Genomic DNA, 115,343 nt, shown 5'->3' with positions numbered 1-115,343 from the left:
GCCAGTCGTTTTCACGCGCGGCGTCGCGGATGTCGGCACGCCAGGTTTTGGCCCGCTGCCGGAAACCTTCCCGAAGGTCTTCAAACCGTTCGCTGCGGTAAATCATCTGATCGTCGGTATCCACGAAATTGACCCGGCCGGTAAAGGGGGGCTCGATTTCAGCGGGATCAAGAACATGCACCAGCGCACCGTCATTCTGATACTGGCCAAGGGTCTTGATCGCGCGGACCGGCGACTGCTTGCTATCGACGAATTCCAGAAAATCACCCAGCACCAGAACGGAATGTTTGCGACCGGCATGCATCGAACCGGCATGGTCGGTGATGTTGCCCGGGCTTGCCAGCATGGCGTGGGCCAGTTTTTCAAGATGTTCGGCAGATGTGATGCGGGTCCGTTCGGCATCGAATGTTCCGACCGTTTCCCCGTTGCGCAGCAGCAGATCGGCAAGTGCGATGGAAATGACAAGGGTGCGTTCGGCCTTGAAAGGGATGTCTCGTGCCGATGACCAATACATGGATGGCGATAGAACCGGCCAGATCCAGTAATTGTGGCTGGCCTGCCATTCGGTCTGACGGATAAAGGTATGATCGCTACGCGCGGAACGACGCCAGTCGATCTGGTTGGTCGGGTCGCCAGTGATGTAGGGGCGGAACTGCCAGAAATCGCTGCCAGGGCCGACTTTGCGGTTGCCGTGAAGGCCGCTTCGCAAGCTGATCGCCATGCGTCGGCTTTCATCGATCAGTTGCGGCAATCGGGCCGCCAGTGCACGTGCGGCTGCAACATGATCGTGGACCGCGGCCAATGCCAATTCTTATTTCTCCTGCAGATATTCCAACGCGTTGGTGATCAGGCCTCTGGCGGTGAAACCCTCGGCACGTGCCCCATAGGTCAAGCCGAAACGATGGCGAAGCACCGGAACGGCAAGGGCTTCGATATCTTCGATCGAGGGGGCGAAGCGGCCAAACAGCATGGCACGGGCACGACAGGCAAGCGACAGGGCCTGTGCCGCACGCGTGCCGGGGCCCCAGGCAACATTATCGCGGATATCGGCCATATGCGTGCTTTCCGGTCGGCATTCGCGGCAAAGTGCAATGATGGTATCCAGCACCCGGTCGGGCATCGGCAGACGCCGGACGAAATCCTGTGCTTCGGCCAGATCGTCGGCCTGAAGCACCTGCCGTGGGCGCACAGGATAGCGGCCAGTGGTTTCGGTTACGATGCGTCGTTCTTCATCTTGATCGGGATAGCCCAGCCGGACTTCCAGAAGGAAACGATCAAGCTGTGCCTCGGGCAGGGGATAGGTGCCTTCCTGTTCCAGCGGGTTCTGGGTTGCCAGAACGTGGAACGGTTCCGGAAGCTTGTGGCTGTAACCGGCGACGGATACTTCGCGTTCCTGCATGGCTTGCAACAGGGCGGACTGGGTGCGCGGGCTGGCGCGGTTGATTTCATCGGCCAGAAGCAACTGGCAGAAAACCGGGCCTTTGATGAAACGAAATGCACGTTTGCCGTCCGCGCCTTCTTCCAGAACTTCGGAGCCAAGGATATCTGCTGGCATCAGGTCGGGTGTGAACTGGATACGCTTATCAAGCAGGCCAAGGACTTTTCCCAATGTATGGGCCAGTAATGACTTGCCAAGTCCGGGCGCACCGACCATCAGGACATGTCCGCCGGATAAAATGCCGATAAGTGTTTGCTCTATGGCTTCATTCTGCCCAAATATAACAGATGAAACCATCTTGCGGGCTTCGTCCAACCGGCCAACACAGGCGTCAAGCCGCCCTGCGTCGCGTTCAAGGCTGCTGTCTTGTGAAAGACCCATTTCTTCGGGAAAACGTGGCGCGTTTGTCATGACAGGAAACTTTGCTTCCTCTGTTGTGCCGGTAATCGAAGCCGGTTACCCAATAAGGATGGTATCAGCGTTATAAAAGCGCGCAATCTTTTGGTTTCGGACCTAAGTGTATAGCATGAGCAGTAACGAAAAAACCGTCGATCTTGCCGAAAAGCTCTGGACCCGCCTTCGCGCCGGAAAACCGGCAGGCGGACGCCATCCACAGATCTGTGGCGACATTCCCATGTCTATAGGTCGTGATGGAACCTGGTTCTATCAAGGTGGGCCGATTGGCCGTATCGAACTTGTCAAACTTTTCGCATCTGTCCTGCAACGCGACGAGGAAGGGGGGCACTGGCTGGTGACCCCGGCCGAGATGGCGCGGATTGAGGTCGAAGATGTTGCTTTCATTGCGGTCGAACTGGAAAAAACCGGCGAGGGCGCGGCATCGGTCATCCGTTTTCGCACCAATATTGATCAGTGGGTCGAGCTTGATGAAAATCATGGTTTAAGGGTTGAACACGATCCCGAAACTGGTGAACCGTCGCCATATGTGAAGCTTGATCGCGGTCTTGAGGCCCGACTGAACCGGGCTGTATTTTATCAGCTGGTCGATATGGCTGACGAGCTTAAAGAACCGGAGACCGGCAAAATGCGTATTGGTGTTTACAGTCACAATCAGTTCTTCGAGATCGGAACGCTGGAGGCTGGCGAATGACACCGGCCCAGATCATTGCCGCATTGAATGCGCCGCGTGATGATATTCTGCAGCGGCGTGGGGACCATGCGGTTGACTATCCGGGATCGAAATCACGCGCGCGCGAATTTGCCGAGGGGGAATTGATTGCGCGTCCGGCAGCGGTTCTTGTGCCGCTTGTACGTCGCGACGAAGGCCTGCATGTGATTTTGACGCGCCGCACCGATCATCTTAGCGATCATGCCGGTCAGATCAGTTTTCCCGGCGGTCGTCAGGAAGACCATGACAATACGCTTGAGGAAACCGCCCTGCGAGAAACCGAGGAAGAAATTGGGCTGTCGCGCGCGCATATCGAACTGGTTGGTCGTCTGGACGATTATTACACTGTAACCGGATATCGGGTGACGCCGGTTGTTGGGCTGATCACACCGCCTTTCGACCTTGCACCCGATGCACATGAAGTGGCAGAAGTATTTGAAGTACCGTTGGAATTCATTGTTGAACCGCAGAACCAGAAACTTCAGACCGTGACCTTCGAAGGGGCAAAGCGCCGCTATTTTGCCATCCCGTATCAGGAATATTACATCTGGGGGGCAACGGCTGGAATGCTGGTGAATTTCAGCGAGGTTCTTAAGGCGAGTACTGAACGGTAATGATTGGAGACTATCGGTAATGCTGCGACAGATTATTCAGATTGCCATTCCCGTAATCCTGCCGTTTCTTGTTTACGGTCTTTGGCTTAAATGGGCGCGTGCAAAGGCGATTCGAGAAGGGCATGATGTTATTCCGCCCTGGGACAAAGGGCCGTGGCTTTTGCTGCTTGGTATTGGTGTGGCGCTGGCGGCGGCAATCCTGATTGTAACGGCACTCGGGACTGGTGCATCACCTGATTCCATTTATCATCCGCCGGTATTAAAGGATGGTGTCGTTCAGCCAGGATTTTTCGAACCCAAGGAATAATCCGGAACAAGACATCCGCCTGCAAGGTTTCAGGCCAGCAAAGATTTACCGATGACCGAACTGACAGCAACCGGGCATCTGCAGCCCTACGGGGTGATGACGCATCCCGACACAGCACGTGTATTTGATGCGATTGCAGCACATGGTGGCACGGCCCGCTTTGTTGGCGGGATCGTACGCGATGCGCTTTTGAAACGTGATCTGATCGATGTGGATATCGCGTGCGACCTGAAGCCGGAAGAAACCGTTATTGCCCTTGAAAAGGCGGGGCTCAAAGTTATCCCTACCGGGCTTAAGCACGGCACGGTGACGGCGATAACTGATGCATCGGCCTATGAAATCACGACGCTGCGCATTGATGTCACGACCGATGGCCGTCATGCAGAAGTCGCCTTTACTGATAGCTGGCTTGGCGATGCCAGACGTCGTGATTTTACATTCAATGCGCTTTATTGCGATCTGGACGGGACGATCTATGATCCGTTTGACGGTGAAACGGATTTGCGCGAAGGCCGGGTACGGTTCATCGGTATTGCCGAAGACCGGATTGAAGAAGACTACCTTCGTATTCTGCGATTTTTCAGGTTTCAGGCATGGTTTGGTCGACCACCACTTGACCCGATTGGTGCGGAAGCATGCCGCAAGGGGGCGCAAGGGCTTCGGGATATTTCACCCGAGCGTATTCGCGATGAGATGTTTAAATTGCTGCGTTCACGCAGCCCGGCAGCCACGATTAAGGAAATGATCGGCTTTAATGTGTTGCCGGTTATCTTGCCGGATTTGGCAGATACACCGCGACTTCGCATGATGGAATGGCTTGATAGCACGGCTCTTGCCGATTCTGCAATCAAGCCCGATCCGTTGCGCCGTCTGGCGGCCTTGTACCGTGCGCCGGAAAATGCTGATGACGATTTGCAGGCGGCAACCGAATTTGGCAGGGCATTGAGATTGTCCAACGACGAAGCTGACCGTTTCGCGGCAATGATTTCCAATGCCAATCTTATCAGTGCCGATTTGTCCGAGGATACGATCCGGCGTGATCTTTATCGCATCGGGCCGGATGCCTTTCGCGATGCGGTTTTGATTGCCTGGGCGGCGCGTGCGGCGATCCCGCCACGGGCCAGCAGTGCCGAAAACCGCGATTGGCAAGCTTTGTTGCAGGCGGCAACAGACTGGGTCGATGTTAAAATGCCAATTCAGGGGCGGGATCTTCTCGCAGCGGGTCTTGTGACCGCCGGGCCGACAATGGGCTGGTTATTGAAGATGGCGGAAGAATACTGGATTGCAAATGCCTTTGCGCCCGGTCGCGAGGAACTGATGAATTATTTGGCGGCGCAGAATGCCGCAAAGTTGCAGGAGTAATCATGACCGAAGGTGTTACAGGTCATCGCATTTGCTGTTTTGGGGACAGTCTGGTCAATGGCGTGCGCGACGGGGATAAAGGCGGTTGGCCAATACGGCTAGGCCGCCGGTTGCTGGACGAGGCCAAGCGCGAAACGACGATCTATAATCTGGGCATTCGTGCCGAAACCAGCGAGGGTTTGAAAGCCCGTTGGAAGTTTGAGGCCGAACTTCGCATGGTGCCGGAATTCCCGACGGTTTTAATGTTTAGTTTTGGTGTGAATGACGCCAACCATGCCGAAGACCGTGGCGAGGAAACCACCATGCGGGTTTCCCCCGCCAAATCGGCGGCAAATGCAGCAGAGATCATAGGCGAAGCATCCAAATTGGCACCGACCTTATGGATCGGACCGCAGGCAGTTATTGACGGCGGCAAGTCTAGTAAGGAAATCAACGAACGCCTTGAAGGGCTAAACCAGATATATGCCGAAACGGCGCGGGGGTTTGACGTGCCTTATCTTGATCTTCATGCAACGACGCTTGCCGATCAGGATTGGCAGCGCGCGCTTCGTCGTGGGGATGGCTATCACCCGGACCGGGCCGGTTATGACCGGATTGCCGAACTGATCTGGAACTGGGATGGGTGGAAACGTACCCTTGGGCTTTAAGGCCGGGTTATCGTTGCTGTCAGTTTAGACGTAGAAATCAACAAGGCTGCCACGGTTGTTGGCACCGCTAGCGAAGGTGTGACTGGACTTCCCGTTGGCTCCGTAGCTGTTGGCGGCATCATCGGCCTGATTATTTTCAAGTGTCAGGGCAGTCTGGCCATCCTGAAACCGGCGTTCATTGCGGGCTGTTTCCGCGGCACGCTGAACGCGTTCGATTTCTTCGTCAGAAAGCTGGATCGAGTTTGCGACCTGCTCGACGGATTGCTTCTGTTCCTGCTGCGTCTGGGATGCACGTGGCGACACCGGACTTGCCGGGCGGACCGGAATCGGCGGCAGAATTTCAGAAGTGCTGGTAACGCTGACCATGATGGCAGGACGGCTCGCTACATTTGTTATGACGGGCGGCAAAACAGGTGTGCTGCATTTTCCGGATTTTAGCGTCAGTGATTTTAAAGAAAAGCGTTATTTGCAACGATAACGCGTATCGCCTGTTATCCGGGTTCCTGTATCATCGGCGCGATATTGTCCGGAGCGTCATAATGGCCTGCGGCAAAGCGGGTCACGCTATTTTTGGCAATCGTTTTGAGTTTCGCGGCCTCGATCGAGATATGGTCAAGCGTAATGTCTGTGCGTTCCGGCGGGATACGTACCAATGCCGCACTAACCGTCATCAAAGGAAATTCGCTGCTTTCACCGTTGCGCCCCTTGCCAATCAGGTAACCCTGATCGCGGGTTTGGGCGTCATAGAAGCTTTTGATCTGTTCATCGAACATGGATTGGGCACGTTGAACCGCACTTACGGCATCCTCGAAGTCAATTGACTGGACATAGGCAAAGAAATCATCGCCGCCTATGTGACCAACAAACCAGTCATTCTGGCTTAGCGCTTTGCCCAATATATCCTTGAAAAGCAGTATGGCGCGATCACCTTGCCGGAAACCGTAAAGGTCGTTGAAGGGTTTGAAATTGTCGAAATCAAAGTAAACGGCAAAGCGACGGCGGCGCGGTTTGGCAAGTGCGTTGGCCGCATAGCGATAAATCGCACTGTTTCCCGGAAGACGGGTCAGCGGATTTTCATCGCGTGCATTTAGCGTATTGCGTTCATTAACCGCGCGCAGCAGGGCACTTTGATCAAGCACGCCAAGGTAAACCCCCTTTTCAGTCAGGATCACACCATCAAGCGAGTTTGCCGCGACAAAGGTTTCAAGCAGTTCTGACAGACTGGTATTGATATCGGCAATCGGGCAGCGGCGTAAAAACCGGCTGATATTGGTTCGGTTCGCCGGATTTTGCAAAAGCTCGCGTCCGAACGGGGTATAGATGAATGCCTTGAAATCAGAGTCCCGGATAACGCCAAGCGGTTCGCCTTGCCGGTTGATGACCGGAGCGATGGCAATGTCGGTATTTTTCTGGAAATAGGATAGAATCTCGACCGGGTTGATATTGTTTTCGATTGGTGGTGTTTCAAGAAGATATGACCGCAGCACATCACCATCACGTTCAACACCGCGCCGGTTTTCCAGTGAAACACCGGAAATGGCAGGCACAATGTCGGTACGTTCTGGTAAATCGACAGATGGCCGCGCGATGAAAAAACCCTGAACCAGATCGCACCCGATCCGGCGACAGCACAGAAATTCCTCTCGGGTTTCAACGCCTTCGGCGACAACCTGTGCGGCAATCATGTGCGCGAAAGCGGTGATCTGCGATACAAACAGTTCCTTGCGCCGGTCGCGATCAATGCCGTCGATGAAAAACCTGTCAATCTTGATAATGTCGGGTTCGCATTCATACAGGGCGCGCAACTGGGCAAAGCCACTGCCGTAATCATCAATTGCTACCTTGAAACCCTGACTGCGATATCGCAGCAGGATATCCTGAAGGTACTGAGCGTTGCTGATGTCGTGCCGTTCGGAAATTTCAAGAAAGATGGTGTCGCGTTCAAGTCCGGCATTGCGCAAGAGTTCCGCGGTGCGACCGGGCTGATAATCCCGGGTGCGGACAACGCGACTGTCAAAATTATAGAAAAGCTTTAAACGGCGGGCTTCGGGCAGACGCGCGAATTTTGCAATCGCCTTCTCGCGCAGCATCATATCCACACCGTGCAGGTTTCCGGTTTCCCAGGCGGTATCGAAAAGGGACTGGATCGACTCAAAGCCGCTGTCTTCCCAGCGACGCAAAAGCGCTTCGTAGCCAAATATGTGGCCGGTATGCGGGTTGACGATCGGTTGAAAGGCAAAGTCGACTTTTTCGACGATCTGCTTCCAGTTCCGAAGGCGGAGTGCCGAGCCGGCAGCTCTGTCCGCGGTCAGTTCATCCTCCGCATCAAATGCCAAGGCTATTCCCCGATCTTGAAAAATTTACTGAATCCTCTGAACGGCAGGAGCATCACGGTACATGCAAAGCTCCTAACGCAGGATCGGCAACAACCTGATGACAGTACAGTTACGAATATATGACATCCGCAGAAAACCGACACTTTTCACAGCATTTGGTCGAGGTTTCTTATACAGAGAGCTAGACAAATTTTGTGATTCCGGCGGGCGAAGTCAGCTACGTTGCAGTTGAGCAAGTGGATGGTGTTCCTGCACAAGGCCGCGTAAACGCGATTCGAGGACGTGGGTATAGATTTGTGTCGTTGAAATATCCGAATGGCCCAGCATCTGTTGCAGGCTGCGCAAATCGGCCCCGTTTGCCAGAAGGTGGCTGGCAAAGGAATGACGCAAGACGTGCGGGGAAACCCGTGACGGGGCAATTCCGGCCTCGGCGGCAAGGTCCTTGACCATATTGAGGAACATCTGGCGCGTCAGATGACCCGATTTGCCGCGCGACGGAAACAGATAGGGTGATTGGCCGGGCTGGTTTGCCTTGGTGACCGGAATAAACAATGCCCGGACTTCAAGATAATCCCTTAAGGCATCACGGGCAGGATCGGACAGCGGGACGAGCCGCTCCTTGTTTCCCTTGCCCCGAACGATCAGCATTTGCGGGTCACGCGCTGCAGCGGCAAAAGGCAGTTCAACCAGTTCGGAGACGCGCATGCCAGTGGCATACATCAGTTCTACCATCGCCAGAAGGCGTTTGCCCTTGATGCCGTCATGATTGGTGGCGGTGACAATCAGTCGATCAATTTCATCAATGGTCAGGAATTTTGGCAATGTATTGCCCTGCCTGGGGCTGTCGATATGGGCAGATGGATCGTCATTGCGATATCCATCGGCATAAAGGAATTTGTGGAACTGCCGGACGGCGGACAGTCGACGGGCCTGGGTTCGCGGCGCCAAACCTGCATCGCCAAGCGATGCCATATATTTCCGGACATGGATGTCCTGCGCACCGATCAGGTCCGATTTTTGCGTTTTCAGACTTGCAACATAATCTTCCAGATCACGGCGATACGCGTCGAGCGTATGAATGCTTGCTCCACGTTCTGCTGCCATCATTTCCAGAAAGGCCGCGACAAGATTGCTATTAAGCGGTTGTGCCACGATATCTGTCCGTTATTGGCTTCGAGCCATCAGGATTTCGACGGCAAGACGGCGCGCCTCGCGGTTAAGCCCGATATGGTTGAGTGCGGCAACCGCGTCCGAAAGATCCTTCGGATCACCGTTGGGAACCCCTGCAACCTGCTGCGCATGAATGGCAAGGGCGACGGTTTTGCCGCGCTGCATATTCATTGCTGCGGATTCCAGATGATGGTTGACTGCCGTGCTTCCGGTTTGGCGTTCATCAAGATAGGGCGCAGTCAAAAGCGCATCCCAAAGTGCAATCGGGACTTCAATGCCAAAGCCGTCAAACAGGCTAAAGATCAGTTCTGAATCACGTTTTGCCTGAATCTGATCGCCGCGGGCGGCGTCCATTTCCTGCCATTCGGTCATACGGGCGCGGTGTTTGGCCTGTGCGTCGTTCATCGGTGCAGAAGTTTTGGCTGGTGGCGTAAGAGTTACAGCACCGCCCAGTCCATAACGGACAGGCGTTGTTGCCTCATCGTCGGGCAGATTAACCGTGACACTGCCATTCGACCCGTCGGCCATTTCGGTGGCGGTTTGTGTTCCGGTATCTTCAAGTCCGGCAAGTGCCAGAACCGGATAAAGAAGGATCAGACGGGATTCGATATCGTTGCCCGGATTGGAACTGTTTTTGGCGGTTTGCAGCCAACCGGACGCACGTTCCATATTGTTTGCCGCAATCGAGGATTTTAGCGCATCAATCGCAAACCACGAAAAATCACTATTCACCGGGATATCGGTCAGCAGATCGGACGTCAGGCGTGATACCTGAACGAAATCACCATTGATGATTGCAGATTCATAAAGGGCAGCAAGGATTTCCGCACGGACTGCTGCAACGTCACTTTTGGCGGCCGCCTGATACAGTTTGGCATATTGGCGGGCCTGCACCCCTTCGGGGGCATCGTCAAGCGCATTGGTTATCGCATCTGCGTCAAAAGAGACGTCGCTATAAATCTTGCACAACTGCGCGGCTTCGATCAGGCCAAGTTTTTCAGCTTTGCGGGCGGCTTCAAGGCGCACATCGGTCGACGTTGCACGCGCATTGATCATGCCCAGAATGGCGGCGGCATTACCGGTTTCAAGCTGATTGGTCGGAATGCTTTGCTTGGCGATTTCAAGAAGCGCAATATCGATCGGGCGCAACGTGTTCAGCGAGTTCAGAATGTCTTGCGACGGGGCCGATCCATTCCGGATGGCTGATACCAGACCAAAGAAGGTTTTGTCGGTTTCGCCTTCCATTTCGCGGACCAGATCTGTCGAAAACGATGCCGATGTCCGGTCATTGGCATGAAGCGCGCACATGACAGCGGCTTTGAGCCAGAAAATATCGTCGAAGTTGTTGCTGTAACCATCGATTGCCGCACAGGCATCATCAAGTTTTCCGGCAATCATCAAAGCATTGACTTCTGCCTGTGCCAGCAGCGAGCCCCGTGCCCCTTGTGGTGTGGCGCGGACCAGATCAATCGCACCGTCCAGTTCACCCATATTGATCAGCTTGGCAGCACGCGTTTCAAGCATGCTGATTTCCTTGTGATCATCGGGAACGGCCGCGATGCTTAACAACAGGCGACGTGCAAGGTCGCGGCCCGTATGCGTTGCGGGCATTGCCGGAATATCTGTCAGAAGACGTGCCGCCGTTTCCCGGCTTGTGCCGTTCCACATATCGGCACCAAATCCTCCACGTTCACGTCCCAGTGTGCCAACGGCCTCAGCATCAACAGCTTGCAACGTAACCGTCTGGACCGCGTCGGGGGCGCTTGGGAATGTATCTGGTAGTGTGCCGGTACCCTGACCAAAATTGCTGTTTTGGCCCGAATTGCCGCCTGTTGCAGGGGCGGTCGCATCCGGTTGCGAATTTGCGTTCTGTTCTGCTTCCTGTTTCAAAAACAGCGGCACCGGTGCCTGCGCGTTGGCAAAAGCCATGGGCAAGGTGATTCCTGTCCCTGCCATCATTGTGACGAAACAGGATTGCATCAGCAGGCGAGAACGCAAGCGCATGTCAGTTGAACCTCGAATTCGGGATGGTTTCTTCCATCTGGGTCGTTGGCGATGGAATATCCCAAGTGACCAAAAATGTTGCGCCACCAGCGATGACAGCAATGATCAGCAATAAAATGAGACGCGAAATTATCTTCATGGTTATCCAGACTTCGGTGCGTTGGTTCTATATGCGCAAAGATCAGTATGCGGGGCCCGGTAAAAGATGCAAGACAGAGCCGAACCGCTTTGGCCCAAAGCCATGAATTCAGCCTGTGATTTCTCCAACCCCGTTCCCCGAACCTTTTCCCTGACATTCCAATTCGGCGATATAAAGGCAGTTTAGGGTCCGGGTCCTCACAGAGGGTTAACGCGATGGCCAAAAGTTTTCAGCGGGTGCGCAAATCTCGCTGCGTATCGGAATTGCTCAGATCCCTTGTGTAACGAAGGAATTTGTCGGTGAACAGCGCGGTTTGCTTGCGTTCAGGCCGCAGCTGGCCTAAAGAAATGGGTAAATTGTGTGATAACCGGATTAAAGACAGGACTGCAAACCGATCATGGAGAGCAATATTGCCGAGTCGGGTTTGCGCGATGACGTGATTGCAAATATCCGGACAGGGCTGAAAGGCCGACCGCTGGTGTTTATCGGTCTGATGGGGGCCGGGAAAAGCTGCATCGGACGTATGGTCGCCAAGGGACTTGATCTGGATTTTGTTGATGCTGATCGTGAAATCGAGGAAGCCGCAGGCTGTTCGATTGCCGACATCTTCAAGCTATACGGCGAAGAAGCATTTCGCGAAGGTGAAGAACGCGTAATCGCGCGTCTGCTGGATGGCGAGCCGCTTGTGCTTGCGACCGGTGGTGGTGCGTTTATTCGCGAAAAAACCCGGGAACTTATTCTGGAAAAATCGGTCTCGGTCTGGTTGCGTGCCGACCTTGATCTGTTGCTGCAACGTACCAGCGGGCGAACGCATCGTCCGCTGCTCAATAATGGCGATCCGCGTCAGATTCTTGGCGATCTGATCGAGGCGCGCTATCCGGTTTATGCCGGAGCAGACATCATTTTTGACTGTGACGAATCCTCCAAGGAAGAAACGCGCGACGGGGTTATTGCCCTGCTTGGCCGTTCATTTGATAAAGACGGGAATATAATCCGGTGAGCAATCAGACGTCTCCTCTTGCGGCAAATCATGACGTTTTGCGCGTCGAACTTGGTGCGCGCAGCTATGATATTCTGGTCGGAAGCAATCTTTTGGCAGATACCGCAAGCCATATCGCGCCGTTCGTCAGAAAGGCCGGTGTCGTCGTTATCAGTGACGCGACGGTGGCGGAACGCCATCTTCCGGTGGTTCTGGCATCGTTTGACGGGGCGGGTATCGCGCATCGCGAAGTGATCGTTCCTGCCGGTGAAAAATCCAAAAGCTTTGCCGTATTTGAAGATGTTATCGAACAGATTCTGGCGATGGGGATCGAACGTTCGACCCTGATCATGGCACTTGGTGGTGGGGTGGTTGGCGATCTTGCGGGTTATGTTGCAGCGTCGCTTTTGCGTGGTCTTGATTTCGTTCAAATTCCGACAACCCTGCTTTCACAGGTCGACAGTTCGGTTGGTGGCAAAACAGGCATCAATTCGAAATCGGGCAAAAACCTTGTCGGTGCATTCCATCAGCCGCGCCTTGTTTTGGCAGATACGGCGGTCCTTGATACATTGCCGCGCCGTGAAATGCTTGCCGGCTACGCCGAGGTTGTTAAATACGGCCTGATTGATGATCCGGAATTCTTTGACTGGCTTGAACAGAACGCCGAAGCCGTTTTGAGCAACGATGGTGCGGAGCGCCGCGAAGCCGTGATGCGCAGTTGTGCAGCCAAGGCGCGGATCGTGTCTCAGGATGAACGCGAGTCCGGGAAACGTGCCCTATTGAATTTGGGCCACACATTTGGGCATGCGCTGGAAGCGGAAACCGGATACGGCGCAAAGCTTCTGCATGGCGAAGCCGTCGCGATGGGGATGGTCATCGCCCATGACGTTTGTGCGGCAATGGGCATGGCCCCGGCTGGCGAAAAAGAACGGATTGCAAGTCATCTGAAATCGGTTGGTTTGCCGGTATGTGCGTCCGAAGTTCCAGGCATGCATTGGGATATTGATCGTTTGATCGGCCATATGTCGCGCGATAAAAAAGTTCGTGACGGTGAAATCACGTTTGTCATGACGCGTGGTATCGGCAAGGCTTTTACATCCAAGGCGATGGACATTCAGAAAATGCGTGCTGCCATTACCCGTTCCTGCCACGGCTAAGGCAGAAGTTCGGGGCAATAGCGACTGTGAACTTGATGACTTGCCCGATCAGAGATTGACCTGATACGCCGCAACAGCACAAAGTAAATATCTGTTGCGTACACCCATTGGAGACGAACCTGAATGACAATCACGATTGTCGTGATTTTTATCCTGCTGATGCTTTCGGCTTTCTTTTCTGGCTCGGAGACTGCGCTGACAGCAGCATCAAAGCCAGTCATGCATCACAAGGAACAGGATGGAGATCAGCGGGCAGGGATCGTCAACCGGTTGCGCCAGTATCAGGAGCGGCTGATCGGTGCCATTCTGCTGGGTAACAACCTTGTCAACATTCTGGCATCTGCCTTGGCAACGTCTGTCATGATCGAGCTTTTTGGCGAACGCGGTGTCGTTTACGCGACCGCGGCCATGACGGCACTTGTGCTTATATTTTCTGAAATTCTGCCAAAGACCTATGCGCTTCAGCATGCAGACAGCATGGCGCTGCGCGTTGCCCGGCCGATGAGTATTCTGGTTGTTGTTTTTGCGCCGGTTACCCAGACCATTCAGGTGCTGGTACGTGCCACCCTGCATCTTTTTGGCAGCGGCGACGGCCCGGGAACCGACCGAGAGCGTGAATTGCGCGGTGCCATTGAATTGCATGCGGATGACGTCGTTGTTGGTGATCATCATGCCGAACGCACGATGTTGCATGGGGTTCTTGACCTTGAGGATGTCGGGGTCTGGGAAATCATGGTGCATCGTCGCAAGGTGCAGATGATTGATATCACGCGCCCGATGGAAGAAATCCTTGATACGGTACTGGCAAGCCCGCATACGCGTATTCCGATCTATGACAAGGATCCGGATAACATCGTTGGCGTTTTGCATGCGCGTGAGGCGCTGAAAGCGATCGTCCGCGGGGCAAAGCCTGAAACGGCAGAAGATGTTCGCATGCTGAGTTCCGAACCCTGGTTCATCCCCGATAGCACTACGCTTGCCGATCAGCTTAAGGCGTTCAAGGAACGTCACGAGCATTTCGCGATTGTCGTCGATGAATATGGGGCGTTCGAAGGCGTCGTGTCGCTTGAAGATATCCTTGAAGAAATTGTTGGCGATATCGCCGATGAAACCGACGTCGAGGTTGTTGGTGTTCAGCCGCAAACCGATGGATCGGTCATTGTGCGCGGTGATGTGACCATTCGTGACCTTAATCGTCGTTTTGGCTGGCGTTTGCCCGACGAAGAGGCCGCAACCGTTGCCGGGTTGTTGCTTTATGAAACCCGTCGGATTCCCGATGTCGGACAGCAGTTCCGATTCCATGGACTTGAATTCGAAGTTCTGCGTCGCATTCGAAATCAGATAACCCGCATCAAATTACGTGAAGTGCGCGAAGTCGCAACCGACGATACGAACTAGCAATGATTGCATCAAAACAAACGGGCTGCACGGGAGACCGGGCGGCCCGTTTTGTTTGCTGGGTGTAAATATGTTCTTTTAAATCTACTTATCGGTTAAAATGATCGGCAAAGGTCTTGATCGATGTGATTGCAGGGCCACTTGCAAATAAGGGCCCCGGACGCATTTGATGCGTTGTTTTCAGCAATCTGATCGGGGCAGGGCACGTGGCAACAGCAACCCGCAGAGGGAAAAACATGGATACGAAAATCGTACCTGGTGTGGTCAAAGAGCAGTCGATTGCAACCTTGAACCCAGCAGACTCGGTCATGGACGCCGTTAATATGATGACTGAACGCAAGATCGGTGCTGTGATCATTGTCGATAACAATGCCAGGCTTGCCGGCATCTTTACAGAGCGTGACCTTGTAAACCGGGTTGTCGCAAAGGGTCTTGATGCGGTATCTACCCCCCTTAAACAGGTTATGACGGCCAATCCCGATACACTTGCACCCGGCGATACGGCGATGAATGCCCTTGAATTGATGAGTGCGCGCCGCTACCGACATCTTCCGGTGCTTGATGGGGAAAATGTCGTCGGCATGGTTTCGATCCGCGATCTGTTCAATGTCGTAAAGGCACAGCTTGAAGAAGATTTGCGCGAACGCGAAAAGTTTATTTTCGGGTCCGATTACGGCGTCGCGTAAATCAGGTTTAGTCCATGAAATATGCTTTGGGCGGCTGATGCGGAGGTTCCGCATCAGCCGTTCTGCGTTTTTGAAGGTTGACAACGTGCCAGTTACTGTCTTTACGTTTACGTAAAGGAGATATATGCCATGCCCTTATCCAGCCCTGCGGAACGTGACCATATCCATACCCGCAACGTTACCTGCACCGGATATCGTCGCAAGGACGGTCTTTGGGATATCGAAGGCCATATCACCGATACCAAGACATACGGGTTTGAAAATAACGACCGCGGCGAAATTCCCGCCGGTGTACCGATCCATGAAATGTGGCTGCGCATTACTGTCGGGGATGACATGGTGATAAGTGCGGTTGAAGCCGTCACTGATCATGCCCCGTTCAATGCCTGTGATGAAATTGCCCCGAACTACGCCGCACTGGTCGGACTTCGGATCGGGCCGGGGTTGAAACAGCAGATTCGCGAACGGGTTGGTGGCATTCACGGATGCACGCATCTGACCGAACTGATGGGACCGGTGGCAACGACTGCGTTTCAGACAATCTTTCCGATCCGCGCCCGCGAGGCCGAAGAGCGCCGAAAGCAGGCGGAAAAGGATGGCACGGTGCCAAACCCGCCGAAAAAGCGCCGATCCCCATTGGTGAATAGCTGCCACGGGTGGCGAAGTGACGGTGCGGCGGTCAAACGCATTGCGCCCGATATGTATACCGGTGACTAAGCGGTCAGTCTTGTAACGCTGTTATTACACCCAATATCACCGGTGACGGGGTTTGGTGAATGTCAGGTGTTGCATGAGACGCCATACACAGCCATCAGGACAAAATCTTTCGGGGCGATTTGCGTCGGCCTATAGCTGTATTTTGCTGCTTGGCCTGATGGCATGCGTGTTTGTGATTACGCTGAAAGGCCTTCCCGCACAGGGGCAGGAACAAGCACAGGATTCTACCGGCTCATCCGACGAGAACTCATTCCTCATTCTTCAAACCAATCTTCAGCCTCCCTATCAGCAATTGCAGAACGGCATTTTGCGAGGCTATTCCATCGCAGTATTGAATTGCGCGTTTGACCGGATCGGGGTTGGGTACGGGATCGCGATTGCACCCCGCCAGCGCAATCGGGAAATGGTGCGAAACGGGCAGGCGGACGGGTTCTTTCTGGCGCGGATCAGCTCCTTCATGGACGAATACGCCGAGCCGACCTTGCCGTTAGCACTTGAAAAATGGGTCTGGATTTCAGCTGCCGGACAACAGGGCAGTTTCGCGTCAAGCCCGACACCCGACAGTCTGCTTTCTGTTGGTGCCATCCTTGGCTCCAACGAAGCAGAATGGCTGGCAGAGCAAGGGTATCAGGAAATTGCCAAGGCACCGTCCATCAACTCCCTGATTTCGCAGGTCCTGGCCGGGCGCGTTGAATACGCCTTGGTCGACAAACAGACATTCGAGGCCGCGCGCGACAGCATGGGCAACCATGAAGATCAGTTCAACGTCCAGTTCGAACGATATGCCCCGCTTGTTGTTTATATTGGGCGGGAATATACCCGCCTTAATCCCGGGCTGATTGCGTCACTGAATACGGCGCTGGGTGCATGCGAAACCTTACCCATGCAGCTTGAGGATTGGGAACGTGATCTGATTACTCGTCAGCAGTTACCGGCGATCCGCGCCATGGCGGCGAATGCGGAACTTGTTGGGGCGGTACGGTCCGCAATGGGTGGAGCACAAATTCAGCCTGATGCGATTGTCGAAATCGATCGCGAATGGCGTCAGGGCAGCGAAGGCGGGATTGCCAGCCCGAAGGCAACCGAAATCCTTGAAAATCCGCTTTCCGATATCTTGCGGGCCTTTCAGGAAAGCGACGCCGACAATATTGCCGAAATAATCGTATTCGATACCAACGGTGCGGTTATCGGCATGAACCGGTTGACGACCGATTTCGATCAATCAGATGAGCAGAAATTCGAGGTCGCCATTAGCCATGACCCGGATATAAGTCAGATCGCCGACATCTATTTTGATGGATCAACCCGCGCCTTTCTGTCGCAGGTTACGGTTCCGATCATCAATCCGGAAACCGGAGATGTTATCGCGGCAATGACGGTTGGCCTTGATGTTTCAGGGGCACTGCGACCCGACAGCTGATTTTGGTTTCAGTTCGGTTTGGTCGGATCGGTGATGTTGATCGTAATCGCACTGTACCAGTCTGCTGCGGTCTGCATTCCTTTATCGTCAAGCTCGGTTGCAATTGGCGACATGATGTCATGACTACGCTTGCCGTTTCGGAACGCTTTTAACTGTGTTTCGAGATAGATATTGGTTTCACCGGCAAGGTTGGGAACGTCCGGCATTTCCGAAATCCCGTTTGAACCATGGCAGGTGCTGCACAGTTCCGGGGCATCATGAGGGTTTTTCCCGGCTGGCAGTGTGGCAGTCACATCAAAATGGTTATACCAGGCCGCGGCGTCGGCGATCTGCTGGTCGGTTAAACTGCTGGCAACCACGGTCATCATTTCATGTTCCCTGCTGCCATCGCGAAACGCGCGCAATTGGGTTTCGATATATGCCGCGGGTTCGCCGCCGATATGCGGTGCAATCGGTATGCGGGCAAATCCGTCCAGACCGTGACAGGTTCGGCATATGCCCGCAACTTTCCGACCGGCATCAATGTCCTGTGCCAAGGAAGCCCCGGCGGGCAAAAGCCCGCCGAGAATCACGATAAGCAATATCCGCATTATTTCCCCTCGTACCAGATGCGGTACAGGGCACCGGCAAGGTCGTCCGATACAATCAGGGAACCGTCGCGCAGCTGGGCGACATCAACCGGGCGGCCAAGATATTCCCCGTTTTCATCGATCCAGCCTTCGGCAAAGGGCTCTATGCGGGCCGCGCCGTCACTGTCGATAAAGGTTACCATCACGCGCGCGCCGACCGGCGTGGTGCGGTTCCACGATCCGTGCTGGGCCGAGAAAATCGCATTCTTGTATTTGGCCGGGAACATCTTGCCCGTGTAGAAGGACATGCCAAGGTCGGCAGCATGTGCAATGGTTTCGACCGCGGGCATCACGACATCATAGGGTACTTCTTCACCGGCATATTCATTTGTGCGAACGTTGCCGCCGCCATACCAGGGATGGCCGAAATGCTGACCGGCTGCTGTCTGGTGATTGATTTCGCCGGGCGGAATGTCATCGCCCATGCCGTCAACCTGATTGTCCGTCCACCATAGTTCGCCGGTTTCTGGATGGAAGTCATGACCGACGGAGTTCCGGACCCCGTATGTGTATACTTCACGGCCGGTTCCATCGATGTTGATGCGTATAATACCGCCGATCCCGTGTTGGCGATAAAGATCAAGCTTGTCCTTGGGGGAAACGTTAAAGGGTTGTCCAAGCGAGATATAAAGTTTGCCATCCGGGCCGATTTTGCAAACACGTGCGGTGTGATTGTAGCTTTCTTCGGACGGTGGAATCAGCTCACCCTGTTTAACGACATTGAATGCCGCGACATCGGGGCTTTCATAGAAAAATTCGGCGGCGGGGAAGGTCAGAACCCTGTTTTGCTCTGCTATATAGAGCATGCCATCGGGAGAGAAGCACGGACCGTTGGGAATGGAGAACCGCAAGGACGGGGCGAAGTCCTTGACCTCGTCGGCAACACGGTCCTTGTTGCGGTCGGTTACCGACCAGACCTTGTCCTTGCGCGTGCCGACAAATGTCACAACCCCTTGCGGACCAACGGCGATATGGCGGGCATCGGGCACAACGGCATAAAGGGCAATCTTGAAACCGTCCGGCAGAGTAATGCGTTCAAGCGTTTTCTTGATGCCGTCAGCATAGTCACCGGTTTGCTCGATTCTTGTGAACTCGCTGGTGCCTGTAGACTGGAAATTGGAGAGTTTTTCTAGATTGTCCGGAGCGGGGGCCTGTGCGTAGGCCGTTCCAGACATAAACAGGGCGACGCTTGCCCCGATAAGGCGCGTTCTCATAACCTAGTCCTCCCGTTTGTATCGGGCGCAGATTTGACCGGCGCCCGTGCCCCATATGCAGGAGACTGCGCATCGGGCTTCTGGGCTATTATTGCGCCGAAAAACAAAGGTCGTCTAAGTTGATTTCACGATGCGGAATAAACGCTTTGGTTATTTTTGGGTCGCAGCCGCTGCATATTCGGAAGGTGTCATGGTTTTCAAAGCCAGCGCGTGAACGCGATCTTTCAGAAGCTGATCAAGGGCTGCGTAAACCAGCCGCTGGCGATTGACGCGGTTCTCGCCATCAAATTTTTGGGAAACGACCAGTACGGAAAAATGCGACTCTCCGCGTGGGTCGGCGCCTGAATGACCGGCATGCTTTGACGAATCATCGATGATTTCGAGTTTCTCGGGGGCGAATTCCGCGGTCAGGATATCGCTAATCTGTTGGGCTACCTGCATGACAATGGCCTCATGTTTCGGTGTGTTTCGCATGAATTAATGCGAAAATCTGACTGTTGGCACCGTTGTGGCACGCGATGGCAGTTTTTCAAGCCTTTTATCGCATTAAAACGGCTCGTATGATATTGCGAAGCTTGATGATCAGAACATATAAACGCAGATGAACCGCGGCCAACGCAACAAACGCAAAACCCTTTACCATGAAGAACCAGACCTGCCCGTATGTGAATGGCCGGGATGTGAAGGTCATGGGGAATTTCGTGCGCCCAAGGACCGCAAGCTTCGCGAGTACTATAAGTTCTGTCTCGACCATGTCCGGGAATACAACAAGTCCTGGAACTATTACGAGGGCATGAAAGCCGAAGACATCGAAAACGATGTCCGGCGTGATACCCATTGGCAACGCCCGACATGGCGGTTCGGGCATATTCGCGGTGCCAAGAAACCGTTCAACTTCAAATTCAGCGACGGTTTCGGCTTCTTTAATGAAGATGGTGATCCGACCCATCATGGCCCAGGGGGTGACCCCGCGGGGGATCGCCGACGCAAAAGCGAAGATGCCCAGCGTCGCGCGGGGGCTATGGGCATGCCATCCGAACAGCAACAGGCCATGGCAACGCTTGATCTTCCTTGGCCGTTTTCCAAGGACGAGCTGAAGTCAAAATACAAGGCGCTTTCGAAAAAATATCATCCCGACGCCAATGGCGGCGACAAGGTTGCGGAAGAACGCTTTAAGAAAATCAGTGCAGCCTATTCGTCGCTGATGAGATACATCCGTGATCTGGAAGCACGTGTTTCCACGTAATCAGAGACTGGTATCGGGCGAAATTTGATAAAATCTGCCTTGCAATTCGTGCCGCGGACCTTTTCATTGTTCGATCCATTGGCGGCGATAGATTTTTTTTGCGCATCTTCCCTTTGTCACGCGCATCTTAGCCGCTATTAATGAGCTAGTTTCAAACGAGACCGCGTCACCGGTCCGACAAATGCGCGAGTACTTATGAGCCAAGGTTACGAAGCGACAGGTGCAGCCGCCGAACATCCGCTGGATGCACCAGACATCAAAATCTCCGTTCGTGAAGCGTTCGGGATTGATTCCGACATGAAGGTTCCGGCATTCAGCCAGGGCAGCGAACATGTTCCCATGATTGATCCGACCTATCGGTTTGATCGCGATACCACGTTGGCCATTCTGGCGGGCTTCGCCCATAACCGCCGCGTGATGATCCAAGGGTATCACGGTACGGGTAAGTCGACCCATATCGAACAGGTTGCTGCACGTCTGAACTGGCCTTGTGTTCGTGTAAACCTTGATAGCCACATTTCGCGTATCGACCTGATCGGCAAAGATGCCATCGTGTTGCGCGATGGCAAACAGATCACGGAATTCCGCGAAGGCATTTTGCCCTGGGCGCTTAAACGTCCGGTCGCGATGGTCTTTGATGAATATGATGCCGGTCGTCCCGATGTGATGTTCGTTATCCAGCGTGTTCTGGAAGTCGATGGCAAGCTGACCCTGCTTGATCAGAACAAGGTCATCCATCCGCATCCGAATTTCCGCCTGTTTGCGACGTCAAACACGGTCGGCCTTGGCGATACCACGGGCCTATATCACGGAACCCAGCAGATCAACCAGGCCCAGATGGACCGTTGGTCGATTGTTGCGACCCTTAACTATCTGTCGGTTGCCGATGAAACCAACATTGTGACCGCCAAGGTGCCGTCGTTCGGCAATGCCGAAGGCCGCAAGAAGATCGAGGCCATGGTTGCCCTTGCCAACCTGACCCGCCAGGGATTTGTCGCAGGCGATATTTCGACTGTCATGAGCCCGCGTACCGTTATTACGCTTGCTGAAAACGCCGAGATTTTCGGGGAAATTTCCTATGCGTTTCGCGTGACGTTCCTGAACCGTTGCGACGAGGTCGAACGCCCGATCCTTGCTGAATATTATCAGCGGTGCTTTGGCGAGGAACTTCCCGAAGAAGCCATCAATGTGATGGTCCGTTAGGATCATCCATTGTTAAAGCAAATCGGCGACCTGATTCCAGAAGCGAGTAGAGCAATGAAGAATGATGAAGCGCTTTCCGGATTTTTGCGCGGCACAGCGGCGACATTTCGCGCGCTTGCCGGACGCAATGATCTTGAAGTCGGCTTTGTCAAAGGCGGTCGGGCAGGTGGCTATGGCGAACATGTGCGCCTGCCGATGCCCAAACAGGCGCTGCCGAAGGACGAGGTTGCCGACCTGCGCGGGGTTGCCGATGGCTGGGCGTTGAAACTGCGTCACCATGATGTGGCCCTTCATGCCCGCCGTATGCCCGAAACCGCCGAGGCACAGGCCGTTTACGACGCGCTGGAAACGGCCCGTTGCGAGGCAGTTGGTTCGCGTTATTTCCCGGGGGTCCGCAAGAACCTGCGTGAACATGCCGAACAGGATTGCCGTGCCAAAAACTTCCATCGGTTGACGGCGCGCGAAGATGCCCCGTTTGCTGATGCAATCGGGATGCTGGCGCGCGAGATTTTTACTGGTGAACCCGCCCCGTCATCGGCCCGCCCGCTGATCGATCTGTGGCGTGCCCATATCGAAGAAAATGCCGGTACAGACCTGAACGATCTGCGCGATCTGATTGACGATCAGGATGCGTTTGCGCGGGGATTGCGCCGCCTGCTTGATCATTTGTCTCTTGAAGATGATATCGACGAAGCCCCGCCTGAAAATGACGGCGAGGATGAGGACGAAAAAGAAGGCGAAACCGACCCGGACGAGGAACTTGACAGTCAGGGTGGCCAGCAGGGGCAGGCTGACGAGTCCGAACCTGATGGTGATGATCAGCAGCAGGATGCCGGTACCGAAGAAGCCGAAGCCGGTGAAGGCGATATCGATGACCAGCAGCTTGAAGCCATGTCACAGGAAGAACAGCCTGCCGGACCCGGTGAACAGCCTGAATTTGACGGTCGGAACGAACCGATTGAACGCGGCTATGAACCCTTTACGCGTGAATTTGATGAAATCGTAACTGCCGACGAGCTTTGCGAAGGCCTGGAGCTTTCGCGTCTGCGCGCCATGCTCGATAAGCAGCTTGCGAATTTGCAGAATGTCGTTTCGCGCCTTGCCAACCGGTTGCAGCGCCGCCTGATGGCGCAGCAAAATCGTGGCTGGGACTTTGACCTTGAAGAAGGCATCCTTGATGCGGCGAAGCTGGCGCGTATTGTTTCAACACCTTCGACCTCGCTGTCCTTCAAACAGGAACAGGATACAGATTTCCGCGATACGGTCGTGACGCTGCTGATCGATAATTCCGGTTCCATGCGCGGGCGACCGATCACGATTGCCGCTCTATCGGCCGACATTCTGGCACGTACCCTTGAACGGTGCGGGGTGAAGGTCGAAATCCTTGGTTTCACTACCCGTCAGTGGAAAGGCGGGCAATCGCGCGAAAAATGGGTTGAAAGTGGCAAGCCGCCAAAACCGGGCCGTCTCAACGACCTGCGACACATCATCTATAAAGCGGCCGATACCCCGTGGCGGCGCGCGCGCAAGAATCTTGGCCTGATGCTGCGCGAAGGATTGCTTAAGGAAAATATCGACGGCGAAGCCCTGCTTTGGGCGCACGAACGCCTTCTGGGCCGTTCGGAACAACGCCGGATTTTGATGGTGATTTCCGACGGGGCACCGGTCGATGATTCGACCCTGTCGGTGAATTCCGGAAATTACCTTGAACGGCACCTGCGCGAGGTCATCGACTGGATTCAGACCCGTTCGCCAGTTGAACTGCTTGCGATCGGGATCGGACATGATGTGACCCGCTATTACCAGCGTGCGGTAACGATCAACGACCCCGAAGAACTTGGCGGGACGATGTTGCGTGAATTGTCCGATCTGTTCGATGAACAGGGGGGGCGTCAACCCAAACGTCCGATGCGTCATGTGCCTGCGGATACCGCCAAGGACAAGGCGACGGGTGATCGTGACCGCTGGTAGGTCATGGGGATAGGGCCGTTATGACAGCCATTACCCGCTTTGCCCCCAGTCCGACCGGGTTTCTGCATCTTGGCCATGCGGCCTCGGCCCTGTTTTCCGCAAAACAGGCCGGGCCGGATGGCCGTTTCCTTTTGCGGATCGAAGATATAGATCAAACCCGCTGTCGCGCGGAATATGTTGATGCGATCTTTGAGGACCTTGCTTGGCTGGGGCTTCAATGGGAAGAACCTGTTCGCATTCAGTCACAGCATTTCCGTGATTATGAGAAGGTGCTGGATCGTTTGACCGATGCCGGGCTGCTTTATCCGTGCTTTTGCACGCGAAAAGACATTCAGGAAGAAATCGCGCGGATTGGAAATGCGCCGCATGGGCCGGATGGTGCGCTTTACCCGGGGACCTGTCGTAATCGGAGTGCTTCCGAGCGCGCAGATCGTGTTGCGACGGGGGAAAGCTATGCGCTGCGTCTGGATATGGTGCGTGCCCTTAGACAGGTCGCCAGCCCGTTATCGTGGTATGACCGCAAGGTTGGCAAACAGGATGCAACGCCAGAAATATTTGGCGATGTTGTTCTGGCGCGCAAGGATACGCCGACAAGCTACCATCTATCGGTAATCCATGATGATCATTTGCAGGGTATCAACCTTGTCACCCGCGGCGAAGACCTGTTTTTTGCAAGCCACCTGCATCGCCTGTTACAGGAATTGCTGGGGTATGATGTTCCTGAATATCATCATCATGGCCTGCTTACGGGCCCGGATGGCAAACGGTTTGCCAAGCGCGACAAATCAAAAACACTGCGATCCATGCGTGACGAGGGCATGACCGCCCAAGAGGTCATTGCGCTAAGCGGATATGTCTAGGCGACGTCGTTCTGGTTTCCAGAAGGTCAGGACGTTCGACGAACCAGCTGCGAATAAAATCAATCATCAACCGGTTTTTGACCGGCAGGTTTTCCTGATAGGGGTAAACCAGATAGATCGGTCGTAACGGCGATGAATAGCCATCCAGTGCCGTTTCAAGCAATCCGTCGAAGATTGCCGGAAGGGCAACATACCGGGGCAGCCGGGCAACGCCCAATCCGCGGATCGCGGCATTGCGCAACAGCGGATAATGATTAAGGCGCAGATTGCCCTGTGCCGGAACTGATTGTGCGCCATCATCGGAAAAGAAAACCCAGTTGCCGTCCTTGTAGTACTGAAAATTCAGCAGGCAATTGTGATTTCCCAGATCGGCGGGTGTGTCGGGCTTTGTGTGCTTTGCCCAGTAGGTAGGGCTTGCGCAGATCAGTTCGGACAATTGACCCAGCGGAATGGCAACCTGTTCTGGGTCGTCGGTTAATCCGACGCGAATGGCGATATCGATATGGGCAGATTGCAGCGCGCGGAAGGTGTTTTCCAGTTCCATTTCGATCTGTATGCGCGGATGTGCTTTTTGAAATGCGACGATGATGTCATCAAGAAACATCTCGCCGAAGGAAACGGGAACCGTAATGCGAACGGTGCCGACCGGTTCGCCTCGCAGAGCCTCGACGGCTTCGAATGCGGCGGTGGCACTTTGGGTGATATTCTGACAGTAACCCAGAAATGTAATCCCGATTTCGGTTGGTTCTACCTTGCGGGTTGACCGGAACAGCAATTGTGCCCCCAGCTCTGATTCCAGTCTTTTGACATGCTGACTGATCAGGCCCTTGGACACGCCAAGTGCCTTGGCGGCGTGGGTAAAGCCACCGTTTTCCATGACGGCCGCAAAGCTGCGCATTTCATTCAGATAATCTTTCATTGTTTAGAATATTAAACAAAATGTTTGGAAATAACCAGATTATCCTTGCAATTGTCTCATGAGACAATCCTTCCATCGAAGCACTTCCAAGGATGGAGGATCAGATGAAAGTTCTTTTGGTAGGCGCATCGGGGATTGTCGGGCGCGGGATTGATTCCGAGTTGTCCCAACGCCACGACATTATCCGTGCGTCCCGCGCAAGTGGAGACGTTAATGTTGACCTGACGGATATCGCATCAATCCGTGCGATGTTTGAAAAGGTTGGCAAAGTCGATGCGGTTGTTTCTGCGACCGGAAAGGTTCATTTCGGTGATTTCGCCGAAATGGACGATGACAAATACCGCATCGGGATCAATGACAAACTGATGGGGCAGGTCAATCTGGTGCTGGTTGGGCGTGATCACGTGGCAGACAATGCATCATTCACGCTGACCACTGGTATCCTGTCCAAAGATCCGATCCGTTACGGTAGCTCGGCCTCGATGGTGAATGGCGCAATCGAGTCTTTTGTGCGGGCTGCTGCAATCGAAATGAAACCGGGGCTTCGCATCAACGCGGTCAGCCCCGGTGTGATCCTTGAGGCCATGGAAGGCTACGCACCGTATTTCCGCGGGCATGATCCCGTTCCGGCGGCACGTGCGGCCCTTGGCTATGCCAAATCGGTCGAGGGTCTTCAGACCGGGCAAGTCTTCGAGATATTCTGAGGGTATATTCTGACGATCTGGCATCGAAAGCCGACCGGGGCAAAACCGGGTCCCGGTCGGCTTTGGGGCTTACAAGGGGTATTGTTTCAAAAAACCGCACTTTCTATCTGGAATTATTTAGGGTGACTGCTTACCATCCAAATAGCTAATGTTGCGCATCCGATTGTTAAGCGTGTAAACGGCTATAACGGAATTTCCGGATGGGGCAGTTCACAGCCAGGATGGCTGACACCTTGAAACGGCTGCTTTGGGAACCCGGACACGGGACCGAAGCAGGGCCGAAATTGCAAAAGAAGGTTCGCGCGGACCTTCTTGATCTTGCCTATCGCAACAACTGGGCGAACGTCCTTGTCAATCTGTCGGCCGGAAGTGGTCTTGTCGGGACGCTTTGGTTTCAATCCGAACTATCATTTGGCATGACCGTCTGGATTTGCGTGATTTTTGCAACGACGGTGATCCGGCTTTTTATCGGGTATCGCTATCATGTCGAACGACGGCTGGTTTCGGCATTTGATGATGCGGAATTCCATAGATGGTTTATGCGATATGCCTGTGGTGTTTGTTCCGGCGCTATCCTTTGGGCGTTGGCGTCAATCTTTGACTTGCCAACGCAAAGTAATGAAAGCCGTTTCGTAACCCTGATCATATTGGCGGGGCTTGCCGGTGGCGCGACAGGAATTCTTGCACCTGTTTTCAGGGTCGGCCGGTTCTATCTTCTGATGTTGCTACTGCCTGCCTGTATTGTTCTGATTGTCATGCCGGAGCCGAATTACGTTCTGTCGGGGCTTGGCTTCATCTTTGTAACCGTCATGATGATCACCCATCGCAATAATCACGGTATTCTGTATCGGTCGCTTGTGCTGAAGCACGAAAATGACTCTCTGGTTGACGACCTGCGCGAGAAAAACCGGATAACCGAGAACTGGAATGCGACACTTGAAGCTCGGGTGGCGAAACGAACCCGTGAACTTCGCAATCTTCTGGTGCGCGACACCCTGACAGGATTGCTGAACCGTGATGGCATCGTTTCCTGGTTTGAAGAAGCGCGCGCAAGCTGGGGCAATCGTGCCTATGCCGTTCTGTTCATTGATCTTGATCATTTCAAACAGATCAATGACGGGCTCAGTCATGCGATCGGTGATATGGTGCTTAAGGAAGTTTCGCACCGTTTACGGGAATATGTCGATGATCGTCATGCTGTCGGGCGGTGGGGTGGTGATGAATTCATCATGATTCTGACTGATCAGCCGGAAAATCTGCATCAGCTGGTGGACCAAACCATCGCCGAGGTCCGGGCGGCGGTTAACCGGCCAATCCATATCGCACGGCAGACATTGCATGTCGGTTTCAGCACTGGTGTGGCATTTGGCATGGAGGAGAACCCGCAGATTGCGGAATTGATCCATTGGGCCGATCTGGCCGCAGCCGAGGTTAAGCGGTCCGGGCGTGGCAGCGTGCAAAGTTATGACAGCAAGTTGCTTGTTGAGCAGGAACGTCGGTTGGCGATCAATCAGGCCCTGCGTCAGGCTTTGTCCGCCAATGAGCTTTTTCTTGAATATCAGCCGGTCGTCAGTGCGAAGACGGGCGACATTACCGCCTATGAGGTGTTGTTGCGCTGGGAAAGTGCAGAGCTAGGCCGTGTAGCACCAGACGAGTTTATTCCGATTGCTGAGGAATCGGCGCTGATTGTCGATATCGGCGAATGGGTGATGCGCGAAGCCTGCAAAACCATTCTGGACTGGTCCGGCTTTGCCGGTGGGCCCAAGATTGCGGTTAACGTATCGGTGCGTCAGATTGTTGTGCCGCGTTTTGCCCGTATGGTGGAAAATCTGCTGCTTGAAACGGGTCTGCCGGCCAACCGTCTGACTATTGAAGTGACAGAATCGATCTTTGATATCCGGCGCACACAACTGATTTCAGAAGTCCTGTCTGATCTGCATGATCAGGGAGTGGAAGTTCATATTGATGATTTCGGTACGGGCTATTCATCGCTTTCCCGCCTGCATCAGATCCGCGTCGATGCGGTCAAAATCGATAAATCTTTCATCCTGAAAATGGATGTCAATTCACGTGCGGTGATCGAAGGCGCCATTCTGATTGCGCATCGGTTCGGTCTTGATGTGATTGCCGAGGGTATTGAGACCGAGCAGCAACGCAGCGAACTTGCGGCGATGGGGGTTGATGCCTATCAGGGATATTTCTTTGCCCGCCCGTCGGCGGGGCCTTGTGAAAATCCCCATTGGCAACAAAGAGGTTCAGCCGTCTGATCGTGATTTTTCAGGCGAAAGCCCTCCAAACAATAAAACGGCCCGCCGAAACTGGCAGGCCGTTTTATTGTTTGCAGACAGCGCGCAGGATCAGCGACTGAAATCCAGAAGCACGAGGAAGACGACCGGGACCAGTGCGAGTGCGACGTAAATCCAGACCGATGCAATCGGCACACCGAAATGCGCAAGCACATAACCGGCCAGATACAAAACAAGGCCGATCACAGCGACCAGCAGAATGCCCAAAAGGGGCAAGGATACCTTGGAATCGGTTTTCATCATGCGCAGTGCTCCCCAAGCGTGTGCGGAATAACTATGACGGCACGCTAACACCGAATGCGCGATGATGTTTTGACAAGGATCAATCTGGGTGACCTTGGGTGTTCTGGCCTCTATCTTCTGAATCCTTATAAAGAACGTAACGTCAAAGAGCCAATATGGGCAGCGAGAAGGCCTGAACCCGACTTTATATATGTTTGTCTTTGCCGGATGCCGTCCAGAATCGGGTCGCATCATCGTGATGTAATTGCCAAACCGAACCGGGGGTATGGCTGTGTGCCCGGGAAAATCGCTTGATTCCGTGTGGTTGAGATGGGAAAAGCCGTCCTTGCGTGATGCAATATGAACGGATTGCGCAAAACAGGTGTTTTTGTCGCGTAAAAGCGTGGATGAAGGCTTGACGGCATCTGTCAGAGACGGTAATAACCCGGCTCCAAGCGCGGGCCTGCCTGTCAGGCCAAGCGTCCTTTTGCGAATTATAGACCAGGAGATCAGGTCATGGCACGTCGCTGCCCGGTATCCGGCAAAGGCGTTTTGGTCGGCATGAATGTGAGCCACGCCCACAACCGCACCAAACGTCGTTTCCTTCCGAACCTTCAGCCGGCTTCGCTGCTGAGCGAAGCGCTGGGTCGTTCGGTGCGTCTGCGTCTGACCACCAATGCGATCCGCACCATTGAAAAACGTGGTGGTCTGGATGCATATGTGCTCGGCACAGCAGCTTCCAAGCTGTCGGCAGAGTTGGTGAAAGTCAAACGCCAGATCGCCAAAGCTGTTGAAGCGAAAGCTGCCTAAGGCAGACTTTTGCTTTAAGAATTACGAAGGCTCGCGATTGCGGGCCTTTCGTTTTTCAAAGATTTCAGATCGCCCTGTTCCGGGGCCATAAAAGGGTCGTGCATCATCGATGCGCGGCCTTTTTGTTTGTCCGGGTGTTGATGTGCCTGATTGCGAGTCGTACCTGGTGCCGCCGGTTTTGCGTAAATGTTTGCGACTCGGCCTCAAGCGGGATTTGCGCTTTGCGAAAATTGGTCTATACTTTTCTCTATCAGTGATTTACGTGACCGCGTCGCATGGATTGATGAAACGTCATGATATGTTCATCACCCGCGATTCGCGAACCTGCTAAATAGTGGGTGCGACTCGGTAAACACGGTGGAGCGGATGATATGCATTTATCGCCCAATGCGTGTCCGGCACTTGTCCTTAACGCCGATTTCCGGCCGTTAAGCTATTTCCCGCTGTCCTTGTGGTCCTGGCAGGATACGCTTAAGGCAGTGTTTCTGGAACGCGTTGATGTTCTCTCGGAATATGATCGCGAAGTCCATTCCCCGTCTTTCAAAATGAAACTGCCGAGTGTCATATCGCTCAAGGAATATGTATCGCTCAAAAGCAGCCCGGCCTTTACCCGGTTCAACGTTTTCCTGCGCGACCAGTTTTCCTGCCAGTATTGCGGGGATCGTCTGCCGACCAGTGACCTGACATTCGATCACGTCATTCCGAGGTCGCGGGGCGGGCGAACGAACTGGTCCAATATTGTGACTGCCTGTTCGGACTGTAACCTTTTCAAGGGTAGCCGATCGATCAGGGAAGCCGGACTCCGGCTGCGCAGGACCCCCGAACAGCCGAGCATGCACGAACTCCAGACCATCGGACGCCGCTTCCCGCCAAACTATCTTCACGAAAGTTGGCGGGATTTTTTGTATTGGGATACCGAACTGGAATACGACTTCTGATCCGGGTCCGGTATATGTGGACAAAGTAAAAGCACCGTCGTTTCCGGCGGTGCTTTTTATGTTTTACGAAGTCTTTCGCAATCTGACTACCAGCGATATTTGACCGTGGCGAGAATCGTGCGTCCCTGACCGTAGTAGCAGGCATTTGTTCCCGAGCAACTTGCGACCCAACGTTCATCCGTCAGGTTGGTCGCATTCAATGCCAGAAGGTAGCCTTCAATCTCATAGTGGATGCCGGCATCGAACAGAGTGGTTGACGGGACTTCAACGGTGTTTGACTGATCAGCGTACTGTTTACCGAGATAGCGAACGCCACCATTGAACCCAAAGCCACTCATTGTGCCGGACTGTAACGTATAATCAGCCCAAAGAGATGCTGTATGTTCCGGAACGCCGACCGGGGCTTTGCCCTGATAGCCATCGTTGTCTTTGGTGACTTCGGCATCGTTGAAACTGTATGCAGCTTTGCCAACCAACCCTTCAAAAGGCTCAATGGTTGCTTCCAGTTCGATACCGCGCGAGCGGACCTCGCCTGACTGGATTTTACGTGCTGTATCGTCAGGGTCGGTTGTCGTGACATTTTGACGGCGCAGATCATATAAGGCAGCGGTTAACAGGCCATCGAAGCTTTCAGGTTCGTATTTGGCACCAATTTCGTATTGCTGACCTGTTTCAGGATCGAAGTTTTGTGTTCCCTGACTGGCGACGGGGGTAAAGGATTCCGAGTAGCTGATATATGGCGTAAGGCCGAGTTCGGTTTTGTAAACGAGCCCGGCCTGACCGGAAAAGGCATGATCGTTTTTGCTGCTCTCTGCGCCGTTATTGGCGTTGTCGTATTTTTTCTCGTCTGACCAGTCCTGGCGACCGCCAAGGGTCAATACCCAATGTTCATCAAACTCGATCTGATCTTGTGCATAAACACCAAGCTGGCGAAGCGTTACATCGTCATCGTACCAAGTCGTCAGGGCAGACAGAGTTCCGCCGTAGGACGGGTTATAGACGTTTAGCGCTGACGCACTGCCGAACGCGGCATAACGATCATAGATGTAATGCTGATAATCCAGTCCGGTCAGAAGGGTGTGATTGACAGTTCCGGTTTCAAACCGGGTTTCCAGCTGGTTATCAATTGTAATGGCATGTGCATTCTGGTCGGTGCGCAGGAGACTGCGATTTAGCGTGCCAGCATTTACATCTGCCCAGCCGTTTCCGTAGATTGTTTTGTAATCGACATCAACAAAGGCATATCGCGCGTTCTGGCGGAATGTAAGATCATTCGTGAAGTCATGGCTGAGCTCGTAACCGAGTGAATACTGAATGCGCTTGTAGCCCTCAAACGCCGGTTCCCCGGTAAAGACATCAACTGGAATTGCACCATTGGGGGCGCCAAAGATTGTTCCGACGGCGGGCAGCCAGTTGTTTGCCGAGCCGGTATCGTCTTCCTGATAATGGGTGAGAAGGGTCAAGGAAGTGTCGTCATTTTCCCATTTCAGCGATGGCGCAAGATAAATCCTTTTGTCATCGACCATATCGGTCTGGGTGCCGGAATCTTTGACGAGGCCTGTAACGCGGTAAAGAACGCTTCCGTCTTCAACCAGCTTGTCGCCGATGTCAAAGGCCCCTTGTTTGTGATCGAAGCTGCCGGTTTGCAGTTCTACTTCGTTCAGCATGTCTGCATGAGGGCGCTTGGAAACGACGTTGACGATACCGCCCGGCGCATTCTGACCATAAAGAACCGATGTCGGGCCACGCAGGAGTTCAATCCGTTCTGCCCCATATGCCTCTTGCTTGAATGACGCATAACCCGATGAGCGAAGCTGCATACCATCGCGGTAAAGGCCTATGTCCTGTTGGGCGAAGCCCCGGACCTTGAACCAGTCATAGCGGGTGTCGTAACCATACAAATCCGGTTGAATGCCCGGCGAATATTTAAGGGCATCCATAACGGTCTGGGCTTGGCGTGTTTCGATCTCTTTTTTTGAGATGACCGATATGGCGCGGGGCGTTTCCGAGATCGCGGTACCGGTTTTGGTTGCTGTTGCACTTTGCTTTGCAACATATCCCTTAACAGGTGACGTTGCTGTTTCACTTTGTTGGTCGGCTTCGATCACGATGGGATCAACAAGGATTTCGTCTTTGGCCTGTTGTGCGAAAGCCTGCATTGGTGATGTTGCGAAAATCATTGCAACACTGCCAAGAAGGGCGGTTCTTAAGTTCTTGTCTCTGAAGGACTTCATTGGGTCTGTTCCCTGCGTCAGTTGTCACGTGTGACGTCCCGATAGCACGCAGCGAAAGGGGAAATATTGAACCCTATTTGGCTATATTGAACGGTTTTTGGTTTAATTTACGATAGCCTGTTCGCGGCGCCATGCGCCGGGTGTGGTGCCTGTGATGCGGCGGAATACCCGTGTGAGATGGGCCTGATCTGCAAAGCCGATTTGGGTTGCGATGGATGCCAAAGGAGTATCGCATTTACGCAGCATGGTTTTGGCGCGTTCTATTCTGGCTTTCATCTGCCACTGGTGGGGCGGCATGCCTGTGCTCTCGCGAAAAGCCGAGCAGAAATAAGATTGAGACAGTCCTGCAAGTTCGGCTAATTCATCCAGCCGAATGACGCGACCGCAATTTTGTTCAATATAATCGACAGTCCTGCGTAGCTGGAACGGGGCGAGCCTGCCGCGTTTGCGTGTCGTATCGGTTTCTGGCATCGGTGCCAGAAGGGCGCTGGTCAGTGCGGTTAAAAGTCCTTCACCATAGAGCGCCGGTGATGGGCTATCGGTTGCGATGTCGTCGGCAATCATGCGCACAAGCGCATTGATGCGCTGATCATAAAAGCCGATCCGCGGCATTTCGAGGACGCTGGGATCTGCCTTGTAGCCAAGACATTGTTCAAGCCGTTGTGTATCAAGATGGATGTCAAGATGGCGCAGGCGGCATGAGCCCTGTACCTCAGAGGTGACATGCATGCCGGCCGGAATATAGAACAGGCACCCCTGATCACCGCGGCCTTCACCAGTATGGTTTTTGTTTGCGCGAATGCAAAATTGCGCATCCCCGGCGCATTCCAGAATGGCAACCAGTCGCGGCGCTTCCGAGACATAACTGCCACCCGAGGTTTCTGCACATTGCACATGCCATAGATCGGTAATCCCTGTGTTCCAGCGTCTGAAACGAAGTTCTTCCAGGAATGTGATTCCTTCGATCTTGGTTGTCATATGGGGATGGAATGTCTGGTCTGGCATTCCTGCCTATATCCTCGCTGGGTATATTTGCTCTTCGGTCGTGCTCGATCAGCGCAGACCTATCTGGTTCGGTATTCCTTAAGGCTGCGGATATTATAAGAAGAATTTTATGCAAACAAGAATAATTCGCATTATTATTTAACGGAGGGAAAAAGAATATCTCGTGTCCGCAATCTGGTGTGTTTTTCGCAAAAAAAAGCCTGCCAGCAAAGCGTCTGGCAGGCCGGATTTCGGGTTCGACTTTGATCGTTCTAGCGTTTCATCCACCGTGATGGGGCGATCAGGCAAAGGATCGTCAGCGCGGCCGAGAAGAAGACATTGACCGTTGGCATAGTGATGCCAAACAGGGACCAGTCGATCTTGTCACAGCGGACAATCGGCTGGGCCATCAGTTGCGCTTTCAGGTCGGCGACCGATGCCGCACCGCTGGTAAGGCCGCCACACATGGCCGGACCTTCCCACCAGAGTTCCTGAACGCCGACATGATAGATCGCAATCCCGGTACCAATGGCAAAGGCAACACCGCATAGATAAACAAGAACCCGCGAAGCACCCGGTATGCGCAGCAGCAAAAGGGCAAGAATGGCAAGGCCACCGGCAACATAAAACGGCACGCGTTGATAAAGGCATAACACACAGGGCAAAAGCTTCTGCACATACTGCGCATAGAAGGCAAAGCCGAGGCTTCCGGCAGAAATCAGGAAAATGGCAACAGGTGGCAGGGCTGGGGCATAATGTGCGCGGAGCAATTTGATCATCGGGTTGTTCCGTTATCGTTTTTCGGTGTTAACCGTGCGGGATCAGTTTGATGGCGGCAAATCCACCGACAAGAACCACGACAAATATGGTAAAAACGAGGCCAAGCCGCCTTTCGATAAAGTCGCGAATGACCGGGCCAAACTTCCAGATCAGGGCTGCAATAATGAAGAAGCGCAAACCACGCGCCAGAACCGATGCGACCATGAATATTGCCGGATCAAGTGCTGTCACACCCGACAGGATGGTAATGACCTTGTAGGGGAACGGGCTTATCCCGGCGATGAACACAGCCCAGGCACCCCATTCGTTATAATAATCGCGGAATACATCGAACTTGGCGCTATAGCCATAAAGCTGCAATACCGGTTGGCCGATGCTTTCAAAAAGGAAGTAGCCGATGCAATAACCGGCAATGCCGCCAAGAACAGACCCGACAAGGCAGATTAACGCATAGCGCCATGCGCGTGTTGGCGCGGCAATGATCATCGGGATCAGAAGAACGTCCGGCGGGATTGGAAAAACCGAACTTTCCACAAAGGCGATAATGAAAAGTGCAATGGCAGCGTGGCGATGGGCGGCCAGGCCAAGGGTCCAGTCATAAAGGCTGCGCAGCACGGAAACGCCCTTTGCATTTAAGACGATAAAAACAATACGGCACTATGGCTCAGGAACGGCTGATGTAACCGCATTTGGGGCCGTCTCGCAATGCCGTTTTCCTGAAAAAGTCCGCTGTGGCCAAAGATGTAATTTTTGCGCAAAGCCCCATTGACCGGACGAAAATTACAGCTATTATCCGCCCCCACGATGGCGGGTGCGCAATGCACCCATATGTGCCTGCCCCTGTGGCGGAATTGGTAGACGCGGCAGACTCAAAATCTGTTTCTCTTTGAGAGTGGGAGTTCGATTCTCCCCGGGGGCACCATCGCTTTTTCAAAATCAATCTCCAAGAAATGCTCGTGGTATCCCGTGTCGTGTTTGCGGGCTGTTGCGCGCTAACCGATCATTCTAAGTCTTGAGTTGATCGATATCCGCTCCCTTTTTCGGTGGAAATGCTGATTTGCGTCACCTTTTTGTTGGCACGACAATTGCCACTCTCTAAGTGCTTATCAACTTAGGGAGGAATAAATGCAAAAAGCAAAAATCCTGATTTCTGCATCAATAATATTGGGTTTCATCGGAGCTGCCGACAGTGCATCGGCAGATGACAGGTTCATCTCGCGGTTTGGTCCGGATGATCAGATCGGAGCCGCAAACTATCTTTCATCAGATGTAACCCTTGCGGCAAGCAAGCTGATTTCCGAGGGAAAAGTCTACTCATTGGGTATGGAAATTTCGCGCGATACGCCTGCATTCGCACCGCGTGGTGTGGCTGTAACGGTTTTCTCGCCCGGGCAAAGTGGGAACAAGACCATCGGCAGTAATGCCGGAACGTATAATGACGACATGTTTACCGGCTGGCTCGGCGTGGGAACCCAGATTGATGGCCTTGGTCATCTTGGCGATCACCACACTTACTATAACAATAATCACGCCGAAGACATGGTCGCTGCCACCGGATTGACCAAGCTGGGTATTGAAAATGTTCCGCCAATGGCAACCCGTGGTGTGCTGCTGAACGTTGCCGCGATAAAGGGAGCTGCCCGGTTGGAAGGTGGATATGTCATTACCCTGGATGATATCATGGCCGCCCAAAAGGCGGCTGGGACTGAAATCCGCAAGGGTGACGTTGTTCTGATCCATACCGGCTGGCTTGATCTGGTGGGTAAGGATAATGCGCTTTATGGCAAGACCGAACCCGGTATCGGGCTGGAAGCAGCGGAATGGCTGGCTGGGCGGGGTGTGGTCGCGGTTGGCGGAGATACATGGGGCCTCGAAGCGGTTCCTCACGAGGACCCGAATGCCTTCTTCCCGGTTCATGTTAAGCTTCTGGCAGAAAACGGCGTTTATATCCTTGAAAACATCGTCACCAAGGATCTGGCAGCAGACCGCGCCCACGAGTTTCTTTTTGTTCTGGGGCAGGCAAAGTTAAAAGGCGCAGTCCAGATGATCATCAACCCGGTTGCCATTCGGTAATCCGGGATCGCCTCAATTGATTTTAAGAACCGGCGGCCAAGCGACCAAACAGGCCGCCGGTTCTTTGCCACTGTATAAATCGGAGTTCACAAGCGGCTAAATCAGAAAACGCTGCGGTAAATGGCTTCAATATCGTTTGTCGTCATATCGCGCGGATTGCTCTCGATCAGGCGATGGATTTTGGTAAAGACCTCCTCGGCCATTTCAGGCAGAGAGTCTTCGGTGATCCCCAGTTCATGCAATCGTGTTTCAAGGCCGCTGGCAAGGACCATTGCCTCAATCCGGCGAACAAAGGCCTCTGCGGCATCTTCATCGGATGAGAAATCGGCATCTTCGATCAGACAGGGCGCAAGTTCGGCATAGAGTTTACTTGCGGCGGGCAGGTTGAAGCGCAAAACTTGCGCCATTACCAGTGCATTGGCGTGTCCGTGCGGAATATGGAACCGTGCGCCCAACGGATAAGCCAGCCCATGGACGGCTGCGACTGACGCATTGGCAAAGGCCATCCCGGCAATCAGTGAGCCCTGAAGCATTGCAGATCGGGCTTCCTTGTCGCCGGGGTTCTCGATCACCTTCATCAGGTTCTTGCCGAGCAGAGAAAGCGCGGTGATTGCCATGCCATCAGCAATCGGGTTTTTGCGTGTGCGGCTGGTGTATCCTTCGATGGCATGAACCATGGCATCAAGACCGGTTGCCGCGGTGACTTTCTGTGGCAACCCATAGGTCAGTTCAGCATCCAGAAGCGCGATATCGGGCATCAGTTGCGGGGTATAAACAACCTGTTTCAGATTATTGTTATCGGTGATGACCGACACCCAGGTGACTTCCGATCCGGTGCCAGCGGTTGTCGGGATCTGGATCAGGGGCAAACGGTCGCCGGTTGCCTTGTCGATCCCGTAAATGCCTTCGATTGTCTGATCGCTATTGGCAAGCAGCGCGACAAGTTTGGCACTATCAAGCGAACTGCCACCCCCAAGACCAACCACACCATCAGCCTGCCACTCCTTGGCACCATCAATGGCCTGCTGAACGATATTCTGGGGGGGATCAGCTTTAACATCGGAGAATATCTGAACGGCAATACCAGCCGCTTCCAACGATTTTTGCACCTGATCGGCAAAGCCAAGTGTGACAATGCCCGGATCGCAAACAACAGTGACGCGGGTTGCGCCAAGTTCTTTCATCAGGGTGCCGGTTCTGGCAATGCCGCCCGCCTCGCATACGATGCGCGGGACACTACGAAACATGAAACTCATGGTGGGGCTCCTTGTTGCCGGTCAGTTGGCTTTCCCGGCAAGACCGCCGAGACACATATATTTGATTTCGACAAAATCATCGATGCCGTATTTCGATCCTTCGCGGCCGATACCGGATTCTTTCACACCGCCAAACGGGGCTGATTCTGTGGAAATGATCCCTTCATTGATGCCGACAATGCCGTATTCCAGTGCTTCGCCAACCCGCCAGATACGACCGATATCACGGGCATAGAAATAGGCCGCCAGTCCAAAGGGCGTATCATTGGCCATACGAATGGCGTCTGCCTCGTCGCGGAACCTGAACAGGGGGGCAACCGGGCCAAAAATTTCCTCGGAGAAAATCCGCATGTCGGCGGTAACACCGGTCAGGATGGTCGGGCTGAAGAAATTGCTACCCGGTTTGGCGCGTGCGCCACCCAATACTGCTTTTGCGCCACAACTGATCGCGTCATTGACAAGGGTTTCGACCTTCTCAATGGCCTTGGTATTGATCAGCGGCCCCTGGGTTACACCCTCCTCGGTGCCGGGACCGACACGCAGGCTGGCAACGGCGGCGGCAAGTTTTTCGGCGAAGGCGTCATAGACACCTTCCTGCACCAGAATGCGGTTGGCACAAACGCAAGTCTGTCCGGCATTGCGGTATTTCGATGCGATGGCACCGGCAACGGCCTCGTCAAGATCGGCATCATCAAAGACAATAAATGGCGCATTCCCACCAAGTTCCAGACTGACCTTTTTGACGGTGTCGGCGCATTGCCGCATCAAAAGTTTGCCGACCTGGGTTGAACCGGTAAAGGACAGTTTGCGCACAATCGGGTTTCCGGTCAGTTCATTGCCGATATCCGCCCCATGCGATGCGGTCACCACATTGATCACGCCATCGGGGAAACCCGCACGCTTGGCCAGTTCGGCAAGGGCAAGGGCGGTCAAAGGCGTATCTTCGGCAGGTTTGATGACAACCGTACAGCCCGCGGCAAGTGCCGGGGCACATTTGCGGGTGATCATGGCCATCGGGAAATTCCAGGGCGTGATCGCAGCAACAACGCCAATCGGTTGTTTGACCGTGATGATGCGTTTATCCGCACCGTGCGAGGGAATGACATCGCCATAAATGCGTTTACCTTCTTCGGCAAACCATTCAAGGAATGACGCGCCATAGGCCACTTCGCCACGGGCCTCGGCAAGGGGTTTTCCCTGTTCGCGAGTCATTAGCAAGGCAAGGTCTTCCTGTGCGGCCATGCACATGTCAAACCATTTGCGAAGGATGTTTGCCCGTTCCTTGGCAGTCTTTGTCCGCCATGCCGGAAGGGCGGCATTGGCGGCATCAATCGCCAGCCGGGTTTCGGATGCCCCCATATCGGGAACATCGGCAAGATGTGCGCCGGTTGCAGGATCTGTCACTGAAAAGGTTATACCATTTTCAGCCGACACCCATTTGCCATTGATATGACCAAGGGTTTGCCAAAGACCGGTATCATTGAGTTCAATCGTCATGGGGCTATCCTGCGGTTACAGCACGGTGGCATAAATGTCGCGGGCGGCTTCAAAGGTCATCTCGCGCGGATTATTGATCAAAAGACGTTCGACCTTCATCGCATCCGTCGCCAACATGTCGAGATCGGACTCGGTCACGCCGACATCGCGCAGCTGTCGGGTAAACGGCATGCGTTCGACCATGTCGGTCATGTAGCTGATAAAGCGATCACAGGCGGCATTATCATCGGCAAACCGTTCACCCGGCAGAACAGCACGGGCCAGTTCCGCATATTGCGCGTGGGCGGCATCGCGGTTGAATTTAAGAACCTCGATCAGGACAAGCGCATTACTGTGACCATGCGGCACATGAAAATGCCCACCCAGCGGATAGGCCAGCGCATGAACTGCGGCGACCGGGGCATTGGCGAATGCCATGCCGGCCATCATTGATCCTTGCAACATGGCTTCGCGGGCTTCGCGTGATGGTGTTGCCGATACCGCATCATCAATATGGGCGGTCATCAGCTGCATCGCGCGAATGGCCAAACCATCAGACAGCGCGTTTTTCTTGTGCTTGGTTGTATAGGCCTCTATTGCATGAACCATCGCATCAATACCGGTCATTGCCGTAATCGATGCAGGAAGACCCATCGTCAGTTTGGCATCAAGCAATGCGACATCCGGATAAAGAAGCGGCGATACAACGCCCTTTTTCTCCTGGGTCGGAGTGGTAACGATGGAAATGGGTGTGACTTCAGAACCGGTGCCTGCGGTGGTTGGAACCTGAATAAGCGGTAGTCTCGGTCCTTTTGCCAGACCGATCCCATAGATCGCGTCAAGTTGCTGCGGGTTGCCACACAGCAAGGCCACCAGCTTGGCGGTATCCATCGATGATCCACCACCCAGGCCGATAATGATATCGGCCGCGAAATCCATCGCGCCCTTTACGGCATCAAGGATGGTGCTTTCAGGCGGGTCGGCTTCAACACGTGTCCACAGAAGAGTATCGATCCCGTCATCAATAAGGGCCTGATAGGGGGCATCAATCAATCCGGCTTTCTGCAGGCCCGGATCGGTGATGAGGATGGCGCGTTTTGCGCCGAACTCGTTACACAGGCTGCCCAACTGAAGTGCGCCATCAAACTCGCAGATGACGCGGGGCGTGGTTTCAAATGTAAAATCTGACATGGGGGTCCTCGCGTTGGCCGGTTCAGGCGAACTGGGTTGCTGATGGGGAAACTGTGCCGCGTTCGATGCGGTAGCTCCCTGTCACCAGATCGGCGGAATGGGTGTCATCTGACTCGGAAATCAGGACGCACAAACCGCTGCTGCCAAGGTTGGAAATGACTTCGGACAGGCGGCGTGACAGAACCGGGGCAACACCTTCGAACGGTTCATCAAGCAGCAACAACTTCCGGCCCGGCATAAGGGCGCGGCCAAGTGCGACCAGCTTTTGCTGTCCCCCCGAAAGCTGTAAGGCGCGGCGCGCCCGGAACTGCGCAATTTCCGGAAGCAGGTCATAAACCCATTCCAGACGTTCCCTGGCATCGGCAATGCCGTTGGCCCATGCAGGCAGAAGAATATTTTCCTCAACCGTAAGTGACGGGATCAGGCGGCGGTCTTCGGGCATGTAACTGATACCGCCTTTTGCCCGACCAAAATCAGCCGTTTTGCGCAGATCCTTGCCATCAAAGGTAATGGAACCATCGTCGGCCTCAAGCAATCCCATGATGGCACGCATCAATGTGGTTTTGCCTGCACCATTATGACCGATCAGACCAAACATCTGCCCGGACGGAACGGTCAGCGAAACATCACGCAGGATCGGAATGTTGCCGATTGAAACATTCAGGTTCTTGATTTCAAGCGTCATGATGCGCCATTCCCCTTTTTGTGAGTGGGACGATGGCCGGTCACGAGATCACGCACGCGTTCTTCGGCAAGAACCGCCGACGGGTTGCCGTCGGCGATGATTTCACCGCTATAGAAGGCCAGAACACGCGAAACGTAACGTTCGACCACATCCATGTCATGTTCAACAAACAGCACTGTCACACCATGCTGGCGGACGGCATTCATCACGGTGTCCATCAGGGCGGTTTTCTCGTCCATGCTGACGCCACTGGTCGGTTCATCCAGCAAAAGCATCTGCGGATTGCCAATCAGGGCCATGGCGATATCCACCAGTTTGCGTGCACCTTGCGGAACTGCCGTCACCAATGAATCACGATAATTTTCGACACCGAATTCACGCAGGATGTCTTCGGCCCGTGCGATGCGTTTGTCGCTGCGAAGCGGGCTCAGGAAGCTTGGGCGTGGACTTTCGGCAGCGGCAAGGGCAACGATCAGATTGTCGATTACCGTCATTTCAGGAAATAGTTGTGCAACCTGAAATGAACGTGCCATGCCAGCACGGGTGATGGCACGTGGCGAACGGCCAAGAATAGACTTGCCGTTAAACTGTATTTCACCACGGGTCGGCTTAAGATAACCGGTCACCATATTGATGAAGGTTGTTTTGCCCGCGCCGTTGGACCCGATGACGCCAACGATTTCACCTTTGGAAATCCGGACATCAAGATCCTTTGCGGCGATGACCGCCCCAAATTCCTTGTTTAGCGATCTGGTTTCAAGAATGACAGTCATGCACGTTCTCCTGACTTTTTCCGTGATACCAGGCTCCAGAGCCCTTTAGGCAGGAAGACGATGACACCCAAAAGGGTAAATCCGAGGATCATCTGCCAGGTATGGGGAACCAGTTCGATTGCATAGGTCCGCACGACCGAGAAAACCACGGCGGCAATGAACGGAGCGGCGACATGACCCAACCCGCCGAGAAGAGCGATAAAGATGAATTCGCCCGATGTGGTCCAATAGGCCATTTCAGGGTCGACATGCCCGGTGGCCAGGGCAGTCAATCCACCGCCAAGTGCGGAAACTGCTGCGGCACAGACATAGTTGCCGTACAGTAGCCAGCGCGGCGAGAGACCAAGATATTCTACGCGGACTTCGTTTTCGCGAACGGCTTCGCAGATCACGCCGATCCCGGCCTTGGTGTAACGGTGGATCAGAACGGCAATGACCAGACCTGCCAGAACGGTCAGGGTGAAGACAGTAAGCTGACTGCCTTCGCCGCCTTCTGGCGCCCAGCCAAAGACGGTCCAGTTATGCACGTTAAATCCGTCCGTACTGCCCAGTTCAGGGCTTTTGACAAGGATGCCGAACAGGATCATCGAAAAGGCCAGCGACAGCATCGCAAAGAAGATGTCCCGATATCGGGTCAGCAACAGCCCCAGCAACATGGCAACCGCAATTGCCACCAGCATGCCAAGGGCCAGGGCAGCAATTGCATCATGGATGCCAAAGAACTGGCCACCCATGCCGACGGTATATCCACCAATGCAGTAAAATAGGCCCTGGCCAAACGATACCAGGCCGGAGCGCATCTGCATGACAACGCCTTGCACAACGAGGGCTTTGGCAAAGGCGATGGTCAAAAGGAAGATCAGCCAGCCGGGCGATACAAACCCGAACAGCACGCAGGCAATCGCAATTGCAGCAAGCGAGATTTCAGTTTTATCGAAGCGCATGTCAGATTTTCCTCGCCAAAGTACGGCCAAACAGGCCTTCGGGGCGGAACGCCAGAACCAGCGACATCACGCCGTAAATGACGAAAAGTTCGAATTCAGGGGCATAATGAACGGCAGCGGCGCGGCTCAATCCAACCAGAAGGGCGCCAACCGCGGCACCGCCGATGCTGCCAAGTCCACCAATCACGACCACGGCAAAGGCCAGAACGATGACTTCAATCCCGATACCCGGCACAACCGAGATGGCAGGTGCGGTCAGCGCACCGGCAAGTGCACCAAGGATGGTACCGATGACAAAGGTGATGGTGAACATGAGGCGGACATTAACGCCCATCGCCACCGCGATCTCGCGGTCATGGATCACCGCGCGCAATACCTTGCCGGTATTGGTGCGTTCGAGCAGCCCCCACAAAACAAGGCCAATGACGGCCGAAACCCCGACCAGTGACAGGTCGTAATTCGAAACCTTAAGCAGTCCAAAAGACGTTCGGCCGAGTTCGGAATAGGGCTGATAGGCGAAATACGGATTGACCCCCCAGACGATTTTCATCGTGTCTTCAAGGATAAGCAAAAGCGCATAGGTAATGATCACCATCAGGATTTCGTCGCGGCCGTACATCAGGCGCAGCAATCCGCGTTCAATGATCACGCCGACAATCAGTCCGGCAACCAGTGCCGCACCAACCAGCAAAAGATAACTGATCCAGGCCGGGCCGATACCGTTGTTGAAATACCAGCCAACAAGGGATGCTGCCGAATAGGCGCCAATGGCATAGAAGCTGCCGTGCGCCATGTTCAGGATGCGCATCACCCCGTAAATCACGGTCAGGCCAGCGGCCACGAGAAACAGCCACGATGCATAGATCGAGCCATCAATCAGGACGGCAAGAAGACTTGTCATCACAAATATCCAGTGTGCAGGGAAAAGGGCGGGCATCCCGCAAAAGAGATGCCCGCATCGCAGGAAGATTGCGTTTAGTTACACTGAGCGCCCGGGAAGCCCTGGGCAATCCAGTCTGCGGCAGAAACACCTTCTGGCGGAGTTACGCATTCGCCAGAGAATGAAACGGTATTGACGATGGACGCCTTGCCGTCTTCATAGTGGTATTCGCCATAGGTGATGCCCTGCATCGCCTGATGACCATTGCCGCGCGCCATTTCGACAGTACCCGAAACGGATTCAAAGGTTGCCCCCTTGAGGCCCGTCGCAAGCTGATCTGCGGTCGGGATTTCCTTGTCGGCAAGGCCTGCATTTTCAGCGGCAAATTTCAGGCCGAGGATCGCTTGTGCCATCTTGGTTGCCGGGTAAACCGGATCAAGATCATAGGCGGCGTTATAAGCACCCTTGAACCAGGTGTTCAGGGCGTTGTCCGGCGCAAATGCACCGAACGGACCGCGCGCACCAATGATCATGCCATTTGGTGCCTGATCTTTATAGGTGGCAAGGCTCGCTTCACCGCAGGTTAGCAAACCGGTGGCGTCTTCAAGAAGGCCACGGGCATTTGCCTGAAGAACCAGGGCTTCCATGTCGCCACCCCAGAAGGAGCTGTGGACGATTTCCGGACGTTTGACCGACAGGGCAGAGATTTCTGCGCCATACTGGCCCTGATAGATTTTTGGGAACTGTTCTTCGACGATTTCTGATTCCGGCAGCAGTTTTGCCGCTGCAGCGGTAAAGTCAGCCCAGCTGTCCTGACCCCAGGAATAGTTCTGCTGAATACCTGACAGACGGGTTACGTCCGGACGGGTTGCTTTGAGATAGCGAACGGCACCGATATTGTCGACCGATGCATCAAGGCCGGTACGGAACATATATTGTGCATCGGGGTTATCCGCAAACAGGCGGGGAGTGCCGCAATCATACGCAATAGTGAAGGTTTTCAGTTCTTCTGCTACAGGAGCAACTGCGAGGCAATCACCCGAAGACACATAGCCGATCACGGCATCAACTTTCTGGCGCTGGACAAGGTTGCGGTATTCTTCAACCTGCTTGGTTGCACCACCAGCCTCATCAATAATAACTGCTTCGATTTCCGCCCCATTGATGCCAAGCTTGTTATAAGGTGCCGGTACTTCTCCCTTGTTAAGCGCTTCGACAAGAATTTTGGCGGCATTCGCAGAAGGAACGCCAAACGGACCAGCAGCCGGGCCAGACAGGAAGGTGACGATGCCGACGCGGAATTTGCCGTTTTCGGCAGCCGATGCAGCTGATGCAAGGCCGGCCGTCAAGGCAAGGGCAGCGACGCCCGAAACCAGATAATTACTGAAAGTTGTTTTATTATTCTTCACTTTTTTCCTCCCTTGGGAAAGGTCTATGGAGATGGCGGTGGAACAGCCTCAGACCCACCGGCCACGGCATCGCGGCGGCGTTTGACCATCTCTTTTGACGGTTTGAGGTCTTCGGCGTCATAGATCGCCCAATTCCCCACCATCAGTTTCGATGGCGGAAAATCTTCGTTATGGACGACCGTGCCCACGGCTTGCGCCTGGACAATCTGGTGGGTGTCGGGATCGATATAGGATGCAAAGCCCGGCGGGTCTTCGGGCAGGGCCAGTTGCAACCCTTCGAGTGCGGTGATCAGAGCCCTGTCATCGTCTGAGCCGCCCGCCTTTTCGATGGCACGCGCAATTGCAATAATGCCGGTATAGGCACCCTCGGCGGCATAAGTCGGATAACGACCGGTCAGGTCATGGAATTGCGCGACAAATCGTTTGTTACGTCCGGTTTCTGGCCAATTATTGTGATGACGAGCCGAAAGGATCAGGCCGGGATAGGGCTGATTACCCAGCGCCATCATCACATCGTAATTGGCACCGGTATCAAAATTGGCCAGACGGGTGGTTTCAAAGAAACGGGTCGTTGATGCCTGTTTGATGAAGGCAATGAAATCTCCACCCCAAAGTGCGGTGACAACGACGTCCGGCTTCGCCGATTGCAGGGCATTGATATAGATCGAATAGTCCGGCTCATAGAGCTTGGGCCATAATGCGCTGACGGTTTCATATTGAACGCCAAGGCCATCGAGTGCCAGTTGCAAGTCCGTCCAGGAAACATGCCCATAATCATAGTCGGGCCCCACAAAGGCCAGCCGTTTCCAGCCAGTTTCCTTTTGAATGTCGCGCAGATAGCGCGCCCCTGCGGCCATGCTGGTCCAGCTGTCATTTGTGACCCGGAAATAATAATCATGACCGGCTTCGATGCTGAGCCGAGAAGAAGCATGATCGGTTCCGATCATGATGACTTTTTCCTGACTGGCAAGGTCGCTTACTGCGTGGGCAACGCCTGATGATACGATCCCGCAGAAAAACCGGGCTTTATCCTTGGCGATGAAGTCCTGTGCCAAACGCACGGCATAAGAAGCCTTTGATCGCGGATCATCGGCAATGATGCGAAGTTTTGGTGGGGTTAGTCCTGCCTTGGTTTCAGCGGCAAGGTCATCAAGTGCGATTTGAATGCCGACGATGCTGTCTCGACCATAGGTCGCTGATCGACCGGTCATGGGGTACAAACAGCCGATCACCGCATCCGCTTCTTTGGCTGATGCGCCCAGCTCAAAACGTTCGGCTTGTGCGCTATTGGCGACAAGCATTGTGAACGCGGCAATAATTATGGTGATGCACCCGGAAACCGGGCGTTTGAGCATCTCCATGATGTATCCTCCCTACGAATGGTTGTTCCATTCGTGTTTGTACCTTTGTCCCACTGATTGGCAAAGGCTGTGCCAACTGATCACTAAAAGGAAAAAGGCAGGGAGATTGCGGTTTTGTGCGATGGATGTGCGGGCGCTCACAAACAATGCGCGCGGGTATGAGCGGTTGGCGCTCCGAACGGAAAAAGCCATTGAGCGGTTTTCGCTCAATGGCTTTTGATTTCGTGAATGGCCGGAACCGCCCTTTTTGTTATTGCAGTCCCAGTCTTTGCAACCTTCGCTTTAAGGCGTGTCGTGAAATGCCAAGGATTTCTGCCGCCCGGCCCTTGTGCCCGTTTGCCTGATCAAGCGCGTCCCGCACCAGAGTGCGTTCCGTGGTATCAAGGCGATCCTGCAATTGCGGCGCGTTAGAGCTTGCGGGCTGATGGGGTTCCCGTTCGCCATGCAACTCGTCTTCATGAAATTCGGCAGGCAGGAGTTCCGGGTAAATCATCTTTGCCGGATACAAAATGGTCAGCCGTTCGATCAGGTTTTTGAGTTCGCGTACATTCCCGCGCCAACGATGTGCAAGCAAAATATCAACCGTTTCCAGTGCAAACTTGATCGGTTGGCATCCCTCGGCCTTTGCCTGTTTATCGGCAAAATGTTCGACCAGTTTGATGATGTCGTCCCCCCGTTCCCGAAGGGCCGGGATATCAATGGTAATGACATTCAACCGATAGAACAGGTCTTCGCGGAAATTGCCTAGACGGACTTCTTCGGCAAGGTCGCGGTTGGTTGCCGCAATCACACGTACATCGGCCGATGCCGAATGCTCGCTGCCAACCGGGCGATAAGCACCATTTTCCAGGAAGTGCAGGAATTTGGCCTGCAGAGCCAGCGGAAGTTCGCCGATCTCGTCGAGAAACAGGCTGCCACCATCTGCGAGCTTTACCAGACCGGTACGTTTCTGATGGGCACCTGTATAGGAGCCTTTTTCCGCGCCAAAGAGTTCGGACTCAATCAGTTGCTCGGGCAATGCTGCGCAGTTCACCTCGATGAAGGCGCGCGATGATCGTGGGCTTTCGCCATGGATTGCCCGTGCGACCAATGCCTTGCCAGTGCCGGACTCTCCCAGCAAAAGAATACGGCTGGCACTACTTTTGGCGACGCGTTCAATAGTGGTGCGCAGGTTGTTCATGACTGTGCAATCGCCGATCAGGCCGTTGGCCGGAACATCGCGTTTACGATGATATTCCAGTTCCAGTGCCGTCTGATTTTGATCCAGAACGGTATTGATCGTGTGGATCAGCTCATCAAGTTCGAACGGCTTGCTAAGATAGTCTGCGGCCCCAAGTTTGACGGCCTTGACTGCCGCACGGGTATCGCCATGCGCCGAGATCATGATCGCAGGTATATCAATGTCAAGATTACGGATACTGTTCAGGACCTCCATGCCATCGGCGCCGGGCAGGCGCAGATCAAGCAGGATAATGTCGAACTGGTTCTTCCGAACTTCGAGAAAGGCATCTTCGCCGGAATGAACGCCCGTGACGTCCATACCTTCTGTTCTTAGTGCAAAACTCAAAGAACGAACGAACGATTCCTCATCGTCGACGATCAGTATTCTGATCTTCTGTGACATTTTCGGGATATTCCTCCTCGGAAGTTCCTGCTTTTGCGGCGAGGAACTTCAATGTAATTGTCGTGCCCTCTTGCGGGGCGCTTTCAATATGAATGGTACCTTGATTGGCCTCGACGAGCTGCTGGCTGATCGTCAGGCCAAGACCGGTCCCTTTGCTTTTCATGGTAAAAAATGGTTGTACCACGTCAAGCAAATGCTGTTTGGGGATGCCCGCGCCATCGTCTGTGACGCGGATTTCTACCCATTCTTCGTTCTGTTCTGCCCGCAAACCGACGGTGCCGCCGACCTTGCAGGCCTGAATGGCATTGATGCCAAGATTAAGCAGAACCTGCAAAACCTGATCCGGGTCGATATGAAGCTTCAGCCTGGAATCGCCGCTGGTGTAAAACCGGACATTCGCTTCTTTGGCAATCGGTTCAAGAACTCGGGAAGACTGACGAAACAGCTCGCGAACTTCGGCATTTTGCAGATTGGCCTCTCCCGGGCGTCCATAAGCCAGAAGATCGTTCACCACGCGTGAAAGGCGATCAATCTGATGGCCCATGTCGTCAAGCAAGACCTTGCGTTCACCATCCTGTTCCTTGCGGGTGAGGGCCTGAACGGTGGTTTTCATCGTGGCCAACGGATTGCGAACTTCGTGGGCAACGCCCGTTGCAAACTGTCCAAGTACTGCAAGTTTTTCGGCGCGAACGGTTCGGTCAATCAGGTCTTTAAGCTGCCATGCCATGGTGTTGAATGCTTTGGCAACCGTGCTGATTTCATCACGGCGGCGGCCTTCGGGCAGACGGTAATATAGATCGCCTGATGCAATGCTGTGCGCGCCCTGAACCAGTGTATCAACCCTTCGCCGCAGGCTGCGCGACAGGGCAAAAAAGATTGCCAGAATGACCAGGATTATAAGGGTCGCTGTGACATAAAGCCAAAACCGGGTCTGATCAATCGGTTGCAAAATGGTGCCTGGATGAACACTCATGACGATATTCCAGCCCGGAAGAATGCTGGGGCCTTCAATCAGTTCACCGGTGACTTCGGCCGGACGGCCCGTTGGGTCCAGAACAACACCACCTGGCGTTCGCAAAAGCGGTTCAATCACCCCGGCAACACCAGCACTGACAAGGAGTTCGGTCAGGGATGCAAGACGCATATGAAGCGCAACAGACGTATTCTGGCCAAGCCCGTTATCGCGAATATGCTGACGCATCAAAATCCAGCCGGAATTCCCATTTTCGGGCAGTTGCGGCCCGATGAATTCGATACCTTCATGTTCGACGCGGGGAAGACCCCGGATATCCCAACCGGTTTTGGACCAATATGGCGGGCCGGACGCGGCTTGCCCGGCAACCAGTCTGTCCAGATTATCATTCCAGTCAAAAAACAGCACGCCATACAAATCAGGTGAATCCGCCTCGACCCGCAGCAATGCAAACGCCTCTTCTGCCTGCGGTGAATTTGGCGCATCAATGAAGGCCGGTAAGGCCGGGTGGTTTGACAGGGTCACCAATTGATAAATGCGGGCGTCCAGAAATGCGGAAAGTTTGTTTGATGTTGCTGCAACCTGCGCGCTCAGGCGCTCACCCGTCAGGCGGTCAATCAGTTCATTGGAAAAACGCTGATAAAAGAAGCTCAGTGCGACAAGCGCACATATTACAACGCCGACCGATAAAAGCGTGTATCGGCCAACCAAACTCATACGCTGATTGCGCGACCAATGGAAACCGGACACTTAGCGCCTCCCATGCGCTGGTTTTACCAACGCGCATTGTTCATTTGCTTAGTTCTGTCGGAATTGTCTTCATCCGGCAAGTCAAACGTCTCTTTTGCCCAAGGACGACAATTTAACAAGTCGTCCCGGAATGTGAGGCACATCAATCTTCAGCCGCGTGCCGGGGGTTTGGCAAGATGGTAAACCTGCCAGACGTTTCATCGGGCCTAACTAGGGGGCCTCATGAAGAAGGCTGTGACATGAATAATGCCACAGCCTTCTTGGTATTCGGATAAACAGGAAGCAAGTTCAATTGGCGAAAGACAATTGAACTTTAACCGATTTGCTTCGATCTCGTGCGACTTCAAACGCTTCTTGTGCGGTTTCAAGCGGATAGGTTTGGGTGATGATTGGGGTGACATTTATGTCACCGCGGTCAATCAGGCGCACAGCATCGGCAAATTCCGCGTGGAATCTGAAGGTTCCGGTGATCGTGATTTCCTTGGCGACCAGCGGGTTGAAGGGGACAGGGATTTCACCTGCAACCCCGACCTGAACCAGAATACCCTGCGGCCGCAAAACACTGATTGCAGACCGCAATGCTGCCGGGGCTGCCGAACATTCCAGACAAACGTCAAACTGACCTTTGTCCTGTTCATAGGCTTTCAGGTCGTCCGCGGCATTGGCGATATTGATGGTGCGGGTTGCACCCATTTGCTGCGCAACATTCAGCGCGAAATCCTGCAAATCGGTAACAACGATTTCACTGGCCCCGGCACGTTTGGCCGCGGCGGCACAAAGGCTTCCAATCGGGCCAGCCCCGGTAATCAGAACCTTTTTCCCCGAAAGGTCACCAGCACGCGCCACGGCATGCAGACAGACTGCCAGTGGTTCTGCACAGGCGGCATGGCCGATATCTGTTTGATTGCTGATCGCAAAGCACTGGCCTTGCCGGACATTGACCAGATCACGGAATGCTCCCTGAATATGGGGCATTGGCATTGCAGAGCCGAAGAACTTCATGTTCAGGCAATGCTGCTGCAGGTTTTTCTTGCAATAGCTGCAAGTGCCGCATGGGTGACTTGGATTGATCGCGACCTTTTGTCCGATGACAAGCCCGGTAACATCGGGGCCAAGTGCAACAATCGCCCCGGCGGCTTCATGGCCCAGAATGATCGGTTCGCGCACGCGGATCTGGCCGATGCCGCCTTCGAAATAATAATGCATATCCGAACCACACACACCGCCGGCCCCGACGCGGATAAGAACTTCGTCATGGGCGGGAGCAGGGGCGTTTTCTGTTTCGATCCGCAGATCGTCTTGGCCATACAGACGGCAAACACGTGTTTGCATAGATTACTCCATCAGGGACGGCAGCCAGGTTGACAGCGCCGGGATATAGGAAACAAGAAACAGGATCATGATGTTCGTCAGAAGGAACGGCATCAGGGCCCGGATCACCGTGGTGACCGGTGCCTTGGCAATGTTTGCACAGATAAACATGCAAATCCCAACCGGCGGAGTTGTCAGACCGATCATCAGGTTGAGAACGGCAAAAACCGCAAAATGGATCGGATCAACTCCGACATTGGTCGCCAGTGTCAGAAGCGGCACAAACAGGATGATCAGGGCTGCGATGGTTTCCATGAACATGCCGACAACAAGCAGCACCAAATTGATCAGTAGAATGACGACATATTTATTGTCGGTCACGGACAAGACCGCATTCGAGATCATCTGGGGAATGCGTTCAGAAACCAAAATCCAGCCAAACACGTTGGCCAAACCTACAAGGGCCAGAATGGCCGCCGCAGTGACGGCGCTATCGACAATGATTTTTGGAACCTTGCGCAGTGGCAGTTCACGATAAATGAAGCAGCCCACAATCAGGGCATAGAGGCTTGCGATGACGGCGGTTTCTGTAGGCGTGACTATGCCGCTTAGCAGACCGCCAACGATTAGTGCGGTCATGGCAAGAGCCCAGAAGGCCCCCATGAAGGAGCGAAGCAGTTCGCCAAAGCCCTGCCATGGCTGGTGGGGGAATTTGCGACGAACAGCGATGATGTAGCAGGTAATCATCATGGCAATGCCCATCAGGATGCCCGGGATGGCTCCGGCGATGAACATTTTGCCAACAGAGATACCCGAAAGTGCGCCGACGATGATCATTGGCATGCTTGGCGGGATGATCGGGCCAACCGTAGATGAGGCCGCGGTCACCGCAGCAGAAAAGGCAGGGGTATAACCGGCGCGGACCATGCCGGGAATCATCATGCCACCGATGGAAGCAGCATCGGCAACCGCAGTACCAGAAATGCCACCAAACAGCATGGAGCCGGTAACGTTGGTAAGGCCCAGCCCACCGCGCATCCAGCCCACCATTGCATTGGCGAACCGGACGATGCGCGGCGTGATGCCACCCCCATTCATCAGGTTCCCGGCAAGGATGAAGCCAGGGATGCAAAGCAGAACAAAGACGTCCATTCCCGCGAACATTTTTTGCGGGATGACGACGAGCGGAATGCCTTCAATGAGCAGATAACAAAGCGAAGACAGGCCCAAAGTAACGGCAACGGGAAGCCCGATAACAAGGCCAAGGGCGAAAACGCCAAGTAAGATTGCAAGGCTCATGGAAAGTCCTTTGTCGTGTCTTCGGGTTTTCCGTCAGATACACCGGCGATAACACGGATCATACGCAAGGTTGCGAAAAGGCTAAGCAGCACGAGAAGGATGAATACCGTCGCGTGGATAAAGTCCATTCGGACCCCGAGTGCAGGCGAGGTTTGCATGACACCGATGGAAACGAACCTCCATGCGGGGGATACCAGAATCAGGCAGAAGCCAGTGGTTAGTGCGGCTGAAACGAACATGAGCGCTCGCTGTATGCGCAGGGGTAGCATTTCGCATACGATATCAACATTGACCAATTCACCATTGCGGAACGAGAGACCAACGCCGAAAGCGGCGAGAAATAGCAGGGCATAGCGCGTTAGTTCTTCTGTCCAGACCGGAGAGCTGGGCATGAAGGTGCGCGAAAAGACCTGTATCAGAACCGTGCACATCAGGATGCTGAAGGCAGCCCCCGTTGCGATGCGACACAGTGCGATAATGAACGCGTATAATCTGGCAAAAAGCACGTTGCTTCCCCGTCGGAAAGAGATCGGTCACGCGAAGTGACCGATCCCGCACATTTTATTTTGTGAAGAGTTCTTCGACGAACGGACGAATTTCGTCGGAAACATTGGCGAGAACTGCATCTTTAGCTTTTGCAGCAAAGGCCTTTTTGTCGACTTCAACAAAGGTCATGCCTTTTTCCTGAAGTTCTTTGGTCAGGCGTTCTTCGTCCGCGGCGAACAGGTCGCGTTCGTAAGCTTGTGCGCGTTTTGCGGCCTCGGTCACTGCAGCCTTGTCTTCGTCAGACAGGTTGTTCCAGGTGATTTCCGAAATGGTCAGGTAGATCCATGAACGAACATGCTCGGTTTTGTTCACGAATTTCTGAACTTCATTGAAGCTGGCGGAATCGATGAGAGCAAGCGGGTTTTCCTGCGCGTCAATCGTGCCAGCCTGAAGCGAGGTAAAGACTTCGGAAAACGCCATCGGTGTCGGCTGTGCGCCAAGCGCCTTCCAGACATCGAGGAACAGCGGCACGTTCGGAACGCGCATTTTCAGACCATTGAGATCATCCGGGCTTTTGATTTCACGGTTCGAGGTCAGGTTACGCGGACCACGTGCAAAATAGGCGATCGGACGAATCTGTGCCTTTTCGACGATCTGATCTTCGATTTTTGAACCGATTTCGCCGCTGGCAACCGCATCCATGTCTTCTAGAGTGGGATAGGCGTAAGGCACAGCCAGAAGGGCCGCCATCGGAGCCCAGTTCTGAAGGCTTTCACCGGTAATAGTCATATCGACCGAACCAAGCTGCATGCCGTTGATCAGGTCGATTTCCTTGCCGAGCGTTTCGTTCGGGAAGACCTGAACATCAATGCGGCCGTCGGTAAGGCTTGAGAGTTCTTCGCCGAATTTGACCGCAGCCTTGTGCCAGGAATTCTGTTCATTGGCGAGATGGCCAAGTTTGAGGGTCATTTCAGCCGCAATCGCGGAACTGCTCATCATCATGGCTGCGACACCAGCGATCATAAGTTTTTTGGTCGTTTTTTTTAGCATATTTTCCTCCCAGTTCGGTTGACGTCTCAGGATGACAACGCAGAATTGGCGTCATCAAAAAGCTCCGTTTTGGAGCGGGCAATATCAGGCAGCGTATGCAGGATTTCACGGAGGTGTTCACGCATGGCTGCGCTGGCTGTTTCGGGATCACGGGCTGTGATCGCCGCAACAATTCGGACATGCTGTTCGATGATTTCATCCATCGGAAACTGGAAGTAGCTGAGATACCGGACCCGGTCGAGCTGGGCGCGGACGTCTTCGACTACTTTCCATGCATAGGTTTTCCCCGCGGCTTCGGCGAGGCAGCGATGGAAGTCATGATCCAATTTCAGAAACGACCGCGCATCGCCTTTCATTGCTTTGCGCTGATCGGAAATCAGTTGTTCGAGACGGGCAAGAAACGCATCGTCAGGTTCTTTTGCAACAAAGCGTGCAATGTCGGCTTCAATGGCTTCGCGGACAAATCGTGCGTCAAGAACAGCGGCAACAGAAATTTTCCGCACATAGGTTCCGCGCTGCGGACGAACTTCCAAAAGACCCTCGTCGGCAAGCTTGATGAAAGCTTCGCGGACAGGTTGGCGGCTGACATTAAAATGTTTTGCAAGTTCTGCTTCGGACAGGCGCACACCGGGAAGCAGGTCCGTACACACGATCCGTTCGCGTATGATGCGATGGATCTGTGGGCCGACAGCCTGATCGTGCGTGATTTCCCAGTCGTTTTGTTCGGGATCGCCCATCAATCTCTCCTTGCTTTTCTGATTCATGATGCATACTACCATACTAGTCAACAAAATTATGTCGTGATACTGTTCACAACCGTTATAGTCGGTGTTGAAGACACCACGCCAATACAGAGAGAAACACATGAAACAAACCTGGAGATGGTTCGGCCCGAGTGACCTGGTCAGCATTGACGATATTTGTCAGGCCGGTGCACATGGTGTGGTTTCCGCCCTTCATCATGTGCCGAGTGGCGCTGTCTGGACTTCCGATGAAATTGCCAGGCGTCATGCCGAAATCGCGACCATGAAAGATGGTGCGCCGTCGGGGCTGACCTGGGATGTTGTTGAAAGTCTCCCGGTTTCCGAATCGATCAAACGTCAGGTTGGTCCGTGGCGTAATCACATCGAAGCTTACAAGCAAAGCCTTCGCAACCTTGCCGATTCCGGCATCCGTATTGTCTGTTACAACTTCATGCCGGTTCTTGACTGGACACGCACGCATCTGAATTGGCGACTAGCCAACGGTGCGACCTGCATGCGTTTTGACCTGACCGATTTCGTCGCGTTTGACCTGTTCATCCTGAACCGTGCCGGTGCGGAAAATGACTATCCCGCCGGAATCGTTGCCGAAGCCAAAAACCGTTTTGCCGAAATGACGGACAAACGCCGTGCCGAGCTGGAACGAACGGTTGCCTTTGGTTTGCCGGGGTCGGTTGAAAACCTCTCTCTGGATGATCTGCGTGCCCTGCTTGAAACCTACGCCGCGATCGACGCCGATACGCTGCGGGCCAATCTGGTCGCGTTTCTCGAAGAAGTTGTTCCGGTCGCGCGCGAGGTTGGTATTCGTATGTGTTGCCATCCCGATGATCCCCCCTTCGCGCTTCTGGGGTTGCCGCGGATCATGTCGACCGAAGACGATTACGCCTTTATCATGCGTGCTATCGATATCGCGGAGAACGGTATTACGTTATGTTCCGGCTCGCTTGGTGTCCGTCCTGAAAATGACCTGCCGGGGATGATGAGGCGCTGGGGGGATCGCGTGCATTTCATCCATTTGCGCAATACCAAACGCGAAAGCGAAGGCTTGCCGTGCAGTTTCCACGAGGCAGAGCACTTGGACGGTGACACCAACATGGTCGATCTGATCGAGGAAATCCTGCGAGAGGAAGCACGCCGGAAGGCTGCGGGACGTGCGGACTGGAACATCCCCATGCGTCCGGATCACGGGCAGGATATTCTTGATGACCTGAACCGGAAGGGACAGCCGGGTTATCCGGCGATCGGGCGTCTCAAGGGCCTTGCCGAGTTGCGGGGGGTAATGACGGCACTTTCTGCAAGGTTTGATTTGCTTGGGGCCCAAAAATGACACCTTCTGATAATTCCGCTGCTGCCCCCCATGCAGATATGGCAACGGCCGGTATCGTGCATATCGGCATTGGTGCTTTTCACCGTGCCCATCAGGCGGTTTATACCGACGTGGCGATGCAGGCCAAAGGCGGGAACTGGCGCATCCTCGGTGTCAGTTTGCGCAGCACTGATATTGTCGATGCCCTGAATGCCCAGGACAGCGCCTTTACGGTGATTGAACGTCATCCGGATGGCCCCAAGGCCCGCAGGATCACCAGCCTGTCAAAGGCAATAGCGGCTTCGCGCGATGTTGCACAGGTTTTGGATGCGCTTGCCGATCCGGAAATCCGGATTGTTACCATCACGGTCACCGAAAAGGCATATGGCATTGATCGGGTGTCGGGGACGGTTCAGGCGGAACATCCGGCTGTAAAACATGATCTGGCATATCCCGCCACGCCAACCGGGCTTCTCGGGATATTGGTTGCCGGGCTGAAGCGCCGCAAACAGGCCGGTATTCGTCCATTTACAATCGTTTCTTGTGACAACCTGCCATCGAACGGGGTGTTGTTGCGCAACGGTGTGATTGACTTTGCCAAGCGGAGCGACCCGGACCTTGCAGGCTGGATCAAGGATAATGTGTCGTTCCCTTCGACGATGGTTGACCGGATTACCCCGGCTGCAACCGCGACAACGCTTTCGGATGCCAAGCGTTTAACCGGGATCGACGACCCGGCGGCAATTGAAACCGAACCCTTTTCACAGTGGGTTATCGAGGATGATTTCCCCGATGGCAGGCCCGCCTGGGAAGAAGCCGGTGCAATTCTGGTTCACGATGTAGAGCCATACGAGCTTATGAAGCTTCGTATGCTTAACGGCAGCCATTCCCTGATCGCCTATTTGGGGCAAGTCGGTGATTACCGCTATGTCCGCGACGCCATGGCGAACGAGGCTTTCTCGCAACTTGTTGCGCAGCATATGGAAAATGCTGCTGCAACGATGGCACCGCTTGCCGGGATTGATTTTTCGGATTACGGGGCCGAACTGGTCGCGCGTTTCCGCAACCCGGAAATCGCACATGAAACTCGCCAGATCGCCATGGATGGCACAGAAAAACTCCCGCAGCGGATTTTTGCCCCGGCCTGCGACCTGCCACAGGAAAGCAAGAAGATCGGTACATTTGCCCTTTGTTTTGCTGCCTGGATGGCTGTGATGCGCCAGCGTGTCAACACTGCGCCAGACGCAGCTGCCGAACTTCTAAATGACCCGCGTGCGGACGAAATAATAGAAGCATTGGCCGGTCATCAGGATGCAGCAGATATATATGAAAATCTTGCGAAGCTTCCCGGCTGGATGCCCAGACAGTTGCAGGACAGTCCGTTCTGGCGTGAAGCCGTAATTGAACGTTTGGCCATGTTATTGTCGGACGGCGCCGATGCTGCCATTACCCACGAGATCAATGCGTGGCTTTGCCCTTGTTAATCGTGGTCGGTGAATGGGCGATCGAAAGGGCATCTGATCAGCTAAGGCATCGCCACTTATCGATGCTTCGCATGTTTTGATTGGTGTGGTTACAAAAAGCATCAACAATATTGAAAATGATTATCATTACTGATACTTTCCGCTCGTCACCGTTGTGGGGGCTGTCTGTCCGGGCGCGCGAAACGGGCCATAGGGCGGAGTTTCATAGGTAATGATAGAACATACGCATGAGTTTCTGGCGGAACACACTTGCAAAGCTGTTCGAAGACCATCGGCGTCAGCTTGTCGCGATGGTTGTTCGGCGGATACGTGATCGTGAAGTTGCGGCCGAACTTGTGCAGGATGTCTATGCGCGTCTGATGCAGTCCGGTGATTGCGGCGAGCCGGAAGCCAATACCAAGATGCTTTATGCGTCAGTACGCAATGCCGTCATTGATCATCACCGCAGCACCTTTGGCCGCGCGAAGGCCATGAACGGGGTCCTTCCGGATCAGATATGGCAGTGTGAAACGACGTCTCCTTACGATCATACCGAAGCCCGTCAGGCGCTTTCCGCGCTTGACCGTGCCTTGCTGGAACTTTCGCCAAAGGCGCGCGAGATGTTCATCCTTCATCGTGTCGATGGCATATCCAACGCAAAATTGGCGAAAAAGTATGGCATTTCCGTCAGTGCGGTGGAAAAACAACTGGCCCGGACCATGCGCCATTGCCAGGAACGGCTGGCAGCCTATCGCGACGACGTCTGATAAATCCCATACGTGCTATGAGGATATTTTATCGTCATCCGTTATTGTTTATAGAAAGGGAATTTGGCGGATCACATCATTTACTGATATGAACGCCAGATCATGACGGGCGAAACGGGAACCTATGCAAGGCGCTTTTGAACCGACTGAACAGCAAAAGGACGAAGCTGCACTCTGGCACGCAAGACGGGCAGGTGGTTCGCTGTCGGCTGAGCAGGAATACGAGTTCGAACAATGGCTGAATGCAGACCGCAATAACCGGCTGGCCTTCGATCAGATGCGCGTGCTTTGGGCCCGGATCGAGGAGCCGGCAAGACGTCTTTCTGAAACCCGAAGGAAGCCAGCACTTTCCGGTTTCCTCTCATGGTTCCGCCCGCGGCGCTCTTTTGCCGTCCTTGCGGGAATGGCATTTGTCGCGGGAGCGGTCTTTTTCCTTCATCCCGATTTCATCGATAACATCCAGGCCGATATCGTTACCGGTCAGTCAAATGTCACGGCGGTTGAATTGCCCGATGGTTCGGTTGTGCGGCTTGCGGCCAACAGTGCGTTATCGACCGACTTCAATGAAGGCCACCGGGAAATACAATTATTGCGGGGACAGGCATTTTTTGAAGTTGTCCACCGTAATGGCGATCCGTTCCGGGTGCGGACCGGCGATGCCACGGTACAGGTCGTTGGCACCCGATTCAATGTGGATCGCCTTTCACAACAGACTGTTGTGGTTGTCGAGGATGGGGCTGTTCGCGTATCAAGCGGGCTGAATGAAAACGGTGTTCTGCTGGGACCGGGGCAGCGGGTTATTGTCAATAACGGAACACTTTCGCCATCCGAAATCGGCGATGTCGGACTCGCACTATCCTGGATGAAGGGGCGGCTTAGTGTGCACAACATGTCCGTTTCAGAGCTGACCGCCCGGTTGGAAAACTTTGATGAAGGCCGCATCGTTGTGATTGGCGATGTAGGAACACGCAGCATTTCCGGTAGTTTCCCGACGACCGATATTCCCGGATCGCTTGAAACTGTTGCCGATGCGATTGGCGCAAAGGTCGTCAGAACCTCGCCCTGGTTGACTGTTGTTTACTGAGATTGCGAGAAATTCGCAAAAAATCATTCTCCGATGTGAGGACTCTTATTTCCCGTTCGTTTGTCCTTTTAGATGCAGGGGGGACCTGCCTGAAAGAAAAGACGTTTATGGAGCGGGAAGTTGGAATTCAAACAAGCAAGAACAAGAACATACTCTCTGATTTCGGCATTGCTGGTTTCAACGGCAATGGTCGTTCCAGCGACATCGGGGGCGCTGGCGGCAAATGTGCAGACCGAAATTGCACAGGCGACCTATTCATTTGATATTTCGGTTTCCTCCCTTGCCGAAGGGATTGCTGAAATCGGAGCCGCTTCGGGATGGCGGATTGCCTATACGATTGATCTGCCGTCTATCGATGGTGCGCGCGCAATCCGCGGCGATATGACGGTTCCCGCCGCGATAGATACATTGCTGCGCGGTACCGGGCTTTCCTATCGTGAAACCGGGGAAAATTCCCTGATCCTGATCGACCCTGCGGCGGAAGCCGGGCAAAGCGGTGCGGCGGTTGTTGATCCGATCCGCGTTGAAGCCAACAGCACGCAATCCGATCTGCCACCTGCCTATGCCGGTGGCCAGGTTGCGACCGGTGGCCGTCTTGGTATGCTGGGCAACACGGACATCATGGACGCGCCGGTCAGCATCACCAGTTACACCAGCGAAAAGATTGCCGATCAGCAGGCCCAGACGATTGCCGATGTCTTAAAGCATGATCCATCCGTTCGGTCACCAAACAGTAGTGGCGGGATGCTTGATACCTATCAAATCCGTGGTTTCAACATGAATACCGGCAACTCTGGCGAAGTTTCCTTCAATGGGGTTTACGGTGTTGCACCAACATATCGTGCGCAGACTGGTTATGCCGAGCGTATCGAAGTTCTCAAAGGCCCCGCTGCGCTTCTGGGGGGAATGGCACCTAATAGTGGTGTTGGTGGTACGATCAACATCGTTCCCAAACGTGCGGGAGACGAAGACCTGAACCGGGTCAGTACTGATTATGGATTTGGCGAGCAGGCAGGGGGTAACGTTGATTTCGGTCGTCGCTTTGGCAACGAGAATCAGGTGGGCGTCCGCTTCAATGGTGGCTACCACAATGGCGATACGTACCTTGATCATCAGGAACGGGAAGCGTCGTTAGGGGCGCTTGCCCTTGATTATCGTGGTGATGATTTCAGAGCAACACTTGACCTGATTGATCAACGTGAAAACCTGAATGCGCCATTCCGGGAATTTCTGGTGGATGGAGCTGTTACCTCAATGCCACATGCGCCAGATGGGAATAGAAACGTTGCTAATGAGTGGGAATGGTCCGAGGTAGCCGATCAGTCAGCTCTTCTTGGGGCCGAATATGACCTTACCGAAAAAATGACTTTGTTCGGTAGTTTCGGTGCCGGGAAAACCCAGGTCGAGCGTCTGTTCGGTTATCCTGAAATCCAGAACTCTGCCGGGGATACAACCGATACCGTTTCGTATGCCAAATTTCAAACCAAACGCTGGACCGCGGATGCGGGGGTTCGTGGGGAGTTTGAAACAGGTTTTGTCGGGCATCAGGCAACTTTGCAAGTCAGCCGTTATTCCGATGAATTTAGCCGGGGATTGCGGAACGGCGATGATACTCTGAATTCCAACATATATTCACCTGTTGCCAATCCGATGGATGCTGTCGTGGTTCCGGCGGGCCGCCCAAAACTCTCAGAAACCAATCTGAGCGGGATTGCCATCGCAGATACCCTGTCGATGTGGGATGATTTCCTGCAAGTGACAGTGGGCGCTCGTCATCAGCGTATTGATACGGACAACTTCAATGCCACGACCGGGGCGATAACTTCAAGTTATGACGATAGCGTCGTGACCCCGATGGTTGGTGTTGTCGTGAAACCAAACAATTCGCTGTCGGTCTATGCCAACTATCTTGAAGGGCTCAGCCGCGGCAGCATTGCACCAAATACAGCGACCAATGCCGGCGAAGCAATGGCACCATACGTTGCCAAGCAGATCGAGACAGGTGTGAAGCTTGATTACGGTAACTTCGGTGCTACGGCGGCGATATTCCAGATCACGAAACCATCGGGACAGTTGGTAAATAACGTTTACAATTCCGATGCAGAGCAGCGAAATCGTGGCATCGAGCTTGGTGTTTTCGGTGAAGTTATGCCCAATGTGCGGTTGCTTGGCGGCGTCATGTTCCTGGATGCGGAACTGACAAAAACCAATAGTGCGACAACAAAGGGAAATCAGGCTGTTGGTGCACCGGAAATGTCAATCAACCTGACGGCCGAGTGGGATACACCATTTGCGCAGGGGCTGACGCTAAGTGGCACGGTCAACCACGTTTCCGAGCAATATGTCAACACAACGAATACGTTGGATATCCCGGATTCTACGACGCTGGACTTGGGCCTCCGTTACAAAACAATCTTCGCAGAAACACCAGTTACCTTCCGGGCGACGATCCAGAATGTAACGGACGAGGACTATTGGGCGGGTGTCAACGAATTCAGCATGGTCTCTGTCGGAGCACCTCGTACGGCTCTGCTGTCTGTAACGGCTGATTTCTAGTCGGATGTCCGTTCGCTGGCAGATACATCTTCTGTTTATCATTCAGCTGGTTTCGATGGGCGCAATGGAGATGAGCGGGCCGTTCTGGCCCGTTCATTTGCATTCATTAAGCCATTCGGACGACCTGTTCACATTTGCCAGTATTGCGGTCTATGTCGGGCCGATGCTGGGCATCATGCTGACCAGCACGTTCTGGGGGCGGCTTGGGGATCGGTTCGGTCATAAGGCCATGATGATGCGAGCCCTTTTCGGGCTTGCGATTACCCAGCTTGCGCTCGCCTATGCCAATGACGTTTGGCTGATCCTGATGTTGCGGTTTTTGCAAGGGGCTTGTGCTGGGTATATTGCACCGGCACAGGCTTACGGTGTCAGTATCGAAAGTCCAGCAAGACGGGCAAAGCTGTTTGCCTATCTTCAGGTCTCAACCAATGTCGGCTCGCTTGGCGGTGCGTTGATTGGCGGTGTGATCCTTGATCATGCGGCTTTCTTCTGGATCAACTTTTCCGCGGCCATTCTTTGCACGATCTGTTTGATCTCGGTTTGGGTATTGCTGCCGGTTGTAAAGCCAAAAGGTACAAACCGTGATGCTGCCCCGGATGCAACGCCCGTCGCAAAGATCAGTATTTTGCGATCACCACAGATCATCTCCATTCTGACCATTCTCGGCATTTTGCTACTCGGCAGAATGGTAACCCAATCACCGTTTTCGATTTATGTGCTGAACATCTTTGATGTCGGGAACTGGGTCGTCGGTTTTTGCTATGGCCTGCTGGCACTTGGTTTTGTTGTTTCGGCATCCCTTTGGGCGCGCTATTTCGAAGGGCGTGCTGCGCGCGATATTCTGGGCGGCATGTGTCTGGTGATTGCCGGATGCGTGGTGGTGACGGGGCTTGCCGGTGCCACCCGGTCGATCTTTGTTTTTACCGCGATGTATTTTATCTGGGGTGTGTTGCTTGGTGCGACGACGCCGGTACTGACCGCCCTTGTGTCGCGGGCGGCGGGCGACCACCGCCAGGGTCACGTCCTTGGTCTTGCGCAAAGTACGGCGCAATTTGCCTCGATCGCGGGTATCGCTCTTGGTGGCTTGTTCAGTCAGGCCGCCGGACTTTCAAATATCTATTTCCTTGTCGGATTTGTTTACGCCATCGGGTTTGTCCTGACCGTTTTTGCGCGCGCGCGTGCAGACACGATTGCCCGACCATCAGAAATTCCCGGAGAATAATAATGATCGTAAAAACGATATCACGCCTGATCACAGCCGCCGCTTTAAGCCTGCTTTTTATTCAGACGGCCTTGGCCGAAATGATCACCGTCACCGACATTGCCGGACGCAAGGTCGAGGTCAATGCGCCGATCCAAAGGGCAGTCTTGGGTGAAGGGCGGCAGATTTATATCATCGCTGCTCTGGATCGTGAAAATCCGGCAAAACGGATTGTTGGCTGGCGCAAGGATCTGATCGAGGCCGACCCGGCTACTTATCAGGCCTATCTGGCGAAGTTCCCGGCATTTGGCGATATTCCGGCTTTTGCCGGGCTGGAACAAAGCCTGATTGATATCGAAACCACGATTGCGCAAAAGCCTGATGTCGTGTTCCTGAACCTTGAAACACAACAGGCCGTTGAAGAGGCGAACTATGTTGAGAAGCTTGGTGCGCTTGGCATTCCGGTGATCTATGTCGATTTCCGGCATGATCCGGAACACAATACCGAGCCATCAATCAGGCTGTTTGGCAAACTGTTCGATCAGGAAGCCCGCGCAGAAGAGTTCATCACATTCCGCGCCGCCGAAATTGCCCGCGTGACCGATAAACTGGCGGAAACCAATCCGGCGCGCCCCAAGGTCTTCATCGACCGGGCTGCCGGTTTTTACGAGGATTGCTGCCATTCGTTTGGCGACGGCAATTTCGGTGCGATGGTCGAAATGGCGGGGGGCGACAATATCGCGAAGGACCTGATCCCGGGAACATTCGGGCAAATCAATGCCGAACAGGTTCTGGTTTCAAGTCCCGATCATGTGATTGTCACCAGTGCCGAGTGGGATGCCTATGTCCCGGGCGGGAAATGGGTGCCGGTCGGGCCGGGGGCGGATGCGCAACTGGTTGAGAAGAAGCTGGAATATTATCCGGCACGTTCGGCCTATCTTGGAATTGCGGCGCAAAAAACGCATGCATTCCATGCTGTCTGGCACCAATTTTATAATAGCCCCTATCAGTTCGTCGCGATCCAGCAGATGGCAAAATGGTTCCATCCGGATCTGTTTGCCGATCTTGATCCCGATGAAACGTTCCGCCAACTGCATGACCGCTTCCTGCCAATCGATTATCAGCCGGGTTATTTTGCGTCACTGGACGCGGCGAAGTAATAGGCGATTCCCCGCGATAACATGATGGATATCGCGGGGTATTTGGCGATCTATAAGCCTTCGAGAACCGGCGTGGTCAGAAGTTGACCGGTGGTAACATCGCCGATCCCGCGGTCGGTTTGGTGCGGGCCGGGATTGCAGGCCAACGTTGCGCCGAACAGGGCCTTGAAAACCAGATAGGGCGGTTGCCAGTCGACAATCGCATCCGTGGCGGTTCGGATATCGGCAAATTGCTGCGCAACATGATCCATCGGTGCGTCCGAAACCAGCCCGCAAAGCGGCAGGGGAAGAAGCGCATCAAGCTTACCGTTTGATGCCACGGCCATACCGCCACCGGCACGGATGACGGCATTGGCCGCCACCATCATGTCGCGCGGGTTGCCACCAAACACCGTAACGTTGTGGCTGTCATGCGAGACGGTGGTGCAAACAGCACCTTTCCAGTCACCCCATCCGGTCAGGAAGCCGACGCGTGGTTTGCTGTCCGCCTTTCCGTGGCGATGGGCAACCGCGATCATGGTCGTGCCCGAAGGTGGCACAACATAGCCGTCTTTTACATCGGTGTCAGCCGTCGCCCAGCGGGTAAAGCGCGGTCGGTCGATGATGGCAATCCGGACGCGATCCCCGGACGCAGGCACGCGAAAATCATCAATGCTCAGGACATCCATCTTCATTGTGTCCGAAAGGGGGGCGGGATCAATCGAAACGGCTTTCGCCGTCATTTCACCGGCCTCGGAAACAGTCTCGCCATTTGCGATGACATGGCGCGCCTGAAAATCGGTCAGGTCGTCAAAGACGACAATATCGGCACGCCGCCCGGCCGCAATAAGACCAAGATCGGAACGGCCAAGGCGCATCGCAGCATTCAGGGTTGCCGCCCGCAACGCCCATTCCGGTTTCATGCCATAACGGACCAGGCGACGCACCACATCATCAAGCCCGCCAGCATTGAACAGGTCGTCGGGGAAGACGTCATCGGTACAAAGCGTGACGGTTTGTGGCAGGAAACCCAATTCATTAAGCGTTTCGACAAAACCCGGCAGCAGATGGTCGTGCGATCCGCGCATTTCAATCGCAAGACCGGCACGCAGTTTTGCCATCAGATCATCGTTTGAAACCAGTTCATGATCAGAACTGACCCCGGCCGTCATAAAGGCGGCAAGATCAGGTCCTTCAAGGCCGCGTGCATGACCGCAGACAAGTTTCCCCGATGCAAGCCCAGCCTGCATGATATTGGTCATGCGCGGATCGCGATCAATCACACCGCGCATATTCATGACTTCGGCAACCCCGGCGATTTCGGGCCAGGACAGCATTTCAGCCATGGCATCACCGTCAAAATCAGCACCGGACATTTCAAGGCCGGGGGCGGCGGGAACGCAGGACGGTGCCAGAACAAGTACGCGCAATGGCAGGTCACGTGTTGCATCAATCGCCCAGCGGACACCATCAAGCCCCCGCACATTGCCAAATTCATGCGGATCCCAGACGATTGTGGTGACGCCGCGGGCAACGACCGTTTCGGCATAGATCGCCGGTGTGACCATCGAGCTTTCGATATGCATGTGTGTATCGATCAGGCCGGGGCTGACATAACCGCCCCGGGCGCTGATGATTTTGCGGGCGTCGCTTCTGGTTGCCGGTTCATGGACGCTTGCGATCATTGGCCCTATCAGGCCAATATCGGCCTTGCGAATTTCACCGGTCACCATATCGACGAGCTTGCCACCGGTAATCAGGATATCGAACGGTTCATCGCCGCGTGCGGCGGCGATGGCACGTGTGCGCAATTTATGGCAGGTCAGATCACCGGGTTCTGTCGTGCGGTTATTCATTTCGCTGCTTCCGCCTTGAGGGCTGAAAAGATCAGGTCGCGCGCGCGTTTTGTGTCAACAGAAACGGCATATTGCGCGTTTTTGATCGCGGTCGGGTGTGGGTCAACAATGGTTTGCCCACGCGAAGGGCCGTGGCTGGTATCAATTTCGATATGTGCATCGGCAAAGCTGATCGCATCCTGATCAATTACCGCGACCGACGCGCAAGGATCGAAAATCGCCATCGCATCGCGCCCGCGTGATAGGGCAATATTGATATATCCTTCGGTCAGGTCCGCCAGAAGACCGGCATTTTTTCCGCCAGCATTGCGGATGGGTGTCACATCATTCGGGATGGCCTGTACCTGCCGACAGAGACCAAGATCAACCATGCGCAGGGGCACCTGATGGGACAGGGTAATGGCAACAGCTTCGGGGTCGGCAAAGGCATTATATTCGGCGAGTGCGGTGTGATTGCCGCGCGTTACGGCACCCCCCATCCATGTCACACGGTCGATTTTGCGCGCCAGATCAGGCCGGGCCAGAACCAGGGATGCAATATTGCCAAGCGGGCCAAGGGCCAGAATATGGCGTTCATCATCCGGTCCGGATTTGCCTTCAAGCCAGTTGCAAAGACCGTCGAACGCGCTGCTTTCGGCAATCGGACGGCAATCGGGCAGGTGTGCGCCGCTTGATTGCATGCCAAGGGGGCCAAGAATCCGTTCGGCGGTTTCAAGTCCGCCCATAACCGCCGTTTCCCGACCGGTATAGATTTTGAAACCCCAGCCAAACTGGCGTGCGGCACTGGCTGTATTGATCCGCACGCGTTCAAGCGGGGAATTCCCGGCAATCAGGGACATTCCGTCGATCTGCTTTCCGGCATGGATAACAATCAGCACCGCGGCCAGATCGTCAAAGCCCATATCGGTGTCGATCCAAAGTCCCATCAAAGGCTCCCGACGCGCGATAGGGGTGCGGCCTGCGATACAGGCAGATCGAATTTCAGGACAGAACCGAATTCATGGGCCGGAAGGCTGGCATCGCATTCCGCCTTGATCGGGCCAAGTGGGGTATCAAGCAGGTATTCCCGTGTGCCCCCGGCAAATGACGTACCGCGTATCGTGCCTTCGAACGGTCCGCTGCCAAGGGAGACCATCGACGGTCGCCAGGCAAGGCCTTTGGTATCAAGCGGGGGCGTGCCCGAAAGTTCGACAGTTCCGGTTGCGGTTTTGAGTTTGCGGTCTTCAAGCGCGAAGACATTTTCAAACCCGACAAAGTCCGCAACAAAATCGGAAACCGGGCGGTTATAGATATCTTCGGGCGTGCCAATCTGTTCGATATGACCATCAAGCATCACGATAATCCGGTCGGCCATGGCAAGGGCTTCGACCTGATCGTGAGTAACAAAGATCATCGTGACACCGCTTTCCTTTTGCACACGCTGTAATTCGGTGCGCATTTCAAGGCGGAGCCGTGCATCAAGGTTTGAGAGCGGTTCGTCAAGCAACAGCACCTTGGGTTCCATAACCATCGAACGTGCGAGCGAAACGCGCTGCTGCTGGCCGCCGGAAAGCTCGGCCGGTTTACGTGTCGCGAATTTGGACAGGCCGACAGTCCGAAGGCCTTCCTGCACCTTGTCGTCCAGTTCCTTGCCGCGAACACCCATCAGCTTCAGGCCAAAGGCGACGTTTTCATAGACATTAAGGTGCGGGAACAGGGCATAGGACTGGAACACCAGCCCGACCGGCCGTTTGTTGGCGGGGGTTCGGGTGATATCGATATTATCAAGGATGATCTTGCCCGATGACGGCTCCATCAACCCGGCAATTGCGCGCATGGTTGTGGTTTTGCCACAACCCGACGGGCCAAGCAGGGCAACCAGTTCACCCTTGCCGATATCAAGATCCATTTCCGGCACAGCAACATTTTTGCCGTAGGACAGGGTCAGTTTTTCAAGGCAGAGAAATCGGGCATCAGACATAGCGGGAAAATCCTAGGAAACGTTCGGCCAGAAAGACAATGCCCAGCGACATGAAGGCCAGCAGCGCGGACAGGGCTGCGACAGACGGGTCATAGGTGATTTCCATATAGGCGAGCATGTCGATCGGAAGGGTTCGGATACCGGGCCCAGATAAAAACAGGGAAACCGGCACCTGATTGAAGCTGGTGACAAAACCAAGAATGAAAGCGGCGAGAATACCGCCACGGATATTAGGCATCACCACGCGGAAAAAGGCGCCAATCCGCGATGACCCCAAAAGCACGGCGGCTTCTTCGATGTCAGATCGCAAATTGTTCAGGCTGGCCGACACCACGCGCACCGCATAGGGCAGGATCAGTGCGGTATGCGCCAGAAACAGCGCAAACAGAATGCCGAAATTGAAAGGTACAACGAAATAACGCAGCAGTGCCAAACCGACGATGATACCCGGCACAATGATCGGCGACGATACGATGGTCCGGATGGTTTCCGCACCGGGGACCTTGTAGCGCGACAGCGCATAACTTGCCGGAATGCCAAGGATCAGGGCGGCAAGCGTGCCGCCGATGGCAAGAAACATCGAGATGCCGAAACTCGCACGGAAGCTTTCGACTTCGAAGACTTTCAGCACCCAGCGCAGGGACAGCCCCTGTGGGGGGAAGGCAAGCGTTTCACCAGCCGACAGCGATGCCGCGATAATGATCAGGAACGGACCAATCAGAAAGGCCAGTACCAGCAAAAGAATGATCGGGGAAAACAGCTTGTTGGTCATCGCTTGTTCCTCGCGGTGGCAAGGCGTTTGAGCAGAAGGTTGGCCGCAAATGCCATAACGATCAGGATCAGGGCGATCACACTGGCTGATACGAAATCATTGGCCACTGTCACGCGCTGATACAGCAGGGTTTCAAGCATCAGGACCTTGGACCCGCCGAGAATGGCCGGGGTGATATAGGCGGTCATGGATCCGGTAAAGACCAGCGTACCACCGATCACAAGGCCTTCTTTGGTTAGCGGCAGGATGACTTTGGTGAAAACCTGTAACCAGTTGGCACCAAGAACACGTGCGGCTGGCACCGCATCGCGCGGCATGTTTTCAAGCGCACTGATCAGTGAAATGATCATGAGTGGCAGGAACAGTTGCAGCAAGCCGATGAAAACTGCGGTTTCGGTGAACAGGAAGCGGATCGGTTCATCCGATAGCCCGACGGCAACCAGTGCCTTGTTCACAAATCCGGTCCGGCCAAGGATCACCAGCCACGCATAGGTCCGGGCCACCGGTGAAATCATCAGCGGCAACACAACAAGCCCGGTGATCCGGCCCTTGCCCTTTGGCGGCAGGTTCACGATTGCAAAGGCCGCAGCATAGCCGATGACGGCCGAGGCGGCCGTGACCAGCGCTGCCAGTTTAAGCGTGCGCAAAAAGACGGTCTGATTAAGCGACTGGGAAAAGAAATCGATATAGGCCTGTATCGTCCAGCTATCGCCCGATCGAAAACCTTCGGACAGAAGAATCAGAACCGGGGCCAGAAAGACCACAGCGGCAAAGATCGCGGCAGGGAGGACCAGCGCAAAGGCTTCGGCCCGGTTCTGAAACATCTCGGCAACCTTGTCTTAGGTTAAAGTCAATAAGTGATGGCGCGAGCAAGGCCCGCCGGATCGGGGCAAATGGGAGGAGGCCCCGATCCGATAATGATCATGGTGGCGATTACTGGCCGACCTTGTTGTTCCATTCCGACAGCCAGGTTTCCTGATTGTCGATGGCAACCTGTGACGGGATCAGATGCAGATTGGCAACGGTATCTGCCCCATAGGTCAGGTTTTCGGCAATCTCGTCGGAAACCTTGGCATCCTTGTTGGCCGGACTGTCGACAAGGTTTTCCGCCAATGCCGTCTGGATTTCGGTCGAAAGCCAGAAATCCATGAATTCAAGTGCAAGATCGCGGTTCTTGCTGCCTTTGGTCAGGACCATGACATTCATGCCGCCGGACTGGCCTTCTTTCGGGGTTGCCCATTTGATCGGCAAATCCATTTTCGAGAAGCCGGACCATGCAAAACGCCCGATGGGTGCGGCCCAGATTTCTTCCTGCTGCATCAACTGCACCAGTTGGGAAGAACGGACATAGAAGGTGACGATCTCGTCCTTCTTTTCGCCAACGGCGGCAATCGGGGTTTTGAGCGACGGGTCTTCATCGCCAAGGGCCTTGCCGAGCATATAAAGCGTCAGCGGACCCTGTGTGGTGGTGACGTTCGGAAGGGCAACATGATCGACGACATCATCGGCCAGAAGGTCTGACCAGCTTTCGACTGTCATCTTGTCAGAACGATAGGCAATCGAGCTGGCATAGAAGGTGTAACCGATGCTCATGCCATCACCATTCGGGTCTTTGGCAATGTCATAAAGCTTGTCAAAGTTCGACAGTTTTGATGTATCGACCTTGTCGGTCAGGCCATCCTTGGCAGCAGCCAGTGCATCGCGCATGGAAATAACCGCAAGGTCGATGACCGGATCGGCTTTGTTGGCTTCGATTTTGGCAAGACGTTCGACCGAATTGCCGGTTTCAACAACCAGTTCGCAACCGCATTTTTCTTCGAACGGGTCATACAGGATTTTCTTGAATTCATCCTGTGCAAAACCATAGACCGAAATGGTCAGGGTCTTTTCCTGAGCCTTTGCCGCACTTAAGGACAGCAAAAGGGCAGCAGAAGCCATAAGCAGTTTTTTCATCGGCATCACAGCGTTTCTCCGGTTGGGAAGGGTGCGTCAGGGGAAACCGCCGGTCCGCTTGACGCGCGGACCATCAGTTCCATCGAAACCTTGGATATGTCGGCATTGACGGTACGTTTTAACGTCTTGCCGGTTGGGGCAGTGGATTTGGCCTGCTCGATTTCGCACACAAGGGCGGCAATCGCCAATTCGGCAATTCGGGCCATATCCATATGCACCGTGGTCAACGAAGGGGTCACCACGGGCGAGAAAATAAGATCGTCAAAGCCGGTCACGCTGACCTGTTGCGGGACCTTGATCCCGGCGGTCTGCAATTCGGTCAGAACGCGAAGGGCGTGCAAATCCGAAACGGCTGCAATTGCTGTGACCCCGTTTTGAACGTGGTCAATCAGGCCAAGCGATGCCCCTTCGCCACGTTCGCGCATCAATGTTTCAAGCCAGATCGTCGTATGACGGATATTGCGGCCAAATGCCGATTTCATGCCGCCGATGCGGTCATTTTGTACATTCGATGCCGGATCATGCCCGATCAGAAGAAAGTTCTTATGACCCAGATCGACCAGATGACGCGCGACCTTGGCCCCGCCTTCCCAATGGTCCGCCGAAACGGTGTTGCCCGGTGTCGACGGGGTATCGACCATTGCAACAGGGCATCCAACATCGCCGATCCGTGTGCCACGACGCGGAATGACGACCAAGCCATCAACGCCACGTTCGATCAGGCGACTGATGGCCTGTGTCTGGGTGGTGACATTGCCACGCGAGTCCGCAATCAGAACCCCGTAACCGGCATTTGACGCAGCCGTTTCCATCGCCTGCGCGATTTGCGGGAACAGCGGGTTGGAAATATCGGGAAGGACAAGGCCCAGAACATTTGATCGACCCGTGCGCAGTGCCCGGCCCGCATTGCTGGGGACATAACCAAGTTCGTCGGCTTTTTTGCGGATTTTATCGACCAGATCGGCCGATACCCGGCCCTTTCCCGACAGCGCGTTCGATACGGTTGCCGAAGACACCCCAAGGGCGTCGGCAATCATGCTCATATTCGGTCCGGAACGCGGTGAAGCCACTTAATACCCCCGTCAAACATCCAAAAGATGTGATCTGGCATCATTGATTAGCTGGTTAATCGATTAATCATACGCTACCGGACTCTTTTTGAAGAGTCGAGGGTAAATTTATACAATATCCTGTCCGCCGCGTTCTGCGCGGACTTGTTGTTCGTCGATTTTGAAGTTGTTCAGGAAATAGCTGCTCTATAACGGCATTTCTTTTCCATACCGGGTCCTGGCGTGCCGTGGGGCCTCAGTTGTGGTTGCTGACTGTGAAGATTGCGCGCATGCCGCCCGCGGCAAGGAAGGTTGTATCGCAATGCCAGTTGCAGCGTTCGCAAATCCGGCGCACCAGATGCAGGCCGATGCCTTCGCCCTGATCGCGGACATAATCGCCGGCACAGGTCATCAGGTTGTTTTCGACAATCAGTCTGTTGGCTTCAAGCCGGACCGTAACCCGCCCCTTGGGCGTGTGTTCGAACGCATTGCGGATCAGGTTGGATACGACAATCATCAGGGCGGCAGGTGATGCTGTGATCGCGCCGCTTTCATCATCGGCACTGAATTCGCATGTCAGGTTCTTGCCGTCTGTCAGATAGGCAAGATCGACGATGGCTTCGCGCACGAAGGCCGGATAGTCGATCTTTTCCTGGATACCGTTCGGTGTTGCTTCGCGCCCCAGCCAAAGCAGGGTTTCAATCAATTGCTGCATGTTGCGGTTGGCGCGTTTGATGCGCGCGGCCAGCCGGACCTGAATTTCGTTTAACGGTGTTTTATCGAGCAATTCGACATTGCCGCTGACGATGGTGACGGGTGTTCGCAATTCATGGCTGGCCTGACGCAGGAATTCGCGTTCACGTGTCACGAACTTATCGACCCTGACCAATGACTGATGCAGTTCCTTGGCCACATCATTCAGTTCGGTAAAGCCGAAATCGGGGACCGGTTGATCGAGATTTTCCGTCGACAGGGTTTTAGCCCAGCTTTGCAGGTTTTCCGATGGCTGCGTCATGCGTTTGCCGATCAGCCAAAGCACATAGGCAAATATCGCAACAACACCAAGCGCAAACGGAATGGAAAGAAGGGCCAGTTTGTGCAATCGCGAAAAATAGACGCTGTCCTCATCACCCGCGTGATAGGTCTGCAGCAGCAGGATTTGCGTGCCGTTGGCAAGAATATGGGGAAACACCAGAAAGACCGGATTGTCGGGGTCTTTTTGCGCGGCATATTTATCGGTGTTCAGGTAGTAAAGCTCGCCCGGGTCGATATCGTTGGGCTTGTACCGGTCGCGCAGCAGTTCCGGCAAAGCGTCATAATCCGTGAAGGTCTGGATGTTAAAGCCGTTGGGAAGCGGGATCGTTGGGTCTTTCGCGCGCATTTCATCATATTGTTCCGCGATGGTTTGCAACTGGAAACTCGCAACCATCCACTTGCCATACAGCATGTAGAAATTAACCACACCGGTATAGATCACCAGCGTAATGACAAGTGCCAGCAAAACGTAGTTCCGTACAAAGCGGGAAAAGGTTTTCTGGATCGGTGCGCAGGAATGCATTGATTCTACTCGCGAAGGGCCACGCCTTGGCCGGCGACGGTATGGATTAAATTCTGATCAAACGGTTTGTCGATGCGCATCCGTAATTTGTAAAGATGTGTCTTGAGCGCATTGGTATCTGGCGGGTCTCCCTGCCACAGCGCCATCGACAGTCGTGATCGTGTCACAACATGCGGGCTGTTTTGCGCGAGAACTTCCAGAATGGTCCAGCTTGTTGGCGAAAGACTGATTGCCTGCCCGGACCGTGCGACATGCCTGTTTTCAAAATCAACAATCAGATCGCCAAGTGAAAACCGCCGGATTTCACCACTGCGGCGGCGCGACAGAACCCTTGTGCGCATCAGCAGTTCTTCAAGCGCAAAGGGTTTGACCAGATAGTCATCGGCCCCGGCACCGAAACCTTCAAGCTTGTCGGCAAGTGTATCGCGCGCCGTCAGCATCAGAACCGGGGTGTCGATCCCTTCGTTGCGCAATGCATTGCAGATGCTGATGCCATCGCGAAACGGCAGCATGATATCAAGTAATATCACATCATATTCGCCGGTAAGTGCGCGCTGAAAACCCGTTTCACCGTCAAAGGCATGATCGCATTCGATGCCTTCTATCGTCAGGTAGTCGCTGATTGTTCCGGCAATATCCATGTTGTCCTCGACCAGAAGGACCATGATGTTGGCGGTTGATTTCATAAATGCGCGGTTCCGGTTGCGGCGTTTTTCGCCAGATGCTGAAGATATCCAGATTGCCCTAAAAGCGTTCGCAGGTCAGCTTGCTTCGAAAAGCTGGCTGGAAAACAGTTTCAGATCTTCCGGGGTATCGATATCGAATTCTGCATTCGGGATTGCAATCGCACTGATATTGTAACTGCTGTTATTAAGCACCTGTTGTGCACCGCGCGCGCCACCCATCATGGAAAGTTCCGGAAAATAGGCGGCGGGAAACAGGGCTGGAACGCCGTTCATATCCTTGTAGCGCGATGCAATGATGTGGCTTCCGTCAAAGGCATTGAGAAGTTTCTGATAGTCGCTGCCGGTCAAGCCGACCTGATCACCAAGGGCGATCAGAACACCGTCATACTTACCAGCCGCACAAATTCCGGCAATCCCGGCTGCAATCGACGATCCCATGCCGGAATGCCAGTTATCGTTGGTGATGGTTTTTGCCCGATTGCCGATCACCGAGAGGATTTCATCGCGATAGGCACCCAGCACGACATAAAGGTCATCTTCGAAGATCGGGCGAAGCTGATCAATTGCGTGTTCAAGCATCGGCTTGCCATCAATATCGGCAAGCTGTTTGCGTCCGCCAAATCGTGTGCTTTCACCCGCAGCAAGGATAAGACCGGCAATTTTCATCATTCTGCCGCCTGTGCCAGTGCTGGGGCGGCGCAATGTTTGTAAAGTGCCGCGTGAATGCCCGATAACATCGAAAGTGCTATGCTTTCAGGCAGTTGCCCGCCGATATCAATCCCGGCCGGGCTTGCGACCGGGAAGGGAAGGGCAGGTTCGCCAAGGTCCGCACGTTCAAGAACGTCGGCGAAACGATGGCGCGGACCGAGCATCGAAACATGACGCAGCTGGCTGGATTTCAGAATTTGAAGCGCCTTGGCATCGATATCAATGCTGTGTGACATCAGGATTGCGGCATCAACACGATGTTGCGCAACATAATCAACAAGGCTCGCGTTCATCTGACGCAGGATCGCGTCTGCCTTTGGAAAGTGTTCCGGGCGGGCATTTGCGGGGCGCGGATCAACCAATGTGGTTTTCCAACCCATTTCATGCGCGATGGAAACCACAGGCCGGGCATCCAGTCCGCCACCGACGATCAGGATATGCGGTTCGGGTACAATCGGGGTGACAAGCCAGTCACCATCAATGCGGTCCTCGACATAGGCGGTGCGTTGACCGGTGTGGTCGGCGCGTTTGAAATATCCGCGTGTGTCGCCGATTTTCTGGAAATACAGACCGCTTTGGCGCACTGCCAAAGCATCGCAAAGGTCGGAAAGCCCAAGGTCGTTTGCGGGGTCAAGCGGTTGCAGCATGATAAATACCTTGCCGCCGCAGCCGACACCCAGCCGGAAGGACAGATCGTCTTCGTCATTGCCGTCATAAACCAGCATGACTGTTTTGCCGGTTACCATGGCACGTCGGGCATTGCGGATGATGTCGGCTTCAAGGCAGCCGCCGCTAAGCAGCCCGAATTGTTGCCCGTGCCCGTTGATCAGCATCATTGCCCCGGCCTTGCGATAGGCCGAACCCTCGGTGCGATAAACCGTACCCAGAACCCATTCGGTATCTGTTTTGCCTTCCTGCCAGGCGCCTAGCATGGCCGATAACTGGTTACTCATGATCTGCTCCCGCAAAAGGGACTGCCCGGGGAATGGGTGGGGGACCCGAAAGTGATCCCCCGGGCAGCATGCCTTACACGAAGTCGAAACCGGCTTTGGTCATCGGAAGATCCGTGATCCGTTTTCCGGTTTTGGCAAAAATGGCGTTGGCAACGGCCGGGGCGGTCGGGGGGACGCCCGGTTCACCAACGCCCGTAGGGGCATTGTTCGATTGAACAATCGCCACTTCGATAGCAGGCATTTCGGCATTTCGAAGCAGTTCATAGTCCGGGAAGTTGGACTGGTCGACTTCACCATCGGTCAGGGTGATTTCGTTGCGGAAGGCAGCACATAATGCATAGCCCGCACCACCTTCCATCTGTGCCCGGATGACATCGGGGTTAACAGCTACCCCGCATTCAACCGCCATGAACAGTTTGTTCACATGCACACTGGTGTCTTCGACCGTGACGTCAGCAACAACCGCAACGCAGGTATTGAACGAAATATGTGCGGCAAAACCGCGTTTGTCGCCCTTTTCCCATCCGGATATTTCGCGGACAAGCTTGATGGCCTCGATCATGCGGGCCTGATTGGCACCGGCCGGATCAAGCATCGCAAGGCGCATTTCAATGGGGTCCTGCCCGGTTTCGGTTGCGAGCATATCCATCAGTGTTTCCATGACATATCCGGTGTGGGTATGTCCCACCGAACGCCACCACAATATGGGGGTCGGGGTCTGGAAATCGCTTAATCCGATGCCATGATTGGGGATGGTATAAAGACTTTCGGTGACACCTTCGACCGAGGTCGGATCGATGCCATCTTGTACCATGCCTTCCATCGGGCCGCCCTTCATGATGGATTTGACGGCCAACCGGTGATCCCAGCCAACAATCTTGCCATCGCTATCCAGACCGATTTTTGCCCGGTGTGCCGCCATCGGGCGGTAATAGCCACCGCGAATATCGTCTTCGCGGCTCCAGACCAGTTTGACCGGGACTTTGCGACCTGAAACGGCAAAGGCCATTGCGGCTTCGACATTATAGTCGGAGGCGCCGTTGGCGCGACGACCGAACGAACCACCGGCATAAAGGGTTCTGATCTCGACCTGTGATGGTTCCAGCCCAAGGGCGGCTGCGACCATCGGCCGGGTCAGGGTCGGGAACTGGCAGCCATCATGGAGGCGAACGCCATTTTCGGTCGGCTCGATGATGCAGTTTTCCGGTTCCAGCGGGGCGTGAGCCAGGAAGGGGAAGGTGAATTCTGCATCGATAGTTTTGCTGGCATTGGCCAGAAGCGGTTCAACGGATGCCAGCGGGACTTCATGGTTGGCGTCAAACTGCGGCGCATCAAGCAGTGCCTTATGATCGGCAATCATGGCATCCGTGCTGCGTGTTTCGGCCTGACTGAAATCCCATTCAACCGACAGGGCATCGCGTGCCTGAAAGGCCGACCAGGTATTTTTGCCAAAGGCCACAACCCCCGCCTTGTTTGGCAGAACCTGTGCGGCAATAAAACCTGCAACGTCTTTGGCACCGCTGTCATCAAACGAAACGACGGTGCCGCCGAACTTTGGACTGCGCATGATCGCGGCATAGATCATGCCCGGCAGATTGACATCCATGGCAAACATTGCCGTGCCGTTAATTTTGCCGGAATTGTCCTTGCGGTGGAGTTTTTCGCTGCCGATCAGTTTGAACTGATCCGGTGTTTTGATGGTTGGCTTTTCCACGGCTTCAAGGGTTGATGCAATCGCAACAAATTCCCCGAAGTGGCCGGAATTGCCACCGGATTTCAGCATGCCATTTTCAACGGTGATGCTGCTGGCATCGACACCCCAGCTTTGAGCAGCCGCACGGACCATAAGATCGCGCGCAGCAGCACCAGCTTCGCGGTATTGCATGAAGGAATTGGCGATGGATGTTGAGCCACCGGTTCCCTGCGCATGGAAAAACAAATTGGCATAACGTTCATTATCGGCAGGGGCGAAGGCGGTCTGAACCGTGTCCCAGTCAGCGTCGAGTTCCTCGGCCACCAGAGTGGTCAGGCCGGTTGTCGTGCCCTGGCCCATTTCGAAATGTTTGATAATGACGGTGACGGTGCCGTCCGCATCGATTTTGACAAACGGGTTAAGGTCGGTTGCCGCAGCCACACTGCCGCCCGAGGCAAGAGCACCTTTGGCATTGACGCCGACCAGTAGGGCAGCGGTACCGGCGGCTGATCCGATCATGAAGCCGCGACGTGATACATTGATTGTCATGACTTATGCCTCCAGCTTTTCAGACGCCAGTTTGATGGCTTCGTTGATGCGTACATAGGTCACACAACGACACGCATTGCCGTACATGTATTCCTTGATTTCATCATCCGTCGGTTTCGGGTTTTCAGTCAGAAGGCCGATGGCCGACATGATCTGTCCGGATTGGCACCAGCCACATTGCACAACGTCCTTTTCCTGCCATGCGGCCTGAACGGCTTGGGCGATTTTATTGGTTGCGCCTTCGATGGTGGTGATTTCGCTGTCGACAGCGTCTTCAATGAAAGTCTGGCAGGAACGGGTTGGGTACCCATCGATATGAACGGTGCACGCGCCGCAATAGGCAACGCCACATCCGAATTTGGTGCCGGTAAGTTCCAGACCGTCACGCAGAACCCATAATAGCGGGGTGCCGGGTTCTGCTTCGACGGTGCGGGATTCTCCGTTTATTTTCAGCTGATACTGCATGGCCGCCTCATCTCTCTCGATAAACTGTGATTTATCTTCGGATGAGTTGGGGTAACCGATGGGTAAACGCCCCTGAGGAGCGGCCTGCCATCGGGCTTATTGCGGATTGACGGCCAGTCCCTCAAAGTCCTTGAGCACGTTTAGCACAATCGAGGTTTTGACATGCTGCACGGAATCGTGCGGCAGCAAAACCTCGTTTACGAAATGCGAAAGGGCGGCAAGGTCTTTGGTTACGACCTTCAGGTGATAATCCATTTCCCCGGTCAGGGAATAGGCTTCCAGTACTTCGGGAAGGTCTGCGAGCAATTCGGCAAACCGTTTGGCATTGTCGCGATTATGGGTGGCCAGGGTTACGGAAATCACCACCATCAGGCCAAGACCCATTTTTTGCCGGTCAATATCGGCGCGGTATCCGCGAATGAAACCTTCGGCCTCAAGCCGGGCGCGGCGGCGCGAACATTGCGATGGCGATAGGGCGATCCGTTCTGACAGATCATTGTTGGTCAGGCGTCCGTCGCGCTGCAATTCGGCAAGCAGTTTCAGATCAAGTTTATCAAGTTGCGTCATTCATGCACCATTTCGATGATTGATGCATGATATGTGTATGAAATGGCGAAAATCAACCGGGAATGCACGCACATTGCGGGCGATCTGGCGCAAGATGGGTCCATAACAAGAACCATTCCAATTCCAGATCAAGGAGCCTTCGATGGGACCGTTTCCACATGATGCCCCCCGCGCAACAATCACGGCCGATAACCCGGCCGGAACCGATGGCTTTGAGTTTGTCGAATTTGCCCATGAAGAGGCCGAGAAGCTTGAAACCCTGTTTGCGCGCATGGGCTATATGCCGGTTGCCAGACACAAATCAAAAAACATCACCGTCTGGCGTCAGGGTGACATCAACTACATCCTGAATGCAGAACCCGGTTCGCATGGCATGAAGTTTGTCGAGATGCATGGCCCCTGTGCGCCGTCGATGGCGTGGCGGGTGGTTGATGCCAAACACGCGTTTGATCATGCGGTTTCCAAGGGGGCGGAGCCGTATATGGGCGATGACAAAACCCTTGATGTCCCGGCGATTGTCGGCATTGGCGGATCGATTTTGTATTTCATCGATGCGTATGGTGAAACCGGTTCGGCCTATGACGCGGAATTTGACTGGCTGGGCGAACGCGACCCGAAACCCGAAGGGGTCGGTTTCTATTATCTCGACCATCTGACGCATAATGTCTATCGCGGCAACATGGATAAATGGTGGGATTTCTATCGGGAGCTTTTCAATTTCAAACAGATCCACTTCTTTGACATTGCTGGTAAAATCACCGGTCTGGTCAGCCGCGCGATTACATCGCCGTGCGGCAAAATCCGTATTCCGCTAAACGAATCAACCGATGACAAAAGCCAGATCGAAGAATACCTCAAAAAATACAACGGCGAAGGTATTCAGCATATCGCGGTCGGGACGGATGGCATTTATGACGCCACCGACAGGCTTGCGGCGAATGACCTTAAATTCATGCCGGGTCCGCCCGATACCTATTACGAACAATCCCATGATCGCGTGCAGGGCCATGACGAGCCGATTGAGCGCATGAAAAAACATGGCATCCTGATCGATGGCGAGGGCGTTGTCGATGGTGGCATGACCAAAATCCTGTTGCAGATTTTCTCGAAAACCGTGATCGGCCCGATCTTCTTTGAATTCATCCAGCGCAAAGGCGATGAAGGCTTTGGCGAGGGGAATTTCCGAGCCCTGTTTGAAAGCATCGAAGAAGACCAGATCCGTCGCGGCGTTCTGAAAGTCGATGCGGCGGAATAGGGCAGTTGAGCAGGGCAGGCGGATTAAATTGCGCCTGCCCAAGTTATTGAAAAGTATATCATTTTCACCGTATTGAGCTTTGGTTGGGAACTTTTTCCGGTTTTCCGGAAAATTGTTCTTGATTTGTTCTTTTGGTTGTGTCATAAAGATAAAGTCAACAGGACAAATGGGTCCGGAGACAAAACCCGCAAAGCGTGATTCGCTTTTGCGGGTTTTTGCGTTTCGGGCGGCAAAAACAGGAATGGGATGATGATGGGACAGCGATCTGACGGGATGACATGGCGGGGACGGCGTCGCCAAAAGCACGTTCATGGCGCATGGAAAAGCCATTACGGCGGTGGTGTGTTCTTGCCGTAAGGCCACGCGAAATTTGCGAAAAACGGGTGTTTATCATGACGGGAGAAATGTGTCCTTGGGGCAAGGGTGTTTGTTCGGAGCAGGGATAGCCGGGGCGAGGTGAAGTTGGTCCGGTCCAGTTCAGTCCGGGGTCAGTCCGGTCGGTGAAGCGTGACAATGCCGAGAATCAGCGGGCCCGAATTGCGCCCGGATTGGGTCGGCACGGGATCGGCTGGCCGGGGTGCCGGGGGCAGGCAGGATCGGTTGCCAGCGGGCCGATGGAGCGTTCGGAGATGCCGAAAGGCTGGTGATCGATGGCGGGATTTGTGCCAGCCATGCGACAACGCGGTTGCCCTTTGGGCGAGGTGCGTTTTCGGTGTTCATCGAAAGCCAGAGGTGTTTGTTTGGGGCAGCGGGGACTGGGGGATGCCGGTCTGGTGCAGCCCGGTTCCGTTCATCCCCGTCTCGTCCTCTCCGCTTCCGTCTAGCCCACCCGGTCGGTAGCGTTTGGCAATGCTAGGGCAGCGGGCTTGGATTGGGGGGGTGTTGGATCGGCTTGGCTTGGCTTGGTTGACGGGGGGATTGCCAGTGGTGCCGGTGGAGCGTTTGGACATGCCGAGGGGACGATGGAGCGTTTCCGGCGTCAGTCGAAGGCGAACAGGGTTTGCTTGGGGCAGCGGGAACTGAGCGCGGCCAGACTGGTCCCGTTCAGTCTGTCCGGTTCGCCGGTCGGTGGTGATTGGCGATGCCGAGGGGCATCGGACTTGGTTGGCGGCAGGCCGATTGTGCGTTCGGGCATGCCGGGAGGTCGGTCATCGATGGCGGGGTGTGTGTCCTGCCATCGATGATGCTGTTGCCCTTGTCCGGGGTTGGGGCGGGTTTCCGGCATGGGTCGAAAACGGTTACACCGGGGCGTGAGCCTAGTAGGCACCAAACCCCAGAAGATGCGGCAGCCACAAAACCAGACCGGGGATGGCGACCATCAGGATGACGCGGATGAAATCGGCGGCGAGGAAGGGCAGGATGCCGCGGGACAGGGTGGTGATGGTCATGTCGGATGACACGCCCTGAATGATGAAAAGGTTCATGCCAATCGGTGGCGTGATCAGGCCGATTTCAACGACCGATACCAGAACAACCCCGAACCAGATCGGATCATAACCAACCCCGGTAATCACACCGTAGGCAGGCACCACGGTGAGGAGGATCATGGAAAGGCTGTCCATGAAGCATCCGAGCACGACGTAAAACACCAGAAGCGCGATCAGCACGACAAGCGGTGAATAGCCTTGCGTGGTGATCCAGTCCACCAGTGTCTGGGTCAGGCCGCTGGTTTCGATGAAGAAATTGAACAGCGCCGCCCCGATCAGGATCAGGAAAATCATCCCGGTCATGCCGGCGGTTTCGCGGATGCCGGTGCGTAAAACCGTCCAGTTCAGCCGTTTGCGCAAAAACGCAAACAGCAGGGCGCCACCGGCACCAACAGCCGCGGCCTCCGTCGGGGAAAACAGGCCGGCATAAATCCCGCCGATCACCAGAACGATCAAGACGATGGCATCCCACATGCGCAGCAAGGCACCCCAGCGTTGGGACCAGGGGACATAGTCACTGACCGGGGCGAGGGAAGGATTCCGCATCACCTGAATTCGGATGGAGATGATGTAAAGTACCGTCGCCAGAAGGCCCGGGATCATCGCACCGGCAAACAGGGCACCGATGGATTGTTCGGTCATCAGCGCGTAAATTACCAGAAGGATCGATGGCGGGATCAGAACGCCAAGGGTGCCGCCCGCAGCAATCGATGCCCCGGCGAGGCTTTTGGCATAGCCGCGTGCGCGCATTTCAGGAAGGGCGACGCGGCCCATGGTCGCGCAGGTCGCAAGTGATGATCCGCAAATTGCGCCAAATACCGCGCTTGCCCCGATGCTGGACGCGGCCAGGCCGCCCGGACGATGGCCGGAAAATGCGGTGATGCCGCGAAACAGATTGTTTGATAGCCCGGAATGGGAGGCAAACACGCCCATGAAAATGAAGAGCGGCACCACCGAAAGGCCATAGGGGAATATCGCCTCGAACGGGAGGCTTGCCATGACGTAGCTTGCCGACATCCAGTCGGTCAGAAGCAAGGTGCCTATGATGCCGACAAGTGCCATTGCGACCGCGACCGGTACGCGCAAAAGGGCCAGTGCGAGTGCGGCCACAAACCCGATCAATCCCGCCCATTCCGTCGCCATCAGTTCTTCTCGTCCGTTAAAAGCAGTTTTAGAAATTGCACAAGACACACCAGTGTCGAGATCGCCATGCCGGTCAGAAGGAAGGCCCAGAACAGGATCATCGGGATCGCAAGGTTTTGCGATACATCCCCATAGGTCCATTGTTCCATTGCGCGCCCCCATGACAGATAAAACAGGAAGCCCATCAATCCGGCGCATAAAAGCGGGATCAATCGATCAATGGTTTTAAACAGGATGCGAAGGCGGTTCTTGCCGATCAGATCGACGGTGACATGGGCATGCGCGCTAAAGGCATAGGGGATTGCCCATGAGGCGGCGGCCATGACGCAAAACTGGGTCAGGTCAACCGCACCCACCAGCGATTGCCCGCCAATGCGCCGCCAGATGATATCGACAACCACAATGGCAATCGCCCCGATCAAGGCCGCCATGCCGACAAAGGCCAGAATGTCGGTCAGTCGGTTCATGAAGCGATCAGATTGGTGAACCGCGGCATAAAGCCGCGATCCACCGGATTTTTCAGCCCGTTGCGTCATTTGTCGCCAGCGTGATATTTGGCATCAAATTCCGCGATCAGTTCCTGCGCACGTTTATAGATGGCGTCGGGGTCGGAGACGCCCTTTTCCTTCAGTCCGGCCAGGTATTCCTTGATCATCGGCTGGGATGCTTCCTGCCATTTGGCGCGGGTGGCATCGTCAATCGAGATGATTTCATTGCCGTGCTGTTCGGCGTTGGCCTTGCCAACGGCTTCCCATTTGGTCCACCAGTCACCAAATTTGCCGACAAGGACATCGCCGGAAATTTCGTCAATGGCGGCGCGGACATCATCGGGCAGGCTGTCATATTTCTTCTGGTTCATCACGAAATAGAAGCCCGCAGTATAGGCCGCGGCATCGGTGTGATATTTCAGAAGTTCGTTGGCCTTGACCGCGTTGACCAGATCCCAGGTGGCAACCAGACCTTCGATATTGCCCTTTTGCAGGTTTTCGTAAATCGCCGATGGCGGCAGGCCGACCGGGGATGCGCCAAAGGATTCCAGCATGGCCGAAATCGCCGGGCTTGGTGTTCTGAGTCGCAGGCCCTTGAGATCGTCAAGGGATCGAACCGGGTTATCAAGGGTGTGGATCAGGCCGCCCGGATGGGTGAACAGGGCAAGGAGCTTGAAGTCTTTATAGTCGCTGCCAAGCAGGCCTTCCTTGTAAAGCGTCCAAAGGGTTTCAGACCCGGAATCGGCATATTTCACCAGAAATGGCAGTTCAATGATCGAGGCGGCCGGATAGCGGTCACGCGGGATGCCGTTCAGGCCAACGGCCATATCCATGACACCTGCGCGGACCTGATCGGCCTGTCGGTCGATTTTGCCAAAGGCCGATGTCGCGTCATAAATTTCGACTTCGACCTTGCCATTGGTTTTTTCCGAAAGTTCCTTGCCCCAGCTTTCGAGGAAGTCTTTCTGGAAGCCGTGGCTTGGCGGCAGATAGTGGCTGACCTTCAGCGTGATGTCGGCAGCGTGGGCCATGCCCGCACCGGCCAGAATGGTTGCCCCGGCCAGAAGCCCAAGCAGTGTGTTGCGAAGTTTCATCGGTTTCATGTTCCTCTCCCTGTTTTCTGATCATGTGTTTGATCGTGCTTTTGATCGTTCCTTTGATCGGGCGGGTGCCAAGGGCGCATCACGGCCGCTGATGGGCTTTCCACGTTCTGATCATCGGTGTGGAGTGCTGTTTTTTCTTTGAATTGGAATTATGATATATATAATCAATTACGCAATATGAAATTTATGCAGGTAAATTTTGACCAAAGCCCCATCGAAAAACATCCCGGTTGCCGATACCGAAATCGACATTGCTGACGCGGTTGATGCGGCCGATACGCGCAAGGGCATTCAGTCGGTCGAGGTCAGCGGCGTGATCATTGCCGCATTGTGCGATTTCAAATTCCCGGTGCCGTTAAAGGATCTGGCGGCGGCGGTGGATATGCCACCGGCGAAGGTTCACCGTTATCTGGCCAGCCTGGTTCGGATCGGTCTTGCCTGGCAGGATGATCTGACCGGGCTTTACGGGCTGGGTCCGATGGCGTTGCGGATGGGCATTTCGGCGATTGAACGCAATGATGTTGTCATGCGGGCCGGGCGGCTTTTGCGCAATCTGGCGATTGATTTGCGGTCGTCCGGGCATCTGGCGATCTGGGGCGAACGGGGGCCGGTCCTGATCCGGACGGAACATGGCGGGCCGCCGATCATATCGACCATGGGGCTTGGCACGGTGATGCCGTTATTACGCTCCGCCACCGGGCAGGCGTTTTTATCGACCATGCCACGTGGGGCGATTGAGCATGTGATCCGCGCCGAGCAGGATATCCTGCATTGGGATGATGCGACGGTGGACCGGCTGATTGTCGAAACGCGCGAACGCGGTGCGGCGGTGATCGAGGGTGATATCGTGCCGGGCTTATCGGCGATCAGTGCGCCGGTCTATAATCTGGACGGGGCGGTGGCGTGTTGCGTGACATTGATGAACCCGAAGGCCAATTATTTCCAGCCCGGCCAACCGGCCTTTGACGTGTTTTTACGCGCGATTGCCGATTTCACCCAGAGCTGGGGCGGGAAGCCGCGCGATGAGGCCGAGGACATTCAAACAGCAATTATCAAAGATCATTCAGCTTTGTCAGGAGGTCGGAAAGGCGTTTGAAATCCGCGTCACCCAGAAAGTCGCGGACCTTTTTGTCATAGGCGATGCCCGCCTCGCACAGTGATTGAAAGGCCGATTGGCCCTGCGAGGTCAGTTCAAGGCGGTGAACGCGACGATCATTTTCGTTCTGGGCGCGTCGGAGCCAGCGGCGTTGTTCGATGGAAAAAACCGCACGCGAGACCTTGGTTTTATGCAGGCCCGTATGGGTGACGATTTCGGTCGCGGTAAGCGCGCCATATTGTCCAAGGGTTGCCAGAACCCGCCATTCGGATCGCGTCATCCGGTATCGGTCGCGATAGATGTTGCGAAAGCCAAGACTGACCTTTTCGCTGGCGTGATGCATCAGAAACGGCAGAAAGCGGTGCAGATCAAATTCGGATTTCATGGCTTTAAAAGGCTGTTTGATAGTTACAAAAATTACAGTTACGGATGTAACTATATCGAAGATTGGTAGGAAAAAGGCAATGACGGATCACAAGGTTACGACTGGAACCGCCGGAAATGCTGCAAACGGCGTTGTGAACGATCTGCGTTACATGCCCGGTTTTGGCAATGATTTTGAAACCGAAAGCCTTCCCGGCGCCTTGCCGCAGGGGCAGAACAGCCCGCAGAAATGTGCCTATGGCCTTTATGCCGAACAGCTTTCGGGATCGCCCTTTACCGCGCCGCGTGGCACCAATGAACGGTCGTGGCTGTATCGCATGCGGCCCAGCGTGCGCCATAACGGGCGGTTCAAATCCTTTGCCCTGCCGGAATGGAAAACCGCCCCGTGTGTGAATGACCACAGCCTTGCACTTGGTCAGTTGCGCTGGGACCCGGTGCCGATGCCAAGCAAACCCACCGATTTCATTTCCGGCATGCGCACGGTGACCACGGCCGGGGACGCCATGACCCAGACCGGCATGGCAAGCCACGTTTATGTGTGCAACACCGATATGGTGGATGATTATTTTTTCAATGCGGATGGGGAATTGCTGGTAGTGCCCGAAAGCGGCACGCTTCGGATTTTTACCGAACTTGGCATCATGGATGTCGCGCCGCTTGAAATCGCGTTGATCCCGCGTGGCATGATGTTCAAGGTGTCGATCCTGACGCCGGGGATTGATGGTGGTGCGCGCGGTTATGTCTGCGAAAACTATGGGGCGAAATTCACCCTGCCGGAACGCGGGCCGATTGGGGCCAACTGCCTTGCCAATCCGCGCGATTTCAAAACGCCGGTGGCGGCTTATGAGGATAAGGAAACGCCGTGCAGGATCCTGATCAAATGGTGCGGGCAGTTCCATGAAACCGGGATCGGGCATTCGCCGCTGGATGTGGTGGCGTGGCATGGCAATTATACGCCGTTCAAATATGATCTTCGGACATTTTCGCCGGTGGGGGCGATCCTGTTTGATCATCCCGATCCGTCGATCTTTACCGTGCTAACCGCCCCATCGGGCGAGGCGGGGACGGCAAATATCGATTTTGTCATCTTCCCGCCGCGCTGGATGGTGGCGGAACATACCTTCCGCCCGCCATGGTATCACCGCAATATCATGTCGGAATTCATGGGGCTGATTTGCGGGCAATATGATGCCAAGGAAAAGGGTTTCGTTCCCGGTGGCATGAGCCTGCATAACATGATGCTGGCCCATGGGCCGGATGCGTTCGGGTTTGAAAAGGCATCAAACGGGGAGCTTGGCCCGCAGAAGCTGGATGGCACGATGGCCTTCATGTTTGAAACCCGTTTTCCGCAGCAATTGACGAAATTTGCCGCCGAGCTTGAGACCCTTCAGGATGATTATCTTGAATGCTGGGACGGGCTGGAGCGCAAATTTGATGGCACGCCGGAAGGCCGCCCCTAATCGATAAAAAGAACATCACAGGACTTAACGACAGGAATGCCGGAGGCATAAAACCGATGAAACTCGCAACCCTTAAAAACGGCACCCGTGACGGCCAGCTTGTTCTGGTGACCAAAGACCTTGGCGAATATGTCGATGCCAGTGCGATTGCGCCGACATTGCAGGCAGCGCTTGATAACTGGGACGATGTTGCGCCGCGCCTGAAAGAGCTGGCCGATGAAATCGCCGCCGGATCGACGATTGCCAAACGTTTCGCGCTTGATGAAACCAAGCTGCATTCACCCCTGCCGCGTGCGTTTCAGTGGGCGGATGGGTCGGCCTATGTCAACCATGTCGAACTGGTGCGCAAGGCGCGCGGTGCGGAAATGCCCGAAACTTTCTGGACCGATCCGCTGATGTATCAGGGTGGCTCGGATAGCTTCCTGGGACCGCGTGATGATATCGCCATGGCCGATACGGCATGGGGCATTGATATGGAAGGCGAGATTGCCGTCATCACGGGTGACGTGCCGATGGGTGCATCGATTGATCAGGCGCGTGATGCGATCCGTTTGATCATGCTGGTCAATGATGTGTCGTTGCGCGGCCTCATCCCCGGGGAGCTGGCCAAGGGATTTGGCTTTTTCCAGTCCAAGCCGTCCTCGGCCTTTTCGCCGGTTGCGGTGACGCCCGATGAACTTGGCGAGGCGTGGGATGGCGGCAAGGTTCACCTGCCGCTTTGCGTTGATCTGAACGGCAAGCCATTTGGCCGGGCCAATGCCGGGGTCGATATGACCTTTGATTTTGCCCAACTGATTGCGCATGCCGCGAAAACCCGCCCGCTTTGTGCCGGATCGATCATCGGGTCGGGCACGGTTTCGAACAAGCTTGACGGTGGGCCGGGCAAGCCGGTGGCGCAGGGCGGGGCGGGATATTCCTGCATTGCCGAAATCCGCATGATCGAAACCATTGAAAACGGCAAACCGGAAACCCCGTTCATGCAGTTTGGTGATCAGGTCCGGATCGAGATGCGCGATGCCAATGGTCAGTCGATCTTTGGCGCGATTGACCAGAGCGTTGTGAAGTACGAAGCATGAGCGACGTCATCCTGTATGATTATTGGCGGTCTTCGGCCAGCTATCGGGTCCGGATTGCGCTTTCGCTGATGGATATGGCGTATCAATCCGTTGCGGTTGACCTTGTGGCGGGGGCGCATAAAGCGCCTGATTTCCGTGAGCGTAATCCGCAGGGGTTGGTGCCCGCCCTTGAGATCGACGGGTTGGTGCTGACCCAGTCACTTGCAATCATCGAATATCTTGATGAAACCCGAAAGGGTGCGGTGTTCCTGCCGAAGGACGCGGTCGGGCGGCAGCGGGTGCGCGCACTTTCGCATGCGATTGCGATGGATATTCACCCGGTCTGTAATCTGGGCGTTGTCGGCAATGTCATGAAACAGGCCGAGGCCCACGGCGAAGACCCGGCCAAGGTGCGGCTGGCATGGATGGGGAAATATATCGGCGAGGGGCTTGAAGCGTTTGAACGGCTTCTGGATCATCCGGGCACGGGCAGCTTTTGCCACGGTGATCGTCCATCAATGGCCGATATCTGTCTGATCCCGCAGATTTATAATGCGCGGCGGTGGGAAGTTGATTTACGCCACCTTCCGATGGTCAACCAGATTGCCGAACGGTGCCTTGCGATGGACGCGTTTGCCCGCGCCCATCCTGATCTTTGTCCGCGTTAATTGCTGCTGGCCGGTTTGCCGGTCTGGCAGGCCTGTTCAATAGCACTGCGGTCAAGTCCGATATCGCGCAGCATGAAATCGGGATAGTCGCGCAGCAATGCGGCATCGCGGGCGATCCTGCGGCGGTGCGCAACCGTCTGAACGGAAAGGACGAGCCAGCGCCAGACAAATGTGCCGAACGACGCGTGCGCGGTCGGCCCGGCATGGGGGGCGGTGGCGACGAGGGAGTTTGTCGTGATCTGTGCTGGCATGATGCTGGCTCGCTAGTTTGCTTTTGCTAATGAGTTCGAGATCGGTTTCGAACACAGGTAAAAATTAGCCTGCCTTGCGCGAGTTCGGTGCGCAAAGATCGCAAAAGCGTGCGAAATTTCCGCAAATTTTACGTAAAAACGATTTTTCTTATCGGCCCGGTTCGGTCATTGTTTCGGGCGTATTGAAAGCCATGGGTTTGGGGCAGGGGCATTTTGACCGAACTTGATAAATTCGACTATCGCCTGCTGGAACTGTTGCAGCAGAACAGTCGCCTGACGGGAAATGAATTGTCGGCACAGGTGGGATTGTCATCGGCGGCGTGTCTTCGCCGGGTGCAGCGTTTGCGCGAAAGCGGCGTTATCGAACGCGACGTTGCCGTGGTATCCCCCAAGGTATTTGGCAAACGGATGATGATCATTGTTTTGCTGACCATGGATCGTGATCGGCCGGATCGCTATATGCTGATGCGCGAGGAATTCGGCAAAATGCCCGAAGTCGTGCAATGCCATCACGTGACCGGGGCGCATGATTTTGTCCTGCGCATTCAGGTGGCCGATATGGATGAATATAGCGCGTTCGTGGATCGGGTTTTTCATCAGCCCTATATCAAGCGCTATGAGAGCCTCGCGGTTCTGGGGTCGCTTAAATAAAAACGGCGGGCATCAAAGCCCGCCGTTCGTATTTTGGATCATCAGGATTATGGCTTAGGCGAAATCAAGCGCACGGTCGCCATTGGCGTCCTTGATGCGGGTCGGAAGACCCATGCCGTTCAGAAGGTTCAGGAACGGTTTGGACGGCAGTTCTTCAACATTTGCCATCTTTTTCACATCCCATTCGCCGGTTGCGATCAGCATGGCGGCTGCGACGGGCGGAACGCCAGCGGTATAGGAAATACCCTGGCTTCCGACTTCCTCGTACGCGTCCTTGTGGTCGGCGACATTATAGATCAGGACCTCGGTTTCCTTGCCATCCTTGCGGCCCTTGACCAGATCGCCGATGCAGGTTTTGCCGGTATAGTCGGGGGCCAGCGAGCTTGGATCGGGCAGGCAGGCCTTGACGACCTTGAGCGGCACGACTTCGAGGCCCTCGGCGGTTGTGACCGGCTTTTCCGAGAGCAGGCCGATATTGTTCAGGACCGTGAAGACATTGACGTAATGATCGCCAAAGCCCATCCAGAAACGGACATTGGGGACGTCCAGATTCTGTGAGAGGGAATGGACTTCGTCATGGCCGGTCATGAAGGTCTGGCTTTCGCCGACAACCGGCATGTCCCAGATTTTCTTGACCTCGAACATCCTGTTTTCCTGCCAGGCGTTGTTCTGCCAGGAATAGACCGTGCCGGTGAATTCGCGGAAATTGATTTCCGGGTCGAAATTGGTGGCAAAATATTTGCCGTGGCTGCCGGCATTGATGTCGATGATGTCAATCGAGTCAATCTTGTCGAAGTAATCCTCGACCGCGAGTTTGGCATAGGCATTGACCACGCCCGGATCAAAACCGACGCCCAGGATCGCGGTGACACCGGCCTTTTCGCATTCTTCACGGCGTTTCCACTCGTAATTTGCGTACCATGGCGGGGTTTCGCAGATCTTGTCCTGTTCTTCATGGATGGCGGTGTCGAGATAGGCAACGCCCGCCTTGATGCAGGCAGACATGACCGGCATGTTGATGAAGGCAGAGCCGACATTGATGACGATTTCGCAGCCGGTTTTCTTGATCAATGCGACGGTGGCATCGATATCGGTTGCGTCAAGCGCATGGCCTTCGAGGACGCCGGCATTCTTCAGGTTTTTCTTTTCGTGAATGCTGTCGATGATTTTCTGGCATTTTTCCGCAGTACGCGACGCAATATGGATATCGCCAAGCACATCATTATGCTGTGCACATTTGTGCGCGACGACCTGTGCGACGCCACCTGCGCCGATAATCAGAACATTCTTCTTCATTTCGGGCCAAAAACTCCCTTTTTACGAATAGATGAAACCCAAAGCGCCTTTTTACGAAAGGCTCGAAACATAATCATCGAAGGTGAACTCACGTATAACGCGTTCGCTGCCGTCGAGTTCCTTGATCACGATGGACGGCATGCCGACACCGTTGAACCAGTTCTTTTTGACCATGGTGTAACCGGCGGCATCCTGAATGGAAATGCGGTCGCCGACCTTGATCTCGTTTTCGAAATTGAATTCGCCAAAAACGTCACCGGCAAGGCAGGATTTGCCGCAGATCATATAGGCATGATCGCCTGTGTTCGGCTCGATCTTGGCGGTTTCGCGATAGATCAGAAGATCGAGCATGTGGGCTTCGATGGAGCTATCGACAATCGCAAGGTTTTTGCCATTGAACAGCGTATCGAGCACGGTGACCTCAAGGGTGGTGCTTTTGGTGATCGAGGCCTCGCCGGGTTCAAGATAAACCTGAACACCGTATTTTTCCGAAAAGGCCTTGAGCCGGGCGCAGAATTTATCAAGCGGGTAATTGTCCCCGGTGAAGTGAATGCCGCCACCGAGGCTTACCCATTCGACGCGCGACAGAAGCGTGCCGAACTTGGTTTCGATATCGCCCAGCATTTTGTCGAACAGATCGAAATCGGCGTTTTCACAGTTATTGTGGATCATGAAGCCGGAAATGCGGTCCATGACGGCCTCGACCTTGGTGACGTCCCATTCGCCAAGACGCGAAAACGGGCGGGCCGGATCGGCCAGATCGAAGCTGGAACTTGAAACCTGCGGGTTCAGGCGAAGACCGCGCACGATGCCCGACGCGGCATCGGCAAAGCGGTTAAGCTGGCTGATCGAATTGAAGATGATCTTGTCGGCATTTTCGATGACTTCGTCGATTTCGGAATCGGCATAGGCCACGCTATAGGCATGGGTTTCCTTGCCGAATTTCTTGCGGCCCAGTTTGACTTCGTGCAGCGACGATGACGTCGTGCCATCCATATAGTCCGACATGAAATCGAAGACCGACCAGGTTGCAAAGCATTTCAATGCCAGCAAGGCCTTTGCGCCGGAATGTTCGCGCACATAGGCGATCTTTTCCATGTTGCGCAGCAGTTTCGATTTATCGATCAGATAATAAGGCGTATGCGGCATCGTATTCTGGTTCCTCGACCGAAGGCCCTGTTTTCAGGGACCGAAAAGACAACACGGAAAACGTCCGTCGACCGGCAAACATTCCCCGCAAGGTTCGGCATTCAAGCCCGGTTTGCGCCAACGAATTTCATACCATCGATGCGAAGGCGTTCTGTGCCTGTATCGCATGCGCCGCGACCCAATAGCAGCGGCGCGCACATGGGTCAACAGTATGACCGCATTGTATGATCGCGTGGCCTGTTGATCGGCGCGGTTGGCGGGGCGTTGAAAGCAGGGTTTGCGGCATTAACCATCTGATTTCATAGGGAAACAGGCAGCGATCACATGCAGGTTTCCGTTTCGTGAAACTTGGCGCGGTCCGGCGGGGCTTTGCGCATGTCCGATTTCCGACAATATCACCAAATCACGGATTTTGCATGGCCGGGGGCCAAAAAGCCCGAACGGGATTTTGGTGATTGCTTTTTTGTACCGATTGGAACATTGTTTACCGATTGGTACAGTAAAGCTGATGGAGCCGACGATGAGTGAGCTACGCCAACCCCTGCCGCCCTTTACGCGGGAAACCGCAATCCAGAAAGTCCGTATGGCCGAAGATGGCTGGAACAGCTGTGATCCGGCGCGGGTGTCGCTGGCCTATACGGTCGATACGATCTGGCGGAACCGTGCGGAATTTGCCAATGGCCGCGAGGAGGTCATTGCCTTTCTGACCCGCAAATGGAACAAGGAGCTTGAATATCGATTGATCAAAGAGTTGTGGGCGCATGACGGCAACCGGATCGCGGTGCGTTTTGCCTATGAGTATCGCGATGATTCGGGGAACTGGTATCGGGCCTATGGCAACGAGAATTGGGAATTTGCCGAGAATGGCCAGATGCATCGCCGGTTTGCCTGCATCAATGACATGCCGATCCGTGAAGAAGATCGCAAATTCTTCTGGGATCGTTCGGGGCCGCGCCCGGCGGATCATCCGGGCCTGTCCGATCTGGGATTATAAGTAAGCCATGCCAAAGATTATCGCGGAGCGTTCCGATGTTATTCCCGTCCTTGCGGAGATTTTCCGCGAGTATGGCTATGAAGGGGCGAGCCTTTCACTGATCGGGAGCCGGACGGGTCTGGGAAAGGGCAGCCTTTATCATTTCTTTCCCGGCGGCAAAGAGCAGATGGCATCCGAAGTGCTCCGCGAGATCGATGGCTGGTTCGAGGACGCGGTTTATAAACCGCTGCGTGACGGGGATGACCCACGGGCGGCGATTTTGGAAATGTGCCGGTCGGTTGCGACCTATTTCCGGTCGGGAAAGCGGGTGTGCCTGATTGGCGCATTCGCACTTGATAATGTGCGTGACCGTTTTTCCGACGCAATCCGCGATTATTTTGCGGTTTGGCAGAGTTCGTTGCAGCAGGCGCTTGTGCGGATCGGCCATGATGCGGACCGGGCATCGGATATCGCCGAAGATGCGATTTTATCGATCCAGGGGGCGCTGGTTTTGTCGCGTGCGCTTGACGATACGGCGGTGTTTGAGCGCGCCATGGTGCGGGTTGAAAGCGGGTTGCTGACCGGGCCCGATCAGGGGGGCTGACGCACAGCGCCAAATGGCGGCCGATACCATTGAGGGTGTCGAAAATGACAGGTTTCCAGACGTTTGACCCTTGATCATCGGGATCGGATGACTAAGTTTTATAATGATTTAGGGGCCTGAGCCCCAATCACCCAAGCGACAAATGAGGAGGCGTCCATGCCTGCACCCGTCAGTGTCGATCACTTGGCCTTTCCCACCCGCGATCTTGCGGCGACGGATGATTTTTATTCCCGTGTTCTGAAGGCCCGGCTGGTTCATGCCGAAAGCGGTTACAGTCCATCGTGGAAAAGCGATTATCTGCTGATTACCTTTGCGCTTTCTGATGGGACGCGGCTGTCATTCTTTGACTGGCCAGCCGATACCGGGCCGTATCCCGATGATCCCGATATGCCAGATGACGTGTTTCATATCGGGTTGCGCTGCGATGCGCCGCGCGATGTGATTGCCTGGCAGAACCATTTGTTCCAGCACAAGGTGGTTTATCACAACGAGGATGACGGGAAATCGCGGCGGTTGTTCATCCGTGATCCAAACGGCATCCGGTTTGAAATCTTTGCCGCCGATCAGCCGAAATACAGTGGCGATCACGAAGATCGGGCGCGGGCCGTTTACGAGGAATGGCAGAAGATCGCCAATCGCTGATTAATTTGGGCAGGGACCGGTGCTTTGGCGGATGATCAGTTCGGTCGGCACAATGACCGGATTTTCCGCCGGTTCCGGGATGGTTCCGGTTTTATCAAGCCGGGCGAGGAGCAGCGAAATCGCCTGTTCACCCAGACGTCGGCGCGGTTGACGCACGGTTGTCAGGGGCGGGTCGTAATTGGCGGCGAGATGGATATCATCAAACCCGACGACGGAAACATCGTGGGGCACGCGAAGGCCCAGTTCCTTGGCCGCGACAATGACGCCGATTGCCATGCCGTCCGACGCGCAGAAAAACGCCGTCGGGCGGTTTTTGATGTCTTTGAGCAGGGCACGCGCCGCCGAAATGCCCGATTCAATCGAAAAATCGCCGCTATAGATCAGCGACGGGTTGGCTTCGATGCCGCTGCTTGATAGTGCGCGGCGATATCCGGCGACGCGATCCGTCGTCAGGATGTTGCTGGCGGGGCCGGCGATATGGGCGATGCGGCTGTGGCCGAGGTCGAGCAGATGTTTGGTCGCGCTAAAGGCGGCCTTTTCATTGTCGATGATCACGGTCGGCAGGTTGCAGCCCGGAATGCGTTCGCAGGCAATGACCACGGGCGGGATGATCCCGCGCGGGGTGTTGGCCAGCGGTGCGGGCAGGCGGCCATTGAGCAGGATCATCGCATCGGCCTGATTGCTGCGCAGATAGGCGGCGTAGGTTGCTTCGCGTTCGGGTTCGTTCTGGGTGTCGCCGATCAGGACGTTATAGCCCGCCTTGCTGGCCCCTTGCTCGATCCCTGATAGAATTTCCGAAAAGAAAGGGTTTCCGATATCGGGTACGAGCAAAAGGATCATGCCAGAGCGATTGAGCCGCAGGTTGCGCGCCATGACATTGGCGGTATAGCCGGTCGCGGCGATGGCGGTTTGCACCTTTTCGCGCGTGGTTTCGGAAACCACATGGGGTTTGTGCAAGGCGCGGCTGACGGTGGCAATGGATACCCCGGCATGTTCGGCAACATCTTCAATCGTCGCGATTTTTTCGATCATGCTTCTTCCTACTCTGCCGCTGATACGCTGTCCAGCGGCATTGATGCCCGTGCGAAGGCCGGATTTCCGACGTGATTTTCATCACAACACGATAAATGTAAAGGTTTACATAAATAATGAAAACGTTTACACAAGAGGCAATCAAAAGTTGATCGCATCAATGCGACGCTAGGGAGGTTACATAGATGACGGATGCGGCTGTTCATGCCGTTAATCCCGGCACGGAGGGCAACATACGCCTGTCCGGTCGGAAGATTTGCAAGTCCTTTGGCCCGGCCCAGGTGCTTTTCGATGTTTCCATCGATCTGCATGCGGGGGAAGTGCATGCGCTTTTGGGCGAAAACGGTGCAGGCAAATCAACACTGGTTAAAATCCTGTCGGGCTATCACGAACCCACCGAAGGCGGGCTTGTCCTTGACGGGGCGGAGGTCAGCTTTGCCGATAGCGAGGCGGGCGAGGGGCATGGGGTTATCCTGATCCATCAGGAGCTTAACCTTGCCGAGCAACTGACCGTTGAAGAAAACATCTTTCTGGGTCGTGAGATCAAGCGGGGATGGTTCCTTGATAAAACCGCGATGCGCGCAGAGGCCAAGCGGCTTCTGGATCAACTGCAATGCGATGTCGATCCACGGACCCGTATTCGCGATCTTTCGGTTTCGGATCGCCAGATGGTGGAAATCGCCAAGGCGCTGAGCAAAAAGGCCGATATCCTGATCCTGGATGAACCGACGGCGGTTCTGACCGGGCGGGAGGTCGAGATCCTGTTTGATCAGATCCGGCGTCTGCGCGAACAGGGTGTTGCGATCCTGTATATTTCCCACAAGCTTGATGAAATCAAAGCCATTGCCGACCGTGTGACCGTGTTGCGCGATGGCCGCCATATCGTGACCGAGCCGGTGGCCGGGTTTAGCAAGGATGACATGGCGCGGCTTATGGTCGGGCGCGATATCAAACAGATGTTCCCGCACCGGGTATCGGATACCAGCGCGCCGGTTGTTTTATCGGTGCGCGATCTTTCGGTTCCGGGGCAGGTGCGCGACGCGAGCTTTGACCTGCACAAGGGCGAGGTTCTTGGTTTTGCCGGGATTGTCGGGGCGGGGCGGACCGCCCTGATGGAGGCGATCATCGGCCTTCGTGAAAGATCGTCGGGGACGATTGAACGCGATGGCAAGCCGGTGCGGATCACAAGTTTGCAGGATGCCAAAAACAGCGGCATTGCCTATCTGACCAAGGATCGCAAGGGCAGCGGGTTGTTGCTGAATATGGATATGCGGCCCAACCTGACCTTGCTGGCGCTGGAAAAATTCGGGCGCGTGATTGTTGATCGCAAGGCGGAAGAAGCCGCCCTTGAAAAGGCGATTGAGGCGTTTGACATCCGGGCGGCGGACCGCAAGGCCAAGGTCGGCGATTTTTCCGGGGGCAATCAGCAGAAGCTGTTGCTGGCGAAGGTCATGGAAACCGACCCGGATATCGTGATCATCGACGAGCCGACACGCGGCATCGATATCGGCACCAAAAGCCAGATTTACCATTTTATCGGCGATCTGACCGATCGCGGAAAATCCGTCATTCTCCTGTCGTCGGAAATGCCTGAAATGCTGGGCCTGTCAGATCGCATCGCGGTCATGGCGGCCGGACGCATTACCGGCATTCTTGAAGGAAACGACCGCAACGAACATGAAATCATGCGGCACGCGACAGGAATTTCAGGCCAGGAGGGAGTGTCTGTTCATGAGTAGCCTTGAGCGCCGCGAGGCCAGTGCCTCGCCCCGTTTTTCCATCGATTTCAAGGCGCTTGGCCCGTTTATGGCCCTTGTTGTGTTGTTTGTTCTGGGAACGGCGATCAATGATGCCTTTCTGAGTGGCGGCAACCTTTCCAATATTTTCACCCGTGCGGCCTTCATCGGCATTATCGCGGTGGGGGCGACCTTTGTGATCACGGCAGGCGGGATTGACCTTTCGGTCGGTTCGATGGCGGCGTTCATATCCGGTGCGATGATCGTGGTCATGAATACGCTGGTCGAGACACTCGGACCGGGGCTTGAAACCGTTCTGATCGGCATCGTGGTAAGCGTCATTCTTGGTATCGGGGCCGGGGCGGTCAACGGGCTGGTCAGTACCAAGGGCAAGATCGAGGCATTTATCGTCACCCTTGGCACGATGGGGATTTACAGATCGCTTGTGACCTATATGGCCGATGGCGGGACGCTATCGCTTGATTTCGAGGTGCGCGGAACCTATCGCCCGGTTTATTACGGCGAATTGCTGGGCATTCCGGTGCCGGTTCTGGTGTTCCTTGCCGTGGCGGTGGCGGGTTATGTGTTGCTGAATATGACGCCGTTCGGGCGCAAATGTTTTGCCATCGGCTCGAACGAGCAGGTGGCGCGTTATTCGGCGATCCATGTCGACCGGGTCAAGACGATGACCTATGTCATTCAGGGGCTTTGTGTGTCGATTGCGACCATCATTTATGTGCCCCGCCTTGGGTCGGCATCGAGTTCGACCGGTGTTCTTTGGGAACTTGAAGCGATTGCAGCGGTGATCATCGGCGGCACGATGCTTAAGGGCGGTTATGGCCGTATCTGGGGCACGGTGGTCGGGGCGATCATGCTGACCACGATTGGCAATATCCTTAACCTTACCGACGCGATCAGCAATTACCTGAACGGGGCTGTTCAGGGCTTGATCATTATCGTTGCCGTGTTCCTGCAACGCGGGGACTGGCGACGCAAGAAAAGCAAATAACCGGCGATCAACGTCCGGTTCAAGATGACGTACAGAATCATTTTTTGATCAGGAGGAAGCTTGAATGAAAACGATTACAAAGTTTCTCGGGGCGGCCTGCGTTGTGGGTCTTGGTCTTGCATCGACCTTGGCATCGACCACGGCACTGGCACAGGAAAAGGTAAAGATCGGGGTTTCGATCCCGGCGGCGACCCATGGCTGGGCCGGTGGTCTGAACTACCACGCGGAACAGGCTGAAAAGCGCCTTGAGGCGACCTATCCGAACCTGGATATCATTGTTGTTACCGCCAATGGTGCGGGGGAACAGGCCAACGATCTTGAAGATCTGGTATCGGTTCAGAATATCGATGCACTGGTGGTTCTGCCGTTTGAATCCGATCCGCTGACCGTGCCGGTCCAGCAGGTCAAGGAAGCGGGCAAGTTTGTCACCGTGGTTGACCGTGGTCTTTCGCTGCCGGGGATCGAGGATGTTTATGTTGCGGGTAACAACCCGGAACTCGGCCGTGTATCGGGCGAATACATCAAGGAACGTCTGGATGGCAAAGGCAAGATCGTCATCCTGCGCGGTATCCCGACCGTGATTGACGAAGAACGCGTCGAAGGTTTCATGACGGCAATCGAAGGATCGGATATCGAGGTCCTTGATATGAAGCACGCCAACTGGAACCGTGATGACGGGTATGAAGTCATGCAGGATTTCCTGTCGCGCTTCCCGGAAATCGATGCTGTCTGGGCGCAGGATGATGACATCGCGCTTGGCGTGATCGAAGCCGTCAAGCAGGCCGACCGGACCGATGAACTGTTCATCGTTGGCGGGGCTGGCATGAAGGACATCATCAAACGCGTGATGGATGGTGATGAACTGACCCCGATTGACGTTCTGTATCCGCCATCGATGATCGCAACCGCGATGGACATCACCGCGATGAAGTTCGTTTCCAATGCGGCGGTCGAAGGCCGTTACATTCTGGGTGCGACCGTCGTGACCCAGGAAAATGCCGAGAACTTCTATTTCCCGGACAGCCCGTTCTGATCCGGCTGTTCTGATGCGAATTGGCGTTGTTGAATAAACGCGAGCAGGCAGAAGGAACCCCGCCCTGTCACGACAGGCCGGGCGGGGTTTGATTTTACATCACATTCGTCACCAGATGACATCCGGGCCACCCGGAAAAAACCACACGAGGTCAGTATGAAAACGCTTAAGGGACCGGCGATTTTCCTTGCCCAGTTTGCCGGGGACGAGGCCCCGTTTGACAGCCTTTCCAATATCGGACGCTGGGCGGCGTCGCTTGGCTATAAGGGGGTGCAGATCCCGAGCTGGGACAAGCGCCTGTTCGATGTGCAAAAGGCTGCCCAAAGCAAGGATTACTGTGACGAGGCCAAGGGCATTCTGGCCGAACATGGTGTCGAGATTACCGAGCTTTCGACCCATCTGCAGGGGCAGCTTGTGGCGGTTCATCCGGCCTATGACGAGATGTTTGACGGTTTTGCCGCCCCCGAAGTGCGCGGCAACCCGAAGGCGCGCCAGGAATGGGCGGTCAATCAGGTCAAGGACGCGATCCGGGCATCACGCCATCTGGGTATTGGCGATCATGCGACATTTTCAGGCGCACTTGCGTGGCCCTATGTCTATCCGTGGCCGCAACGCCCGGCCGGGCTGATTGAAACAGCCTTTGATGAACTGGCAAAACGCTGGCTGCCGATCCTTGATGTGGCCGAGGAAAATGGCGTCAATGTCTGTTACGAAATTCATCCGGGCGAGGACCTGTTTGATGGCGTGACGTTCGAGATGTTCCTTGAGCGGGTTAAAAACCACGCGCGGTGCAACATCCTTTATGATCCGAGCCACTTTGTGTTGCAGCAGTTGGATTACCTTGATTTCATCGATATCTATGCCGAGCGGATCAAGATGTTCCATGTCAAGGATGCCGAGTTCAATCCGACCGGGCGGCAGGGCGTTTATTCCGGGTATCAAAGCTGGGTCGGGCGTGCCGGGCGGTTCCGGTCGCTTGGCGACGGGCAGGTTGATTTTGGCGCGATCTTTTCGAAGCTTGCGGCGATTGATTTTGATGGCTGGGCCGTGCTGGAATGGGAATGCGCGCTTAAACATCCCGAAGACGGCGCGCGCGAAGGGGCCGATTTCATTCGCAATCATATTATCCGCGTGACCGAAAAGGCGTTTGACGATTTCGCCGATGGCGGCACGGACGAGGCCACCAATCGTCGCCTGCTGGGGCTTGATTAAGTCCGGCAGCAGAAAACCAATCAGGACGGAGATTGACATGACTGAGACGAAAAATCCGGCGCGGCGCATCCGCCTTGGCATGGTTGGCGGCGGGCAGGGGGCGTTTATCGGCGCGGTGCATCGCATTGCGGCGCGTCTTGATGATCGCTACGAACTGGTTGCCGGGGCGTTGTCGTCCAAGCCCGATGTGGCGCGTGCGTCGGCGGCGGAACTGTTTATTGCGCCGGACCGGTCCTATGACAGTTTTGCCGACATGGCCAAACAGGAAGCGGCGCGCGCGGATGGCATTGATGCCTGTGCGATTGTCACGCCAAACCACCTGCATTTCCCGGCGGCCATGGCGATGCTGGATGCCGGTATTCACGTGATTTGTGACAAGCCGCTTTGCCTGAATGTCGAGGAAGCCGAATTGCTGGCGGCCAAGGTGCGCGAAACCGGCCTTCTGTTCGCATTGACACACAATTACACCGCCTATCCGATGGTGCGCGAAGCCCGTCAGATGGTGCGTGATGGCAAGCTTGGCGATATCCGGTTAGTACAGGTTGAATATCCGCAAGGCTGGATGGCAACGCGCGTCGAGGATACCGACAACAAGCAGGCCCATTGGCGTGCCGATCCGGCCAAGGCCGGGATGGGCGGGGCGTTGGGCGATATCGGCACGCACGCCCATAACCTTGCCGATTTTGTCACCGGGCTTGAGATTTCGGAACTGTGCGCGGATATCGATGCCATCGTGCCGGGCCGCAAGCTTGACGATAATGTCCAGATCTTGATGCGGTATGACAATGGTGCGCGCGGGATGCTTTGGGCAAGCCAGGTGGCGATTGGCCATGAAAACGGCCTCAGGCTTCGGGTTTATGGTGACAAGGGCGGCATTGAATGGGCGCAGGAACATCCCAACCATCTGCATTACCGCCCGCTTGACGGTCGCCCGGAACTGATGACCCGCGGCGGGGCAGGGATCGGATCGACCGGATTGCGCGGCGTGCGTGTGCCACCGGGCCACCCGGAAGGGTATCTTGAAGGCTTTGCCAATCTTTATACCGATTTCGCCGATCAACTGATCGCGCGGATTACCAATGGCAAGGCCGATGCGGCATCGATGCTGATCCCGGGGATCGATGAAGGTGTCAAAGGCATGAAATTTGTCGAGGCGGTGGTACGTTCTGCAAAGAGCGGCGCGGTCTGGACCAAGATTTAAACGTTTATTCCCCGGGTATTATCCGGGAAAATAAACCAGACATCCTGTTCTCGTTTTTGGGTTCTTCCCGTCTGATCCCGTGTCAGGCTATCGGGCCGCCGCCAGCATGGTAGCGGCCCGTATTTTTCAGTTCCGCACAAATTCCTTGCCATCAATGGTCAGGATTCGGCCATTGAAGCTGCATCGTGCACTGCCTCCGGGGATCGATGTGCGTTGCAGGACTGCGCCACTTGATGCATCGCGATATATGCCCTCATCATATTGGAAGGCGATGCTGTCCGGGGTCGTATCAAATTGAAAATCGATATCAAATTGATACTGTGCCCCGCCGCCATAGGTGAATTGCCGGAAATGCCCGCTGCCGCTGCCTGATCCGTTCATGGTGTAGGTGGTCAGGTTGCCATCGGCGCTAAAGGTGCCGGTGGCGGTGGTGCAGTCATCAGCCTTTTTCGGCATGGCGGCTTCGCGCGCGGCCTGTTCAGCAGCGGCTTTGCGTTGTGCTTCTGCTGCCGCAGCGGCGGCGGCCATTTGAGCCTTGCGCTGTTCTTCGCGTTTCTGGCGTTCAATTTCGGCAAGGCGTTTGTCTTCGGCAATCCTTGCGTTGAGTTCGGCTTCTGATGCCAGTTCCTTGCCCTTGTAATACGGACAGGTTCCATCAGGCTGCGAGACCGAACCACAGGGCCGCAATCCGATGAAATTTTCTTTCATTTCATAATTGTCGTATTCAACCCAGTGACCATCGGGGGCGGTCATGCGGCCCTTGCCCGTCGGGTTGCCCTTGGCGATCTCGCCTTCCCAGACCGAGCCGCTTCGGCGGGTAAGTTTTCCTGATTTGGGCACAACAACATCAAATTTGCCTTCGAAGGTTTCCCCATTCTTCCATTTTACGATGGGGCTGGGGGCCAGCCTGAATTCTGACTGGTCAAAGCGTCCGTCAAACCTGCCGCCATCGGACAGCTCGAACGTGCCCGTGATGCTTTCGGGGGTAATTTTCGCCTCGAAAATGCGGGCTTCTTCATTGCCATCATTCGATATCCGAACGGTGCCGGGTCCGTCGACTTCACCATTGAGTTGCGGGCCGAGAAACTCGAACTTCCATTGCCCGCTCCAGGCAACGACGACAGGCAGAAAGATGTCTTCGGCCCTGTTGAGTACAGTGGCCAACAGGAGCTGGTTTTCGTTGTAAAACGGAAAGCGTTCGGATTTTACGGAGTTGGAGAAATAGCCGTATTCTCCGGTCAAGCGCAGCGTTTCTCCGGCCGAAATCGTAACGACCCTGTCGAATTTATCGACCGTATTATGTCGGACGATGACACGATAATCGCCGGGCCATAGTTGAACGCTATGCGTATTGGCGATGGTCAGCATTGGCCCGTTGACGCCAACAAAATTTTGGGTGTTGGCGGTGGGATAGACAAAAAGATACCAATCGTCCCCGATTGGCCCACCCCCGCCAACGAGGAGGGACAGCAATCCCCATTTGTATGGCGACTTTTTTATCATGCTTTCAGGCGCTGCAGACGCGGTATTTGCTTCAGCAGAGGCCGCCTGCTTTGTTGCAGGCGCAGTGCCTGAAGTTTCGCCCGCATTGGTGAGCGTACTGAAAAAGTCGCTGGTCGCGGTGGTGATGTCGGTCGTCTGGCACCCGACAAGGGCAATGAGTGCGACAAGCAGGGTGCCTGCATGTGATAGGCGGCGTGCTTTGAAAACAGCTTTCTGCATAGATCCCCCCAATGCAGATCGAACATATCAATATTTGTGCATAGAAGCGTGAATTGGGAAAGAGGCAAAGGCAAACGCAGCGGCATGAAATTTGTCGCGGTGGTGGTTCACGTTGGTCCGAGTGGTACCACATGCTGGGCCGCGGCCATCTTTGCGAAACGGAACCACCACGCAAATCGGAACATCCGGGGAGAGACAGGCGGCGGTCCTTGTGATCGGCCGCCTGCTTTTTTTATCTGCGTTGTGATGCCGTTACGGAAAGGGCGATTCGGGCGGCTTTGGCGTGAAGCGTATCACTATCTGGTATTCCATCTGGTGGAAAAAACACCCCGATGAGTTGATCGTCTATTGCCCTGTTTGTCGCAAAGGTGTTTCATTGCATTATAAATAAAACTGCAATCCATGCAGGAAACAGGGAGTAGACGATGGCGGGAAAGCCGGTGCTACTGATCACCCGGCGTTTGACCGATGCGGTGCAGGCGCGTGCGGCGCGTGATTATCAGGTCATTCTGAACGACGCGGATCATGTGTTTTCACGTGAGGAGCTGCTTGCGCGCTGTCAGGATGTTGACGCCGTTCTTCCCTGTCATTCCGAACATTTCAGTGCCGATGTCATTGCCGATCTTGGTGATCGGTTGCGGATCATTGCCAATCATTCGGTCGGTGTTGACCATGTTGATCTTGAGGCGGCAAAGAAGGCCGGGATCACGGTCACCAATACCCCCGATGTGCTTTCCGATGCCACGGCCGAAATCGCCATGCTCTGCATGCTGGGTGCGGCCCGGCGTGGTGCCGAGGGCGATGCGATGGTGCGGGCCGGGAAATGGGATTTCTGGTCGCCGGCCTTCATGGTCGGGCGACAGGTAACCGGCAAGCGGTTTGGCGTTCTGGGCATGGGCCGGGTCGGGCAGGTGGCCGCCGAACGCGCGCGCGGCTTTGGCATGGAAGTGCATTATCACAACCGGACCCGGTTGCCCGACCCCCTTGAAAAAGGTGCTGTTTTCCACGACACGGTCGAAGGGCTTCTGGCGGTATCGGATGTTTTGTCGCTGCATTGTCCGGCAACCCCGGAAACCACCGGCATCATCAATGAGAAAACCATCGCAATGCTGCCGGATCGGGCGATCCTGATCAATACGGCGCGCGGCAATCTTGTTGACGAGGCCGCACTGGTCAAGGCGCTTGAAAGCGGGAAACTGTTTGCCGCCGGGCTGGATGTGTTTCGTACCGAACCGGGCGGCAATCCGGAACTGGCCGCCCTTAGAAACGTATTCCTGTTGCCGCATATCGGCTCCGCGACGGAAGAGACGCGTGATGCCATGGGCTTTCGGGCGCTTGATAATCTTGATGCGTTCTTTTCCGGTGGGCAACCACAGGATCGCGTCGCCTGATCGCGGCGCCAAAAACAAAAACATGCTGCATCCCGGAATTCATCAGGGTCCGGGAAATAACAATCGAAGAAAGTTTTCCACATGGTGGAAGGCCAAATATTCGATGTTCCTTGTATCGGGTCTGTCCCTATGTAAGGCTTAAAATCATCGCCAGTTTTCCGCCAATTAGTTGTCGGTCGCGGCGATAATTCTGGGAGGAAGTAATGAAAAAGATACCTACGCCTGAAGACGTGAAGTCCAAGCAAGTGTCCCGCCGTTCGTTCCTTACCAAGGGTGCGACCGGTGTTGTTGCCGGTGGTGCTGCTGCTTCGGGGCTGTTTGCCGCCCCGGCAGTTCATGCGCAACCGGCACCTTTGGTCGTCAAAATGCAGACGTCCTGGCCGTCATCCGATATCTGGATGACGTTTGCCCAGCAATATGTTGATCGTGTCGAAGCCATGTCGGGTGGTCGCCTGAAGGTTGACCTTCTGCCGGCTGGTGCCGTTATCGGGGCATTCCAGGTTCTCGATGGCGTCAATGATGGTGTGATCGATATCGCCCATTCCGTGCCGGTTTACTGGTATGGCAAGAACAAGGCGGCGTCGCTGTTTGGCACCGGCCCGGTGTTTGGTGGTTCGGCCACCACCATGCTGAGCTGGTTCTATGCCGGTGGCGGTGAAGAATTCTATCGCGAGCTGACCCAGGATGTTATGGGGCTGAACGTGATTGGTCTTCTTGGCTTCCCGATGCCAGCCCAGCCGTTCGGCTGGTTCAAAGGCACGATTAACGGTGTGGCCGATATTCAGGGCTTCAAATACCGCACCGTTGGTCTGGCGGCTGATCTGCTGCAATCGATGGGCATGTCGGTTGCACAGTTGCCGGGCGGTGAGATCGTCCCGGCGATGGAACGCGGCGTTATTGACGCGTTCGAATTCAACAACCCGTCATCGGATATGCGGTTCGGTGCGCAGGATGTGGCGAAGAACTACTATCTGTCGTCCTATCATCAGGCGTCCGAAAGCTTCGAGTTCATCTTCAACCGTGATTTCTATGAAGATCTCGACCCTGATCTACAGGCGATCCTGCGGTATGGCGTGGAGGCTGCTTCGACGTCGAACACGGCACTGGCGATGGATAACTATTCGTCCGATCTTCAGAAACTTGCGGACGAAGGCGTTACCATCCATCGTACATCGAAGGAAATTCTGGCCGCACAGCTTGAAGCCTGGGACAAGCTGATCCCGCAGCTTGAAGAAGATCCGTTCATGAAGAAGGTTCTTGATAGCCAGCGTGCCTGGGTTGAGCGCGTGACCTATTATGAACTGATGAACTCGCCGGACTATCAGCTGGCCTATGATCACTACTTCCCGGGCAAACTGAAACTGTAATGAAACCGGCCGGTTTCATACGGTTTGTCTGACCCAAAGGCTGCCCCGGAAACCGCAGGTTTCCGGGGTGGTTACGACGGTAACGGAAAAGACTTCATGATCAGTTTTATTGAATTCGCGGACAAGCTTTCGGCTTGGTTTGGCAAGGCTTTCGGGTGGCTCATCATCCTGATGACGTTGGGAATGAGTTACGAAGTGATGGCGCGTTATGTTTTCAATGCACCGACGACATGGTCACTTGATGTGTCCTTCATCATGTATGGTTCGTTATTCATGATGGGCGGGGCCTATACGCTTTCACGCGGCGGCCATGTGCGGGGTGATTTCCTTTATCGTCTCTGGAAGCCAAGGACACAGGCGAGTGTCGATCTTGTGCTTTACATCTTCTTTTTCTTTCCCGGTATCACCGCCCTGATCCTGTCGGGCTGGAAATATTCGTCACGGTCGTGGGGATACGGGGAAGTCAGCGTGAACAGCCCGGCGGGTGTTCCGATTTTCCAGTTCAAGTCGATCATGGTGGCCGCAGGCATTCTTCTGTTCATTCAGGGGATCGCACAGGTCATGCGCTGCATCATGTGTATCCGCGAAGGGTACTGGCGCGGCGCTGATGACGATGTCCAAGAAACCGAAGAATTGCTGATGAAGCAGCATGTCGCAAAAGACAATTAACCAAATCGAATTCCGCGATAACCGGTCCGAACGGAGCTGCAAACGTGATTGACGCACATGTCGCCCTGATGATGCTTGGCATCTTCATTATGCTTGTTTTCCTTGGCTTTCCCGTTGCGTTTACGCTGATGGCGCTGGGGATCGGTTTTGGTTACTACGCCTATTTTGACGCAGGACGCATGTGGCGTGCCTTTAACCGTCTGGCCGAGGACAGCGATAGTCTGACATCGGCGATCACCTGGGTCGAAGGGGCGGTGAATAACCGGATATTCGATCTGTTCATCAACCAGACATATACGGTGATGTCCAACGAGGTCCTGACCGCGGTTCCGCTGTTCCTGTTCATGGGCTACATCGTTGAGCGCGCCAATATCGTCAACCGGTTGTTTTCGACACTTAATATCGCGGCCAAAAATGTGCCCGGTTCGTTGGGGGTTGCGGCCCTTGTGACCTGCGCGCTGTTTGCCACCGCGACCGGGATTGTCGGTGCGGTGGTGACCCTGATGGGGATGCTGGCACTGCCCGCGATGCTGAAAGCGCGCTATGACAAAAGCTTTGCCACCGGCATCATCTGTGCTGGCGGGACGCTGGGTATTCTGATCCCGCCATCAATCATGCTGATTGTTTACGCCGCGGCGTCGGGGGTATCGATCGTGCGGCTTTATGCCGGTGCATTGTTGCCGGGACTGACACTTGTCGGGTTGTATCTGGTTTATGTCATGGGGCGTGCCCTGTTGCAGCCAAAAGCCGCGCCGCGTCCGACATCGGATGAAATTCCCGATGTTCCCCTGCTCAAGGTTCTCTGGTTGCTGGCGACGTCGTTCTTCCCGCTGGCATTCCTTATTCTTGCGGTTCTGGGATCGATCCTGTTTGGTCTGGCAACCCCGACCGAGGCGGCATCCATCGGGGCGCTGGGCGGTATGGTTCTGGCGCTGGCGTATCGCGCGCTGACCTTTGACCGGTTGCGGGAATCTGTTTATCTGACGGTGCGGACATCGGCGATGGTGTGCTGGCTGTTTGTCGGTTCCTATACGTTCTCGTCGGTGTTCTCGTATCTGGGGGGCGAGCATGTCATTGCCGAATTCGTTGGCGGGCTTGACCTGACGCCGCTTCAGTTTCTGCTGCTGGCGCAGTTGATCATCTTCCTGCTGGGCTGGCCGCTGGAATGGTCGGAGATCATCATCATCTTCGTGCCGATCTTTCTGCCGCTGCTGCCGCTGTTTGATATTGATCCGCTGTTCTTTGGCATTCTGGTTGCGCTGAACCTTCAGACATCCTTCCTGACGCCACCGATGGCGATGTCGGCCTATTACCTTAAGGGTGTTTCGCCTCCGGGTGTTTTGCTGACGGATATTTTCAAGGGAATCATGCCATTCCTGTTCATGGTGATTGTCAGCATGGTGCTGATGTATGCCTTCCCCCAGATCGTGTTCCATCTGCCTGATCTGTTCTATGGTGCACGATAGGAGGATGTGGTCATGACCCTTAATCCGTTGCTTAATCTTGATGTTGTTGAATTGCACGACCGTCTGGCAAGCGGGGCGGTGCGCGCGGTGGAATATGCCGAGGCGTGTCTTGAACGGATTGCGGCCCTTGAGCCTGAAATTCAGGCATGGGCCTATCTGGATGGTGATTACGTGATGGCGCAGGCCCGTGCACTTGATGCGCGCCGCCAGTCTGGCATGCCCATCGGGCCATTGCATGGGCTGCCGGTCGGGTTGAAGGATGTGATTGATACCGCCCGGATGCCGACCGAAAACGGTACGCCGCTTGATGCCGGGCGGGTGCCGACCGAGGATGCGGTGCTTGTCGAACGGCTGCGTGCGGCGGGCGCGATTATCATGGGGAAAACCGTTTCGACCGAAATGGCGTTCATGTGCCCGTCGAAAACCCGAAACCCGCACAACACATCCCATACACCGGGGGGATCATCGGCCGGATCGGCGGCGGCGGTGGCCGCGGCGATGGTGCCGCTTGCCGTGGGGACGCAAACCGGCGGGTCGGTTATCCGACCGGCATCCTTTTGCGGGGTGGTCGGGTTAAAGCCGACCTTTGGCGCGATTGCCCGCACCGGGGTTCTGCCCCAGTCGCCGACGCTTGATACCATCGGTGTTTTTGCCCGGTCGGTTGAAGGGGCGGCGATGATTGCCGAAATCCTGTTTGGTCATGATGCCCGTGATCCCGCGACCATGCCGCAGCCGGTGCCAAGGTTGCTTCAAACGGCCCGGACCGAGCCGCTGGTGACGCCGACACTGGCTTTTGTTCGCCCGCCGCAATTTGACACCGTGGCCGACGACGATACCGTGATGGCCTTTCGCGAATTGACCAGTGCGCTTGGCGAACAGTGTTTCGAAGCCCCGTTGCCCAAGGCATTTGATGATGCGGCGGATTTGCGCGCCAAGATCAATTTTGCCGAAATGGCGAAATGTTATTACAGCTATGAAAAGCGCGGACGCGATCAATTATCCCCGCAGATGACAGAGGCGCTTGATGCCGGGAACAGGGTAACGGCGCGGGATTATCTTGCGGCACTTGATTGGCGCGATCTTTACAATGTTGCGCTTGATGAAGTGTTCCAGCGTTGCGATGCGATCATTACCCCGGCAGCGCCGGGACCGGCACCCGGAAACCTTGATACGACGGGAAATGCCATTTTCAACGGTCTTTGGACGTTATGCGGCACGCCTGCGATTACGGTGCCGTTGCTTTGGGCGGAAAACGGGTTGCCGATGGGCGTGCAGCTTGTCGGGCGGCGCGGCGATGATGCGCGGTTGCTTCGAACGGCGCGCTGGCTTGTTGAATTTTTGTCGAATTCTGAAAATGAAGGAGCATCGTCATGACCACGTCACGTCTTGATCAGGCAATGGCGATCCTGGCCTTTATCGTGTTTGCCGGTTTTCTTGGTATTCTGTTTGGCTATGTCACGCGCTGGGATCTTGGCATTATGGTCGGGATCACGCTGGTGCTTTGTGGCTGGGATTTCTGGCATATGGGCACAGGGCGCAAAAGCGACCATCACTGATCGCTTTTGCCAGATATCGGATATCGATTAATTCAGGACGCGCCGGGGATTTGAAAGTCCCTAGGCGCGTTTTGTTTTTGCGACACCTGCACCGTCCTGCTGTGTGCCGTCATAGCCGAAACGGGCGGCGGCAATCGCGGTGACATCGCGGATCAGATCAATTTCTTCGTCGCTGAATTTCGGGCGGTAATAGGTTGGGGCGTGAATGGTCGGGGCGACTTCATTGATGATCGGTTCGGCATCGGGCAGGTCGACATGGTCAAACAGGCGGCGTAACTGATTTGCCGGGTCGGCGACGAAATCCTCGTACCGGACCACCAGTGTTGCATCTTTAAGCGCCTTGTTCACGGTCATGCGGTCAGCGATGTAATGGTGCAGGTCGGTCCAGTAATGGGCCCAACCGGCAACTTCTTCGCCGTCTTTCCAGTGTTTCATGATCTGGCGAGTGGCATGCAGATCGCCGGTATTGATCGGACGACGATCAAGGCCGAACTCGTAATGACCGACACGCTGCATATGGGCAACCGCACGCGGGTTACCCTGTTCGCCCTTGCAGAACAGGTCGTGCTGCTTGGCAAGGGATGCGATATGCCATAACGGGTCACGCACCGGCAGAACAAACCGGGCATCGGGGAAGATCGATAGCAGATATTCCATCCGGGTGACCAGATAGTTTGCCTTCGATATGTAACGCTTGCCGCCGCGAATATGGATCAGTTTGCGGATGTGATCGCGATAGAACTTCTCGAACGCCGGGTTGCTGATCTGCCCATCAAGGACGTTGCTTTCATTCACGTCATGCAGGTGGCGGAAGAACGCCATCCAGATCATTTCCTCGAACGCTTCGGGGCTTTCGGGCGTGATGTTGATGCCATCCGCATGGGTGCGTTCAACCGCTACTTCCTTGCCCTTGGGGGCAAGGTCGACAAACTTGTTCCACAGATAGGGCGTGAAAACCGGCGGATAGTCGCGGTAACGATGGGTTGCCGCATCCGAATGGCGGGCCAGCGTTTCCAGAAGGATCGTGCTGCCCGATCGGGCGAGCCCTGCGACAAAGACCGGCTTTTCTATTTGGACACCTTCAATCGCATCACCGGCAAGTTTCGTTTCGAAATTGCCAAGTCTGATCCATTGCATCGGATGGCGGGCAATCAGGCCGCTTAGCCAGTTATCCCAGCCCGATACATGGAAGGCTGCGCCATTAGACGCGGGTGTGGTTGATTTTTCGGATGTCGTTTGGCCCGTCATTCGATGCGAAATCCTTTTTTGATCGCCAGCGACCCCAATACGAGGGCAAGGAAGAAAGTCAGTTCCCAGCCACGCGCCCAGTCGGGACCTGCGCTGATGATGTGTTGGGTTGGCAATTCGAAACGAAGCTGTGTCACCGGGCTGTCGTCGGGCAGATAACCCGCCGGGTTGCCGATGATGAAATTCCACCATTGTTTTTGATGGATCACGGGAATGGCGGCGGCCGGTGCCACCAGATAGGTTTCGCCGTCATTGGCACCGGGCACCTGAACGACGGGGCATGCGCCGTCTTCCATGCCGGTCGGATTGATGCCGACCTGTTCGATGGTGGCATTTTCCGGCTGGGTGGTGATCGAAACCTGCTGTCCGGGGGGCGGGCAGCTATACCCATATTGCCCGTCCAGCCAGACGATCAGGGCAAGGGCGGGCAGGGATGCGACAACCGCCGGGCCGATGACAAAACCGACCAGCTTCAGGGATTGGGCCAACTGCGCCTTGGCCAGCTTCATGCCTTCGGCAAAGTCTTCGCCGTCGTCTTCGGCCATGGCCTGACGGGCTTCTTTCAGCCGTTCCTTGATCGCCTTGATACGGGTTTGCGGTGACAGCCATTTATAGAGCAGCATCGATATCACGGCACAGATCAACGCCCAGATCAGGACACGGCCAAACGGCCCAAGGGCATCTGCCATCAGGGTATCAAATGCGCCAAAGGCGGGGGCGGGCCAATCGAGTATTCCCATGCTTTATCGTTCCTGCTGATCGTCTGCGGCTTAGGCTTTTGGCTGTTCGGATGGTGCCGAATGCGTGGTGCTGGCGGTGTTTTGCTGCGCGCGTTTGCGTTTGCGCATCATCTTGCGGATCGGCCACAGCAGGACAAAGCCGACCGCGACAAATACGGCGGCCAGAACAGCCCACAAGGCGGACAGCAGGCTAAGCCCGGCACCCGGCCCGACATAGGCCTGTGCGGGCAGGGCGGTCAGAAGGGTGGCCGCGGCAATTGTCGCGGTGCCGATGGAAAGCAGTTTCATGTTCTGTTTCATTGGGTGTCTCCATTCGTGGAGGTCGGGGTGAAGTCGGTATCGCGATAAAGGGCAGCGCGTTCGTCGCTGATGCGCTCAGACTGCGACACAACGGGGATCAGTTTCTTGCCGGGGTTATCGGGATCATCACGGCGGATCGGGTTGTGGTATTCCCAGACGATCTCGCCTTCCGGGGTGACTTCGAGCAGGCGACCGCCGCTTGATTCCGTAATCAGCGTATTGCCATTGGCAAGGCGTTGCTGATCAGCGCGGATGTTGCTGTCGAATTTCTGTTCGGCCGTGCCCTTGTATTCCCATGTGATGCCGTTGGTTTCGGGATTGATTTGCAGGATGCGTGATTGCCCGGCTTCCGGATCGGCAAGCTGGCCCTGATTGTCAAACAGCAGGATATCGCCATTGGGCAGGACATCCGGGTCATGTTGGCCCAGCCACGGGCCGCGTGTGGCCCAAACGATTTTTTCCGCATCCATATCAAGCACGGCAATGATGCCAAGGTCGCGGAAGGACAGAACAACATCGCCCGCCTTGCCCTGAGCAAAGTTTTGCGCCGTTTCTTCGGTAATCAGTTGGATCGTGTTGGTGTGCAGCACGTCCTCGTTCGAGAAATAGGGCGCGAAATCGACCATGTTGGCGTAGCTGGAATTGATCAGCGCATCGAGGATCGAGACACGTTTGATTTCCTGGCCTTCGGGCGACAGGATCACCGCGAAATCATCAAGTCGCGGTGGGGTCAGCTGTTTGCGGTTGGCATATGTGTTAAAGCGGAATTCCTGTGTCAGGGCATAAATCCGGCCATCGGGCGCAATCGAAAAATCATGATGCGCGGTCCCCAGATATTTCCAGACCGGTTTGGAATTGCGGTCGATCTTGGCCATGCCATAGCCATAGGGCGTATCGCCCGCCGCGGTATATTGCAAGATCAGATCGCCATCCGGTGCCATTTTGGCCGTGTGCCAATGCATGAAATCGTCTTTTTGCGGGTTGGGGATCGGCGATGTTTCATCGTGGATTTCGCTAAACGGCATGCGCCATTCATGGACGATGTTGCCATCCATATCGATCAGAACGGCATGCGGCCCGTCACCCGATGAATACAGGGTCAGACCTTTCTGGGTCTTGTCGGCTTTATTGATCGTGACACCGGTTTTTTCGGTGCGGGCCGGGGACCAGAAATCAAGCCGTTCGACGCTGCTGTATTTGGTGCGCTGTTCCCATAATGCCGTGCCCGCGCGCCAGGCATTTTTCATCGACTGATAGGGTGGGACTTCGGCCAGTATGACAAACGCACCGATGCCAAAGCTGATCGCGGCGATGCCGGTCATGAAAGCAGCAAAAAAGATTTTATCGCCGCGGTTGTTTTCCGCAGATTCACTGGTTTTTTCAGGTGCAGGCACGCAACAATCTCCTTGTCATCTGACAAAAATGTTACGTGTGCCTGTGGGCAAATTTGCGGCCAATATCAAGGGGATTGGGGCGGTTTGGCCGCTTTTCGCCTTTGTTTCGCCCAAGAGTTTAATTGCAGGTAGGGATGTTTTCGGGCGGTTTGTTCGTTTGATTACTGCCGGTATTCGACCCCGTCCATCACCAGAAGATTACCGTCAAAACGGCATGGTACGGTGCCTGATGGCACACTCATGCGTTGCAGGACCTGCCCGGTTGCCGCATCGCTATAGGTGCCGTTGCCATAGGTGACCGAAATGCTGTCGGGCGTGGTGACATAGGTGAAACCGATCTCGAACCGGTATTTCTGGGCACTGCCATAGGTGTACGTGATGAAATTACCACTCCCCTGTCCGGGGGAGTCGAGTTGAAGGGTGGAATTGCCGGTATTGTCGCGGAATGTGCCGCTGGCATTGCGGCAGCCGCCTTGGGCTGCGACCTGCTGTTGGGTGGCTTCGGTTGCGGCTTTTTGTGCGGCGGCTTCGGCGGCTTTTGCGGCAAGTTGACGATCACGTTCCATCAGGGCGGCCAGTTCGTCCGGCCCCGAAAGCTTTTTGCCGCCATAATAATAGCATTCACCGGCCGCGACGGTTTCCCCGCCGCAGACGAATTCGCCGGTCTGGTTTGGAAATGCCAATCCTTCGGGCAGTTCCATCCAGCCGCCTTCCCACCAGGTCAGTCGCCCCTGACCAGAAGGCTTGCGTTCGCGCACCGGTCCCTGCCAGACATTGCCGTCCGCCATGCGCAATTCACCTTCAAGCGGGTCAAACACGCGATAGGTACCGGTAAAGCTTGTGCCATCGGGCCATTTGGTCGTGCTGCCCGGTTCGATCTGGTGGCTGTCGCTTAGATAGTCGCCGTCCACCACGCGGCCATCGGCATATTCGATGTCGCCGGTGATTTTGTCGCCGGTAATGTCGGCATTGTCGATTTCGGCAAAGGGCTGCCCGTTGCGGGTGATTTCGAGCGTGCCGGTGCCGACCGGATTGCCGTTATTTTGCGGGCCGGTATATTCCGCCTGGTATCCGTTATCGGTAAAAAGGGTTTCCGGGCCATAGGTGGTGCTGATCGGTATGCGCCATATCGTGGTGTCGATATTCGGATCAATCCGGGCAGGGTCGGGTTCGCGGCTGATTTTGACGTCTTCGGAAAACAGACCGTAATCGGCATAAACCACCGTCACTTCGCCGGGCAGCACATCGACCCAGCTTTCCGATTTCAGTTCACTCAGTCGATAGACCCTGACCTGATAGCTGTCGGGCCACAGGGTGTATTCCTTCATCTGTCCGGCGGAAAGATGTTCGGTGGTGAAGGGTTTGAAACCCTTGTTGCGGGCGGCCTTTACGATCTGCATCTGCCAGCCGTAATAGGCCCCGTTGCCCGATGGGTTGATCCGAAAGGCGATGCTGCCGGGATCGGAAACATTGGCCGGGGCAAGGGGTGTTTGCGACGGGACGGGCGAGGGGGCC

Annotated in this window: 106 protein-coding genes and 1 tRNA gene (1 of these 107 running past the window's edge); 48 read left to right on the top strand and 59 right to left on the bottom strand. The window is 54.9% G+C overall.

Annotated features, from left to right (window positions below; genetic code table 11):
* Both BC440_RS18015 and BC440_RS18010 read right to left on the bottom strand, forming a co-directional pair.
* Positions 1 to 808 carry the 5' portion of a DUF58 domain-containing protein gene (locus BC440_RS18015; protein WP_071240840.1) on the bottom strand. 146 nt of this gene lie to the left of the window's left edge, so only the first 808 of its 954 coding nucleotides appear in the window; its start codon is at positions 806 to 808; its stop codon lies beyond the left edge, outside the window.
* 3 nt (positions 809 to 811) lie between these two features.
* On the bottom strand, positions 812 to 1,849 hold the full coding sequence (locus BC440_RS18010) for a MoxR family ATPase (protein WP_007089058.1): 1,038 nt from the start codon (positions 1,847 to 1,849) through the stop codon (positions 812 to 814).
* A 115-nt stretch (positions 1,850 to 1,964) separates the two neighbouring features.
* Here BC440_RS18010 and BC440_RS18005 point away from each other — a divergent pair, with 115 nt between their 5' ends.
* The 5 genes from BC440_RS18005 to BC440_RS17985 are packed head-to-tail and all read left to right on the top strand — an operon-like array spanning position 1,965 to position 5,494.
* A complete protein-coding gene (locus BC440_RS18005; protein WP_063095302.1) occupies positions 1,965 to 2,546 on the top strand; it encodes a DUF1285 domain-containing protein in 582 nt (193 codons plus the stop codon).
* The gene (locus tag BC440_RS18000) at positions 2,543 to 3,178 is read left to right on the top strand and encodes a CoA pyrophosphatase (RefSeq protein WP_071240839.1); all 636 of its coding nucleotides are present in this window, start codon (positions 2,543 to 2,545) and stop codon (positions 3,176 to 3,178) included. The genes BC440_RS18005 and BC440_RS18000 overlap by 4 nt, the downstream gene beginning before the upstream one ends.
* 19 nt (positions 3,179 to 3,197) lie before the next feature.
* Positions 3,198 to 3,485, top strand: a complete 288-nt coding sequence (locus BC440_RS17995) for a hypothetical protein (RefSeq protein ID WP_007089055.1) — start codon at positions 3,198 to 3,200, stop codon at positions 3,483 to 3,485.
* Positions 3,486 to 3,536: 51 nt separating this feature from the next.
* Positions 3,537 to 4,847 carry a CCA tRNA nucleotidyltransferase gene (locus BC440_RS17990; protein ID WP_071240838.1) on the top strand — a complete coding sequence of 437 codons (1,311 nt, stop codon included), beginning with the start codon at positions 3,537 to 3,539 and terminating at the stop codon, positions 4,845 to 4,847.
* Positions 4,848 to 4,849: 2 nt separating this feature from the next.
* A complete protein-coding gene (locus BC440_RS17985) occupies positions 4,850 to 5,494 on the top strand; it encodes a GDSL-type esterase/lipase family protein (RefSeq protein WP_037990554.1) in 645 nt (214 codons plus the stop codon).
* 24 nt (positions 5,495 to 5,518) lie between these two features.
* On the opposite strand, the gene BC440_RS17980 is transcribed toward BC440_RS17985, so the two are convergent.
* The 4 genes from BC440_RS17980 to BC440_RS17965 all read right to left on the bottom strand — a co-directional run bounded on the left by BC440_RS17980 (position 5,519) and on the right by BC440_RS17965 (position 10,929).
* Positions 5,519 to 5,860, bottom strand: a complete 342-nt coding sequence (locus BC440_RS17980; RefSeq protein WP_071240837.1) for a hypothetical protein — start codon at positions 5,858 to 5,860, stop codon at positions 5,519 to 5,521.
* 125 nt (positions 5,861 to 5,985) lie between these two features.
* Entirely contained in the window at positions 5,986 to 7,830 is a 1,845-nt protein-coding gene (locus BC440_RS17975; RefSeq protein WP_071240836.1) for a GGDEF domain-containing protein, read from the bottom strand.
* Between the two features lie 213 nt (positions 7,831 to 8,043).
* On the bottom strand, positions 8,044 to 8,982 hold the full coding sequence (gene xerD / locus BC440_RS17970) for a site-specific tyrosine recombinase XerD (protein ID WP_083379421.1): 939 nt from the start codon (positions 8,980 to 8,982) through the stop codon (positions 8,044 to 8,046).
* 12 nt (positions 8,983 to 8,994) lie between these two features.
* The gene (locus BC440_RS17965) at positions 8,995 to 10,929 is read right to left on the bottom strand and encodes an antifreeze glycopeptide (RefSeq protein WP_071240835.1); all 1,935 of its coding nucleotides are present in this window, start codon (positions 10,927 to 10,929) and stop codon (positions 8,995 to 8,997) included.
* Positions 10,930 to 11,540: 611 nt separating this feature from the next.
* On the opposite strand from BC440_RS17965, the gene BC440_RS17955 reads away from it, so the two are divergent.
* The 6 genes from BC440_RS17955 (at position 11,541) to BC440_RS17930 (ending at position 17,500) form a co-directional block, all read left to right on the top strand.
* Complete coding sequence (locus BC440_RS17955) at positions 11,541 to 12,143, top strand: shikimate kinase (RefSeq protein WP_071240834.1); 603 nt, start codon at positions 11,541 to 11,543, stop codon at positions 12,141 to 12,143.
* Complete coding sequence (gene aroB, locus BC440_RS17950) at positions 12,140 to 13,279, top strand: 3-dehydroquinate synthase (protein WP_037990560.1); 1,140 nt, start codon at positions 12,140 to 12,142, stop codon at positions 13,277 to 13,279. The genes BC440_RS17955 and aroB overlap by 4 nt, the downstream gene beginning before the upstream one ends.
* A gap of 123 nt (positions 13,280 to 13,402) precedes the next feature.
* Positions 13,403 to 14,677: an HlyC/CorC family transporter gene (locus BC440_RS17945; protein ID WP_007089045.1), complete on the top strand. Its 1,275-nt coding sequence runs from the start codon at positions 13,403 to 13,405 to the stop codon at positions 14,675 to 14,677.
* Between the two features lie 236 nt (positions 14,678 to 14,913).
* Positions 14,914 to 15,363 (top strand): CBS domain-containing protein, encoded by a 450-nt coding sequence (locus BC440_RS17940; RefSeq protein WP_071240833.1) that lies wholly within the window; start codon positions 14,914 to 14,916, stop codon positions 15,361 to 15,363.
* Positions 15,364 to 15,492: 129 nt separating this feature from the next.
* Positions 15,493 to 16,080 carry a DUF2889 domain-containing protein gene (locus BC440_RS17935; protein WP_037990562.1) on the top strand — a complete coding sequence of 196 codons (588 nt, stop codon included), beginning with the start codon at positions 15,493 to 15,495 and terminating at the stop codon, positions 16,078 to 16,080.
* Between the two features lie 73 nt (positions 16,081 to 16,153).
* Positions 16,154 to 17,500 (top strand): hypothetical protein, encoded by a 1,347-nt coding sequence (locus tag BC440_RS17930; protein ID WP_071240832.1) that lies wholly within the window; start codon positions 16,154 to 16,156, stop codon positions 17,498 to 17,500.
* 8 nt (positions 17,501 to 17,508) lie between these two features.
* Here the strand turns inward: BC440_RS17930 and BC440_RS17925 are convergent, their stop codons facing one another.
* The 3 genes from BC440_RS17925 to BC440_RS17915 form a co-directional block, all read right to left on the bottom strand.
* Positions 17,509 to 18,090, bottom strand: coding sequence for a c-type cytochrome (locus tag BC440_RS17925; RefSeq protein WP_071240831.1), 582 nt, complete (start codon positions 18,088 to 18,090; stop codon positions 17,509 to 17,511).
* Positions 18,090 to 19,343, bottom strand: coding sequence for a PQQ-dependent sugar dehydrogenase (locus tag BC440_RS17920; protein ID WP_071240830.1), 1,254 nt, complete (start codon positions 19,341 to 19,343; stop codon positions 18,090 to 18,092). The genes BC440_RS17925 and BC440_RS17920 overlap by 1 nt, the downstream gene beginning before the upstream one ends.
* A 150-nt stretch (positions 19,344 to 19,493) precedes the next feature.
* Complete coding sequence (locus BC440_RS17915; protein ID WP_040060428.1) at positions 19,494 to 19,784, bottom strand: BolA family protein; 291 nt, start codon at positions 19,782 to 19,784, stop codon at positions 19,494 to 19,496.
* A 160-nt stretch (positions 19,785 to 19,944) separates the two neighbouring features.
* On the opposite strand from BC440_RS17915, the gene BC440_RS17910 reads away from it, so the two are divergent.
* From BC440_RS17910 to gluQRS, 4 genes are all read left to right on the top strand, one after another.
* Positions 19,945 to 20,589, top strand: a complete 645-nt coding sequence (locus BC440_RS17910; protein ID WP_007089038.1) for a J domain-containing protein — start codon at positions 19,945 to 19,947, stop codon at positions 20,587 to 20,589.
* A gap of 195 nt (positions 20,590 to 20,784) precedes the next feature.
* Positions 20,785 to 21,792: a cobaltochelatase subunit CobS gene (cobS, locus tag BC440_RS17905; protein WP_071240829.1), complete on the top strand. Its 1,008-nt coding sequence runs from the start codon at positions 20,785 to 20,787 to the stop codon at positions 21,790 to 21,792.
* Positions 21,793 to 21,846: 54 nt separating this feature from the next.
* On the top strand, positions 21,847 to 23,763 hold the full coding sequence (gene cobT, locus BC440_RS17900) for a cobaltochelatase subunit CobT (RefSeq protein ID WP_037990567.1): 1,917 nt from the start codon (positions 21,847 to 21,849) through the stop codon (positions 23,761 to 23,763).
* A 20-nt stretch (positions 23,764 to 23,783) separates the two neighbouring features.
* On the top strand, positions 23,784 to 24,623 hold the full coding sequence (gene gluQRS, locus BC440_RS17895; RefSeq protein ID WP_071240828.1) for a tRNA glutamyl-Q(34) synthetase GluQRS: 840 nt from the start codon (positions 23,784 to 23,786) through the stop codon (positions 24,621 to 24,623).
* Here the strand turns inward: gluQRS and BC440_RS17890 are convergent.
* Positions 24,598 to 25,521 (bottom strand): LysR family transcriptional regulator, encoded by a 924-nt coding sequence (locus tag BC440_RS17890; RefSeq protein WP_175484507.1) that lies wholly within the window; start codon positions 25,519 to 25,521, stop codon positions 24,598 to 24,600. The two genes, gluQRS and BC440_RS17890, sit on opposite strands and share 26 nt — an antisense overlap.
* A gap of 125 nt (positions 25,522 to 25,646) precedes the next feature.
* On the opposite strand from BC440_RS17890, the gene BC440_RS17885 reads away from it, so the two are divergent.
* Complete coding sequence (locus BC440_RS17885; RefSeq protein ID WP_071240826.1) at positions 25,647 to 26,246, top strand: short chain dehydrogenase; 600 nt, start codon at positions 25,647 to 25,649, stop codon at positions 26,244 to 26,246.
* Between the two features lie 233 nt (positions 26,247 to 26,479).
* A complete protein-coding gene (locus tag BC440_RS17880; RefSeq protein ID WP_247643600.1) occupies positions 26,480 to 28,513 on the top strand; it encodes a bifunctional diguanylate cyclase/phosphodiesterase in 2,034 nt (677 codons plus the stop codon).
* Between the two features lie 90 nt (positions 28,514 to 28,603).
* Here BC440_RS17880 and BC440_RS17875 read toward each other — a convergent pair whose 3' ends face one another.
* Complete coding sequence (locus tag BC440_RS17875) at positions 28,604 to 28,795, bottom strand: hypothetical protein (protein ID WP_007089031.1); 192 nt, start codon at positions 28,793 to 28,795, stop codon at positions 28,604 to 28,606.
* 495 nt (positions 28,796 to 29,290) lie between these two features.
* Between BC440_RS17875 and rpmB the strand changes: the two genes are divergently transcribed.
* On the top strand, positions 29,291 to 29,584 hold the full coding sequence (rpmB, locus tag BC440_RS17870) for a 50S ribosomal protein L28 (protein WP_037990572.1): 294 nt from the start codon (positions 29,291 to 29,293) through the stop codon (positions 29,582 to 29,584).
* A gap of 371 nt (positions 29,585 to 29,955) precedes the next feature.
* Positions 29,956 to 30,522 (top strand): HNH endonuclease, encoded by a 567-nt coding sequence (locus tag BC440_RS17860; protein ID WP_007089028.1) that lies wholly within the window; start codon positions 29,956 to 29,958, stop codon positions 30,520 to 30,522.
* A gap of 86 nt (positions 30,523 to 30,608) precedes the next feature.
* On the opposite strand, the gene BC440_RS17855 is transcribed toward BC440_RS17860, so the two are convergent.
* The 4 genes from BC440_RS17855 to BC440_RS17840 form a co-directional block, all read right to left on the bottom strand.
* Positions 30,609 to 32,756: a TonB-dependent siderophore receptor gene (locus tag BC440_RS17855; RefSeq protein ID WP_071240824.1), complete on the bottom strand. Its 2,148-nt coding sequence runs from the start codon at positions 32,754 to 32,756 to the stop codon at positions 30,609 to 30,611.
* A gap of 102 nt (positions 32,757 to 32,858) precedes the next feature.
* Positions 32,859 to 33,761, bottom strand: a complete 903-nt coding sequence (locus BC440_RS17850) for an AraC family transcriptional regulator (RefSeq protein ID WP_037990575.1) — start codon at positions 33,759 to 33,761, stop codon at positions 32,859 to 32,861.
* Between the two features lie 251 nt (positions 33,762 to 34,012).
* Positions 34,013 to 34,519, bottom strand: a complete 507-nt coding sequence (locus BC440_RS17845) for a disulfide bond formation protein B (RefSeq protein ID WP_083379420.1) — start codon at positions 34,517 to 34,519, stop codon at positions 34,013 to 34,015.
* A gap of 28 nt (positions 34,520 to 34,547) precedes the next feature.
* Complete coding sequence (locus BC440_RS17840; protein WP_071240823.1) at positions 34,548 to 35,135, bottom strand: YqaA family protein; 588 nt, start codon at positions 35,133 to 35,135, stop codon at positions 34,548 to 34,550.
* A 221-nt stretch (positions 35,136 to 35,356) separates the two neighbouring features.
* Between BC440_RS17840 and BC440_RS17835 the strand changes: the two genes are divergently transcribed.
* Positions 35,357 to 35,442, top strand: a tRNA-Leu gene (locus tag BC440_RS17835).
* Positions 35,443 to 35,645: 203 nt separating this feature from the next.
* A complete protein-coding gene (locus BC440_RS17830) occupies positions 35,646 to 36,593 on the top strand; it encodes a cyclase family protein (RefSeq protein ID WP_071240822.1) in 948 nt (315 codons plus the stop codon).
* 101 nt (positions 36,594 to 36,694) lie between these two features.
* Here the strand turns inward: BC440_RS17830 and BC440_RS17825 are convergent, their stop codons facing one another.
* The 16 genes from BC440_RS17825 to BC440_RS17745 all read right to left on the bottom strand — a co-directional run bounded on the left by BC440_RS17825 (position 36,695) and on the right by BC440_RS17745 (position 54,798).
* Complete coding sequence (locus BC440_RS17825; protein ID WP_071240821.1) at positions 36,695 to 37,849, bottom strand: iron-containing alcohol dehydrogenase; 1,155 nt, start codon at positions 37,847 to 37,849, stop codon at positions 36,695 to 36,697.
* Between the two features lie 21 nt (positions 37,850 to 37,870).
* The gene (locus BC440_RS17820) at positions 37,871 to 39,346 is read right to left on the bottom strand and encodes an NAD-dependent succinate-semialdehyde dehydrogenase (protein ID WP_175484506.1); all 1,476 of its coding nucleotides are present in this window, start codon (positions 39,344 to 39,346) and stop codon (positions 37,871 to 37,873) included.
* 15 nt (positions 39,347 to 39,361) lie between these two features.
* A complete protein-coding gene (locus tag BC440_RS17815; RefSeq protein ID WP_071240820.1) occupies positions 39,362 to 40,516 on the bottom strand; it encodes an iron-containing alcohol dehydrogenase in 1,155 nt (384 codons plus the stop codon).
* Positions 40,517 to 40,538: 22 nt separating this feature from the next.
* On the bottom strand, positions 40,539 to 41,201 hold the full coding sequence (locus BC440_RS17810; RefSeq protein WP_007089019.1) for an ATP-binding cassette domain-containing protein: 663 nt from the start codon (positions 41,199 to 41,201) through the stop codon (positions 40,539 to 40,541).
* Complete coding sequence (locus BC440_RS17805) at positions 41,198 to 41,974, bottom strand: ABC transporter ATP-binding protein (protein ID WP_007089018.1); 777 nt, start codon at positions 41,972 to 41,974, stop codon at positions 41,198 to 41,200. Before BC440_RS17805 ends, BC440_RS17810 begins: the two co-directional genes overlap by 4 nt.
* The gene (locus BC440_RS17800; protein ID WP_071240819.1) at positions 41,971 to 42,918 is read right to left on the bottom strand and encodes a branched-chain amino acid ABC transporter permease; all 948 of its coding nucleotides are present in this window, start codon (positions 42,916 to 42,918) and stop codon (positions 41,971 to 41,973) included. Before BC440_RS17800 ends, BC440_RS17805 begins: the two co-directional genes overlap by 4 nt.
* 1 nt (position 42,919) lies before the next feature.
* The gene (locus BC440_RS17795) at positions 42,920 to 43,819 is read right to left on the bottom strand and encodes a branched-chain amino acid ABC transporter permease (RefSeq protein WP_063095260.1); all 900 of its coding nucleotides are present in this window, start codon (positions 43,817 to 43,819) and stop codon (positions 42,920 to 42,922) included.
* A 74-nt stretch (positions 43,820 to 43,893) separates the two neighbouring features.
* A complete protein-coding gene (locus BC440_RS17790; RefSeq protein ID WP_139192142.1) occupies positions 43,894 to 45,207 on the bottom strand; it encodes an ABC transporter substrate-binding protein in 1,314 nt (437 codons plus the stop codon).
* A 23-nt stretch (positions 45,208 to 45,230) separates the two neighbouring features.
* Entirely contained in the window at positions 45,231 to 46,568 is a 1,338-nt protein-coding gene (locus BC440_RS17785; RefSeq protein WP_071240818.1) for an ABC transporter substrate-binding protein, read from the bottom strand.
* 250 nt (positions 46,569 to 46,818) lie between these two features.
* A complete protein-coding gene (locus BC440_RS17775) occupies positions 46,819 to 48,192 on the bottom strand; it encodes a sigma-54 dependent transcriptional regulator (RefSeq protein ID WP_071240817.1) in 1,374 nt (457 codons plus the stop codon).
* The gene (locus tag BC440_RS17770; protein ID WP_071240816.1) at positions 48,155 to 49,915 is read right to left on the bottom strand and encodes a HAMP domain-containing sensor histidine kinase; all 1,761 of its coding nucleotides are present in this window, start codon (positions 49,913 to 49,915) and stop codon (positions 48,155 to 48,157) included. The genes BC440_RS17775 and BC440_RS17770 overlap by 38 nt, the downstream gene beginning before the upstream one ends.
* A gap of 288 nt (positions 49,916 to 50,203) precedes the next feature.
* Positions 50,204 to 51,247 carry an L-idonate 5-dehydrogenase gene (locus BC440_RS17765; RefSeq protein ID WP_071240815.1) on the bottom strand — a complete coding sequence of 348 codons (1,044 nt, stop codon included), beginning with the start codon at positions 51,245 to 51,247 and terminating at the stop codon, positions 50,204 to 50,206.
* A gap of 3 nt (positions 51,248 to 51,250) precedes the next feature.
* Positions 51,251 to 52,525 carry a TRAP transporter large permease gene (locus tag BC440_RS17760; protein ID WP_071240814.1) on the bottom strand — a complete coding sequence of 425 codons (1,275 nt, stop codon included), beginning with the start codon at positions 52,523 to 52,525 and terminating at the stop codon, positions 51,251 to 51,253.
* A complete protein-coding gene (locus BC440_RS17755; RefSeq protein ID WP_037990593.1) occupies positions 52,522 to 53,031 on the bottom strand; it encodes a TRAP transporter small permease in 510 nt (169 codons plus the stop codon). The genes BC440_RS17760 and BC440_RS17755 overlap by 4 nt, the downstream gene beginning before the upstream one ends.
* Before the next feature lie 55 nt (positions 53,032 to 53,086).
* The gene (locus tag BC440_RS17750; protein ID WP_063095250.1) at positions 53,087 to 54,061 is read right to left on the bottom strand and encodes a TRAP transporter substrate-binding protein; all 975 of its coding nucleotides are present in this window, start codon (positions 54,059 to 54,061) and stop codon (positions 53,087 to 53,089) included.
* 26 nt (positions 54,062 to 54,087) lie between these two features.
* Positions 54,088 to 54,798, bottom strand: a complete 711-nt coding sequence (locus BC440_RS17745) for a GntR family transcriptional regulator (protein WP_071240813.1) — start codon at positions 54,796 to 54,798, stop codon at positions 54,088 to 54,090.
* A 127-nt stretch (positions 54,799 to 54,925) separates the two neighbouring features.
* On the opposite strand from BC440_RS17745, the gene uxuA reads away from it, so the two are divergent.
* The 7 genes from uxuA to BC440_RS17710 all read left to right on the top strand — a co-directional run bounded on the left by uxuA (position 54,926) and on the right by BC440_RS17710 (position 64,359).
* Positions 54,926 to 56,149, top strand: a complete 1,224-nt coding sequence (gene uxuA / locus BC440_RS17740; RefSeq protein WP_063095248.1) for a mannonate dehydratase — start codon at positions 54,926 to 54,928, stop codon at positions 56,147 to 56,149.
* Entirely contained in the window at positions 56,146 to 57,612 is a 1,467-nt protein-coding gene (locus BC440_RS17735) for a mannitol dehydrogenase family protein (protein ID WP_071240812.1), read from the top strand. Before uxuA ends, BC440_RS17735 begins: the two co-directional genes overlap by 4 nt.
* 227 nt (positions 57,613 to 57,839) lie before the next feature.
* On the top strand, positions 57,840 to 58,358 hold the full coding sequence (locus tag BC440_RS17730) for a sigma-70 family RNA polymerase sigma factor (RefSeq protein WP_071240811.1): 519 nt from the start codon (positions 57,840 to 57,842) through the stop codon (positions 58,356 to 58,358).
* A gap of 124 nt (positions 58,359 to 58,482) precedes the next feature.
* Positions 58,483 to 59,442, top strand: coding sequence for a FecR domain-containing protein (locus BC440_RS17725; protein ID WP_071240810.1), 960 nt, complete (start codon positions 58,483 to 58,485; stop codon positions 59,440 to 59,442).
* 120 nt (positions 59,443 to 59,562) lie between these two features.
* On the top strand, positions 59,563 to 61,998 hold the full coding sequence (locus tag BC440_RS17720; protein WP_071240809.1) for a TonB-dependent receptor: 2,436 nt from the start codon (positions 59,563 to 59,565) through the stop codon (positions 61,996 to 61,998).
* Positions 61,999 to 62,002: 4 nt separating this feature from the next.
* Complete coding sequence (locus BC440_RS17715) at positions 62,003 to 63,220, top strand: MFS transporter (RefSeq protein ID WP_007089000.1); 1,218 nt, start codon at positions 62,003 to 62,005, stop codon at positions 63,218 to 63,220.
* A 2-nt stretch (positions 63,221 to 63,222) separates the two neighbouring features.
* The gene (locus BC440_RS17710; RefSeq protein ID WP_007088999.1) at positions 63,223 to 64,359 is read left to right on the top strand and encodes an ABC transporter substrate-binding protein; all 1,137 of its coding nucleotides are present in this window, start codon (positions 63,223 to 63,225) and stop codon (positions 64,357 to 64,359) included.
* A 50-nt stretch (positions 64,360 to 64,409) separates the two neighbouring features.
* Here the strand turns inward: BC440_RS17710 and BC440_RS17705 are convergent, their stop codons facing one another.
* The 14 genes from BC440_RS17705 to BC440_RS17640 all read right to left on the bottom strand — a co-directional run bounded on the left by BC440_RS17705 (position 64,410) and on the right by BC440_RS17640 (position 79,107).
* Positions 64,410 to 66,194, bottom strand: coding sequence for an adenine deaminase (locus BC440_RS17705; protein ID WP_071240808.1), 1,785 nt, complete (start codon positions 66,192 to 66,194; stop codon positions 64,410 to 64,412).
* Positions 66,191 to 67,120, bottom strand: coding sequence for a nucleoside hydrolase (locus BC440_RS17700; RefSeq protein ID WP_071240807.1), 930 nt, complete (start codon positions 67,118 to 67,120; stop codon positions 66,191 to 66,193). Before BC440_RS17700 ends, BC440_RS17705 begins: the two co-directional genes overlap by 4 nt.
* Complete coding sequence (locus BC440_RS17695; RefSeq protein ID WP_071240806.1) at positions 67,120 to 68,154, bottom strand: ABC transporter ATP-binding protein; 1,035 nt, start codon at positions 68,152 to 68,154, stop codon at positions 67,120 to 67,122. The genes BC440_RS17700 and BC440_RS17695 overlap by 1 nt, the downstream gene beginning before the upstream one ends.
* Positions 68,147 to 68,926 (bottom strand): ABC transporter permease, encoded by a 780-nt coding sequence (locus BC440_RS17690; RefSeq protein WP_071240805.1) that lies wholly within the window; start codon positions 68,924 to 68,926, stop codon positions 68,147 to 68,149. Before BC440_RS17690 ends, BC440_RS17695 begins: the two co-directional genes overlap by 8 nt.
* On the bottom strand, positions 68,923 to 69,750 hold the full coding sequence (locus BC440_RS17685; protein ID WP_037990615.1) for an ABC transporter permease: 828 nt from the start codon (positions 69,748 to 69,750) through the stop codon (positions 68,923 to 68,925). The genes BC440_RS17690 and BC440_RS17685 overlap by 4 nt, the downstream gene beginning before the upstream one ends.
* A gap of 109 nt (positions 69,751 to 69,859) precedes the next feature.
* Positions 69,860 to 70,885: an ABC transporter substrate-binding protein gene (locus tag BC440_RS17680; protein WP_223304980.1), complete on the bottom strand. Its 1,026-nt coding sequence runs from the start codon at positions 70,883 to 70,885 to the stop codon at positions 69,860 to 69,862.
* Positions 70,885 to 71,922, bottom strand: coding sequence for a LacI family DNA-binding transcriptional regulator (locus BC440_RS17675; protein ID WP_063095224.1), 1,038 nt, complete (start codon positions 71,920 to 71,922; stop codon positions 70,885 to 70,887). The genes BC440_RS17680 and BC440_RS17675 overlap by 1 nt, the downstream gene beginning before the upstream one ends.
* Before the next feature lie 262 nt (positions 71,923 to 72,184).
* Positions 72,185 to 73,429: a HAMP domain-containing sensor histidine kinase gene (locus tag BC440_RS17670; protein WP_071240804.1), complete on the bottom strand. Its 1,245-nt coding sequence runs from the start codon at positions 73,427 to 73,429 to the stop codon at positions 72,185 to 72,187.
* Positions 73,430 to 73,491: 62 nt separating this feature from the next.
* Positions 73,492 to 74,154: a response regulator transcription factor gene (locus tag BC440_RS17665; RefSeq protein ID WP_202965967.1), complete on the bottom strand. Its 663-nt coding sequence runs from the start codon at positions 74,152 to 74,154 to the stop codon at positions 73,492 to 73,494.
* Between the two features lie 93 nt (positions 74,155 to 74,247).
* The gene (locus BC440_RS17660) at positions 74,248 to 74,841 is read right to left on the bottom strand and encodes a nucleotidyltransferase family protein (protein ID WP_071240803.1); all 594 of its coding nucleotides are present in this window, start codon (positions 74,839 to 74,841) and stop codon (positions 74,248 to 74,250) included.
* Positions 74,838 to 75,833: an XdhC/CoxI family protein gene (locus BC440_RS17655; RefSeq protein WP_071240802.1), complete on the bottom strand. Its 996-nt coding sequence runs from the start codon at positions 75,831 to 75,833 to the stop codon at positions 74,838 to 74,840. The genes BC440_RS17660 and BC440_RS17655 overlap by 4 nt, the downstream gene beginning before the upstream one ends.
* 73 nt (positions 75,834 to 75,906) lie before the next feature.
* Positions 75,907 to 78,075: a xanthine dehydrogenase family protein molybdopterin-binding subunit gene (locus BC440_RS17650; RefSeq protein WP_071240801.1), complete on the bottom strand. Its 2,169-nt coding sequence runs from the start codon at positions 78,073 to 78,075 to the stop codon at positions 75,907 to 75,909.
* A 3-nt stretch (positions 78,076 to 78,078) separates the two neighbouring features.
* The gene (locus BC440_RS17645) at positions 78,079 to 78,540 is read right to left on the bottom strand and encodes a (2Fe-2S)-binding protein (protein WP_071240800.1); all 462 of its coding nucleotides are present in this window, start codon (positions 78,538 to 78,540) and stop codon (positions 78,079 to 78,081) included.
* 96 nt (positions 78,541 to 78,636) lie between these two features.
* The gene (locus BC440_RS17640; protein ID WP_063095214.1) at positions 78,637 to 79,107 is read right to left on the bottom strand and encodes an Lrp/AsnC family transcriptional regulator; all 471 of its coding nucleotides are present in this window, start codon (positions 79,105 to 79,107) and stop codon (positions 78,637 to 78,639) included.
* Positions 79,108 to 79,249: 142 nt separating this feature from the next.
* Between BC440_RS17640 and hppD the strand changes: the two genes are divergently transcribed.
* On the top strand, positions 79,250 to 80,362 hold the full coding sequence (gene hppD / locus BC440_RS17635; protein WP_037990627.1) for a 4-hydroxyphenylpyruvate dioxygenase: 1,113 nt from the start codon (positions 79,250 to 79,252) through the stop codon (positions 80,360 to 80,362).
* A gap of 1,256 nt (positions 80,363 to 81,618) precedes the next feature.
* Here hppD and BC440_RS17630 read toward each other — a convergent pair.
* The 3 genes from BC440_RS17630 to BC440_RS17620 are packed head-to-tail and all read right to left on the bottom strand — an operon-like array spanning position 81,619 to position 84,523.
* Positions 81,619 to 82,932 (bottom strand): TRAP transporter large permease, encoded by a 1,314-nt coding sequence (locus BC440_RS17630; RefSeq protein ID WP_071240799.1) that lies wholly within the window; start codon positions 82,930 to 82,932, stop codon positions 81,619 to 81,621.
* Positions 82,932 to 83,468, bottom strand: coding sequence for a TRAP transporter small permease (locus BC440_RS17625; protein ID WP_071240798.1), 537 nt, complete (start codon positions 83,466 to 83,468; stop codon positions 82,932 to 82,934). The genes BC440_RS17630 and BC440_RS17625 overlap by 1 nt, the downstream gene beginning before the upstream one ends.
* Complete coding sequence (locus BC440_RS17620) at positions 83,465 to 84,523, bottom strand: TRAP transporter substrate-binding protein (RefSeq protein ID WP_071240797.1); 1,059 nt, start codon at positions 84,521 to 84,523, stop codon at positions 83,465 to 83,467. The genes BC440_RS17625 and BC440_RS17620 overlap by 4 nt, the downstream gene beginning before the upstream one ends.
* 199 nt (positions 84,524 to 84,722) lie before the next feature.
* Between BC440_RS17620 and BC440_RS17615 the strand changes: the two genes are divergently transcribed.
* Entirely contained in the window at positions 84,723 to 85,619 is an 897-nt protein-coding gene (locus BC440_RS17615) for an IclR family transcriptional regulator (protein ID WP_071240796.1), read from the top strand.
* Here the strand turns inward: BC440_RS17615 and BC440_RS17610 are convergent.
* Positions 85,576 to 86,004 (bottom strand): MarR family transcriptional regulator, encoded by a 429-nt coding sequence (locus BC440_RS17610; RefSeq protein ID WP_071240795.1) that lies wholly within the window; start codon positions 86,002 to 86,004, stop codon positions 85,576 to 85,578. The two genes, BC440_RS17615 and BC440_RS17610, sit on opposite strands and share 44 nt — an antisense overlap.
* 79 nt (positions 86,005 to 86,083) lie before the next feature.
* On the opposite strand from BC440_RS17610, the gene hmgA reads away from it, so the two are divergent.
* From hmgA to maiA, 3 genes are read left to right on the top strand one after another with little or no spacing between them, the layout of a single operon-like run.
* A complete protein-coding gene (hmgA, locus tag BC440_RS17605; protein WP_071240794.1) occupies positions 86,084 to 87,463 on the top strand; it encodes a homogentisate 1,2-dioxygenase in 1,380 nt (459 codons plus the stop codon).
* Between the two features lie 56 nt (positions 87,464 to 87,519).
* Positions 87,520 to 88,539, top strand: coding sequence for a fumarylacetoacetate hydrolase family protein (locus BC440_RS17600; RefSeq protein ID WP_071240793.1), 1,020 nt, complete (start codon positions 87,520 to 87,522; stop codon positions 88,537 to 88,539).
* Positions 88,536 to 89,186 (top strand): maleylacetoacetate isomerase, encoded by a 651-nt coding sequence (gene maiA, locus BC440_RS17595; protein WP_071240792.1) that lies wholly within the window; start codon positions 88,536 to 88,538, stop codon positions 89,184 to 89,186. Before BC440_RS17600 ends, maiA begins: the two co-directional genes overlap by 4 nt.
* Here maiA and BC440_RS17590 read toward each other — a convergent pair.
* Positions 89,183 to 89,437, bottom strand: coding sequence for a hypothetical protein (locus BC440_RS17590; protein ID WP_071240791.1), 255 nt, complete (start codon positions 89,435 to 89,437; stop codon positions 89,183 to 89,185). The two genes, maiA and BC440_RS17590, sit on opposite strands and share 4 nt — an antisense overlap.
* 213 nt (positions 89,438 to 89,650) lie before the next feature.
* On the opposite strand from BC440_RS17590, the gene BC440_RS17585 reads away from it, so the two are divergent.
* Positions 89,651 to 90,088, top strand: coding sequence for an Lrp/AsnC family transcriptional regulator (locus BC440_RS17585; RefSeq protein WP_037988237.1), 438 nt, complete (start codon positions 89,651 to 89,653; stop codon positions 90,086 to 90,088).
* Between the two features lie 54 nt (positions 90,089 to 90,142).
* Here BC440_RS17585 and BC440_RS17580 read toward each other — a convergent pair whose 3' ends face one another.
* Together BC440_RS17580 and BC440_RS17575 are read right to left on the bottom strand one after the other, a co-directional pair.
* Positions 90,143 to 91,384 carry a saccharopine dehydrogenase family protein gene (locus BC440_RS17580; RefSeq protein ID WP_037988235.1) on the bottom strand — a complete coding sequence of 414 codons (1,242 nt, stop codon included), beginning with the start codon at positions 91,382 to 91,384 and terminating at the stop codon, positions 90,143 to 90,145.
* A 51-nt stretch (positions 91,385 to 91,435) separates the two neighbouring features.
* The gene (locus tag BC440_RS17575; protein WP_071240790.1) at positions 91,436 to 92,533 is read right to left on the bottom strand and encodes a carboxynorspermidine decarboxylase; all 1,098 of its coding nucleotides are present in this window, start codon (positions 92,531 to 92,533) and stop codon (positions 91,436 to 91,438) included.
* Positions 92,534 to 93,053: 520 nt separating this feature from the next.
* Here BC440_RS17575 and BC440_RS17570 point away from each other — a divergent pair.
* The 3 genes from BC440_RS17570 to BC440_RS17560 all read left to right on the top strand — a co-directional run bounded on the left by BC440_RS17570 (position 93,054) and on the right by BC440_RS17560 (position 94,752).
* On the top strand, positions 93,054 to 93,527 hold the full coding sequence (locus tag BC440_RS17570; RefSeq protein ID WP_037988232.1) for a nuclear transport factor 2 family protein: 474 nt from the start codon (positions 93,054 to 93,056) through the stop codon (positions 93,525 to 93,527).
* A gap of 7 nt (positions 93,528 to 93,534) precedes the next feature.
* Positions 93,535 to 94,110, top strand: coding sequence for a TetR/AcrR family transcriptional regulator (locus tag BC440_RS17565; RefSeq protein WP_071240789.1), 576 nt, complete (start codon positions 93,535 to 93,537; stop codon positions 94,108 to 94,110).
* 156 nt (positions 94,111 to 94,266) lie between these two features.
* Entirely contained in the window at positions 94,267 to 94,752 is a 486-nt protein-coding gene (locus tag BC440_RS17560; protein ID WP_063093097.1) for a VOC family protein, read from the top strand.
* Here BC440_RS17560 and BC440_RS17555 read toward each other — a convergent pair whose 3' ends face one another.
* On the bottom strand, positions 94,753 to 95,784 hold the full coding sequence (locus BC440_RS17555) for a LacI family DNA-binding transcriptional regulator (RefSeq protein WP_071240788.1): 1,032 nt from the start codon (positions 95,782 to 95,784) through the stop codon (positions 94,753 to 94,755).
* A gap of 185 nt (positions 95,785 to 95,969) precedes the next feature.
* Between BC440_RS17555 and BC440_RS17550 the strand changes: the two genes are divergently transcribed.
* From BC440_RS17550 to BC440_RS17530, 5 genes are all read left to right on the top strand, one after another.
* Positions 95,970 to 97,523: a sugar ABC transporter ATP-binding protein gene (locus BC440_RS17550; protein WP_071240787.1), complete on the top strand. Its 1,554-nt coding sequence runs from the start codon at positions 95,970 to 95,972 to the stop codon at positions 97,521 to 97,523.
* Positions 97,516 to 98,529, top strand: coding sequence for an ABC transporter permease (locus tag BC440_RS17545; RefSeq protein WP_037988226.1), 1,014 nt, complete (start codon positions 97,516 to 97,518; stop codon positions 98,527 to 98,529). The genes BC440_RS17550 and BC440_RS17545 overlap by 8 nt, the downstream gene beginning before the upstream one ends.
* Positions 98,530 to 98,593: 64 nt before the next feature.
* Complete coding sequence (locus BC440_RS17540) at positions 98,594 to 99,562, top strand: ABC transporter substrate-binding protein (RefSeq protein ID WP_062949568.1); 969 nt, start codon at positions 98,594 to 98,596, stop codon at positions 99,560 to 99,562.
* Between the two features lie 156 nt (positions 99,563 to 99,718).
* Positions 99,719 to 100,774 (top strand): sugar phosphate isomerase/epimerase, encoded by a 1,056-nt coding sequence (locus BC440_RS17535; RefSeq protein WP_071240786.1) that lies wholly within the window; start codon positions 99,719 to 99,721, stop codon positions 100,772 to 100,774.
* A 37-nt stretch (positions 100,775 to 100,811) separates the two neighbouring features.
* Positions 100,812 to 101,975: a Gfo/Idh/MocA family oxidoreductase gene (locus BC440_RS17530; RefSeq protein WP_071240785.1), complete on the top strand. Its 1,164-nt coding sequence runs from the start codon at positions 100,812 to 100,814 to the stop codon at positions 101,973 to 101,975.
* Between the two features lie 126 nt (positions 101,976 to 102,101).
* On the opposite strand, the gene BC440_RS17525 is transcribed toward BC440_RS17530, so the two are convergent.
* Positions 102,102 to 103,697: a hypothetical protein gene (locus BC440_RS17525; RefSeq protein ID WP_071240784.1), complete on the bottom strand. Its 1,596-nt coding sequence runs from the start codon at positions 103,695 to 103,697 to the stop codon at positions 102,102 to 102,104.
* A gap of 425 nt (positions 103,698 to 104,122) precedes the next feature.
* Between BC440_RS17525 and BC440_RS17520 the strand changes: the two genes are divergently transcribed.
* From BC440_RS17520 to BC440_RS17495, 6 genes are all read left to right on the top strand, one after another.
* Entirely contained in the window at positions 104,123 to 105,088 is a 966-nt protein-coding gene (locus BC440_RS17520) for a D-glycerate dehydrogenase (protein WP_071240783.1), read from the top strand.
* A gap of 203 nt (positions 105,089 to 105,291) precedes the next feature.
* Positions 105,292 to 106,455 carry a TRAP transporter substrate-binding protein gene (locus BC440_RS17515; RefSeq protein WP_071240782.1) on the top strand — a complete coding sequence of 388 codons (1,164 nt, stop codon included), beginning with the start codon at positions 105,292 to 105,294 and terminating at the stop codon, positions 106,453 to 106,455.
* 96 nt (positions 106,456 to 106,551) lie between these two features.
* Positions 106,552 to 107,124 (top strand): TRAP transporter small permease subunit, encoded by a 573-nt coding sequence (locus BC440_RS17510; protein ID WP_007088957.1) that lies wholly within the window; start codon positions 106,552 to 106,554, stop codon positions 107,122 to 107,124.
* 44 nt (positions 107,125 to 107,168) lie between these two features.
* A complete protein-coding gene (locus BC440_RS17505) occupies positions 107,169 to 108,590 on the top strand; it encodes a TRAP transporter large permease subunit (protein ID WP_071240781.1) in 1,422 nt (473 codons plus the stop codon).
* 12 nt (positions 108,591 to 108,602) lie between these two features.
* Positions 108,603 to 109,964, top strand: a complete 1,362-nt coding sequence (locus BC440_RS17500; protein WP_071240780.1) for an amidase — start codon at positions 108,603 to 108,605, stop codon at positions 109,962 to 109,964.
* Positions 109,961 to 110,146 carry a hypothetical protein gene (locus tag BC440_RS17495; protein WP_071240779.1) on the top strand — a complete coding sequence of 62 codons (186 nt, stop codon included), beginning with the start codon at positions 109,961 to 109,963 and terminating at the stop codon, positions 110,144 to 110,146. Before BC440_RS17500 ends, BC440_RS17495 begins: the two co-directional genes overlap by 4 nt.
* A 60-nt stretch (positions 110,147 to 110,206) precedes the next feature.
* On the opposite strand, the gene BC440_RS17490 is transcribed toward BC440_RS17495, so the two are convergent.
* The 5 genes from BC440_RS17490 to BC440_RS23200 all read right to left on the bottom strand — a co-directional run.
* Positions 110,207 to 111,394, bottom strand: coding sequence for a sulfotransferase (locus BC440_RS17490; protein ID WP_071240778.1), 1,188 nt, complete (start codon positions 111,392 to 111,394; stop codon positions 110,207 to 110,209).
* Positions 111,391 to 112,134, bottom strand: coding sequence for a hypothetical protein (locus tag BC440_RS17485; RefSeq protein ID WP_071240777.1), 744 nt, complete (start codon positions 112,132 to 112,134; stop codon positions 111,391 to 111,393). The genes BC440_RS17490 and BC440_RS17485 overlap by 4 nt, the downstream gene beginning before the upstream one ends.
* Before the next feature lie 30 nt (positions 112,135 to 112,164).
* Complete coding sequence (locus BC440_RS17480; RefSeq protein WP_071240776.1) at positions 112,165 to 112,434, bottom strand: hypothetical protein; 270 nt, start codon at positions 112,432 to 112,434, stop codon at positions 112,165 to 112,167.
* Positions 112,431 to 113,828 carry an arylsulfotransferase family protein gene (locus BC440_RS17475; protein WP_071240775.1) on the bottom strand — a complete coding sequence of 466 codons (1,398 nt, stop codon included), beginning with the start codon at positions 113,826 to 113,828 and terminating at the stop codon, positions 112,431 to 112,433. The genes BC440_RS17480 and BC440_RS17475 overlap by 4 nt, the downstream gene beginning before the upstream one ends.
* A gap of 161 nt (positions 113,829 to 113,989) precedes the next feature.
* On the bottom strand, positions 113,990 to 115,343 hold a 1,354-nt coding region (locus tag BC440_RS23200; RefSeq protein ID WP_071240774.1), incomplete at its 5' end, for a hypothetical protein.

This window comes from Thalassospira sp. MIT1004, from assembly GCF_001858545.1.
In the GTDB taxonomy this organism is placed as follows: domain Bacteria; phylum Pseudomonadota; class Alphaproteobacteria; order Rhodospirillales; family Thalassospiraceae; genus Thalassospira; species Thalassospira xiamenensis.
This window is presented reverse-complemented; position numbering and strand designations above follow the sequence as displayed.

Bases quoted from the DNA above. Each gene is read 5' to 3' on its own strand.
- BC440_RS17660 (WP_071240803.1), bottom strand. From the start codon at position 74,841: ATGATGAAAATTGCCGGTCTTATCCTTGCTGCGGGTGAAAGCACACGA.
- BC440_RS18010 (WP_007089058.1), bottom strand. From the start codon at position 1,849: ATGACAAACGCGCCACGTTTTCCCGAAGAAATGGGTCTTTCACAAGAC.
- BC440_RS17945 (WP_007089045.1), top strand. From the start codon at position 13,403: ATGACAATCACGATTGTCGTGATTTTTATCCTGCTGATGCTTTCGGCT.
- BC440_RS17610 (WP_071240795.1), bottom strand. From the start codon at position 86,004: ATGAAATCCGAATTTGATCTGCACCGCTTTCTGCCGTTTCTGATGCAT.
- BC440_RS17680 (WP_223304980.1), bottom strand. From the start codon at position 70,885: ATGCCGATGAAAAAACTGCTTATGGCTTCTGCTGCCCTTTTGCTGTCC.
- BC440_RS17930 (WP_071240832.1), top strand. From the start codon at position 16,154: ATGAGACGCCATACACAGCCATCAGGACAAAATCTTTCGGGGCGATTT.
- BC440_RS17575 (WP_071240790.1), bottom strand. From the start codon at position 92,533: ATGCCGCATACGCCTTATTATCTGATCGATAAATCGAAACTGCTGCGC.
- BC440_RS17820 (WP_175484506.1), bottom strand. From the start codon at position 39,346: ATGACGATTGAACTCAATGATACCGGTCTTTGGCAAACCCTTGGTCAT.
- BC440_RS17775 (WP_071240817.1), bottom strand. From the start codon at position 48,192: ATGTCACAGAAGATCAGAATACTGATCGTCGACGATGAGGAATCGTTC.
- BC440_RS17805 (WP_007089018.1), bottom strand. From the start codon at position 41,974: ATGACTGTCATTCTTGAAACCAGATCGCTAAACAAGGAATTTGGGGCG.
- BC440_RS17480 (WP_071240776.1), bottom strand. From the start codon at position 112,434: ATGAAACAGAACATGAAACTGCTTTCCATCGGCACCGCGACAATTGCC.
- hmgA (WP_071240794.1), top strand. From the start codon at position 86,084: ATGACGGATCACAAGGTTACGACTGGAACCGCCGGAAATGCTGCAAAC.
- BC440_RS17535 (WP_071240786.1), top strand. From the start codon at position 99,719: ATGAAAACGCTTAAGGGACCGGCGATTTTCCTTGCCCAGTTTGCCGGG.
- BC440_RS17860 (WP_007089028.1), top strand. From the start codon at position 29,956: ATGCATTTATCGCCCAATGCGTGTCCGGCACTTGTCCTTAACGCCGAT.
- BC440_RS17675 (WP_063095224.1), bottom strand. From the start codon at position 71,922: ATGAGCATGATTGCCGACGCCCTTGGGGTGTCTTCGGCAACCGTATCG.
- BC440_RS17485 (WP_071240777.1), bottom strand. From the start codon at position 112,134: ATGGGAATACTCGATTGGCCCGCCCCCGCCTTTGGCGCATTTGATACC.
- BC440_RS17810 (WP_007089019.1), bottom strand. From the start codon at position 41,201: ATGACGCTTGAAATCAAGAACCTGAATGTTTCAATCGGCAACATTCCG.
- BC440_RS17850 (WP_037990575.1), bottom strand. From the start codon at position 33,761: ATGCCAGACCAGACATTCCATCCCCATATGACAACCAAGATCGAAGGA.
- BC440_RS17550 (WP_071240787.1), top strand. From the start codon at position 95,970: ATGACGGATGCGGCTGTTCATGCCGTTAATCCCGGCACGGAGGGCAAC.
- BC440_RS17715 (WP_007089000.1), top strand. From the start codon at position 62,003: ATGTCCGTTCGCTGGCAGATACATCTTCTGTTTATCATTCAGCTGGTT.
- BC440_RS17920 (WP_071240830.1), bottom strand. From the start codon at position 19,343: ATGAGAACGCGCCTTATCGGGGCAAGCGTCGCCCTGTTTATGTCTGGA.
- BC440_RS18000 (WP_071240839.1), top strand. From the start codon at position 2,543: ATGACACCGGCCCAGATCATTGCCGCATTGAATGCGCCGCGTGATGAT.
- BC440_RS17875 (WP_007089031.1), bottom strand. From the start codon at position 28,795: ATGATGAAAACCGATTCCAAGGTATCCTTGCCCCTTTTGGGCATTCTG.
- BC440_RS17855 (WP_071240824.1), bottom strand. From the start codon at position 32,756: ATGAAGTCCTTCAGAGACAAGAACTTAAGAACCGCCCTTCTTGGCAGT.
- BC440_RS17510 (WP_007088957.1), top strand. From the start codon at position 106,552: ATGATCAGTTTTATTGAATTCGCGGACAAGCTTTCGGCTTGGTTTGGC.
- BC440_RS17885 (WP_071240826.1), top strand. From the start codon at position 25,647: ATGAAAGTTCTTTTGGTAGGCGCATCGGGGATTGTCGGGCGCGGGATT.
- BC440_RS17745 (WP_071240813.1), bottom strand. From the start codon at position 54,798: ATGGGCGATCCCGAACAAAACGACTGGGAAATCACGCACGATCAGGCT.
- BC440_RS17940 (WP_071240833.1), top strand. From the start codon at position 14,914: ATGGATACGAAAATCGTACCTGGTGTGGTCAAAGAGCAGTCGATTGCA.
- BC440_RS17730 (WP_071240811.1), top strand. From the start codon at position 57,840: ATGAGTTTCTGGCGGAACACACTTGCAAAGCTGTTCGAAGACCATCGG.
- BC440_RS17800 (WP_071240819.1), bottom strand. From the start codon at position 42,918: ATGCGCTTCGATAAAACTGAAATCTCGCTTGCTGCAATTGCGATTGCC.
- BC440_RS17655 (WP_071240802.1), bottom strand. From the start codon at position 75,833: ATGAGTAACCAGTTATCGGCCATGCTAGGCGCCTGGCAGGAAGGCAAA.
- BC440_RS17500 (WP_071240780.1), top strand. From the start codon at position 108,603: ATGACCCTTAATCCGTTGCTTAATCTTGATGTTGTTGAATTGCACGAC.
- BC440_RS17495 (WP_071240779.1), top strand. From the start codon at position 109,961: ATGACCACGTCACGTCTTGATCAGGCAATGGCGATCCTGGCCTTTATC.
- BC440_RS17530 (WP_071240785.1), top strand. From the start codon at position 100,812: ATGACTGAGACGAAAAATCCGGCGCGGCGCATCCGCCTTGGCATGGTT.
- BC440_RS17620 (WP_071240797.1), bottom strand. From the start codon at position 84,523: ATGAAACCGATGAAACTTCGCAACACACTGCTTGGGCTTCTGGCCGGG.
- BC440_RS17990 (WP_071240838.1), top strand. From the start codon at position 3,537: ATGACCGAACTGACAGCAACCGGGCATCTGCAGCCCTACGGGGTGATG.
- BC440_RS18005 (WP_063095302.1), top strand. From the start codon at position 1,965: ATGAGCAGTAACGAAAAAACCGTCGATCTTGCCGAAAAGCTCTGGACC.
- BC440_RS17735 (WP_071240812.1), top strand. From the start codon at position 56,146: ATGACACCTTCTGATAATTCCGCTGCTGCCCCCCATGCAGATATGGCA.
- hppD (WP_037990627.1), top strand. From the start codon at position 79,250: ATGGGACCGTTTCCACATGATGCCCCCCGCGCAACAATCACGGCCGAT.
- BC440_RS17830 (WP_071240822.1), top strand. From the start codon at position 35,646: ATGCAAAAAGCAAAAATCCTGATTTCTGCATCAATAATATTGGGTTTC.
- BC440_RS17890 (WP_175484507.1), bottom strand. From the start codon at position 25,521: ATGCGCAGCTTTGCGGCCGTCATGGAAAACGGTGGCTTTACCCACGCC.
- cobS (WP_071240829.1), top strand. From the start codon at position 20,785: ATGAGCCAAGGTTACGAAGCGACAGGTGCAGCCGCCGAACATCCGCTG.
- BC440_RS17525 (WP_071240784.1), bottom strand. From the start codon at position 103,697: ATGCAGAAAGCTGTTTTCAAAGCACGCCGCCTATCACATGCAGGCACC.
- BC440_RS17690 (WP_071240805.1), bottom strand. From the start codon at position 68,926: ATGACCAACAAGCTGTTTTCCCCGATCATTCTTTTGCTGGTACTGGCC.
- BC440_RS17515 (WP_071240782.1), top strand. From the start codon at position 105,292: ATGAAAAAGATACCTACGCCTGAAGACGTGAAGTCCAAGCAAGTGTCC.
- BC440_RS17580 (WP_037988235.1), bottom strand. From the start codon at position 91,384: ATGAAGAAGAATGTTCTGATTATCGGCGCAGGTGGCGTCGCACAGGTC.
- BC440_RS17765 (WP_071240815.1), bottom strand. From the start codon at position 51,247: ATGCAAACACGTGTTTGCCGTCTGTATGGCCAAGACGATCTGCGGATC.
- maiA (WP_071240792.1), top strand. From the start codon at position 88,536: ATGAGCGACGTCATCCTGTATGATTATTGGCGGTCTTCGGCCAGCTAT.
- BC440_RS17600 (WP_071240793.1), top strand. From the start codon at position 87,520: ATGAAACTCGCAACCCTTAAAAACGGCACCCGTGACGGCCAGCTTGTT.
- BC440_RS17685 (WP_037990615.1), bottom strand. From the start codon at position 69,750: ATGTTTCAGAACCGGGCCGAAGCCTTTGCGCTGGTCCTCCCTGCCGCG.
- BC440_RS17980 (WP_071240837.1), bottom strand. From the start codon at position 5,860: ATGGTCAGCGTTACCAGCACTTCTGAAATTCTGCCGCCGATTCCGGTC.
- BC440_RS17555 (WP_071240788.1), bottom strand. From the start codon at position 95,784: ATGATCGAAAAAATCGCGACGATTGAAGATGTTGCCGAACATGCCGGG.
- BC440_RS17490 (WP_071240778.1), bottom strand. From the start codon at position 111,394: ATGACGGGCCAAACGACATCCGAAAAATCAACCACACCCGCGTCTAAT.
- cobT (WP_037990567.1), top strand. From the start codon at position 21,847: ATGAAGAATGATGAAGCGCTTTCCGGATTTTTGCGCGGCACAGCGGCG.
- BC440_RS17565 (WP_071240789.1), top strand. From the start codon at position 93,535: ATGCCAAAGATTATCGCGGAGCGTTCCGATGTTATTCCCGTCCTTGCG.
- BC440_RS17545 (WP_037988226.1), top strand. From the start codon at position 97,516: ATGAGTAGCCTTGAGCGCCGCGAGGCCAGTGCCTCGCCCCGTTTTTCC.
- BC440_RS17625 (WP_071240798.1), bottom strand. From the start codon at position 83,468: ATGACGCAACGGGCTGAAAAATCCGGTGGATCGCGGCTTTATGCCGCG.
- BC440_RS17570 (WP_037988232.1), top strand. From the start codon at position 93,054: ATGAGTGAGCTACGCCAACCCCTGCCGCCCTTTACGCGGGAAACCGCA.
- BC440_RS17650 (WP_071240801.1), bottom strand. From the start codon at position 78,075: ATGACAATCAATGTATCACGTCGCGGCTTCATGATCGGATCAGCCGCC.
- BC440_RS17935 (WP_037990562.1), top strand. From the start codon at position 15,493: ATGCCCTTATCCAGCCCTGCGGAACGTGACCATATCCATACCCGCAAC.
- BC440_RS17825 (WP_071240821.1), bottom strand. From the start codon at position 37,849: ATGAGTTTCATGTTTCGTAGTGTCCCGCGCATCGTATGCGAGGCGGGC.
- BC440_RS17845 (WP_083379420.1), bottom strand. From the start codon at position 34,519: ATGATCAAATTGCTCCGCGCACATTATGCCCCAGCCCTGCCACCTGTT.
- BC440_RS17705 (WP_071240808.1), bottom strand. From the start codon at position 66,194: ATGAATAACCGCACGACAGAACCCGGTGATCTGACCTGCCATAAATTG.
- BC440_RS17695 (WP_071240806.1), bottom strand. From the start codon at position 68,154: ATGTCTGATGCCCGATTTCTCTGCCTTGAAAAACTGACCCTGTCCTAC.
- BC440_RS17750 (WP_063095250.1), bottom strand. From the start codon at position 54,061: ATGCTAAAAAAAACGACCAAAAAACTTATGATCGCTGGTGTCGCAGCC.
- BC440_RS17560 (WP_063093097.1), top strand. From the start codon at position 94,267: ATGCCTGCACCCGTCAGTGTCGATCACTTGGCCTTTCCCACCCGCGAT.
- BC440_RS17520 (WP_071240783.1), top strand. From the start codon at position 104,123: ATGGCGGGAAAGCCGGTGCTACTGATCACCCGGCGTTTGACCGATGCG.
- BC440_RS17985 (WP_037990554.1), top strand. From the start codon at position 4,850: ATGACCGAAGGTGTTACAGGTCATCGCATTTGCTGTTTTGGGGACAGT.
- BC440_RS17785 (WP_071240818.1), bottom strand. From the start codon at position 46,568: ATGGAGATGCTCAAACGCCCGGTTTCCGGGTGCATCACCATAATTATT.
- BC440_RS17925 (WP_071240831.1), bottom strand. From the start codon at position 18,090: ATGCGGATATTGCTTATCGTGATTCTCGGCGGGCTTTTGCCCGCCGGG.
- BC440_RS17725 (WP_071240810.1), top strand. From the start codon at position 58,483: ATGCAAGGCGCTTTTGAACCGACTGAACAGCAAAAGGACGAAGCTGCA.
- BC440_RS17955 (WP_071240834.1), top strand. From the start codon at position 11,541: ATGGAGAGCAATATTGCCGAGTCGGGTTTGCGCGATGACGTGATTGCA.
- BC440_RS17760 (WP_071240814.1), bottom strand. From the start codon at position 52,525: ATGAGCCTTGCAATCTTACTTGGCGTTTTCGCCCTTGGCCTTGTTATC.
- BC440_RS17995 (WP_007089055.1), top strand. From the start codon at position 3,198: ATGCTGCGACAGATTATTCAGATTGCCATTCCCGTAATCCTGCCGTTT.
- gluQRS (WP_071240828.1), top strand. From the start codon at position 23,784: ATGACAGCCATTACCCGCTTTGCCCCCAGTCCGACCGGGTTTCTGCAT.
- BC440_RS17815 (WP_071240820.1), bottom strand. From the start codon at position 40,516: ATGTCAGATTTTACATTTGAAACCACGCCCCGCGTCATCTGCGAGTTT.
- BC440_RS17645 (WP_071240800.1), bottom strand. From the start codon at position 78,540: ATGCAGTATCAGCTGAAAATAAACGGAGAATCCCGCACCGTCGAAGCA.
- rpmB (WP_037990572.1), top strand. From the start codon at position 29,291: ATGGCACGTCGCTGCCCGGTATCCGGCAAAGGCGTTTTGGTCGGCATG.
- BC440_RS17640 (WP_063095214.1), bottom strand. From the start codon at position 79,107: ATGACGCAACTTGATAAACTTGATCTGAAACTGCTTGCCGAATTGCAG.
- BC440_RS17910 (WP_007089038.1), top strand. From the start codon at position 19,945: ATGAACCGCGGCCAACGCAACAAACGCAAAACCCTTTACCATGAAGAA.
- BC440_RS17710 (WP_007088999.1), top strand. From the start codon at position 63,223: ATGATCGTAAAAACGATATCACGCCTGATCACAGCCGCCGCTTTAAGC.
- BC440_RS17965 (WP_071240835.1), bottom strand. From the start codon at position 10,929: ATGGCTTTTGCCAACGCGCAGGCACCGGTGCCGCTGTTTTTGAAACAG.
- BC440_RS17590 (WP_071240791.1), bottom strand. From the start codon at position 89,437: ATGCCAGCACAGATCACGACAAACTCCCTCGTCGCCACCGCCCCCCAT.
- BC440_RS17630 (WP_071240799.1), bottom strand. From the start codon at position 82,932: ATGGCGACGGAATGGGCGGGATTGATCGGGTTTGTGGCCGCACTCGCA.
- BC440_RS17700 (WP_071240807.1), bottom strand. From the start codon at position 67,120: ATGGGACTTTGGATCGACACCGATATGGGCTTTGACGATCTGGCCGCG.
- BC440_RS17915 (WP_040060428.1), bottom strand. From the start codon at position 19,784: ATGCAGGTAGCCCAACAGATTAGCGATATCCTGACCGCGGAATTCGCC.
- BC440_RS17795 (WP_063095260.1), bottom strand. From the start codon at position 43,819: ATGACAAGTCTTCTTGCCGTCCTGATTGATGGCTCGATCTATGCATCG.
- uxuA (WP_063095248.1), top strand. From the start codon at position 54,926: ATGAAACAAACCTGGAGATGGTTCGGCCCGAGTGACCTGGTCAGCATT.
- BC440_RS17540 (WP_062949568.1), top strand. From the start codon at position 98,594: ATGAAAACGATTACAAAGTTTCTCGGGGCGGCCTGCGTTGTGGGTCTT.